Below are 115,343 nucleotides of genomic sequence, written 5' to 3' on the forward strand. Positions count from 1 at the left end.
TGAGTATTATGCAACAAATAAAATACATGTATCCGATGCTACTCCGGCACATTTAACAATGCTTAGCTATGTAAATAAAATAGAACAAGAATTAGAAATTAAAGAATTTATTGTAGGAGGAGAGGCATTAACGCCTTATTTAATCAAAGGTTTATTTGGAAAGTTTGCTGATTTTAAACCTAATATCACAAATGTTTATGGGCCTACAGAGTGTTGTGTAGATTCCACAAGTTATAGAATTGAGTTTGATCAAATAAGCGGTGATAAGGTAATTCCGATTGGAAAACCAATTTTAAACACTAATATATATATATTAGACAAGGGAAATAATCTTCAGCCAATTGGAGTAGCTGGGGAACTGTGTGTATCAGGTGAGGGGATAGCAAGAGGATATTTGAATAATCTAGAATTAACAGCTGAAAGGTTTATTGAAAATCCATTTAATAACGGTAAATCTATGTATCGAACTGGAGATCTTGCAAGGTGGTTACCTGATGGGAATATAGAATTTTTAGGACGGATAGATCATCAGGTGAAAATACGTGGTTATCGAATTGAACTTGGAGAAATAGAAAGTCAACTGTCAACTCATCAAGATATCGAAGAAACGATTGTTATAGCTAGAGAAGATAAGGAAAGTAATCAATATTTATGTGCGTATATCGTTTCACAAAAAGAATTACATGCAAGGGAAATTCGAGAATATTTAGAACAGAAACTTCCGGATTATATGATTCCTGGATATTTTGTGAAATTAGATAAACTTCCGTTGACAACGAACGGGAAAGTAGACAGAAAAGCACTTCCTGAACCAGATGGAAGTATTAATACCGGGGTAGAGTATGAGGAACCGAGAAATGAAGTGGAAGAAAAGCTCGTTGAAATTTGGAGAAGTATTATTGGGATAGAGGATATAGGGATTAATCATAATTTCTTTGTATCTGGAGGAGATTCCATTAAGGCAATCCAAATTATATCTAGATTATCTAGAATTGGTCTTAAACTAGAAATGAAAGATTTATTTGCAAATCCAAAAATTAAAAATCTTGGAAAATATATAAAACGAGAAAAGAAAGAACAAAAGGTTCATGAAATAGTAAATGGGGAAGTAGAATTAACGCCGATACAAAGTTGGTATTTTGAGAAAAACCAAGAAGAGATACATCATTTTAATCAATCGTTCATGCTATTTAGAGAAAATGGATTTGATGAAAAACAGATAGAAGAAGTATTTAATAAAATTATGGAACATCATGATGCTTTACGCATGATATATAAAGAAAAAGAGGGAGAAATAATTCAATATAATAGAGGTTATGACAAGAACCTATTTGATTTATATATTCATGATGTTAAGGGTGTTGAGAATAAGGAAGAGAAGGTATATGAAATTGCTACAAATATTCAAAAAGAGATGGATATTAAAGAAGGTAAACTTGTAAAGCTTTGTATATTTAAATCTGATGAAGGAGATCATCTTCTGATTGCGATTCATCACCTTGTAGTGGATGGAGTATCATGGAGAATCCTACTCGAAGATTTGGAGACTTTATATTCACAACTAGAAAAGGGTGAAAAGCTAGAAATAGGATTCAAAACAGATTCCTATAAAGAATTTGCATCAAAGTTAAAAGCTTATAGTGTGAGTAGGGAATTAATGAAAGAAAGGGAATATTGGACAAGTATATCAAAAGAGAATGTACAGTTTATCCCTAAAAAGAAAGAAATCACAAAAAACAACTTTGAAAATAGTAGTACAGTAAGTATTACATTAGATAAAGAACTCACTACATCTTTACTTAGAAATACAAATAGGGCATATAACACAGAAATAAATGATATTTTATTAACAGCTTTAGCAGTTGGAACCAGAGAATTGACGGGGAAATACAAGCTAAAAGTAAATATGGAAGGGCATGGAAGAGAGGACGTAATAGAGAATTTCGAAATCAATAGGACTGTTGGCTGGTTCACGACGATGTATCCAGTGCTTTTAGATATAGGGAATGAAAATGAACTTTCGACCAACATAAAGACAGTTAAAGAAACTTTGAGAAAAATACCAAATAAAGGAATAGGTTATGGGGTATTAAAACATTTAGCAAAAGATAAGGGATTTATGAATGAAGAAAAGGCACCAATTTCATTTAACTATTTAGGTGAATTGGATCAAGATATTAACAGGAGAGAATTCTCTGCATCGAAATGGTCTATAGGTGAAACAGTGGGTAAGAAAATTAATAGGAATACATCTATAGAAATGAATTCAATGGTTTTAAATGGTGAATTGGTTATTCATACAACATTTAATAAATTAGAATACAGTGAAAAAATGATAAAGGACTTAAATCAGAAATATAAAGAAAGTCTTGAAATGATAATTAATCACTGTGCGAATAAAGTAGAACCAGACCAAACACCTTTTGATTATGGAGATATAAATATAACATTAGAAGAACTTGAAGAAATAAAAGAAAAATACAATGGTTTTATTATTGAGAAAATATATCCGTTAGCAAATATGCAAAAAGGGATGTTATTCCACGCATTAGAAGATAAAAATTCTAGTATGTATTTTGAACAAATTGTAATGGATATAAAAGGGACTGTAGATGTAGATATTTTAGAAAAATCATTTAATACAATAATGAGGAGACACGAAATATTAAGAGCAGCATTTGAGTATGAATTAGTGGAGGAACCAAGACACGTCATACTTCAAGATAGAAAAGTAGGTTTCAAATATTATGATATTCAAGACGAAAGCATTGAGCAGAAAACAAAGTTTATAGAGAATTATTTACAAAATGATAAACAAAAAGGCTTTAATTTAAGTGAAGACACATTAATGAGAATTAGCTTAATTCAAATGAATCAGGATTCATATAAATTGGTATGGAGTCATCATCACATATTGTTAGATGGATGGTGTCTTGGGATTATATTAGGTGAGTTCTTTGATGTTTATGGAAGAAAGATGAAAGGTGAAGATAGCCATTTAGCGGAGCCAACACCATATAGTGATTATATAAGATGGCTGGAAGAACAGGATAAAGAAGAAGGATTAGCACATTGGAAGAGCTATTTGGATGGATATGAAGAACAAGCACAGGTTCCTAAAATCTTGAATAAAGTTAATGAATATAAAAGAAAAGAAAAAATGATAGAATTTTCAAAAGAAATGACTCGTAACATTATTCAACTCGCAAATAGAAATCAAGTTACTTTTAATACCGTACTGCAGGCAATTTGGGGCATTCTTTTAGCGAGGTACAATAATATAGAAGATGTTGTATTTGGAACAGTCGTATCAGGAAGAGAGGCAAAAGTAGAAGGAATTGAAGCGATGGTAGGATTATTCATTAATACAATTCCGACTCGAGTTAAACTGGAAAAAGATAGTAGTTTTAAAGAGGTTTTAAGAAATGTCCAGGATGAATCAATAGAAAATAATAAATATAACTATATAAATTTAGCTGAAATTCAATCTTTACATGATCTAAAAAGAAATCTAATTGATCATGTAATGGTATTTCAAAATTATTCACTGGATGATAGTAGTTTTAATCATGCAGAAAGTAATACAGGTTTTATGTGTCAAAATATAAGGGGAGAAGAGCAAACCAATTATGGATTCAACATTGTAGCAATTCCTGGAGAACAGTTAGTATTAAAATTAACTTATAACGAAAAGATTTATCCACAGGAAATAATAGACAATATAGAAATGCATCTTAAAAAGGTAACGGAACAAGTTGTTTTAAATGAGGATAAGAAATTAAATGAGATAGACATAATCCCAGAGAAAGAGCGAGATGTATTATTGTATAGATTTAATGATACAAAGACGAATTATCCGAAGGATAAGACTATACATCAGCTGTTTGAGGAACAGGTAGAGAAAACGCCTAATCATATTGCCGTTGAATTTGAAGGCACTAAAATGACGTATCAAGAATTAAATGAAAGGTCTAATCAAGTTGCTAGATGGTTACGAGATAAAGGAATTACTGCAAATACAATTGTGGGAATTATGGTTGAGAGATCCCCTGAGATGATAATTGGAATAATGGGTATCTTAAAATCAGGTTCAGCTTATTTGCCGATAGATCCTAAATCTCCTCAGGATAGAATTAAATTTATGATACAAGATAGTGATATTCAAATTCTATTAACGCAGGAGAAGTTCATTAATGATTCCTCATTGGATGTAGAGATGGTTAGTTTAGATAAGAGTGAGAATTTTCAATTGAGTAAAGAGAATTTAGCTCCTATAAATGATTCTGAGAACATAGCTTATATCATATATACATCGGGCTCTACTGGAGTACCAAAAGGTGTGGTAACATCACATTCTAATGCAGTAAGGGTTGTTCGTGACACAAACTATATTAAGATTGATGCAGATGATATTATTTTACAGCTTTCAAATTATTCTTTTGATGGATCCGTATTTGACATCTACGGTGCATTGTTAAATGGTGCAAAATTAGTGATGGTATCAATAGATACAGTATTGAATTTAAGTAAGCTAACAAAATTAATAAAAGAAGAAAAAATTAGTGTTATGTTTATAACTACAGCCTTATTTAATACATTGGTTGATTTAGAAATAGAGTGTTTATCTAATATAAGAAAAATCCTCTTTGGTGGTGAAAGAATTTCAGTATCACATACAAAACGAGCATTGGAGTATTTAGGGAAAGATAAGCTGATTCATGTATACGGTCCGACAGAAAGTACTGTTTTTGCTACGTATTATTGTATAAATGAAATCAATGAAGAATTCGACACAATACCAATTGGGAAGCCATTAGCAAATACTTCAGCATTTATAGTAGATGGAAATCAGAGACTACTTCCAATCGGCGTAGCTGGAGAACTTTGTTTAAGTGGAGCAGGATTGGCTCATGGATATTTAAACCGACCAGATTTGACAGCAGAAAAGTTTGTCTCAAATCCATTTATACCAGAAGAAAAAATGTATCGAACAGGGGATCTCGTTAGGATGTTGCCTGATGGAAATATTGAGTTCTTAGGTAGAATAGATCATCAAGTGAAAGTTCGTGGTTTCAGGATTGAACTTGGTGAGATAGAGAGTCAGCTACTTAAATATAAAAAAGTAAAGGAAGCTATTGTTATCGTAAGAGATGATATTCATGGTGAAAAATATATATGCGCTTACTTTACTTCTGAAACATGGAAAGATGAATTAATAATTCAAGAAATTAGAAAGTATCTAACTAAAAAGCTTCCAGAGTATATGATTCCTGCATTTTTTGTTCAACTTGATAAGCTACCGCTAACTACAAATGGGAAAGTAGACCGAAAGTCATTACCAAAGCCTGATGGGAATGTAACAACTGAGGTAGAGTACGTAGCACCAAGTAATTTTGTAGAAGAGACTATTATTTCAATTTGGGAAGAAATCCTAGGCATCAAATCTATTGGAATTTCTCATAACTTCTTTGAAATAGGAGGAAATTCACTGAAGTTAATGAGTGCTGTTGCTGCTATTAATAAAGTTTTAAATACAGATATAAGCATTCACAATTTCTTTGAGAATCCAAGTGTAATGGGTTTAGCAAATTATATCCTATCAACTGAACATGATCGTCAAAATAGTTCTTATGATTATGTTGAGGAAGAGGTATAACGGTTTAAAATGAAATTCATTTCTTTTGGAGGTAAAAGATATTAGTAATAGGTGTAAAAAGGCAGATTTTCTATAATGTTGATTGTTTTGAGATTTCAGATTTAATTATAAGAAAAGGGGATTTATCCTAGGAAAACTGTACAATCTATACTTCTTCTCAGCAGAGAAAAAGGAATAGATTGTGCAGTTAAGCTAGGCCCAATGGTTTGAATTTCAAAGATGTATATGGAATTTGATAGTTGTTTTAGTTATTTACTAATAGTGTGAGAAATTGAATGGGCACCGCGAAGGGAATGATTCTAGTTATGGATATTAAAGGGTTTATAAATGATTTGAAAAAATCAAACATTTTCTTATATCAGAATCAAGGGAAGATAAAAATTATTGGACCTCGTGAACTAATAACAGCTGAATTAAAGGGAAAAATAAAGTTATATAAAGAAAAAATTATTATAGCTTTAAAAAATGAAGATATAGAAAAAAAGAATGAAATTCCAAAAGCGAAACAATCAGAAAATAATTGTTATACCTTATCAATGGCACAAAAAAGGATGCTTATTTTAAATAATTTGGAATCTAAAGGTACGACATATAATATTCCTTTAGTTATCAAAATCGTGGGCGATTTTCAAATGCAAGTTTTTAAGAATGCTTTTAAGGTACTAATTGATAGACATGAAGCATTAAGAACATCCTTTGTAATGATTGATGGAGAACCAGTTCAAAAGATAGAAAAAGAAATAGATTTTAAAATTGAATATAGTGAATTAGGAGAAGATAGCGTATCAGAACGAGTGGCACGATTTATAAGACCTTTTGATTTAGAGATAGCGCCGCTTCTAAGGGTAGAGATTTTACGTGTTAATCAGAATGAGCATATCATGATGCTTGATATGCATCATATTATTTCAGATGGAGTATCAATGGGCATTTTAATGAAGGAGTTAGCTGATTTAGTTAGAGAAAAAGAATTAGCACCATTAAAAGTTCAGTATAAAGACTATTCGGAATGGCAAAAAGAATACTATAAAGGAGATAACATAAAGCAGCAGGAGGAATATTGGCTCAAGGTATTTGAGGGTGACATTCCAGTTCTGAATATGCCAACTGATTTTCCAAGACCACAAATACAAAGTAGTGAGGGAGATAGGCTTGGTTTTGAAATAGATTCTGAATTAACAAATAAACTTAAATTTCTTGCAAGGGAAAATGGAGTTACTATGTATATGCTTCTTTTAGCAGTATATAAAACGCTTCTTTCTAAATATACAAGGCAAGAGGACATAATAGTTGGTTCACCAATTGCGGGAAGAACACATGATGATTTAAAAAATACAATTGGCATGTTTGTCAATACCCTTGCAATGAGAAGTTATCCAAAAGCAGATACTAAATTCATTGATTATTTAAAACAAGTAAAAGAAAACACATTAAATGCTTATGAGAATCAAGAATATCAATTTGATACATTAGTAGAGAAACTAAATTTAAGAAAAGAAACAAGTAGAAGCGCATTGTTTGATACGATGTTTGATATACAAACTCAAAATAATTTTGAGTTTAATATAAATGGAGTAACCACTGAGGTTTGCGATATTGATTTTAATGTGGCGAAATTTGATTTAAGTCTTACGGCGATAGAATATACAGATCATTTGAAATTTGATTTGCAATATTGCACAAAATTATTTAAAAAAGAAACAATCAAAAGACTTGCAGGTCATTTAGTAAATGTAATAAAGGAAATTACCAATAATCCGGGGCTTAAATTAGGAGAAATAAATTTACTTTCAGAAGAAGAAACGGAAATCATATTACACAAATTTAATGATACCATGGCCGAATTTCCTAAAAATAAGACCTTAAACCATGTATTTGAAGAGCAGGTTCTAAAAACACCAAATCATATTGCAGTTATATTTGAAGAGGAACAATTAACATATAAACAACTAAATGAAAAAGCAAATCGACTGGCAAGGTTGCTTAGAAAAAATGGTGCAAAGCCGGATACTGTAATAGGAATTATGGCGGATAAATCCCCAGAAATGATAATTGGCATATTGGCAATTTTAAAAGCTGGAGCAGCATATTTACCAATTGACCCTGAGTATCCTGAAGAAAGAATTGAATATATGCTAAAAGATAGTGAAGCAAAATTAGTTGTTACTCAGGAGCACTTACAATTCAAAGTAAGAATAGTTCCAAGTATTTTATTTAATGATGAAGAAATTAGTTCTTTAAATAAGGACAACCTAGAAAATTTAAATCATTCATCTGATTTAGCTTATTTAATATATACGTCAGGTTCTAGTGGAAAGCCTAAAGGGGTTATGACTACACATCGTAACGTCATTAACTATATTTATGCATTTTCAAAACAAATTACTTTAAATGAAGAAGATTCTATATTACAAGTAGTTTCATTTTCATTTGATGCTTTTACGGAAGAAACATTTCCTATTTTGGCTAATTCAGGGAAATTAATTATTAGTAAAAAAATTGGTGATCTGAACATAGATGAGCTAGTTAAAAATATTGAAAAATATAATGTGACTTTAGTAAGCTGTTCACCACTGTTACTCAATGAAATTGATAAAAATAAGCATTTAATACTTAATAAAAATATGAAATTTATTAGTGGTGGAGATGTTTTAAAGTATGAATATATAAAAAATATTATTGAGATTGCCGATGTTTATAATTCATATGGTCCTACAGAAACAACTGTTTGTGCAACATATTATAAGGTCAGTTCCAATGATTGTATGGGAATGAGTGTACCTATAGGTAAACCACTAAGCAATTATAAATTATATGTTTTGGATAATAACGCTCAATTACTGCCGATAGGAATACCTGGTGAATTATATATAGGTGGAGAAGGTGTAGCGCGAGGATACAAAAATAAAAAAGAATTAACTGAAGAAAAATTCAAGTCTAATGCTTTTAGTTTAGGAGAACGAGTGTATCGGACTGGAGATTTAGTAAGATGGCTACCTGATGGAAATATTGAATTTTTAGGTAGAATAGATAATCAGGTAAAAATTCACGGTTTTAGAATTGAACTGGAAGAAATTGAATATCACTTATTAAGACAATTGAACATAAAAGAAGCTAAAGTAATTGATAAAGAGGGGATAGATGGAAACAGATATCTTTGCGCATTTATTACAGTTAATGATTTGAATGAAGAACTGAACATAGATAAAGTGAGAGAGTTGCTTGCCAAAGAGCTTCCTGGTTACATGATTCCTTTGCATTTCATAGAGATGGAAAAATTGCCGATTACACTTAATGGAAAAGTGGATGTGAAAGCATTACCGGAACCAGATTTCAATAAATTTATAGAAAATCATTATGAAGCACCTCGAAATCTAGTAGAAGAGAAGTTGGCTTTAGTGTGGAAGGACGTTTTGGGTATAGAGAAAATTGGAATAAATCATAACTTCTTTGAAGCTGGAGGACATTCACTAAAAGCTTTTTCATTGGTATCAAAGATACACAAAGAATTAAATGTTGAAATACCATTAAAACAAATATTTAATTTTCCTACTATCAAAGGCATTGGCGAATATATAAAAGGGAAAGAAACGAGTACTTACTCAAAAATAAAGAAAGCTGAGGAAAAGCAATTTTATAATCTTTCATCGGCTCAAAAAAGGCTATATATTTTAAATCAAATAGAGGATAGTGGAATTACTTACAATCTACCAGTTGTTATACAAATGAAGGGGCGCTTTCAATTGGACACTTTTGAAAAAGCCTTTAAAGCATTAATTGATAGACATGAAGCATTAAGAACTTCTTTTGTAATGATTGATGGAGAACCAGTTCAAAAGATAGAAAAAGAAATAGATTTTAAAATTGAATATAGTGAATTAGGGAAAGAGAACGTATCAGAACGAGTGGCGCGATTCATAAGACCCTTTAATCTAGAGGTAGCTCCTCTTCTAAGGGTAGAAATCGTACAAGTTAGTCAGGATGTGCATATCATGATGCTTGATATGCATCATATTATTTCAGACGGAGTATCAATGAGCATTTTGATGAAAGAGTTAACAGATATATTTGGAGAAAAAAAATTAGCGCCATTAGAAATTCAATATAAAGACTATTCAGAATGGAAAGAAAAGTTTTGTAACGGTGATAATATAAAGAAACAGGAGGAATATTGGCTTAAAGTATTTGAGGATGAGATACCAGTTCTGAATATGCCAACTGACTTTCCAAGACCACAAATACAAAGTAGCGAGGGAGATAGATTAAGTTTTGAAATAGATCCTGAACTAACAAACAAGCTTAAAATGTTTGCAAGGGAAAATGGAGTTACTATGTATATGCTACTTTTAGCAGCATATACAACGCTACTTTCGAAATATACGGGACAAGAAGACATTATAGTTGGCTCGCCAACTGCAGGAAGACAACATGATGATTTGAAAAATACTATTGGTATGTTTGTTAATACTCTTGTGATGAGAAATCGTCCTAAAGCAGACAGTAGATTCATTGATTATTTGAAGAAAGTAAAAGAAAACACCTTAAATTCTTATGAAAATCAAGATTATCAATTTGATGAATTAGTTGAAAAGCTAGCCTTAAAAAGGGATATTAGTAGAAACGCATTGTTTGATACGATGTTTTCTATTCAAAATTTAGATAATCTAGAGTTGAATATAAAAGGCTTAAAAATCGAACCGTATAACATTGATTTTAAAGCGGCAAAGTTTGATTTAAGTTTATCGGCAATTGAAAATACAGATCATATAGAATTTATTTTAGAGTATTGCACAAAATTATTTAAAAAAGAAACAATACAAAGAATTGGAAATCATGTAGTTAATATCTTAAAAGAAATTGTTAATAATCCTGAACAAAAATTAAGTGAAATAAATTTGCTTTCACAAGAAGAAAGAGAAATGATATTAAACAAGTATAATGATACTGCTGTTGAATATCCAGTAGGTACTATACACGAACTTTTTGAAGAGCAGGTTAAAAAAACACCAAATCATATAGCTGTAGTGTTCGAAGAAAAGCAGTTGACCTATGAAGAATTGAATAAAAAAGCAAATAAACTAGCTAGAACTTTGAGAGAAAAAGGTGTTGTACAAAATAGTATAGTTGCAATAATGGTGGATAGATCAGTAGAAATGATTGTAGGAATATTGGGGGTTCTAAAAGCTGGAGGAGCATATCTGCCGATAGATCCAGAATACCCTACAGAGAGAATAGAATTTATGCTTGAGGATAGTAGTGCGGACATTATTATTACCCAAGAACATCTAACGGATAAAAATGGTTCCTACGGTGAAGTAGTAAATATAAATCATATAGATATATATGATATCGATGAAGATAATTTGAATCATATCAATTCACCAGATGATTTAGTGTATATCATATATACATCAGGAACAACTGGAAACCCTAAAGGTGTGTTAGTAGAGCATAAAAATTTGGTTAATGCCCATTACACTTGGAGAGATCACTATGAATTGTCAAAGTATGAAGTGAATTTATTACAAATGGCTAGTATGTCGTTTGATGTATTTGCAGGGGACTTATGTAGAAGTTTATTAAATGGCGGGACAATGTATATAGTACCGAGTCATATCAAGCTAGAACTAGATTTATTATATAAGATAATTAAGAAGTATAAGATTAATATTTTTGAATCCACTCCAAGTCTTATTATACCTTTTATGAATTATGTATATGAAAATAATTTTGATCTCACGACATTACGATTATTAATATTAGGTTCTGATAGCTGTCCTATACATGAGTACAAAAATTTGGTTAAAAGATATGGGGAGAATATGAGAGTAATTAATAGCTATGGAGTTACAGAAGCAACTATTGATTCTAGCTATTATGAAGAAGAGTACGATTATATACCACAAATGGTAAATACTCCTATAGGAAAGCCGTTAAATAACACAAAATATTATGTTTTAAACTCTTTATTAGAACCACAACCTATAGGGGTGTATGGTGAATTGTACATTGGTGGAAAAGGTCTTGCAAAAGGATACTTAAACAAGCCAGATCTTACTCATGAAAGGTTTGTTTCAAATGGCTTTATACCTGGTGAAAAAATGTATAAAACAGGAGATTTGGCAAGATGGCTTTCAGATGGAAATATTGAGTTTTTAGGAAGAATAGACAATCAAGTAAAGGTTCGAGGGTTTAGGGTAGAAATAGGAGAAATTGAAGCTAAACTATTAGGTAATCAAAATATAAATCAGGCGGTAGTAATTGATCGGAAAGATAATGCTGGTTTTACCTATTTATGTGCATACATAATAGCTAAAGAGGAGCTAACTACAAGTGAATTAAGAGACTACTTGTCAAATTATTTACCAGATTATATGATTCCTTCATTTTTTATTCAATTAGATAAAATGCCTCTTACACCGAATGGAAAAATAGATAGAAAAGCATTGCCTCTTGTACAAGAGGGGGACCTTTCTAAGGGAACAGATTATGAAGCGCCTCGAAATGAAGTGGAAGAACATCTTGTATCAGCTTGGCAGGATGTCTTGGGTATTAAAGAAATTGGAATTAACGATAGTTTTTTTGAGGTTGGTGGAGATTCTATAAAAGCGTTACAAATAGTTTCTAAACTATCGAAAGTGAATCTTAAACTCAAAATTAAAGATTTATTTGAAAACCCGAAAATTAAAAATCTTAGTAAGTATGTAAAAAATGAATCGAGAGTAAAGAAAAACTATGAAATAATTCAGGGAAATGTTCCTTTAATGCCAATACAGAAAAGACATTTTGTATTAAACGAAGCATTAAATAATAAAGAGCTAAATCACTATAATCAATCATTTATGCTGTATAGAAAAAATGGATTTGAAGAACAGATTGTAGAAAAGGTGTTTCGTAAAATTTGTGAAAAACACGATGCTTTACGAATGATTTATAAAGAGGAAAATGGTGAAATTATTCAATATAATCGTGATTTAAATGGGGATTTCTTTGATTTATATGTCCATGATATTAAGAGTCAAGATAATCAACAGGAGATAGTGGGTCAACTAGCAACAAATATACAAAAAGAAATTTCGATTACTGACGGTAAAATGTTAAAACTTTGCATTTTTAGAACAAATGAGGGTGATCATTTGCTTATTACTATCCATCATCTTGTAATAGATGGAGTATCATGGCGAATATTATTCGAAGATTTCGAAATGTTATACAAACAAGCATATCTCAATGAAAAACTTGATATAGGTTTTAAAACGGATTCATTTAAGGAGTTTTCAGAAAATTTAATGGATTATGCGGTAGGTAATAAACTTCTAAAAGAAAAAAAATATTGGGCAGACATATCTAAAATGAAAGTAGATTTTTTAGCAAAAAATGAAGAAATAGATGTGACCGATTATAAAAATAGCAAGACCTTAACCATTTCACTAAATAAGGAGAACACTCAAAAGTTATTGGGAGAAACAAACAAAACATATAATACTCAAATAAATGATATCCTTTTAGCGGCTTTGTTAGTAACAGTAAGAGATTTAACAGGAGAAAACAGGCTGAAAATTCTCATGGAAGGTCATGGAAGAGAAGAAGTCATTGAAAACATAGATGTTAGTAGGACTATTGGGTGGTTTACTACAATATACCCTGTATATTTTGATTTAGGTAAAGAAAAAGAAATTTCTATGAGTATAAAATTGGTAAAAGAGACTTTAAGAAAAATTCCTAATAACGGAATAGGATATGGGGTTTTAAAATACCTAAAAAAGGATCAAGATTTGTTAAATGATGAAACGGCACCTATATTATTTAATTATTTGGGAGAAATGAGTAAAAAAGCGACCGATGAAGAATTTTCTGCATCATGGCTATCACCTGGCGAAAGTATAGGTGGCGAAAATGCAAGAGATGCTTCTATAGAAATTAATTCAATAATTGTAGAGGATACATTAATAATAAACACTACCTTCAATGAAGGGGAATATTCTGAATTTTTAATCGCTGATTTTAACCAAAAGTATAAAGAGAACCTTGAAATGATAATCAATCATTGTATTAATCAAACGGAATCAGAAAAAACAGCTTCCGATTATGGTTACAATAAAATGTCACTAGAAGAGCTTGATGAGTTACTAGGTGAATATGAATTCATCGATAATTAAAGCCTGGAGGCAAAACACAATCATAGCGACTACTTAATTGTACAAATCATATTTATAATTTTTGTGCCTTTTCCGACGGAAACTATTTAGGGGGATAAATTTATGAAAGTTAATAAAGTTGAGAAAATCTATCCATTGTCAAATATGCAAAAGGGGATACTGTTTCATGCTATTGAAGATAAAAATTCAGATGCATATTTTGAACAAATTATATTAGATATAAAAGGTTATGTAGATGAAACTATTTTTGAGGAAAGTTTCAACGAGATTATGAAACGGCACGAAGTGTTAAGAGCATCATTTAATTATAAATTGGACGAGCCATTACATGTAATATTAAGGGATAGAAAAATTAAGTTTAGCTACAATGATGTAAGTAATTTAGATTTAAACACTAAAGATTTATATGTGGAAAAATATATAGTAGATGATAAGGTGAAGGGCTTTGACCTAACAAAAGAAACCCTTATGAGAATTTGTTTGATCAAAACAAATGATAACTCATATAAAGTAATTTGGAGCTTTCATCATATATTACTTGATGGTTGGTGTATTGGGATTATATTAGATGAGTTATTTACTATCTATTCACATAAAATGAAAGGTGAAGAGCATCAATTAGAAGATCCTAGACCCTATAGTGATTATATAAATTGGCTAAATAATCAGGATAATGAAGAAGGATTGAAGTATTGGAGTAAGTATCTGGAGGGGTATGAGTTAACTGCTACCCTCCCTAAATTTAATAACTCTAGTGCTGGAAAGTATCAGAGAAGAGAAAAAGTGATAGAGTTTTCAAAAGAGTTAACTGATAAGATTACACAACTGGCAAATAAAAATAACGTCACCTTAAATACAGTGATGCAGAGTATTTGGGGGCTTATTCTAGCGAAGTATAACAATAGTGAGGATGTTGTTTTTGGAACAGTTGTCTCAGGCAGAGATGCAGCTGTAGAAGGTATAGAGAATATGTTAGGTTTATTTATAAATACAATACCAACTAGAATAAAGTTGCAAAGTGAAAAATCATTTAAAGAGGTTTTAAAAGCAACTCAACATGATGCAATAGAGGGTAATGATTATAATTATATTAATTTAGCCGAAGTTCAAGCTCTTAGCAACTTAAAAAGTAATCTTATTGATCATATATTAGTATTTGAAAATTATGCTATTGATGAAAAAGGATTGGAAGAAAAGGAAAGTGGATTAGGGTTCGAAGTTGTATCTGTAACCGACGAAGAGAGAAGTAATTATAGCCTAAGCCTTACTGTAGGAATAGGAGAGAAATTGAAACTAACAATTGTATATGATGAAAATGTATATGAAGAAAGACTAATCAACAATTTAGAGTGTCATATTCAAAATGTAACGAAGCAAGTTATCGAAAATGATGCTAAGAAATTGATCGATATAGATTTAATTTCAGAAGAGGAAAGAAACATCCTTCTTTATAAATTTAATGAAACAACCGTTGAATATCCTAAAGATAGGTTGATACATCAATTGTTTGAGGAACAGGTTGAGAAGACACCTGACCGTGTGGCAGTTAGCTTTAAAAGTAATAACCTAACTTATAGGGAATTAAATGAAAAATCAAATCAAATAGCTAGACTACTGCGAGAAAAAGGTGTTCAATCAAACACAATTGTAGGAATCATGGTGGACCGTTCTTTAGAAATGATTATAGGAATTATGGGGATTTTAAAATCCGGAGCGGCGTATTTACCAATTGATCCTGAGACTCCTAAAGAGAGAATTGACTACATGTTACAAGATAGTAATGTAAAAGTTTTATTGACTCAAGATAGATGTATAAGTCAACTTAATTTGAATGTGGAGTTAATTAATTTAGATCAAGAGAATTTTTTAAGGCTAAGTACAGATAATTTGAATTTGATAAATCATTCAAGTGATACAGCTTATATCATTTATACTTCAGGATCAACAGGAACACCAAAAGGAGTAGTTATTCCGCATTATAGTGCAATTAGAGTAGTTAAGAATACAAATTATATTGAAATTAATGAGAATGATACGATACTACAACTTTCGAATTATGCTTTTGATGGGTCTATATTTGATATTTATGGTGCGCTTCTAAATGGTGCAAAGTTAATAATGGTTGAGAAGGACACTGTATTAAGTCTTGTTAAACTAGCTAAGTTAATAAAGGAAGAACAGATAAGTATTATGTTTATTACCACAGCTTTATTTAATGCGCTTGTAGATTTAGAAATAGATTGTTTAGATAAAATAAGAAAAATATTATTCGGTGGTGAAAGAGTTTCAGTTTCACATGTGAACAAAGCCCTTGAGAAATTGGGCAAAGATAAAATTATTCATGTTTATGGTCCAACTGAAAGCACGGTATATGCTACTTATTATTTTGTTAATGAAGTAACTGAGGTTATCCCAATAGGAAAACCGTTAGCAAATACTTCGGTTTTTGTAGTAGATAAAAATTCTAACCTGCTTCCACTTGGTGTGCCTGGAGAACTATGTATTTCTGGAGACGGATTAAGTAAAGGGTATTTAAATAACGAGAGATTAACAGTTCAGAGATTCGTTCCAAATCCGTTCATTCTAGGAGAGAGAATGTATCGAACAGGAGACCTTGTGAGAATGTTACCTGATGGAAATATTGAGTTTTTAGGAAGAATTGACCATCAAGTGAAAATTCGTGGTTTCAGGATTGAACTGGGTGAGATAGAGAGTCAACTTCTAAAACATAAGGAAGTAAAAGAAGCTGTTGTTATCGCAAGAGAAGATAATAGTCATCATCAATATTTATGTGCGTACTTTACTTCCGAATCATCGAAGGGCGAGATTAGGGTTCAAGAAATTCGAAAGTTTTTGGCAAAAGAGTTACCAGAGTATATGATTCCTGCTTTTTTTGTTCAGCTAGACAAGCTACCACTTACTACAAATGGGAAAGTGGATCGAAAGGCTTTACCAAGTCCTGATGAAAGTTCGGTTGCAGGAGTAGTAGAGTATGAGGCACCAAGGAATACAGTCGAAGAAAAGCTTGTATCCATTTGGCAAGATATTTTAGATATAGAAAACATAGGAATTCAACACAACTTTTTTGAAATTGGAGGCCATTCACTGAAAGCGACTACGATGGTTTCTAGAATCCATAAGGAACTTATGGTGGAGCTACCTTTACGACAAATCTTCCAAACACCTACTATAAAAGGAATTGGAGAATATATTGACTCTACGAAAGAAAGTGTATATGCATCGATCAAAAAAGTAGAAGAACAGGATTATTATCCGCTCTCATCTGCCCAAAGAAGACTCTACATTTTAAACAAAATAGAGGGTAGCGGAGTATCTTATAATATGCCTTTCGCTATGAAAATAAAAGGTGATTTGGATGTTCATCAGCTTGAGAATACATTCTATAAACTAATCGAAAGACAGGAGGCCTTAAGAACTTCTTTCGTAATGGTAGATGGTGAACCAGTTCAAAAGATTGAAAAAGAGATAGATTTCCAAGTGACGTATAGAGAAATGGGTACCAATAAGCTAGATGATATGATTAATGGATTTGTTAAACCGTTTGATTTGGAGAAAGGTCCTCTTTTAAGGGTTGAAATTATACATGTCACAGATGATGAGCACGTGATGGTCCTAGATATGCACCATATCATTTCAGATGGAGTTTCAATGAACATTTTAAATAGAGAGCTCTGTAAACTGTATGAAGGGAAAGAGTTATCCCCATTGGACCTACAGTATAAAGATTATGCAGTATGGCAAAAAGACTTGTTTACTCAAGAGGAAATGAAGAAGCAAGAAGAATATTGGATAAATGTTTTTAAAGAAGAAGTACCTATTTTAAATATGCCAACAGATTATAAAAGGCCGCCGACACAAAGTGTTGAAGGGGCTCGAAGAAGTTTTGAAATAGATAGTGAGTTGACAAAGAACCTTAATAGAATTGCAAAAGAAAATGGGGTTACCATGTATATGCTTCTGTTAGCTGGATATACAACTTTACTTTCAAGATATACGGGTCAAGATGATATTGTGGTAGGATCTCCAATTGCAGGAAGAAGCCATCATGATTTTGAAAATATTGTCGGAATGTTTGTGAATACCCTTGCGATGAGAAATTATCCAAATGAAGATAAAACATTTCGTAATTATTTAAGAGAAGTAAAAGAAAATGCATTAAAGGCTTATGAAAATCAAGATTATCCTTTGGATGAACTGGTTGAAAAGTTGGACTTACAAAGAGATATGAGTAGAAGTGCATTATTTGATACGATGTTTGTGCTACAAAACTTAGATACCTCTAATGAAGAGATTAAAGGGTTAAGTTTTGAAACATATGATAGTGAACTTAATATAGCAAATTTTGATTTAACATTATCAGCAGTAGAAACTAATAACATCATAAAATTTGATTTAGAATATTGTACAAAATTGTTTAAGAAAGAGACAATAGCTAAAATATCAGAGCACTTTGTTAGTATTTTAAGAGAAATTACTAATAATCAGGAAGTTTGTTTAGGTCAAATAGATATGCTTTCGGGAGAAGAAAAGCACATTCTTTTGAATGAATTTAATGAAACTTATATGGATTATCCAAAGAATAAAACCATTTATCAATTATTTGAGGAGCAGGTAGAGAGAACTCCAAACAAGGTTGCCGTAGAATTTGAGGGGCAACAAGTTACTTATAAGGAGCTCAATGAAAAATCCAATCAAGTAGCTAGAGTACTTTATGATAAGGGTGTTCATCCAGAAATGATTGTAGGAATTATGGTGGAACGTTCTTTAGATATGATTGTCGGTATCATGGGTATATTAAAATCAGGGGCAGCGTATTTACCAATAGACCCTGAATATCCTGAAGAGCGAATTAAATATATGGTAGAAGATAGTAACGCAAAATTCGTATTAACGCAGACTCATTTATACGATAAACTTCATTTTATCAATAATGAATGTATAACTAAAATCTCAATTAATGATGAAACAATAAAAAATCAAGAGCAAATTAATATGGAAAGGCGTAATAATAGAAATGATTTAGCCTATGTCATTTATACGTCTGGTTCCACGGGTTTACCAAAAGGGGTGTTAGTGGAACATCATTCCTTAGTCAATTTATGTAATTGGTATGTAGATTTTCATAAAATAACAGAAAGAGATCGAATTACAAACTATTTGAAAGTCTCATTTGATGCATCTATTGGAGAAATTTTCCCTTGTTTAATCACCGGAGCTACTTTGCACGTTTTAGGCAAAGATATGAGGCTTGATCTAGATAAATTAAATGAATATATGAATAGTAAAGACATAACAGTTGCAACATTCCCATCTAAGGTAAGTGAACAATTTATATTACAAGATAATCATTCTTTAAGAATGTTAGTATCCGGTGGCGAAAAATTAATTTTAAATAAGAATACTCGCTATCAACTTGTAAATGCCTACGGTCCAACCGAAAATACAGTAGTAACTACAAGTTTCTTAATGAATAAAAATGATGATAATATTCCAATTGGAAAACCGGTGTATAATACTAAAGTTTATATAGTAAATAAGTATAATCAGCTTTGTCCAATTGGAGTAACAGGAGAGTTATGTATATCTGGAGTTGGATTGGCAAGAGGTTATTTAAATAATCCAGCCTTAACTGCCGAGAAATTTGTGGGAAATCCTTTCGTCAGTGGAGAAAAAATGTATCGTACAGGTGATCTTGTAAGATGGATGCCTGATGGAAATGTTGAATTCATAGGAAGAATTGACCATCAAGTAAAAATACGTGGGTATAGAATAGAACTTGGTGAAATAGAGAGCCAGTTGTTAAAACATCAAGATATAAAAGAGGTCGTAGTAGTAGCAAAAGAGGATAAGAAAAATCATACGTATATAAGTGCTTATATTGTGTCTGAAAAAGCAATATCTTCAGCCAAGATAAGAGAATTTTTAGAAAAGGAACTTCCTGATTACATGATTCCCTCTTATTTTGTTCAACTTGACCAGTTACCACTTACATCAAACGATAAAGTGGATCGAAAAGCACTTCCAGAACCAGATAGAAGTAGTCAATCAGGGGTAGAATATGAGGCACCAAGAAATGAAGTTGAAACACATCTTGTTGAGATTTGGAGGGATATCCTAGGCATAGAGGATATAGGGATAAATCATCATTTCTTTGTATCAGGTGGAGATTCTATTAAGGCTCTGCAAATTGTGTCCAGATTGTCTAGAATAAATCTTAAGTTAGAAGTGAAAGATCTATTTGCAAACCCTAAAATTAAAGATCTTAGTAAGTATGTAAAAAAGCAAAACAAACGGTTAAAACCTTATGAAATAGTTACAGGAGAAGTAATATTATCTCCAATTCAAAAATGGTATTTTGAGAAAAATAAAGAAGAACTAGATCATTTTAATCAATCATTTATGCTGTTTAGGGAAGATGGATTTGATCAAAAGAGAATAGAGAGAGTCTTTAATAAGATATTAGAGCAGCATGATGCCCTGAGAATGATTTATAGAGAAAATGATGGAGAGATCATTCAGTATAATAGAGGCTATAAGGATAACCTCTTTGATTTATACGTTCATGATGTTGAGGGAGTAGAGAATAAGGAAGAGAAAATATATGAATTAGCGACAAATATCCAAAAGAAATCTTCCATCAAAAATGGTAAACTCGTTAATCTTTGTTTATTTAAAACGAATCAAGGTGATCATCTGCTTATTACCATTCATCATCTTGTAGTAGATGGAGTATCATGGAGAATAATATTAGAAGATTTTGAAACTCTATATTCTCAGGATTTAAGAGGTGAGAAGTTAGACGTTGGATTCAAGACTGAATCCTTTAAAGAATTTTCCTCTAAGCTGAGGGAGTATGCTAGTAGCAATAAATTATTAAAGGAAAAAGAGTATTGGCAAGAGATAGCAAATACTGAGGTTGCATTTATACCTAGAAAAAAAGAGCTCAAAAGTGACACATTCGAAAATAGTAAAACAGTTAGTATTTCTTTAAATAAGGAAAAGACTATAAGTTTATTAAGAAAATCCAATAGAGCATACAATACAGAAATAAATGATATATTGTTAACTTCCTTATTATTAGGTGCTAGAGAGATAACAAGTGAAAATTGTATAAAAATAAATATGGAGGGACATGGAAGAGAAGATATCTTAGAAAATGTAGATATTAGTAGGACTGTAGGTTGGTTTACAACTATGTATCCAGTACTTATAGATTTAGGCAATGAGACCGATCTTGCTACTAATATAAAAATGGTAAAAGAAACTTTAAGGAAAATTCCTAACAAGGGAATCGGATTTGGTATACTAAAATATTTATCAAAAGAGAAGTATCTATTAAATGAACAAAAAGCACCAATTTCATTTAACTATTTAGGTGAAATGGATAATGATGTTAACAGAAATGAATTTTCTGAATCAAAATTTTCTTATGGGGAAACAATTGGAGGAAAGATTTCAAGAAATAATTCGATAGAAATCAATTCGATAATTATTAATAATGAATTGGTTATAAATACTACCTTTAATGAGCTAGAGTTTGATGAACTAACAATCAGGAAATTAAATGATAAGTTTAAAGAAAGTCTTGAAACTATAATTGATCATTGTGTTAGTCAAATAGAGGTGGAAAAAACGCCTTATGACTATGGGGATACTAAATTAACTCTAAGTGAACTTAAGGATATTAAAGAAAAGTATAAAGATTTCGAAATTGAAAAGATTTACCCGTTAGCAAATATGCAAAAAGGAATGCTGTTCCATGCTTTGGAAAACAAAAATTCAAAAGCATATTTTGAACAAACTGTCATGGATATAACAGGATACGTTGATGTAGAGATATTAAAAACAAGTTTTAATAAAATCATGCAAAGATACGAAATACTAAGAGCATCATTTGAATATGAAATAGTTGGGGAGCCTAGACAAATAATAATAGCGGATAGAGAAATAGGTGTTCAATATTGCGATATAAGTGAAAGAGGAACTATAGAAAAAGAGTTATTCATAAAAAATTATAGAGAAGAAGATACAGAAAAGGGATTTAACTTAAGTAAAGATACTTTAATGAGAGTATGTTTGATTAGAACAGATGAAAACTTATATAAATTGGTATGGAGTCATCACCATATTTTATTGGACGGTTGGTGTCTTGGAATCGTATTAGGTGAGTTATTCACTGTATATGGAAAATTAATAAATGGTGAAGAATATGAGTTAGAAGAAACGAAACCTTATAGCGATTATATAAAATGGCTGGAAGAGCAAGATAAAGAAGAAGGTAAAAGTTATTGGGAGCAATATTTAGATGGTTATGAAGAGAAAGCGCAAATACCAAAATTACAGATTACTAAGAATAATAGTGAGTATTTAAGAAGAGAAAAAGTAATTGAATTTTCGAACGAATTAACAAATAAGATTACACAGCTTGCTAATAGGAATAGCGTAACCTTTAATACAGTATTCCAGAGTATTTGGGGTATTATTTTGGCGAAGTATAATAATACAGACGAAGTAGTATTTGGAACTATTGTATCGGGAAGGGAAGCACCAGTAGACGGAATTGAAAAGATGATTGGTTTATTTATTAATGCCATTCCAACTAGAATAAACCTTGGAAAGAATCAGAAGTTTAAAGAGGTTTTAACGGTTGTACAGAGTGAAGCTATAGCTAGTAATAATTATAACTATATGAATTTAGCTGAAGTTCAAGCAATGAGTAAATTAAAGAATGATCTTATAGATCATATAATTGTGTTTGAGAACTATGCTGTTGATAAACGTATTGCCGGAAATGAAAAAATGGATATAGGTTTTGAGGTAGAAGATATACATGCAGAAGAGCAGAGCAATTATAGTTTTAGTATTGCTGCAACTCCAGGTGAGCAGTTAAATTTAGTTTTGACTTATGATGGAAATATTTATGATGACAAAATAATAGATAATATCGAAATGCACATTAAAAAAGTAACTGAACAAGTGATTGCAGATGAGAATAAGAAAATAAATGAAATAGACATAATTGCAGAAGAAGAAAGAACAACTTTATTGTATGAATTTAATGATACAAAAGTAGATTACCCAAAAGAGAAGACGATCCATCAATTGTTCCAAGAACAGGTAGAAAGGACACCTGAAAATATTGCAGTTGTGTTTGAAAATAAACAATTGACTTATTGGGAACTTAACGAAAAATCTAATCAAGTCGCTGCTCTGCTAAGAGAAAAAGGTGTGAAATCTAATACTGTGGTTGGTATTATGGTTGAACGTTCGATTGAAATGATAGTTGGTATGATGGCGATATTAAAAGCCGGGGGAGCATACCTTCCAATTGATCCTGAGTATCCAGAGGATAGAAGAAGATATATGTTGGAAGACAGTGGTATAGAAATATTGTTAAAACAAGAAAATAAACAAGTAGATTATGATTTAACTTGTATTGATATAAATGTACAAAAGATTAAGGATAGATTTACAGAAAACTTGCCTAGTCTAAATAAGTCCGCTGACATGGCTTATATAATATACACTTCAGGTTCAACTGGAAAACCAAAGGGTGTAATGGTGAATCATAAATCTATTCTCAATACGTTATGTTGGAGAATAGAATCATATCAATATAGTGACAGTGATATTACGTTACAGATGCCTTCTTTCTCTTTTGACAGCTCTGTTGAAGATATTTTTACTACTTTGCTTTCTGGAGGTAAATTAATTTTAATAGAAGATATAAGAATGAATTTCAGTAAATTTATAAATATTATTCAAAATAATAAAGTAACTAATTTGTTAGCCGTTCCAAGCTATTATAATAATCTATTAAACACTATTGATAAGCCTTTATTAGATTTGAGATTTGTGACAATTGCAGGTGAAGGTTTTAATGAAAATCTAATTACAAAACATTTTCAGAAAATACCTCACGTAAAATTGTTTAATGAATATGGTCCAACAGAAAATAGTGTTTGTTCTACAATATGTGAATTAAAACAGGAAGATCAGAAGGTACTTATTGGTAAACCAATAAGTAATAACAGGGTTTATATCCTTGATATGGAAAATAATTTAGTGCCATTAGGAGTTGCAGGTGAACTTTGTGTAAGTGGGGAAGGTTTGGCACGTGGTTATTTAAACAGACCAGAGCTCACAGCGGAGAAGTTTGTTCCAAATCCATTCATTCCAGGGGAAAGGATGTACCGGACAGGAGATCTTGCAAGGTTATTGCCTAATGGGAATATCGAATTTTTAGGTAGAATTGACCATCAAGTGAAAATTCGAGGTTTCAGGATTGAACTTGGTGAGGTAGAGAATCAACTTTTCAAACAGAAAGAGATTAAAGAAGCCGTTGTCATCGCAAGAGAGGATAATAATGGTCAACCATATTTATGTGCTTATTTTACGTCTGAAACACGTAAGAAAGAATCCAAATTACAAGAAATTCGGAAGGATTTGGCGCAAGAGCTTCCAGAGTATATGATTCCTGCGTTTTTCGTTCAGTTGGATAAACTACCACTTACAGCAAATGGAAAAGTGGACCGAAAGGCCTTACCAGAACCTGATGAAAGTGCAGTTGTGGGAGTAGAGTATGAGGCACCAAGGAATGAAGTCGAAGAAAGACTTGTATCCATTTGGCAGGAAATTTTAGGAGTAGAAAAAATCGGTATCAACCAGCACTTTTTTGAAATAGGAGGTCATTCTCTTAAAGCAACTACGATGGTTTCTAAAATCCATAAGGAACTTATGGTGGAGATACCTTTACGACAAATCTTCCAAACACCTACTATAAAAGGGATTGGAGAATTTATTGACTCTACAAAAGAAAGTGTATATGCATCGATCAAAAAAGTAGAAGAACAAGATTATTATCCACTTTCATCTGCACAAAAAAGACTTTATATTTTAAACAAAATAGAGGGTAACGGAGTATCTTACAATATACCGTTCGCCATGAAGATAAAAGGTGATTTGGATGTTCAGCAACTTGAGAAGGCTTTCCATAAATTAATCGAAAGACATGAAGCTTTAAGAACTTCTTTTGTAATGGTAGATGGTGAACCAGTTCAAAAGATTGAGAAAGACATAGATTTCCAAGTGACGTATAGAGAAATGGGTACCAATAAGCTAGATGATATAATCAATGGATTTGTTAAACCGTTTGATTTGGAGAAGGCTCCTCTTTTACGGGTTGAAATCATACATGTTACAGATGATGAGCACGTAATTGTATTAGATATGCACCATATCATATCAGATGGTGTATCAATGGGGATCTTTACACAGGAATTAGCTGAGTTATACAACGGGAAAGAATTATCTCCATTAAGCATTCAATATAAAGATTATTCTGTATGGCAAAGAGAATTGTTTACTCAAGAAGAAATGAAAAAACAAGAAGAGTATTGGATGCATGTATTTAAAGAAGAAGTACCAGTACTAAATATGCCAACAGATTATAAAAGACCGCCAATTCAAAGTACAGAAGGTGACCTTGTACATTTTGAAATCGATAGTGACATATATGTTAATCTTAAGAAGATGGCGAAGGAACATGGTGTGACGCTGTACATGCTTCTGTTAGCGGGATACACAACACTGCTTTCAAAATATACGGGGCAAGAGGAAATCGTAGTGGGATCTCCAATCGCAGGAAGACCTCATGATGATTTGAAACAGATTATGGGTATTTTTGTTAATACTCTTGCAATGAGAAATTATCCAAAACGAGACGTTTCATTCCAGGATTATTTAAAAGAAGTTAAAGACAATGCTTTAAAAGCTTATGAAAATCAGGATTATCCATTTGATGAATTAGTTGAAAAATTAGATTTAAAGAGAGATATGAGCAGAAGTGCTTTGTTTGATACAATGCTCGTCTTACAAAACTTTGACTATGATGATTTTGAAATACAAGGTTTAACTTTCTCACCATATCAAATGAAGGCGCATGTTTCTAAATTTGATTTAACACTTACCGCTGTTGAAGAAGAGCGTAGTATCAAATGTGTATTAAATTACAGAACTAAATTATTTAAGAAGGAAACTGTAGAAAGATTAGCTAAACATTTAATCCAGGTTTTTAAAGAAATTATTGAGAAGCCAGAACAAAGCATTCAGGATATTATGTTGCTTTCAGAAGAAGAAGTGCAGATGCTATTGCAGGATGATAAAGATACAAAAGCTGATTATCCGAAAGATAAAACAATTTCACAATTATTTGAGGAACAGGTGAAACGAACACCTCACCATGTAGCCGTGGTATTTAAAAATCAGAAACTTACGTATCTGGAACTGAATGAAAGAGCGAATCAAATGGCAAGGTTGCTTCAAGAAAAAGGAGCAAAGCCAGGGATAACAGTAGGTATGTTAGTGGAAGAATCTCTTGAAATGATTATTGGAATTATGGCCGTATTAAAAGCAGGAGCTACTTACTTACCAATAGATCCTGAACAACTGGATAAAAGAACGAATGTCATTTTAAAGGACAGTAATGCTAGCCTATTGATAGTAAAAGGAGAAAGGAAAGAAACTCTCCAATTTAATGCAGAAGTAATCTCCATGGAAGATGATTCTATAAAAGAGAGGGATACATCAAATTTATTAGTCAATTATAAATGGAATCATAATGCATATATCATCTATACATCAGGTTCGACTGGTACACCTAAAGGTGTATGTGTTCAGCATAACAACGTTGTAAACTACATGACTTGGTTTACAAAGGAAGCGAATCTAAAAGAAACAGATAAGGCAATGTTAGTATCTTCCTATGCATTTGACTTGGGCTATACAAGTCTATATTCATCACTTTTAAATGGATGTGAACTGCATCTCGTTACAAAAGAAGTATATACTAATGCTCAGAAAGCATTACAGTATATAGAAGAACAAGGGATTTCTTATTTGAAATTAACACCGTCTCTCTTTAACGTCTTGGTGAATGATCCGAGTTTCTCAAATAATCAGAGCTGTAAAACTTTGAGATTAGTCGTGTTAGGTGGAGAGAAAATCAATCCAATAGATGTTGAAACATTCTATACACATTACCCAAATCATGCGGTAATGAATCACTATGGACCTACAGAGGCGACAATTGGTTCGGTATATCAAGTTATTGAATATGATACAATGGCAGCTTTCAAAGAATGCCCTGTTATTGGAAGACCAATTCAGAATATGAAGGCTTACGTAGTGGATCAACAAATGAAACTTGTCCCAGAAGGTGTTTATGGTGAATTATGCTTATCAGGAGATGGCGTAGCAAGTGGATATTTAAACAGAGCAGATTTGATCGAAGAAAAATTTGTTCAAAATCCGTTTGAACCAAATAAAAAAATGTATCGGACAGGGGATCTTGCTCGAAGACTATCAGATGGTAGAATTGAGCTTGCAGGTAGGATTGACGGTCAAGTGAAAATAAGAGGTTATCGAATTGAAACAGAAGAGATTAAGCGTCATTTAGTTAAACACGAACAAATTAAAGAAGCATTCGTGATTGACCGAGAAGGTCAGGACGAAAGAAGATATCTATGTGCATATATTACATCCCAGAGGGACCTATCATTTGAAGAATTAAGAGCGTACTTAAAAGTAGAAATCCCTGAATACATGATTCCATCTTATTTTGTTCAAATGGAGCGTATTCCACTTACGGCAAATGGAAAAGTAGACGAAAAAGCTTTACCAGAGCCAGATGTGGGTAAGGGAGTAGATTATGAAAAACCAAGAAATCAGGTAGAAGAAAAACTTGTGAAGGTATGGGAAGATATATTAGGAGTCAAGTCAATTGGGATTAGCCATAACTTTTTTGCTTCGGGTGGAGATTCTATTAAAGCTTTACAAATTATCTCACGTTTATCACGAGAAGGTATCACGTTAGAGATGAAAGATCTATTTACCTATCCGGAAATCAAGTTTTTAAGCAACTATGTCAATATTGAGACAATACAAGAAGGCTCTTATGAAATTGAAACAGGAGATGTGTTGCTCACTCCAATTCAAAAAGCGTATTTTATGAATGGAAAAGAAGATGTAAATCATTATAATCATGCAGTTATGTTGTATAGGAAAGATGGATTCCGTGAGGAAATGATACAAGAAGTTATGGAAGCAATTTTTGTACATCATGACGCTTTACGAATGATTTATAAAGAGGAGAATAATGAAGTACTTCAATTCAATCGAGAAGTGGAAAAGAATCAATTTGGTTTTTATGTTTATGACGTTTCGAGAGAAGATAATCCAGATGTGAAAATTCAAGAACTTGCGACAATATTACAGAAGAAAATTGATATACAAGAAGGACCGCTTGTAAATGTAGCACAGTTTAAGACGAATGTTGGAGACCATCTGTTACTTATTATTCATCACCTTGTGGTGGATGGAATCTCTTGGAGAGTCCTATTTGAAGATTTTGCACTTGGATACAGCCAGCTAATGAAAGGAGAACCAATAGCGTTTTATCCAAAAACGACTTCTTATAAAGAGTATGCCACTCAGCTCAACGAGTATGCTAAGAGTGCAAAAATCCTTAGAGAAAAGCAATATTGGGTGAACACATTAAAGGATAATGTTAACTTTTTAGAGAAAAAAGAGGAAGTTGGACTATTCCGATATGAGGATAGTGATACTTTTAGTACCGCTCTCGGAATAGAGGAAACAAGCCGATTGTTAAGAGAAACAAATCAAGCATATCATACTGAAATCAATGATTTACTGATTAGTGCTCTTTTAATAGCTACAAGGAGAGTAACTGGTGAAAATAAAATTAGGATTAATCTAGAGGGCCATGGTAGAGAACAGATTATAAAAAATGTAGATATTAGCCGAACAGTTGGATGGTTTACAACCAAATATCCTGTATACATCAATTTAGGAGATGAAAAGGACCTTTCAATGACTATTAAAACAGTGAAAGAGTCTCTTAGAAGAATTCCGAATAAGGGAATAGGCTATGGGGTTTTAAAACAATTGAGTGGAGATTCAGATTTATGGAGTATTGAACAGCCACCTATTTTGTTTAATTACTTAGGTCAAATGGATGCAGAACTCAATAATACAATCTTTTCTTTTTCTTGGATATCGGCAGGAGAGTCGATTGGAGGTAAACATACAAGAGAAACACCTATAGAAATCAATGCTATTGTCTTAGATGGAAAGCTCACTATTGATACGACTTATAATACAAAAGTATATGCAGAGGATGTCGTAGTGGAGTTTACGGAAGCTTTCAAGGCTGCTCTTCTTGATGTAATCCACCATTGCATTTCTAAGGAACAGGCTGAAAAAACACCATTTGACTACGGAGACAAAGAATTAAGCTTCGAACAACTAGAGGAAATAAAGGCGAAAAATAGGTGGGGAGAAATAGAAAAGATTTATCCATTAGCTAATATGCAGCAGGGTATGCTATTCCATGCATTAGAAGATCCACAATCAGGTGCATACTTTGAACAACTTGTCATTGATGTCAAAGGGTTTATTGATGTCAACTTATTCGAGGAAAGCTTGAACGATATTATGAAAAGACATGAAATCCTTCGGACAGCAATTGAATATGAAATTACAGAAAAACCAAAAAATGTAATTATAAAAGGTCGAAAGATTGGCTTTAGATATCGAGATATTAGACAGCAAGGAATAGATCAGCAAAAAGAAAGTATAACAACCTACATTGAACAAGATCGAGAAAAAGGTTTTGATTTTAGTAAAGATGTCTTAATTAGACTGGAACTTATTCAAACTGATGATAAGGCTTATACAATTATATGGAGTAATCATCACATCTTGTTCGATGGATGGGGCAGAGGTATTATTTTGGGAGAATTGTTCCATATCTATGGAAACAAACAAGTAGGACAGTATCCTAATTTAGAAGAGCCAAGACCATATAGTGATTATATTAGATGGTTAGGAGAACAGGAAAAAGAAGAGGGAATTCAATATTGGAAACAATATTTAGCAGGATATCAAAAACCTGCGAAAGTTCCATCGTTCAAAATTGATAGTACAAGAGAGTACCATGGACAAGAGACGCTCATTGAATTTTCAAGGGAACTTACGAAAAAAATGACTGAATTGGCTAATCAAAATAATGTTACGTTAAACACTGTGCTACAAACTTTATGGGGGATTATTTTAGCCAAGTATAATCATACAGACGATGTTGTATTTGGTTCTGTCGTTTCTGGTAGAGATGCCAAAGTAGCTGGAATTGAAAAAATGGTTGGATTATTCATTAATGCAATTCCAACGAGAATTAATATAAAAGAACAGAAGAGCTTTAAAAATATTTTAAAAGAGGTACAGCAACAAGCAATAGAAAGCCAAGCATACAACTATATGAATCTTTCAGATATACAGTCTCTTAGTGATTTGAAAAGGGATTTAATTGATCATGTAATGATTTTTGAGAATTATGCACTTGATGAACGTTTACTTCAGGAAGAAGAAAGTAAGAGTAGTTTCGTGTTTAAGGATATTAAAGGGATTGAACAAACCAACTATGGATTTACAATAGTTGTCGTTCCAGGTGAACAGCTTGTTCTCAAAATATCATATGATGGAAATCTCTATTCAGAAAAACTCATCCAGAACATAGCAAATCATCTAAAAAATATTATGGACGAAGTTGTGCAAGATGAAAATAAAAATGTGAATCAATTAGAAATCCTTTCAAAAGAAGAAAAGCATTATTTCTTGAATGAGTTTAATGAAACAAAGGCAGAGTATCCAAAAGAAAAAACAATTCATCGCTTATTTGAAGAACAGGTAGAACGGACTCCAAATAAGGTAGCTGTGGTATTTGATAAGCAGCAACTTACTTATAAAGAACTTAATGAAAAATCTAACCAAATAGCTAGGCTACTCCAGAATAAAGGAGTTCAACCAGACACAGTTGTAGGTATCATGCTTGAACGTTCTCTAGAGATGATTATAGGAATTATGGGGATTTTAAAATCTGGAGCAGCATATTTACCAATAGATCCTGAATATCCTGAAGAGCGAATTAAATATATAGTAGAGGATAGTGGAACAAATATAATACTTACAAAAGGTAAAGATGCAGTGAGGTTAAGTAAAGAAATAGTATTTTTAGATGAAGAGTATAATCATTATTCTACTGAAAATATAAAAGTAACAAGTAATACTAACAATCTGGCTTATATGATTTATACTTCGGGTTCTACAGGTATGCCAAAGGGAACTATGCTTAAGCAACGAGGCCTAGTCAATTATATAACATGGGCGAATAAGGAATATGTCAAAGGAGAGGCCTTAGATTTTGCCTTGTATTCATCTTTCTCATTTGACCTTACAATTACATCATTATTCACACCATTAATTTCTGGAAATAAAATAGTTATTTACAATAATGATGGGGATGAACCAATTATAAGAAAAATCTTTAAGGATAATAGAGTAGGTATAGTAAAATTGACACCATCCCATTTAAGGTTGATAAGAGATATTGATAACAGCAATTCAAGTATAAAACGATTAATAGTGGGTGGAGAAGATTTAAAGACTGAGTTAGCAAGAGAGATTTTAAAAAGTTTCAATCATAATGTTGAAATCTATAATGAGTATGGTCCAACAGAAACAACAATTGGCTGTATGATTTATAAATATAGCCTTAATGACGATAAACACATATCGGTACCTATTGGGAAGCCAATTGATAATGTTCAAATTTATATATTGGATGATAATCAAAAGATATTACCAGTAGGAATAGAAGGAGAACTTTATATAAGTGGAGATGGTGTTGCTACAGGTTATTTAAATAGACCTGAATTGACAGCAGAAAAATTTATATCAAATCCATATGTACCTGGAGCAAAGATGTATCGAACAGGGGATCTTGCAAGATGGTTGCCTAGTGGAAATATCGAATTTATAGGCAGAACTGACCATCAAGTCAAAATTCGTGGTTATAGAATTGAATTAGGAGAAATAGAGAATCAAATTCTAAAATTAGATAATATAAAAGAAACAAAAGTTGTTGCAAGAATAGACGGTGAGGATAGTCAGTATCTTTGTGCATATGTTGTTTTAGAGAATAAAGAAAAAGCAATTACTGTTACAGAGATGAGAAGATATTTATCAAAAGAACTTCCAAATTATATGATACCGGCATTTTTTACACAGCTTAAGGAATTGCCGTTGACAACAAATGGTAAAATAGATATAAATTCATTACCAGCACCAGATGGAAATGTCCAATATGGATTAGAATACGAACCGCCAAGAAATGATTTAGAAGAAAAAATTGTTAGCATATGGGAAGAAATTTTAAATATCAAAAAAATAGGTATGAATACTAATTTATTTGATATCGGAGCGAATTCTTTAAACGTTATGACATTTGTTTCAAGGATAGTTGCAGAGTTAAACTTTAGAGTACCGTTTAAAGATGTATTTGATAAACCTACAGTCCGAAGTTTTTCAGCGTTCTTAGAAGGTGCAAAAGAAATGTTAAAGGATTATACAGAGGATTGTATTCAACTTAGTAGCTCAACAAGCACCAATAAAAAACTATTTTGTTTCCCACCTGCTGCTTCAATAGGAATAGCATATATGGGGCTAGCAAAGCATATTGAGTCATATTCGGTTTACAGTTTTAATTTTATTAAATCTGAAAATAGAATTGCACAATATGTTAAAATAATAAAAGATATTCAATCAGAAGGACCGTACACATTAGTGGGATATTCAGCTGGTGGAATTCTTGCATTCGATGTGGCAAAAGAATTGAATAGACAAGGTTTTGAAGTAGAAAATCTTATTCTTATTGATTCAAAATACCGTACGATTGTAGAACAGAATCTTTATACAGAGGAAGAGTGTAAGAGAGAACTTCATGAAAAATTCAATCTGAAAAAATATAAAGATTTAGAAAAATTAGCTAGTGATTATTTGATAGAATTAATTATGAAGTCTTATATGTATGTACAGAGTACAACAACAAATGGCAGTATTGATGGAAATATAAGTTATATAAAATCAGTAAAAGAAAAAGAAGATGAAAATAATTTACTGTGGGAGAATGCTACTACGAAGAATTTCAGGATAATTCAAGGGTACGGAACCCATATGGAAATGTTATCAAATTCAAAGCTAGATATTCTTAAAAAGAATGCTAATATAATAAACGACATATTGGCGTTTGAAACAGTTTAATTTTTGAGAATTGGCATTTCTTTAAAGAAATGCCAATTTTCTTATTTTGATGACTTGTAAATTAAAGAGAATAAGCGCAATAATTTTGGACATGTATAATAGAAATTATGAAAGCAGGTGTTATTTTGCGAGAAATTAGAATTCTTATAGCGGATGATGAAAAAGAAATTAGAGATTTATTAAAAAAATATATGGAGCGAGAATTATATAAGGTTGATGTTGCTATAGATGGCGAGCACGCTCTTTCGTTATTTAATAAAAACAAATATGATCTGTTTATATTAGATCTTATGATGCCAAAAATTGATGGGATTGAGGTCTGCAGAAAGTTAAGAGAAAAAACGAATGTTCCTATTCTAATGCTCACTGCTAAAAATCATGAAACTGATAAGATATTAGGTTTAAGTATGGGCGCAGATGATTATATTACAAAACCTTTTAGTATAAATGAGGTAGTAGCTAGAGTTAAAGCTCTTATGAGGAGATTTTTAGTTTTAGGAAGTGAGGCAGGGGATAGAGAACAAACACGTATAGAGTTTAAAGAAATCTCAATTGATATGAAAAAATATACTGTTTTCAAAGAGGGGAAAGAGATTCCTTTGACTGCAAAAGAGATGGAACTACTAAGGTTTTTTGCTTCAAATCCGGAGCAAGTGTTTACTAAATCTCAGTTATTCCGTAATGTTTGGGGGGACAACTATTTAGAAGATGATAATACTGTCATGGTCCATATTCGAAAACTTAGAAAAAAAATAGAAGTGGATCCCTCTAATCCTCAATTAATACAAACAGTTTGGGGAATAGGATATAAGTTTGTAGGTGACCAAAATGTATAGCGATAAAATTATCTTACTTAATATTCTTCAATTATTATGTATTATAGGACTTTTTTTTACAGATTTAAATAATCAGCTATTAGGAATAAATAAACTTGTTTTGTACATAGTACTATTTTTCTTTACGACTTTTCTCTTACTGATAAGGTTTCACTTCGTTAATCGTTTGAAAATAATGATTGAGGGGTTACAACGTGTAATTAAAGGGAATTTAACAACAAGGTTAATTGTAAATGAAGATAATGTATTTAATAAAATGATATTTTCTGTGAATGAATTAATTGAACAGTTAGAGAGAGTTCAAATCGAATCCATTAAATCTCAAAATGCGAGAAAAAGGCTCTTATCAAGTATTTCTCATGATATCAGAACTCCTCTTACATCTATTATAGGATATATTGATGCTTTAAAAGATGATATAGCTGTTTCTCGAGAAGAAAAAAAAGAGTATCTTGAAATTATTTCAAAAAAATCCAGCAACTTAAAGCAATTAATCAATGAAATATTTAATATGGCAAAGTTAGATGCAGATGAAGTTTTAATAAATCCTGAATTTCTAGAGTTAACTGAAATTACCAGAGAAGTATTAATTGAGTATTTGCCTGAAATCAAGAAGAATAATTTGGAGTTAAAGCTTAGTTTACCAAAAACAAAATGTTTTATCACGGCTGATTATCTAAGTATTATAAGAATTATAGATAACCTAATAAAAAATGCTATTATATATGGGAAAGAAGGAAAAGTACTTGGGATAGAACTCATGGAATCAAATCAAGAATTCCAATTGCTTGTTTGGGATAAAGGACAGGGAATCGCGGAACATGATTTAGATCATGTATTTGAACGAATGTATCGTGGTGACCAATCAAGAAATTCTATTAATGGAGGTAGTGGATTAGGGCTTGCTATTGCTAAATCCTTAGTAGAAAAAAATCAGGGCAGGATATGGGTTGAAAGTAGTCCATGGAATAAAACAGTTTTTGGTATCTCTTTTCCAAAAACAGAAAAGGTTTAATAAATATAGATAATATATGGTTTAAATTAAAATTTGTCCCAAACAATGTAGTAAAATTGTTATACAATACAGGTTTACGTATTAGTGATATTTTAAGTTGCAAAAATAGTACGAATAGGATTAAAAAATTTATATAGAAATGCAAGAAACCAAAATAAAAAAGAGCAGTTAGTTGTAATAACTGCTCTTTTTAATACAACTTGAGTAACAAACAGATTGTATTGTGATTATTAGTAGAATATTGGATTTTATTTAGTTCTTTAACAAAGTCCTAATCTAGTTAGAAATAAAAAGCGCCATAAAAAGTGCTCAATGACTACTCTGAGTTGCTCATAATTATTCTAATGTTAAAATGGAAATCACAAAGGAGTGCTAGAAATTATTTATAAAGGTAATGAATAGTAAATAAGACAAAATATACTCATTGTAAATGAAGAAGCCCTAGAGTTTAGGGCTCTAGGGCTTCTAGTGCACATGGTTTTATAAAAAGAAAAAACGTAATGAAGATAACACATGAATGTTTCATAAATGTATCAAAAAAGTGAACAATATAACTATATTGCTCACTTTTTTAATTGTATATTTCACAACAGCAAAAGAAAAACATGCTATATTATTGCGAACAAAGCCTATGTGTATGTGAAATAAAGAGGAGCCGTCCTATTGGATAGCTCTTCTTGTTTGATGAATTAATATTACTATTCAAATAGTTTATCCAATAAATTTTGAATTTCACGTCTGCTTTTTTCTGTTTCCTTTTTATCAATTGCATATTTATTAAACTCAATAATAAGAACATCACCTTTTTTTACAGTAGAAGGGAGTGTGAGCCTTGGTACTTCAATTGTTATGTTGTTAATTATAATAGATACAGCTCAGATATTGCTGAATTAGATACGAAATCATAATTCGACTATGAAATAAGCAACTTAAGAAATTTTAACATAATCTGGAATGAAAAGAATGTGTAATAGTGTGTTTTTAGCTTTTAATTGCTTTATTGGGTATAGAGAAACAACGTAAATAAAAGGGCATGCAGTCGTATCTGCAGCCCTTTTTAGGAGGAATTCAAGACACCATTAGGACACGTATTGGTAAACAGGTTCAAAAATAGTATGTGTGAAAAGAAAAAGTCCTATACCAAAAGTAGACAGGATCTTATCTTTTTTACATTTTAAAAAATGAAATTCTGTCCTTTTGAAATCAGTACAGCACACACTTGGTTTGAAATGAAATTAGAAAAAGTATACATGAAAATGGCAGACAAATATTTTATTGCCTGCCGGTGCCAGTGGGGTGAATGAGTTAGTCAATTCAATAAATTGTGCTATCCCATTACCAGAAGAGTGAAGCCGCTAGTTCAAACGGTTTAGACATAGTTTGTCTAATAAAGAAAAAATTATGAGTAGAAATTTTGTTTGCTCTATATGAAAAGATAAATAGATATTCATCAGACAAGGATAATTTAGCATATCTTGAATAGGGTGTAGGAACGAATTAAAGAAAGGGATATTTGTTTAGGAAGGGACTGACTCAGGAGTGGGACTTTCGGACAGGGTTTGGAGAGCGGTGATTGCCTTTGGCATTGCGACTAATATCGTTGCTTGTATAATGGCAGTATACATTCAAAAATATGAGCTAATGATAAATCATCTTACAAATATTTTATTTTTAATAATTATCTCTTTAACGTTTATAAAGATGAAAATTAACAGATGGGTGGCTTTAGGATTTACATTAGTTGTAATAGAGAAAGGTATTAAAGCGGGCTATGACTTCTACACACATAATTATTATAGTGTCAGTTGGAGTTTAGCTATCATTGTCTATTGCATATACGAGATGGAAAAGTATCATATTGAAATAAACGAATAGGCGCAACAAAAAGGTGTTAGTAGGTGGAATTCTTTTTAAAATACTATAAAAAAGACACTACAAGAGTGTCTTTTTTTTGAAAATACTCTATAATTAACTTTGGGGAAGGTAATGTTAGAGTATTCGTTTAGCATTATCTTTATATTTGATAAACCATGAAATCGAAAGATTTTGTGGTTTATTTTATGAACAATAGATATTACAGTATTGGCAGTGAGTTATTAATCATTTTAAGCATTAGGGGAGAATGGATTAAAAGTCTAACATCGAATAACGGTTCCGGAATATAGTGTTGCGAAATGATCTCCCATATCCCAAACGGTACTTGCCTGTATATAGCCCTTAAAGCCTTCTGAAGAATAATAAATCTCTTTTGGTATACTTTCTTTAGTTTGGAAATGTGCTTTAGAGTACTTTACATAATGGTTTTTAACAACTTTTGCTTCTGGAACAATAGTGTTTTTTTGTTCCAATTTTGGCCTAGCACTAGAAGGTGGCATGAATTTTACATTGTCTTGGTAATTAGGATCTAAGGTGTCAGCTTGTACACTGTGTGACGAAACAAAGGTGCTTAGACTACTTCCCGCGATTAAAGTTGCAAATACTAACTTTGAGAATTTTGTTAATCTACTCATTCTATAATCTCCTTTTTATTATTTTGTAAGGTATCTCCTTACACCTCACAGTCTATATCCACTACAAAAGGGTGTACATACATATTGATAGACAAAATTCTACAAAATACCGCATGTTTTTGGGATTTATGTATAATAATCCAATGTCTAATAATCTATCAAAAGTAAAAAGGTAGGTCTTATATAAAAGAAAATGAATAATTTATGCAGGTAATGTATATGGAATTATTGTTTAAATATTCTAAAATGAGTTGATAAAGATGTTGGTAGGTTTTTTGGAAAACAAATAATTCCCTAGGTGAAATTTGGAAGGAAGATTCTCTGTTAGAGTTTTTATAAGGGAATTCATTTTCGTAGATTCAAAATGTAAAAATAACTAAAAGAGCAAGTGTTTCAATGGGTAAAAAGCTATGTTGAGTCTTTTTTCTCTGTCGGTGGTCGTCTAATCAATGAAATGACGGATGCTTATGATAGTTTGTGTCTAGCAACATTCGTGTATAAACGAATGAATTAAGAAAAGGGTGAAATATTGGATAACTCGAGATGGATGCCTTTAAGTAATGTTGATGATGATGATGATGATGATGAGGAAATTTGGGTAGGAGCAAGAGTTAGGTTGTACAATGTTGGTATGAATAGAGAAGATAAAGAAAATAATTTCTATGAATATATTATTTCTTATATCTATGACAACACTAACTACTTACAACTAACTAATTTAACAACAGGAAAAGCAGGTTATATTATTTGTGTCATTGAAAAAGAATTACCAAATAATTATGCTTTGGGCAGAACATTAAAGCAAAGAATAGGTTTAGAAAATACCTATTTTAGATTTGAATAATCAACAAATAAGGGAAGCACCAACTCTAAGGTATCTTCCCTTATTTAATACTTTTTATCAATAATCAATATTAACAGAGCCTAAATAAAAAAGTGAGAAAAATGATAAACACTCTTCTCACTTTCATCAATTAGGGTGGCATATACATAAATATGCGTTTGGGTGGATTTTGGATGAAAAATCCACATGCATAGTATAACAAAAAAATTATGGCTTTTCGCATGTAATATTGCATATAAAAAAATAGTAAAGTTTTTAAATTTTAATATTAAAAACTTATATATACATGTTACAATGTAATTCTCTAATTTATTTTATTCTCCTATTTAGAATTTATGGTTTAGTGATTCAATAAAATAAAAGTGGTTGTAATGAATAGATAAAACGATGAAGTAATACAGTTAGAATGGTTAAAAGACAGTTAAATATAAGTATTTAAAGAAATAAATGTACTTAGTTATATTTAGTGAATGTATTATGGTAAGAATTTCATCCAATTGGATTAGCGCTAAACTAGATTTTTATCCAAACAAATCCAATAATTATTTTTAAATGAAGTATATGTTGCATCCAGTTTATTTGGAATAATTCGTAGTCTAATAATTGCTGAATCTAGAAAAATAACATATTCGAAAGGAGGACAGATAAAACTCTGCCTGTGAAATTTAAATCGTTAAATGTTAAAGTAGAGATAATAGGATGTAATTGTGGTTTCATTTCGAATGGTACCATAAATGAATGTGGAAAAATAAAGGAGAAAAATTTAAATAAACTATATAAGTAGTAAAAATGAAAAGGAGAAGTATCTAGTGTTTAATATAAAAGAAAGATTGGGACAAATAAAGCTTAAAACGAAGTTGTCTATGGCATTTATAGCAATATTAATTATACCAAGCCTTATCGTAGGAGTATCATCTTATAATAAAGCAAAAACAGATCTTAATGAAACAATTCTACAATCAGCAAAAGATAATATAAGTATTTTAGATAAGATTGTTGATGATGAATTAGAAAATAAGCATATAGATGTCACTCATTTTGCAAAGGTACTTACACAAGGGGATTATAATCCTGAACAATCGCAAAATGTACAGAGTAAATTTGATCAATATATACAGTTACATCCAGAGATAGAAACGATTTATACGGCATCCAGTAACAATCAATTTATTCATGCACCTGTTGGTAAAATACCAGAAGGGTTTAATCCGTTAGAAAGTAGTTGGTATAAGGATGCAGTAAAAGCAAATGGAGAGATTATTGTTTCATCTCCCTATAAATCAAAGTCTACAGGAAATATGGTAATTGCAATTGCAAAGCAAAATGCAGATAAAAGTGGTGTCATTGGCGTAGATTTGAATATTACAGATATCGTAAAAACATCCAAAATGATAAAAATTGGTAAACAAGGATTTGTATCTATAGTTAGTCAAGATAAAACTATAGTTGTTCATCCATCACTAAAGCCTGGAGAGAAATTAGAGAAAACTTTAGCGGATGAATTGTATAAGACAGAAGATGGAGTAATTACTTATAGCCTCAATGGCGAAGATCGAAACATAAGCTTTAAGACAAACAAAAAAATAGGTTGGAAAATAGCTGGCGTAATGCCTACGAAAGAAATTGAAGAAGCTACTAATCCTATTTTTTATAAAACGCTCACTATAATAGGGGCTTCATTATTGTTAGGTGGGATTGTAATTCTATTCATACTCAGATCTATAATTACTCCACTAAGACAATTAGTCATTTCAGCTCAAAGAATTAGTCAAGGAGATTTAACCGAGAAAATAGATATTCGTTCAAAGGATGAACTTGGTCAATTGGGTGGTAGTTTCAATACAATGGCAGAGTCGTTACGTAATATTATTTCTCAAATTAACACATCTGCAGGACATGTAGCTGCGTCTTCTGAGGAACTAACTGCTAGTGTAGAGCAAGCAAGTGTTGCGACAGAACAAATTACAAAAGAGATGGAAGAAATTTCGAACAGTGCAGAGGTTCAAAATAATGAAGTTGAGTCTGGAGCTGAATTAATTGGTGAGGTAACACGAAATATTCAATATGTAGCTGAGAATGCATCTGAAGTATCGGCTTCATCCATATACACAAAACAAAAAGCCAATGAAGGAGAACAATTAGTAGAACAAACTGTAGCACAAATGCAATCTATCCATCACTCTGTTTCTCAATCCGATAATGTAATAAAATTATTAGATAAGAAATCGCAACAAATTGGAAGTATATTAGAAGCGATTCAAAATATTGCGGAACAAACAAATTTATTAGCATTGAATGCAGCAATTGAAGCAGCTAGAGCAGGAGAACAGGGGAGAGGGTTTGCAATTGTTGCTGATGAAGTTAGGAAGCTAGCAGAGCAATCATCCGAATCTTCAATGGAAATTGGAAGTTTAATTAAGGAAATACAAGCAGACGTACATGAGACTGTAAAAGCTATGAATGAAGTAGGCGTAGAAGTACAGTCGGGAATTAAGGTTGCGAATGATACAAAACAAAGTTTTTATGAGATTTCAAAATCTGCAAATGATATCGTATCAAAAGTGCAGGGTATGGTAGAACTATCAAATAAAATGACAACTGATGCAATGAAAGTTGATACATCGATTAATCAAATAGCTATGGCTGTAAAAGAAAATTCTTCAAGTATGCAAACGATAGCGGGTTCATCTGAGGAACAACATGCTTCTATGGAAGAGATAAATTCTTCAGCAATACAATTAGCACAGATGGCGGAAGAACTTCAAGAGTTAATTGGTGGATTTAAGATTTAAGTTGAGATTCTAGGAGAGAATGCTAGAATCTTGTTACAGAGTGGAAATGAAAAATCTTATAACATAGTAAATAAGTATAATATGTAATCTCTATGCGTATTGAACAGGCAGATAAGCCATTTAAAAACCCTCCATTTGGAGGGTTTTTAAATACATTTACATTAAATTTGTGGTGGCGCACCACCATAATCGCCAACACTATATGAAGGAGCAGGATAATGCCCATGAGTAGCAAGCTGATCTGTTTTAGAAAACTGAAAAATTCCCACCGTTAATACCCCAATAAAAGCAATGCCTGATAATAATAAGCTAATTTTTTTCATTATTTTAACACTCCTTTTGCGATTGATTTTTGTCTTGCTTGATAACAAATATGGAAATAGTCACTTACTTTTTGGTGGTTCTCTAATTGTCTACATTTTGTGGCAAATAATTCGGCGTATTCGACAACATATTCCCATAACTCTTCTTCCTCAAAGTATAAGATTCCTTCTTGAATGATTTTTTCTAATTCTTCCAATGGAATATTTTCGTTTAATCTTTTTAAAATAGAGAAGTGGTGTGTGTATTCTTCGTTATGAATTTTTCTGCAAATCTGTAATCCCTTATCAATGAGTTGGTTGGCCGTTGATTGTTCTCCTAATTTATAATGTTCCTTAGCTTGTAGGAAGATGGCCTTGAAGTGTGTAGGGATTTTCTCTGTTACTTCTGAAAGATGACGAATAGCTAAAGTAGACATACTTTGATCAGAATACAACCAACCCATCGTATTTTTTACGTATAACAAGGAATCTTCTTCCCCATTTTTTTGTAGTAAATCAATTGCACAATGTAGATATTCTTCTGCTTGTTCGTACTGTTTTAAATAGATACAGCAACCACCTAGCAAACTATTACAAAAGGCTGTTTTTACTTCATAACCTTCATACTTTGAAAAGATTGCTCTCGATTTATTTGCGTATTCGATAGAAGTGAGATTGTTATAGGTATGGTGATAGAAAGTAGCAATTCTATAGTAAAATTCAGCATGTTCAATTTCATCTGGTATAGCTACCAATATTTTTTCTGCTAGTTTATAATGTTCCTCTGCCTCAGTATAATTTGATATAAAAGTGGAATGAATGGATTTGAAAAAATGATAATAGAATTGTAGAAATTGATCTGTAGGCATATCATAATCGCTAATAGTATCAAAACTATTTTGTTGAATACCAAGGCTATCTGTTAAGACCTTGTAACGAAATTCGAGTAGTGAATAGTATAGTAACAAATTTTGATCCTGATGCTCTTGATCCGGTTCAATGCTTAACTTATTAATTTTTTCATCAATTTTCTTTTTTAGATTAGTAGCTTTTATAACTTGCTGAGATAGCATAGATCGATACCAGTCGTTCAATAGAGAGGTTAATTGCTCATTTCCTTTTACTGAGACACTCATAATATACGCCCCCATTTTCTAAAAAAATCCTAATTCAATTTAATTATAAACATCATAACAAAATAGAAGAAAAAATGGAGTGATATTACAATATTTTTCAAGAAAATTCATAAAAAATAATCAATTCGTGTCGAATATACTTAGAATAAAGCATCCAAAAATTATCAAAAGATGATATGAGTCTTTATACGTTCTATCAGGTGAACTTAGAAACTGTGATTGAATATTTATGAAATTTCCTTATATATCAATTTAATAATGATTAGGGATTTAGAAAGTTTTATGGAAAGTACATATCAACCTGATTGGAAGATTGGAAATTTAATAACTAGTGATACATTTTACTTAACGCAACATTTTGGTGCGCAAATGAAAATTTTTAAAGTCCACACAAATGGTACCCTAGAACGATTCCAAACAATAGAACCAGAATTAAAATAAAATTTTTGCAGGATCGATTAAATTCATTCCTTGTTATGCAAACAAATTTTCAGCGGAAATAACTTCTTTACTATTTTGCGCTAGACAGACTTTATAAAAAATGGTTACATTTCCTGATCTTGAAATAATCCTTTCAAATTACAGTCCTACTTTTTCTAAAAATTTTACTGCATCAACAATATTTGTAGAAGTAATTGCTAAAAAATTTTTTCAAATAAAATTTATAAAAGCTTGATAGGCGATACCAAATGAAAATACCGTAGCTACTATATGTGCAGTCCATTTAGGCATATTTAATTTCAATACGGTATTGTACAACATTCCATATACGATACAAATGATTAATATGAATGCAATGAATTGAAGAACTAATAAAAATAGCGGTTGTTCCATTTATTATCACTTCCTTTGTTTAATATATTAATATAATTTATTTAAATGTGAAAGTTTTATTTCTATAAATTTCCAAAAAATGTGATATGAAAGGCATAGTAGTAATCACAAGAATTACTGCAAAACTATAATGGAACTAAAAGTATTATGACGAGATCAGTAAAATAGTAAAGAAGGTCACCATTCACGGCGACCTTCTTTACTATGCGTTATAACCAAATAATTTTAATTCTTCTCCTGAATCTGAAATGATTTTCTCAAATCGTAATCCTACTTTTTCTAAAAGCTTTCCTGAGGCGATGTTATCTATAGAAGTAATTGCTACAATTCGTTTCATGCTGAGCTTTTGTACACCGTATTCGATTATCGCAGAAGCTGACTCGTAGCCATATCCTTTTGAACGGAATGCCTCTAAAAAGGCAAATCCGATATCAACGTCTTCTAATGAATCTCTTTTAATAAGGCCACACATACCAAGTGGAGTGAGATCTTCTTTTCGTTCTACTAAGTAAAGGCCAAATCCGAGTTTGTTATACATATCGATGGGACCGTTTACAATATAATTTTTTGCATCTTCTAAGTTTCTAACTCCTTTGTCACCGATAAACTGAATCCATGCAGGATCGTTTACTAACTCAAGAATAAAAGGAGCGTCTTTTATATCAAACCAACGAAGGTTAAGACGCTCGGTTTCAAGAACTATCAATGATTACACCACCTTTAAAAAGTTATAACAATTAGTATGGATTGTGTAAAACAAAAGTGCAACATATTTTAGTGGGGCTTTGTTTGTTCACATAAAGTTCGTTTGTTTTGTATAGAGAGATATTTTATAATTAGGACTGATTGTAAAGAGTGAGATGCTTATACAATGACTCCTAGGTGACTAGGAGTTTTTACTATATAACTATCATTATTACTAAATATGACACACTACACATTCTACTCAAGGAGGTACATAATGAAGAAATTATATAATGCATCGTTTACGTATTTGATTATCGGTTTATTATCAGGGATTTTCGCTAGGGAGTATGGTAAGTATAAAGGGATTTTAGGATCTACTTTGTTAAATCTTTTGCATACACATACACTTGTACTTGGCTTTTTCTTCTTTTTAATTGCTTTAGGATTAGCAAAAGTATTCGCGTTTCATGAAGTGCAAGGGTTTAATAAGTGGTTTGTTTTACATAATATTGCATTAACATTAATGTTAGGTTCGCTAGCAGCGAGAGGGCTTCTTCAGTTAAATGGAGCTGACTTTAAAGGGTTAACTTATATTGTAGGATTTTCTCATTCGTTGATGGCAGTTACTTTAATTTGGTTTATGTTGTTAATAAAGAAATCGTTTAAAATGTAGTGAAAAAGAACTTGTAGCGTGTGCTGCAGGTTCTTTTTTGTATGTTCAGGTTTAATAATCTTATTTTTCTAATTATTTTGTATAAAGATGGTATACTTGTTTTAAAATTAAAAAGGAGAGTTGATTATGGAAATAACAATTGAACATGTAGTAAATGAATTAAAAGGCATACTTCCTGAAGATCGAGTAGTAATAAATATGACAGTACGAGAGTTACATAGTAAAGATGAATCTTACCATAGTAGTAGTTTACCTGATGTAGTTGTTTTTCCAAAAACGACCGAAGAAGTTAGCGCGATAATGAAAATAGCGATTCAGCACGGAACAGCTGTCGTTCCATTTGGAGTAGGGTCCAGTTTAGAGGGACATGTAATTCCTTACGAAAAAGGAATTACAATGGACTTTTCTCTTATGAACAAAATACTTGAAATAAGAGAAAAGGATTTTCTTGTGAGAGTACAGCCAGGGGTGACGCGCTCTCAGCTTAATAAAGAATTGAAAAAGTATGGATTATTTTTTAGTGTAGACCCAGGAGCTGATGCAACGTTAGGAGGAATGGCTGCTACAAATGCGAGCGGAACGACAGCGGTAAAGTATGGGGTAATGCGTGATCAAGTTCGAGATTTAGAAGTCGTTCTTGCTGATGGAGGAGTAATACATACCGGGAATTTAGCGGCGAAGTCATCATCAGGTTATCATTTAAATGGTATTTTCGTAGGCTCAGAAGGAACACTTGGATGTTTCACGGAGTTAACTTTAAAAGTATACGGTATACCAGAACATATTATGGCTGCGAGGGCATCGTTTCCAACTATAAATGATGCAGTAGAAGCTGTAATTAACATATTACAAGCAGGTATTCCAATCGCGAGAATTGAACTCGTTGATGAATTATCTATGAAACAAGTAAATTATTACAATGAAACAAGTTACAGAGAAGAACCGACACTGTTTTTAGAGTTTCACGGCAATGAAGCAGGGTTAAAGCAAGATATTGAATTTACGAAAGAAATCGTTCTTGATTATAAATGTATAGAAATTGCGTTTGAGACGGAAACAGCAGCGAGAAATAAACTGTGGGATGCAAGACATAACTTAGCGTACTCTTACGTGCATAGTTATCCTGGTAAAAAGCTAATGAGTACAGACGTATGTGTGCCAATTTCGGAATTAGCTGGAGCGATTCAACATGCGAAAGAGGTATTAGATAAAGTAGGGCTTATTGGCGGTATTCTAGGTCATGTTGGAGATGGGAATTTCCATGTACTCTTAATGATTGACACAAATGATAAAGAGGAAGTAAAGAAGGCGGACGAAATAAACGAAAGTATCGTTCTGTATGCTCTTAAACGAGGAGGAACGTGTACAGGAGAACATGGCGTTGGAATCGGAAAACGAAAGTATCAAGAAGAAGAACATGGGGCGGCATTATTTGTAATGGAGAAAATAAAGAAAGCTCTTGATCCGCAAAATATTTTGAATCCGAATAAGGTGTTTCAATTAAAAGATAGGGGCTGATTGGATGAAAGTACTAGAAGCGATAAGTAATATAGCTGGAAAGTATTTTGCATTTTGGGTTATTTGTATGGCAGCTATTGCATACTTCATTCCCGTGCCATTTCTAGGGTTAACTAGTTACATAACGATTTTACTTGGGATTGTAATGTTTGGGATGGGATTAACATTAAAGGCTGTTGATTTTAAAATCATCGCTACAAAACCATTGCCAGTTATTATCGGTGTATGTGCTCAGTTTATTATTATGCCACTTGTCGCATACGTACTAGCCTACGTTATGAATTTACCAGCGGAATTAGCAGCTGGATTAGTGTTGCTCGGTTCAGTACCGGGTGGCACTGCATCAAATGTTATGGTTTATTTAGCAAAAGGGAACTTAGCGTTGTCTATTGCAATGACTTCATTATCAACATTACTAGCACCAATTGCTACACCACTCATTTTACTATTACTTGCAGGGCAATGGATGCCAGTAAATGCTATGTCCATGTTTCTTTCTATCGTACAAGTCATTATTGTGCCTATTATTTTAGGACTAGTAGTGAAAAAGTTTTTCCCTCGTATCGTTAATAAAGGAATGACTGTTATTCCTTTAATATCGGTTGTAGCAATTATTATTATTGTTTCCGCAGTTGTTTCAGCAAATGTAAGTAGCATTACTTCTTCAGGACTTCTTATTTTTATTGCAGTGATGCTCCATAATGCTTTCGGTTTTTTGCTCGGATATATAACTGCGTTCGTACTTGGACTAGACGAAGGGACAAGAAGGGCTATTTCAATAGAAGTAGGAATGCAAAATTCTGGCTTAGGTGTTGCACTGGCGACAGCGCATTTTGGACCTGCTGCTGCACTCCCAAGTGTATTAGCGGCGGTATGGCATAACATTGCAGGACCAATTTTAGCAACCATCTGGTCAAAAAATGCAAAGAATACTTTCAGCGATGAAAATGTATCAATAAATATAGAAAAATAAGAGATAAGCATTTCATTTGAAATAGAGGAATGATAAATAATGCAAAAACGTACTGTACATTTTGAAGGAATGGTTGTATTTTTAGCCACGATTTATATGTATTCGATATATGAGTTTAGTTGGATTATATTTTTTGTATTCCTTTTAGCGCCGGATTTATCCATGTTAGCGTATGGGATCAATAATCACGTTGGTGCGAAAATATATAATGTATGTCACACATATATCATATCCATATTAATTGTTCTAATAGGTGTCTATTTTAAGATAGATACCGTTATAATGATTGGCTTAATATGGACAGCACATATTGGAATGGATCGAATGTTTGGATATGGATTGAAATATGAGACGGATTTTAAGGATACTCATATTCAACGGTTATAATTTGTTTTGAGAAGAGGGGTATGTTGAAGCAGAGAATTGCTATCGAAGAATATAATGTCAAATGGGAAAATGAATTTAATAAAATACACACTCTTATTAACAATGTAATGGAAGACAGCATTGTATCTATTGAACATGTTGGGAGTACATCTGTTAAAGGGCTTGCATCAAAACCAATACTAGATATTGATGTTGTAATAGAAGAGTTCGAAATTTTTCATGAGGTAGTAAAAAAACTTGAGAAGATAGGGTACTATCATCAGTTAGAATGGAGATTTAAAGGAAGAGAGGCGTTTGGAAGAAAGGATGCGTTCGTTCCATGGAACGAGGGAAATACAGTTTGGATGGAACATCATTTATATGTGTGTGACAAAAATAGCGAAGAGTTAAGAAAACATATAGCGTTTCGGGATTACCTTCGTGAACATGAAGCCGTTGCTGCTGAATATGGACGTTTAAAGGAAGAGTTAGCGAGAGAGACGAAAAATCGATCTAGTTATATTGAGGGTAAGACCGTATTTATTACAAATATATTAGAAAAAATAAACTAAAGCAGCATGGAATACATGCTGCCTATTGTTTTGAAATAGAAAGCTGCCATTATAAAACAAATACAAACTGGCCCTGTTGATTGATGCGGTTACTAAATATAATAGGAAATAAAATAGAAAAGAGCGGAAAAGAGGGAGCTTATGTACATACCAAAATATTTCGCAATACAAGATGAAGAGATGAAGTACGAAATAATGGAACAAAATAGCTTTGCGACATTATTTTCTCAACATAACGGAGAACCATATGCAACGCACTTGCCGTTGTTATTAAATAGGGAGACCCTTACTTTACATGGTCACTTCGCACGGCCGAATGAACAGTGGAAAGATATTGGGACTCAGCAAGTACTAGCTATATTTCAAGGACCACATAGTTACATCTCTCCGTCATGGTATGAAACAAACAATGCAGTACCAACATGGAATTACGTTGCAGTGCATGTATATGGTGAATTAGAAATTGTTGAAGATGAGAAGACATTAGTAGATTCTCTTCAAGATTTAGTAAATAAATATGAAGATCCAGAGAGCACCTACTCACTTAATGATGTAGATCCGAATTATATGGGAGGATTAAGTAAGGGAATAGTTGGATTCAAAATAAAGATAAATAAAATAGAAGGAAAAGCGAAGTTAAGTCAAAATCATTCTGTAGAGAGACAGAATTTAGTTGTGGAGAAACTTGAGAAAGTTGGTAGTGAGGAGAGTAAGAGGATTGCGGAGTTGATGAGAAAATAAAGCCTACATGAAAGGGAGATATTCTAAATAAGCGTATTTAAAAAGACCTTCTTAATTGAAGGTCTTCCGTTTTTTAAAGTGCTTTTTCAGTTGTTGTTGAGTTGTAGTCTTTACTTGCGTCAACAGATTGAACAAGGTCAGGTCTTTGTGGTGCAGGAAGATCAGCATGACCCGCTTGGTATGTAAATGAACTATGAATACCAGTAGCTAGAATACCGAAAACAGATAGTCCTAAAAAAACAGAGCTAATTTTTTTAATCATTTCAATGCCCCTTTCTCAAACGTTTTTTCTTTTGCTTGTAACGCTTTATGAAAATATTCACTTGCCTTAATGTGGTTATTTTCACTATAAAATTTAACAGCTAATTTTTCTGAGTATTCTTGAGTGTAGTTATATAATAATTCTTTGTCGAAAAACGTAATTCCTTTAAGAATAATTGTTTCTAATTCTTCAGAAGCAACATTATTATTTAGTTCGTTTAGAATTTTAAAATGATATATATATTCTTCATTATTTAATTCAGTACAAATTTTTAACCCTTTTTGGATTAACCCTTCAGCAATACTAGTTTCATCTAGTTTAGAGTGTTCTCTTGCTTGCAAGAAGAGAGCTTTGAAATGTGTAGGTTTCTTTTCAGTTACTTCTGATAGGTGACGGATTGCGAGTGTGGAGAGGTTTTGACTCGCATATAACCAACCCAAATTATTACGTACACTTAAAATTAATTCTTTTTCATTAGATTTTTGTAAAAGGTGTATTGCTGAATTATATTGTTCTTCCGCTTGTTCATATTGTTTTAAATATACAAATGAGGCACCTAATGTATTTTTGCATAATCCAACTTTAACTTCGTAGCCAGTATGTTTATCGAAAATCTCTTTAGCCTTAGTTGCATATTCAATGGATTCAATTGGTTGATAAAAGTGATAATGGAAAATCGCCATTCGATAATAAAATTCAGCATGCTCTAGATTATCAGTGTTATTTACTAGTAATAACTTAGCTTGTTCATAATGTTCGCTAGCTAAGTTATAGTCTGTGGTTAAAGTTGCATAAATGCCTTTAAAGAAGTGATAGTAGTAAGCCAGTGGATGGTTGGATGAGATTAAGTAAGAATCTATTTTATCAAAACAATCTTTTGAAATACTTAAACTATCTACTAAAACTTTATATCGAAAGTCTAGTAAGGAATGATATAATGCTAAGTTTTCATCTTCTTCAAAGTTTAGTTCCTTTTCCTCAATTTCATGCTTTAAGTTTGTCGCCTGGGACACATCTTGTTTAAGCATAGCTAAATACCAATCATTAAATAATTTCGTAATTTGTTCATTACCTTGTAGTTGAACGTTCATGAAATCCCCTCACTTTTTGAATATTCTTATAAAATATATTATCAAAAATAACAATATTTAGAAATGTAATTTTTATTTCTCAATATTTGTTTAACGAGCTTATGAGTAAGTCTATTGGAATAGTTTAATTTTTGTTTTGGAGTAAAGAAAAGGAATCGGGAAAGGTGCATTTTAAAGTTCTAGTTGAGAGGGGAGAATATAAAAAAGTGTGTTCACACAATCTGTATGAACACACCTTTTTACATGTTAAACAATCAAGTCCCACAAAAAGTACGATAAGGACGATTCGTCGGTGCAGGCGGAATGCAGTATTCTTCTTGATCTGTAGAATACGCATAAGGGTTTGATAAAGCTTCAAGAAGTTTCTCCATTACGCTATAGTCGTCATTTGTAACAGCTGCTTCTAGTGCTTCTTCTACACGGTGGTTCCTCGGGATGATTGATGGGTTATTATTTTTCATCATCTCGTAGGCGTTTTCTTTCGATTCTTCTTGTTTTTCTAATCGAGATTGCCACAGTTTGTACCATTCTTTAAATTCAGGACTATCGAATAGAGGGGTATTTTCTAACGTATCAAGAGTTAATGAACGGAATGTATTAGTGTAATCTGCTTTATATTTCTCCATCATTTTTAAAAGTTGCTCAATAAGTGATTGATCTTGTTCTTCGTTGCTAAATAGTCCTAATTTCTTTTTCATTCCAAGGAACCAATTGTTTTCATACTGTACGCTAAATTTCGAAATTTCGTCTTGAGCGATTTTTAGTGCTTCTTCATCATCTTCGTGCAGAATCGGTATTAAAGATTCTGCTAGTCGTGCGAGATCCCATGCGGCCATATATGGTTGATTTCCATATGCATAACGACCTTGTGTGTCAATAGAGCTAAATACGGTTCCTTGGTCGTAATTGTCCATAAATGCACAAGGACCGTAATCAATTGTTTCGCCACTGATCGTTATATTGTCAGTGTTCATTACGCCGTGAATAAATCCAACAAGTTGCCATTTTGCGATAAGACTTGCTTGTTTTTTTATGACTTCTTGTAGTAATGCAGTATATCGGTTTTCATGGGATTCACTTTCTGGGTAATGTCTTTTTATCGTATAGTCAGCTAGCGATTTAAGGTCCTTTATTGAACCACGAGCTGCAGCATATTGAAATGTACCGACGCGTATATGGCTACTAGCTACTCTAGTTAAAATTGCTCCAGGTAACTTTGTTTCACGATATGTTGCTTCACCAGTTGTGACAACTGCTAAACTACGAGTAGTCGGAATATCAAGTGCATACATTGCCTCACTAATGATATATTCACGTAGCATCGGACCGAGTGCAGCACGGCCATCTCCTCGGCGTGAATAGGGAGTAGGGCCAGAACCTTTCAGTTGAATATCGAAACGCTCACCTGAAGGAGTAATTTGTTCGCCAATTAAAAGAGCACGACCGTCGCCTAACATATTAAAATGTCCGAATTGATGACCAGCATATGCTTGAGCTAATGGATGAGCTCCTTCTGGGAGTGCATTACCAGCGAAAATAGCAATTTCAGCTTCCTTATTCAGTTCTTCAGGGGTCAAGCCAAGAGATATCGCTAATGAATGGTTTAGTTTAACTAACTCCGGTGAACTTACGGGAGTAGGGGGGATTTCTGTATAAAATGATTGTGGTAAAGTCGTATAACTATTATCTAAATTCCAACCTGTTTCATTAATTTTAGTCATTGTATCTCCTCCTTTTTATATTTTAAGTTATGTATTTGTACGTATGTATTCTTTGTAAAGTTAACTAAAAGTATAATATAATATTTCCCCTTGCAATCTATTGTAAGGACTTCATTGCACTATGTCTATTTAACAGCAAATTTAAAACCTCCATTTTAAGAAAATGGAGGTTTTATTATTATTTAATTTTTACAATTATTTTTCCTTTTGCTCTTCCAGACTCTGAATATTCCATTGCTTTTTGCGCATCTTCAAAAGGGAAGACTCGATCGATTACCGGTTTGATTTTTCCGGCTTCAATATAGTTTGCAATAGTACGTAATTGACCCCCGCTTGGCTTCATAAATAAAAATGAATATTGAGCATTATGCTTTTTTTCAAGTGCAGTAAGTTTTTTGCTGGCTAATGAAAATAAGAGAGTTTTAAAGAATCCTGAACCAAATTCTTTACCGAAGCGAGCATTCGGCATACCTGAAACGGAAACAATGTTTCCGCCGCTTTTTATAATATTGAATGATTTTTCAAGTGTTGCACCGCCGATTGTATCAAATACCGCATCATAATTTTTTAGTATATCTTCAAATTTTTCTGTTTTGTAATTAATAATTTCATCTGCGCCAAGAGACGTTACTAAATTTGCACCAGCTTCACTAGCAGTCGTTGTAACAGTAGCACCCATTATTTTTGCTAACTGAATTGCGAAAGTACCAACACCACCAGACCCAGCGTGAATTAATATTTTTTGTCCTTTTTGTAATTGCATAATGTCATGTAATGCTTGATATGATGTTAAGCCAACGAGTGGAATCGAAGCAGCTTCCTCAAAATTTAAATTTTTTGGTTTTAAAGCTATATCATCTTCATGAATGGCTATATATTCCGCGAAAGTACCAATCTTATTTTTTCTTGGGCGTGCATATATTTCATCACCGACTTTAAAGTTAGTCACTTTTGCCCCAACCTTTACGATAACACCGGAAAAGTCATTCCCAAGGATTAGGGGGATTTCATATTTAAGTAACATCTTTACTTTTCCATCACGTATTTTAAAGTCAATTGGGTTAATACTAGCTGCATGAATTTCTGCGAGCACTTCATGCTCATTTATTTCAGGAGTAGGTACCTCTGCCATACGCATTGGAACTTTCCCGTATTTATCAATTATCATTGCTTTCATTTCTTATACCTCCACATTTCAATAAAAGTTGTGTAATAGCTTTTCGATATCTAATACAAGATTTTTTAATAAACTTAATTTTGTACGTATATCAATATAATAAAAGTTTTTTGTACCTTCTTTTCGCATTAAAATAATACCAGCTTCTCGTAAAATCCGAAGGTGATGCGATACCGCTGGTCGAGAAAGGTGTGTTTGTTTCGTGATTTCTCCTACACGTAATCCGGTTTGACATTCCGTTTCCATGAGAACTAACAAAATAGCTTGACGTGTTTCATCGCCAATTGCCAATAATACTTTTTGAGAATCAATAAAATCTTTTTTTATAACATTTAATTGTTCTTGTTTATTCATTTCAATCACTTTACCTCCTGGTAATTAGTCGAAAGGTTTAAGATGATGAACCATTACATCGATACGGTAATGCTACATGATTGTTGTATGAGGTGCAATATTGGGAAAGAAAATCGAGACGAATGAATTTTTTATTTTTGAAAATTATAGGGAGATAGAAAAGGGATTGGAAGGACTATATAACACAATAGATGAAGTTTTAAAAACAAAAAATGATGTAACAATAAAATAAGCGGTCGTAACCTTGTATAATCGATAAGGTTACGACCGCTTATAATGTTTGCATTATTTTTGATTTTTACGATAGAACATAGTTCAACGTAAAGTACGTTCTTTTGTTTTACACTTTCATACAGACACAATTCAGGTGGATTATAGATGTATGAAAAGGTAAAAAGGATTTTGGGGCGTAATCTATCTATATGATAATTCAAAATGAAATATAAGTCTATATTTTAATGTTTTTTTTGATTATATTTATGACACTGAGCTCAGAACAATGATGTGGAGGGTAAATATATGAAATCGAATTATGTACCAGTTTTAATTGTTGGAGGGGGATTATCTGGGTTAGCGTCTGCGTTATTTCTTGCAAAACATAACATTGAGTACTTACTTATTGAAAAGCATCCGTCTACTGCCATTCATCCGAAAGCAGGCGGCCTTACTTTACGTACAATGGAGTTATTTCGAGAATTAGGTTTGGAACAAAAAATTAAATTGGCAGGTAAAGCATTAGAGAACTGCCGAGGAAGAATAGCAGTTCATACAATAGCTGAGGCGAATAAAGAAGAATTGGAACAAATGAGAGCGACGCAATACGGAAACGATGAAGAATTACTTCAAAAAATAGAAAAGATTAGTCCATCAAAACAAACTGCGTGTTATCAAATTATTTTAGAAGAAATGATGTTACAAGAAGCGAAAACGCTAGGCGGGCAACTATCTTTTTATCATGAATTAGTTTCATTTGAACAAAATGAAAACAGGGTAAAAGCAACGATTCGAAATCGTGAAACAGAAAAAGAAAGTGTCATACATTGTGACTATGTAATTGCAGCGGATGGAGCGAAAAGTAAAATACGTGAGCAGTTAGGGATTAAAGCTGAGGGTCGTGGAACCATTGGTGGCTATTATATGAATATTTATTTTGAAGCTGATTTAAGTGAGTTTATACAAGGATATGCATTCGGTTTTTCGATGGTACTTCATCCGGAGGTTCTTGGTGCACTTATCCCGGTTGATAACGTAAAAAAATGGATTTATCATGTAGCCTACGATCCATTAAAAGGAGAGGGGTTAGAGGACTTCACTATAGAACGTTGTAAACAAATTACTCAAATAGCAATTGGAAGTACAAATATTGATTCAGAAATATTAAGTGTTTTACCGTGGGAAGCGGCCGAAAGTACAGCGGTGAAATTTCAAGAAAATCGAATCTTTTTAGTTGGAGATTCAGCACATATTATGCCGCCAACAGGAGGGTTTGGTTCAAATACAGGAATACAAGATGCACATAACTTAGCTTGGAAATTAGCGGCTGTTATAAAAGGGAAGGCAAAACCAAAATTGTTAGAAACATATCATGAGGAGAGACACTCTGTTGCAAAATTAACGACAGCTTATTCAAGTAGTTTACTGTTTCGTGCTGCAAATAGAGAGGAAGGTAGTTTGAATAATATGGATGGTTTAGCTGTTACAGTTGGATATCAGTATTGTTCAGAGGCGATTATAGATGATTCAGTAACTCCGTATAGAATGGATAGCATAGAGTTGAACGGAAGACCTGGAACGCGAGCGCCACATTTATGGGGAACGTATGAAGGGAAGAAAGTTTCTACATTAGACTTATTCGGTAACAGTTTTGTATTACTTACAGGAGTAGAAAATAGTTCTTGGGCTGAGGCAGCACATACTGTTTCAGCTAAATTAGGAATAAATATAAAAGGGTATCGTGTTGGTTTAAGTGGAGACTTTGTTGCTCCAGAAGATATTTTTAGCAAATTATATGGTATAGAGAATGGAGGTGCTGTATTAATTAGACCAGATGGCTTTATCGGATGGCGTTCGGAAAAAACGGTAGTAAATCCAGATATAGTATTGGAAGAGGTAATGAGAAATTTATTATGTGATTTTTAAGTAACTACAGAAATATTGTTTTATGTGCTTCACTGTACTGAAAAAAATATTCACAAATTTCAATAGGTTTGATATGATTAAATTCGACAAGTTAATAGAGGCCGGAGATATTTGAGAAAAGCCATAAATTTATTTAGGGACACAGGAGTGTATTCTAAATAATTTATGGCTTTTTTTATTGAATGAACCGTACAAAATAGGGAGTTACATGTGAAAAGGAGGGCTATAGAAATTAAATAGGATAATACTAGTTTATTAATAATATAGAGAAAGTATATTTGTAAGATTGGAATTTTAATATAGGTTTATAAAAATAATGAAAGTGTGTCTTCTATTTCGTGTAAATCTCATTAGCTTGTTGAAATTTGCAACGTAGGAAGGGTTAGAAGGATGAGAAAGATTATTAGCGTTTTAGTTATTTTCTTTATGACGGGAAGTATCTTTGCTGGGGGAGCTGTTCATGCGAAAGCAGAAGGAAAGCATGAATGGAATACGAATAAGCTTTTAAATATTGCACATCGCGGAGCAAGTGGACATGCACCTGAGCATACTTTTGCTTCTTATAATTTAGTGAAAAAAATGAAAGCGGATTATTTAGAGTTAGATATTCAATTAACAAAGGATGGCCAATTAATTGCAATGCATGATACAGCAGTTGATCGCACTACAAATGGAACAGGCGAAGTACGCGATAAAACGTTAAGCGAAATAAAGAGTTTAGATGCTGGATCATGGTTTAATAAAGCGTATCCAGAAAAGGCTAAGCAAGAGTATGTTGGGCAAAAGGTTCCAACTCTTGAAGAAATCTTCCAAAAGTATGGAAGAAGTATGAAGTATTATATTGAAACAAAATCACCAGATGTGTATCCAGGAATGGAAGAGAAATTGTTGGCGTTGTTACAAAAATATAATTTAGTAGGCCAAAACATGTCTTCTAGCCGTGTTATGATTCAATCATTTAGTAAAGATAGTTTGAAAAAGATTCATAGTATGAATGAAAATATTCCGTTAGTTCAATTGCTTTGGTATTATCCAAATGAAAACAATGAAATTGTTGAATGGTCTGGCATTACACATGAACCGAAAAGTGTAACGAATGATGATTTTCAAGAAATTAAAAAGTATGCAGCTGGTATTGGACCAAACTTACGTAATGATAACGGAGAACTAATTATTGATGAGTCATATATGAAAATGGCTAGGAAAAATGAACTGTTAATTCACCCTTATACAATTAATGAGAAACCAGATATGAGACTGTTAATCAAATGGGGTGCTACAGGAATGTTTACAAATTATCCGGATCGATTACATAGTGTATTGAAGGAAAAATAAGTGGAAAAGGGTATACCAGTGTTTTAGGTATACCCTTTTTAATCTAACTCCCCGATAAACGTAATCTCTTTTTGATAGCATTCATCTGCATCATAAATAATTTCTTGAAAGTGAAGCGTTTTGAAGGAATGATAAACTGAAATTTCCCATGTCTCCCAAAAATCAATTTCATTTGAAAGAAGAATCCATTTTTGAAATTCACTATCTCTATTAAAGAAATTATGAAAGTAGTCCTCATTTTTAAATATAATGATTTGCGAATCCCACAAATTATTTATAGAAATCAAAACAACAACTCGATATGTATGTGTATCGCTCGGTTTCATATTTATTAAATGATTTGCTTGATTTAATAAGGTTTGAATACATAACCGTTTTACTTTTCTAGGTGTTTTACGAGAGTCAATAAAAGCTTGCGAAACTGGCAATAGCATATTCCAATATTCATCGTTATAGAAAGTAGAAGGGAACGTTTTTGTATGTTCCTCAATTCGCTTTATCACAGTGTTTGTTTTTCGTTTCATACCACGTATTTTCTTTTCACGCATTGTGAGTCATCTCCATAAATTTTTGTAATGCAGCAGAGTGATATATATCTTTTCTAGTAATAAAAGTAGTAGGAACTTTTTTGAAGCTATTTGGTAAAGGGTTGAATGATATGTCATGTTGATGACCATTTAAAATAGACTTCATCATAATTGCTATGCCCATACCTGATTTTACACATGCGAGTATCGCTTCAATTGTTCCAAACTCTAATACTCGCTTAGGTGAAATTCCTTCTTCTTGAAGCCAATCTTCTAATAAATTTCTATAATAGCACCCGTGACTAAATGCAAGTAAATTCATGTCTCCTATGTCTTTAAAGGAAGATAAAGGCTTTTTGCTAATGAGAACTATTTCTTCTTCACGAAATATATTTGTATGAAGTTCGGCATGCTGAGTAGAGCCAGCTATAAACGCTCCGTCCAGTTTTCGTTCTAGTACAAGCCTAATCAATTGTTCCGTCGTATTTGATTCTAAAATCAATTCGATTTTTGGATATTTTTCATAATAGGCCGTTAATATAGATGGAAGTCTTACAGCGGTTGTAGATTCTGTACATCCAATTTTTAAAGTGCCTCTTGGTTCGATCCCATTACTTTGAACTGCTTTAACAGATTGATCCATTAAGTGGATAATTTGTTTGGCGTATGTTAATAAAATCTCACCGTTAGAAGTTAAAGTTACACCTTTTCCGTTTCGGTAAAATAAAGGCACACCTAATTCGTTTTCTAGTTGTTTCATACGCATTGTTACGCCAGACTGTACATAGTTTAAATTTTTAGCTGCGTGAGATATGTTTTCTTCTTTCGCAACTTCGTAAAATACAGTTAAATCTTTTATATCCAAGTATCATCCCTCCAGAAAAGGTATCATTTTTTTTGATGGATCACATGATAAATCTTTATTTTATATGATATCAGAACTTTCATACAATGGAAGGGGGTGGAGGGATTATTGTGTTAATGGAAGAAAGGGTGAATAGTACTTATAAGTGGGTTATGTTAATTTTTGCGACGGTTGCTCAAACAACAGCGACACTTATAACGTATGGTGTTGGAGCGTTTGCTTTATTTTGGAAAGAAGAATATGCACTTACGAATACGGAGATTGGATTGTTAGTAAGTGTTGTAAATATAGGACCGCTATTTTGTATGCTTTTTGTCGGGCGGCTACTTGATCAATACAATGAAAAGTTGTTAATTTCGATAAGTTCATTTTTACTAGGAGGTTCGTTTTTACTGACTAATATGGTCAATGGATTTAATGGGTTACTTTTTGTACTTTTATTAGTAGGAACGTTTTATAGTGTTTCGCAGCCAGGAGGAAGTAAGGTGATAATGAAGTGGTTCTCAAAAGAAAATCGCGGGTTAGCGATGGGGATTAGACAAGCCGGTATACCGATTGGTGGTACATTAGCGGGAGTATTGATCCCGTTTCTTACAATAAAATATAATATGGCCTATGCGGTAAATAGTATTGCATGCATTTGTATAATTGGAGGGCTTTTATTTTTTATATTTTATAAGGAACCATATACTCAAGAGAAAGTTAAACAAGAACGTAGTAAACTTTCTTTTTGGATGCAGTTAAAAGAAGTGATGTGTAAAAAAGAGTTGTATGCAATTTATATAACTGGCATTTGTATGATTTCATTGCAAATGGTTCTAGTTGCACACTTTATAAAATTTTTAGTATTGGAACAATCAATCACGCCAATTTTAGCTGGAAAAGTATTTTCCGTTATGTTCTTTTCTGGAATGGTTGGTAGGGTTATATTAGCAGCTACTAGTGATTTATTTTATAAGGGGAATAGGCGTACCCTCTTATTTATAACTGTTTGTATTTCTATTTTCTTCATTCTAATATTAGTAATGAGCATACATACAATAACGAATGTATTGTATGGTGTAAGTGCATTGTTAGGGTTCTTTTCAATTGGATGGTTTAGTCTTTTTATAACTGAAGTTGCAGAATCAGCAAGTGAAGAATCGGTAGGGATGACAGTGAGTTTTGCACTTACATTAAATCAAATTGCCATTATTGCTGCGCCTGCTTTATTTGGTTATATTGTAGATAAGAAGGGATATACGTATGCGTGGTTATGCATAGTTGTATTACTAACTATTTCAGCGGTCAGCTTATATAGGAAGTATAGAAAATGAAGGAATGTTAGCAATGTAAATTTTTTATGAAGAAAGTCTAAAGAAATGTTGAATGACCGACATTTCTTTTTTTATTTGTTGTATAATCAAAATGTAAATGAGATTCATTTTCAATTTCGTTCATTGCCTCTTTTGAAATTACCTGTAATTTTAGCCATAATTAGCTGTTTTTCATTATCGTTATTTGCATGATTTATTTTATTTAAAAGTTTTTCAGCATCATTTCCTTTTAATATCATAATCTGTTTTCTGTAATATTAAATTAATACCATGTTATTTTTTATTATCCGATAATGAAACACCTTATCATCTAAACGATTGCGTTTATCGGTGTTTTTCATATTACATCTCCATTCTTTTTAGTATGTAACAAATGTTACAAAAGAATTTGAAATTATAGTGTAATGCATCCGATTGTATGTTGGAAATTTTGCAAGAAAGAAATACAATAGAGAGTAGTCAAAATTGAAAATGAGAAAAAGGAATCTAGTTTTAACAGAGTGAATATTAAATAATATTATAATATACTTGATAATTAAAAGATAGAATGGATATACGTTAAGTGAAACTAGATAAAAGAGGGTTCCTAGTATGTTAAAGAAATGGTTAATCATTTTCTTTATTTTTGCTGTTTTTTGTGGAAGTGTTGTTACACTAATACATGCAAATAAAGGAAAAAAATATGATGCAAAGGCATTTTCTAATGTAAATAGTAAGCAAAAAGATGTTAAGCAGGAAGTTGATGCGAATGAGAAAAAGCGTTATGAAATTGCAGCTGGAAAATTAGATCAGTATTTAAAAGATAAAGGATTTAATGGGAGTGTTCTTGTAGCAAGTAAAGATCATGTCATTTTACGAAAAGGCTACGGTTATGCGAATGTGAAAGATCAAGTATTAACAACGCCAAGAACGAAATATCGCATTGGTTCTATTACGAAAACAGTTGTTGCAATATCTATTATGCAATTAAAAGAAAAAGGGAAGTTGAACATTGAAGACAATGTAAATAAATATATCCCATCGTTTCCAGCAGATAAAAACATTACGTTACGAAACTTGTTAACACATACGTCTGGATTACCAGAACAGGGACAAGGTAGTGTTGACGCAGCATCACGGTTAAAATTAGTAACGTGGATTGGGGCACAAACGTTACAATTTCCAGCAGGGACAGGATGGAAATATACAGATTATAATTATATGGTGCTTGCATATATTGTAGAAAAAATATCGAATAAACCACTTGCTGAATATGTGAAAGAAAATATTTTGACTCCTGTTGAAATGCATGAATCTGGAATGGGCGCAACACTTCCAGAGGATATTTTCTTAGCAGAAGGGTATACGAAAAAAGATAATAAGTTAATAGCCACGCCTCGCTTAAAAATGAACTGGCTGTATGGTTGTGGTGAAATGTATACGACTGTTGAAGATATGAAAAAGTTAGATGAAGCTATTATGGATGGTAAACTACTTTCTAAACAAAGTGTATCAGAAATGTTTTCTGCATCACCTGCAAGAAAATATGGATTTAGTTTCTATATTTACCCAGATTATTATCATAACCACGGTGTATTAGCTGGCTGGAACACTTTTAATAATTTTAACTGGGATAAACGAACGTTTGTCATATTATTTTCTAACGTCCAAAATGGTATGAATGATGCATTTAATCAAGAATTTAGGAAAATGGCGAATGATTTAATAGAAGGAAAGGGAATATAAAAAAGAGCCTCTAGCGAGAGGCTCTTTTTTATAGAGCTGAAAACTCCTCAACAAGTTGAGTGAATTGTTTCAATGCACTTTCAATCGGTTCTCGCGTTGTTAAATCGACGCCAGCTTTTTTCAATAAGTTTAATGGGTAGTCTGAACTTCCGCCTTTAAGGAATTCAATATAATTTTTCTGAGCATTCGGATCACCACGTAATAGTTTATCAGCGATTTGAATGGCAGATGCGAATCCAGTTGCATATTTGTATACGTAAAACGGGCGGTAGAAATGAGGGATTCTAGCCCATCCGTATTTTACTTCTTCATCAAATACAAGTGAATCACCGTTATATTCTTTAAATAGCTTTTCATAAATTTCACTGAAGACTTGGGCATTTAATGGTTTACCTTGCTCAGCCATTTCATGTGTGATTTTTTCAAATTCTGCAAACATGATTTGTGTAAAGAAAGTACCTTTAAATTTCTCAATAAAATGGTTAACTAAATGGTTACGCACGTTCGTTTCTTTTGCTTCTTTTAATAAATAGTGAATTAATAACACTTCATTTACTGTAGAAGCGACTTCTGCGACAAAGATAGAATAATGTGCAGAAATTCTTGGTTGGTATCCATGTGAATAGTGCGTATGCATACCGTGCCCGCATTCATGAGTAAGAGTGAACAGGCTGTTTAAATCATCGTGATGATTTAAAAGAATGAAAGGATGAACACCGTATACACCAAAGTTATAAGCACCAGAACGTTTTCCTGGTGTTTCTCTTACGTCTATATATCGTTTATCTTTAAAACTTTTTAATGTCTCAATATATTCTTCTCCTAAAGGAGCTAGTGATGCAATCATAATGTCAAATGCTTCACTATATGGAATGTCTTGTTTTGCACCCTCTACTAAATCGACGCCTAGGTCGTATTGTCTTAGTTCATCTACGTTTAATTTTTCTTTTCGAATTTCATTGTATGTATGTAATGTTTGAATGTTTTTTTTCGTTGTATCAATTAGGTTTTCATATACTTCTTTCGGAACCATATCGCCAAATAATGATTTCTCTAACGCCGATGGATAGTGTCTTAGCTTCGAAACAGTAACATTATTTTTAATAGCAGCGGATAAAGTAGATGCGATGGAATTCTTTAACTGAACATATGGTTTGTAATATGCTTTATAAGCTTCTTTACGCTTTTCACGATTCGTATCTTCTATTAATTTTGCATACATTCCGCGTGTTAAGTTCACTTTCTCTCCATCGTCAGTCGTCACTTCACCAAATAATATATCTGCATTATTCAACATACCAAATGTGTGCTGTGGAGAGGAAAGAGCTTCACCCATTTGTGATAAAATTTCTTCTTGGTCCTTATTCAATACGTGTTTTTTATAACGATATAATTCAAACAAGTCTTCTTTATAATATTGTAAGCCTTCTGTTTCTTCTATGTAAGAATGTAATGTGTTTTCGTCTATGCTAAGTAAGAAGGGGGAAAAGAAAGATTTAGCTGCACTTACTTTCACGTGTAATTGTGATACTTTATCGACAAGAGATTGCGCGTCAGTATCGCGTGTATCAAGGTCAGATTGTAATCGTGCATAAGCGAACATTAAAGATATTATGCTAGAAATTTCTTCACTCTTCGTTAAATAAGCTAATAAACTATTGCCATCGTGAATATTTCCATTAAACTCGTGTAATTCCTTCGTTAATACTTCAATTTTATGAAAATCACTTTCCCAATCTTCAATTGTATGGTAAATGTCTGTTAAATCCCATTTTTCTATATCAGCTACTTGTAATCGATCTTTAAGTTCTGTCATAATCATTTCCTTTCTAAACATGTAGTTATATTTCTATATAACTATGAAATACAACAAATTGCAAAAAATCCCTGCTGAAAATTGAAAAGCCCTGCTAAAATAACAAGGCTTACTTACTTATAGTGTAATTCCGAATTTTGAATGTAAAAGGTTTGTATATTGCATGTCTGTAACGGTTTCTTTCGTTTTTTTACCATTTTTCGCTACTGTAAGGCTATCCTTCGTTAAAGAGGCATGCCCATCTTCAGTTAGTTTTACAATGAGAGGTACTTTATTAAAGGGTGATCCTTCATGTTCAACGATAATTTTTTGTGCTGTATTTGCTTTTTCTTCATCCACTTCTTCTATATAAAATGCATAGCCTAACGTCCAATCATCAGCAGAAGATTGATCCAAGAACTCATTGTTTTTCCGCATCTCTAAAATGTAGTTTCCCTTTTCGGTCATTTCTTTACGAATACGATAATCTCCTGTAACAGAGTGAATGACTTCACCTGAGAAAGGGACAGGGGCAAGAGGTAAGTATGATCCAAATCCTACTTCAATTAAATAAAGTTCATTATGATGTGTTAAAACGGTTGCGATATGGCCAGAATCAACAGCCCATATGGAGTTTGCAGCGTTATAAACTGTTCCTGAAACGAGATGAACATCGAATCCTGAATCTTTCAGGAAGTAATACATAGTAGGATTGAGTTCATAACAAAGACCGCCACGGTTATTTACTAAAATTTTCTCCTTCAAATTTTCTTTTGATATTTCTGTAAAATTCTTTTCGAGAATATTTAAGTTTTCAAAAGGAACAGTTTGTGCCATTGCGTACATAATGTTAGATAAATCTTCAAATAAAACTGTGTCTTTTTCTTCTATATGTAATCTTGAAAAAAAATGTTTTTGAAAGTCGGTCATAGAAATCCCTCCATTATGCTTATATAGGTAAATTGTAAACAATCTTAGATGGGATGTGAAATTAAAACTACGCTGAATATTTGAAATTAGACTAAAAATAATATGGGAGAGTGAGAGATTGCTACTTTACTAACGGTGGGACGAATATTATAATAATTCTGATAAACTATGCAAACGCTTTCTTAGAAGGGGATGGTGTACAGATGTTTAAAAGAATAACAATAGTCGGATTGTCAGTTTTTATGTTTTTACCTAGTATATATGAGGGGAGTAAAGCATATGCAGACACAGTTAACAATGGAACGTTAATGCAGTATTTTGAGTGGTATGCTCCGAATGATGGGAATCATTGGAATCGTTTGCGTACTGATGCTGAAAATTTAGCGGAAAAAGGAATTACATCTGTTTGGATACCACCTGCATATAAAGGAACTACGCAAAATGACGTAGGATATGGAGCATATGATTTATATGATCTGGGGGAATTCAATCAAAAGGGCACAGTGCGGACGAAATATGGGACGAAAGCACAATTGAAATCTGCAATTGACGCTTTACATAAGAAAAACATCGATGTATACGGTGATGTAGTTATGAATCATAAAGGTGGGGCTGATTATACAGAAACTGTCACAGCAGTTGAGGTAGACCCGAGCAATCGGAATATTGAAGTATCAGGTGATTATGAAATTAGTGCGTGGACGGGATTTAACTTTCCAGGGCGTGGAGATTCTTATTCTAATTTCAAATGGAAATGGTATCATTTTGACGGAACGGATTGGGATGAAGGAAGGAAATTAAGCCGAATTTATAAATTTAGGGGCATAGGTAAAGCATGGGACTGGGAAGTGTCTAGCGAGAATGGGAATTATGATTATTTGATGTATGCGGATCTTGATTTTGATCATCCAGATGTTGCGAATGAAATGAAAAAATGGGGAACGTGGTATGCGAATGAATTAAATTTAGATGGTTTTCGTTTAGATGCTGTTAAACATATTGATCATGAATATTTGCGCGATTGGGTAAATCACGTTAGACAGCAAACAGGGAAAGAAATGTTTACAGTAGCTGAATATTGGCAAAATGATATCCAGACTTTAAATAATTATTTAGCGAAGGTTAATTATAATCAATCTGTGTTCGATGCACCACTTCATTATAATTTTCATTATGCTTCAACAGGAAATGGAAATTATGATATGAGAAATATTTTAAAAGGAACAGTAGTTGCGAATCATCCTACACTTGCGGTTACTCTAGTTGAAAATCATGATTCACAGCCTGGTCAGTCATTGGAATCTGTAGTGAGCCCTTGGTTCAAGCCGCTGGCATATGCATTTATTTTAACGCGTGCAGAGGGGTATCCTTCTGTTTTCTATGGTGATTACTATGGTACAAAAGGAAATAGTAACTATGAAATTCCAGCGTTAAAGGACAAAATTGATCCGATTTTGACGGCACGAAAAAACTTTGCATATGGTACGCAGCGTGATTATTTTGACCATCCAGATGTGATTGGCTGGACAAGAGAAGGTGATAGTGTACATGCTAATTCTGGTTTAGCAACATTAATCTCTGATGGACCAGGAGGGGCAAAGTGGATGGATGTTGGAAAGAATAACGCAGGGGAAGTATGGTACGATATTACGGGTAATCAAACAAATACTGTAACAATTAATAAGGATGGGTGGGGGCAGTTCCAAGTAAGTGGAGGATCAGTTTCCATATATGTTCAACAGTAATTTTGTGATGAAAAAGAAGAGGTAGACTGAAATATAAGTTTTCCTCTTCTTTTTATATTGTTATCATTCTTAAATTTTTATTTTCATAAACGAATTAGTCGACTTTTAAAACAACGAGAGATGCGTTGGAATAAATAATATCACCTGTGGCTTCTCTTATTCGTACTCGAAGAACATCCCCTTGATTTAAAGATAGTAAATCAGTTCTGGCAGATGTTGATCTTACCCCAGAACCACCACTAACTCGCGTTTCAATTGCGAATTGGATGGAATCGTTTATTGTAAGATTTAATATACTAGACGATATAGCTTGTATTACAAATACAATTGAAAAGGATACAGAGTACACGCCAGTGGTATCAATTGTAATAGAATTATTTAATGGATTTAGAGTAGTTCCATTAGCAGGTCCTGGGATTGTAAAATTAACATTTGTATTAACTACTGCTGAAAAACCGATTCCTACTTCAGAAGTTATTGTTCCAAATACGGGAAGAATCCCTAAACCAGTAACCCCAGTGGGACCAGTTATTCCAATTCCGGTAGGGCCAGTAACCCCAGTGGGACCAGTTATTCCAATTCCGGTAGGGCCAGTAACCCCAGTGGGGCCAGTTATTCCAATTCCGGTAGGACCAGTAACCCCGGTGGGACCAGTTATTCCGATTCCGGTAGGACCAGTAACCCCAGTGGGACCAGTTATTCCAATTCCGGTAAAACCTGTCGCACCGGTAGGGCCTGTGATTCCAGTAGGTCCAGTAGGGAAAGTAAATGGTGGAATTGATGGTAGTGTGGGACCGATTAAATTTGGTTCCAGAGCAGGTCCATGTAAAATATTATATTCTTCATTCATATAGTAACCTCCTATCATTGCTTGTCATAATTATTAAATGTATTAGGGGAAGGAAATGACATTCGCAATAGCGGAGGCGCTTCTTATAATTTCTCCTCAGCGAATATAGGTCTAATTTAAGAAATATTGAAGTGTAGAGTTGCGTACTACTGAAGTATGGCACCTTTACTTCTCACGTAACATATAGTATGATGATTTCAATAAATTAGATTTCAATGACTATAATATAACTTAATGAGAGGTGCTTTTTGTGAGTGCGGTAGGTATTAAATAGGAAAAATTTAATGAAATAAATCGGATAAGACCAGGGGATTTTTATGTACATCATACCCCTAATTTTGTCATGCATTTATTTCAAAACCTATGAAGATACCTACAATACTTTATAAAGCGTGTAATAAGGGACTGCCATCTATTTTTTATGGCTTATTTCCTCATATGTTATTACACATGCCTTGTAAATGTAAAAGCTGCGGTATCCCCGCAGCTTTTTTGTATATGTTTTTATTGTATAATTATGGAATTTTATATATGGCTCATTGGAATCTAATGAGTAGGTATCTTCATTTATGATAAAAATCAATCATAGTGAGGAGAAACAAAATGAATACGATGACTTTTGAAAAGTTACAATATAACGAATTAAAGGATATAGTGAAATCTTATTGTGTAAGTGGATTAGGTAAGGAATTATTAAACAAATTAGAGCCTAGTACGAGTATAAAAGTAGTGAGAAATCGCTTGAATGAAACGACAGAAGCACGAGCTATATTAGATGCAGAAGGGCATGTTCCTTTCTTCGGCATTTCTAATATTGCTAGTACAATTCAAAAATTAGAAAAAGGGATGATTTTAGATCCAGAAGAATTAGTCAGTGTTTCAGACTTTTTACGCGGATGTAGAAAGATTAAAAAGTTTATGTTAGATAAAGAATTTTTTGCACCAGTATTAGCTTCTTATGCAAATTCAATGACTGAATATAAAAGTATTGAAGAGGAAATTAACTTTTCAATTAAAGGAAATAGTATTGATGCAGCTGCAAGTAAAGAGTTAAAACGAATTCGAAATAATATCGATTCTGTAGATGGGAAAATAAAAGAATGTTTAACGAAGTTTTTAAATAGTAGTTCAAATAAGAAATTCATTCAGGAATTCTTTATTAGTAAAAAGGATGACCGTTATACGATTCCAATTAAATCTTCCTATAAAAACCAAGTTGCCGGAAGTATTATTGAAGCCTCGGCAAAAGGTTCTACTGTATTTATAGAACCACATACGGTTACGAAATTGAATGCAGAACTAGCAGGTTTGAAAGCAGAAGAAGCGGTTGAAGAATATCAAATTTTAGCGACTTTATCAGGAATGGTGTTAGAAAACATTTATAGTATAAAGATTAACATGGAGCTAATTAGTCAGTATGATATGGTATTTGCAAAAGCGAAGTTTAGTAAATCAATCAATGGAATAGAGCCGAAGTTAAATGATCATGGCTACATTCATTTAGTGAATTGTAAGCATCCGCTTTTAACAGGGCAAGTTGTACCCTTAAATTTTAAAATTGGTCAAGAGTATCGTAGTTTAATTATTACAGGGCCGAATGCGGGCGGAAAGACAATTGTGTTAAAAACGATTGGATTGTTAACATTAGCTACAATGTCAGGTCTTCATATTGCAGGAGATAAAGGTACAGAAATCGCTATTTTTGAAAATGTATTTGTAGATATTGGTGATAATCAAAGTATCGAAAACGCACTAAGTACATTTTCATCTCATATGAAAAATCTTTCTGAGATTATGAGCATGTCAAATAATAATACGTTACTTTTATTTGATGAAATAGGAAGCGGTACAGAACCGAATGAAGGTGCAGCACTTGCAATATCAATTTTAGAAGAGTTTTACCTTATGGGATGTATTACCGTTGCGAGTACGCATTACGGAGAAATTAAACGATTCTCAGAAATGCACGATGACTTTATGAATGCAGCGATGCAGTTTAATAGTGAAACGTTAGAGCCCCTTTATAAATTAGTTATCGGAAAATCAGGAGAAAGTAATGCACTTTGGATTGCGAATAAAATGAGCGTAAAAGAACATGTGCTGAAAAGAGCGAAAGAGTACATGGGAAATAAAGAGTACGCTTTAGAAAAAGTGAATGAAAGTAAAATTAGAAAACCGAAATTTGTACAAGAAAAAAGAGAATTTCATTATGAGTATAAAATCGGCGATCGTGTGAATTTATTAGATTATGATGATTTTGGTATTATCTATAAGGAAAAAGATAATTTTTATAACGTTGTTGTATATTATAACGGTGAATTTGTTGAAGTGAATATAAAACGTATTACGTTAGAGGTAGCAGCAAAGGAATTATACCCAGAGGGATATGATTTAAATACACTATTTGTCGATTATAAAGAAAGAAAAATGCAACACGATATTGAGCGCGGATCGAAAAAAGCGCTTCGTAAAATCCAAAAAGAAATAAGAAAGAATAGAGGATAATATAGAATGGTAACGATTAGACAAGAGCAAAAAAACGATTATAGAAAAACAGAAGAAGTGGTACAACAAGCATTTTTACATGAAGAATTTAGTGATAAAACAGAACATGCACTTGTAAAACGTATTAGAGAATGTGACGCGTTTGTTCCGGAGTTATCAATTGTTGCGGTAGATGAAGATATAGTTGGTCACATTATGTTATCGAAAATTACAATAGAACAAGGTGGAACTTCTGTAGAATCGTTAGCACTTGCACCAGTTTCAGTTGTTAGGGACCATCAGAAGAAAGGAATTGGTGGAAAACTGATTACGGTTGCTTTAGAAAAAGCGAAAGAACTTGGATACGGATCAGTTGTAGTGTTAGGACATCCAGGGTACTATCCGAAATTTGGCTTTAAGAAAGCAAGTGAGTGGAATATAAAAGCACCATTTGAAGTGCCAGATGAAGTGTTTATGGTGATTGAGCTAAGCGAGAACGCTCTGCAAGGTGTAGAAGGAGTTGTGCAATATTCGAGTGCTTTTGCTGAGTAAGAGTATCGGTTGAAAATATAATCATAAAAGATGCTATCTTTTTGTAGGGATATACAGAAAGATAGCTTTTTTTATTAAGTAAATCTACTTACGTATATTTTGCTCAATGAATAATTAAGGTGGTAAAATTGATATAGAAATGTAAAGGGAGAGAATTGAATGAAGAATCGAGAAACAGATAGCAATGAGAATGTAGTTACGTTATATGTTACAAGGCACGGTAAAACAATATTAAATACGAACCATCGCGCGCAAGGTTGGGCAGACTCTCCGTTAGTAGAAAAAGGTGTGGAAGTTGCCTCTAATTTAGGAACGGGATTAAAAGATGTTCATTTTGCGAATGCATATAGTAGTGATAGCGGCCGAGCGATTGAAACTGCTAATTTAGTATTAAAATATAGTGAGCAAACAAAGTTAAAACTTAAGAAAAGAAAAAATTTACGAGAATTAAATTTTGGTATTTTTGAAGGTGAAAAACTTGAAAACATGTGGGATGCGGTTGGAAAAGCAGCGGGCGTTGCATCACCAGAAGAACTTATGAAGTTTTCTATTCAAGAAGTGATTAATCTTATTAGAGCAGCGGACTCTACGAAACAGGCGGAAGATTGGGAATTATTTTCTACTCGTATAAAAGCAGAGATTGATAAAATTAGTGAAGAATCTGCTGCAAATGGTGGCGGTAACGTTTTAGTTGTCGTTCATGGGCTTTTGATTACTACCTTAATAGAAATGTTAGACAGTAGCAAAACAAAACTTGGAGTAGAAAATGCTAGTGTGACGAAGATTGTATATAAAGACGGAACATACACTGTCGAGTCGGTTGGAGATATGAGCTATGTTGCAAAAGGGAAAGAAAGTGTGGAAATATAAAAATAAGGAAAGGAAGGTAGAGAAATCTAGCTTCCTTTTTTTATTGGAATAATTATGGGATTAATAAAATCTTCCCTGTGCTTTTTCTGTTCTCTAATAATTCATGAGCACGGGCACCATCTTGTAAAGAGAAGGTAGTAGGACTTGCGATCTTTAATTTTTCGGTCGTAATCCATTCGAATAATTGAGAGGAGCGTTCTTTTCTCTCTTCATAAGATGTAAGCACGTTCCAAAGGTCTCCGCCAGTTAATGTTTTTGAAGTATCCATAAGCATACGTGGATCAACGGGCGCAGGATTACCACCGGCCATTCCGTAAAATACGACAGTGCCACCAGTTTTAGTAGCGTTAAAACTTTCCTCTAGCGTAGAACCTACTGATTCATATACAACATTTACTCCATCACCGTTTGTTATTTCAAGTACTTTCACAGGCCATGCTACCTTATATAAAAATACGTGATCAGCACCAGCTAATGTAGCTATTTGTGCTTTTTCTTTTGATGACGTGAGGCCGATTACTTTTCCGCCTAGTAGTTTAATTATTTGGATAAGAAGTTGCCCAACACCTCCAGCAGCAGCGTGTACTAAAGCTATATCACCTTGTTTTATTTGATAGCTATCTTTCGTTAAATAATGTGCTGTTAATCCTTGTAATAAGACAGAAGCGGCTGTTTTAAAAGAGATAGAATCTGGAAGCTTAATTGCTTTCTTCGATGGAACGGCAACTAGTTCTGCATTTGCAAATGGAACGTCAGCAAATGCAATACGATCTCCAGGATTAATATTCGTAACGTCAGCTCCTACTTTTTCAACAATGCCAGCCCCTTCATAACCTAATATAAAAGGCGGGGTACCAGCGAGATGATAATCGCCGCGGCGTCTATAAATATCAGCAAAGTTTAATCCAATTGCTTTCGTACGGATAAGAATTTCATTTGGGTTTATAATTGGGTCATGTATTTCTTTATATTGTAGTACATCTGGATTTCCAAACTGTTCGAAACAAAGTGCTTTCATATGGAATACCTCCATTTATATTGTTTGTCGATGCTCTTTATCATACAATACAAATATCGATAGGCAAAGAGGGTTATTTCGATGAAATCAATCGGAAATTACGATTGAAAAGAGGGATGATAAATGGAGATAAAACAATTAATTACATTTAAAATAGCCGCGGACACTTTGAACTTTACACAAACTGCGAAGAAATTAAACTTTGCTCAATCGAGCGTAACAGCGCAAATTAAAACGTTAGAAGCTGAGCTAGGTACGCCGTTATTTGAAAGATTAGGAAAACGCCTTTTCTTAACTGAAGCAGGTAGGAAGTTTCAACTATATGCCGACAAGATGATTGCACTCAGTAACGAAGCGAAAATGGCTGTGAAAGATGATGAGGAAATAGCAGGGACGTTAATAATCGGTGCGCAAGAGAGTCAATGTACATATAGACTTCCTTCTATATTAAAGAGGTTTAAAGCACAATTTCCTCAAATCAAGCTTATATTTAAACCAGCGCATTCCAATAAAGATGCGAAGGAACAATTGATGGAGGGAAAAGTCGATCTTGTATTTATTTTGGACGAATGTAAAACAGAAGATACTTTACATGTGGAGCCGCTTATGAAAGAAGAATTAAAAATAGTAGCTGCTTCAGGGCATCATTTACTCGAGAAAGCTTCCATTTCTACAAAAAATTTAGAAAGTGAGACGTTGTTGCTAACAGAGCTAGGATGCTCGTACCGGACTTTATTTGAAGAGCTATTTCGTACAGAAGGTGTGTATCCAGCAAATAAAATTGAGTTCGTTAGTGTCGAAGCAATTAAACAATGTGTTATTGCAGATTTAGGAATAGCTGTGTTACCAGCAATAGTAGTAGAAAAAGATATACGAGAGGGGACGATAAAAGAGTTACATTTAGAAAATGAAATCTCACCGATTTATACACAAATTGCTTGGCATAAAGATAAATGGATGACAGCGCCACTGCAGCAATTTATTGATGTGACTAGGGAGTTTTTTACAACAGATTAAGTGGAGAAATATTTATTTTATATAAAAGAAAAAATGGCAATTTTGTATAAAGAACCGATGCTTGCATGTAACAAGTATCGGTTCTTTTATGTTTTAAATAAAGAATGCTAAAACATGTGTATTTCTCAACTTTTTTTCTTAGACGGATACGTAAATTTCTTCGTATATTCCAATAATCATAAGGAAATTTACAACGTTTAGTCGTTTCTGTAAGATGCCTCTAGGAAGCATGAAAGGAGGGGCGTACATAGGGGATAGATTGTCTTTATTATACGTACTTATTTTGAGGGAGGAAATTGAAAATGTTTAAAAAGTTAATGAAAGTATGTGTATTAAGTGTAGCGAGTGTAGGGCTATTATTTAGTTTCCAAGGAAGTACATTTGCTGCTACTGATTTAAGTAGTTACTATGACGGGAAAAATCCAGCAACAACGAAAGTATACGGAGGTAGTACAACGTGTGATGCAGATGGATTTAATGCAAAGTCTACAGCTGTGTACGAAGGGAGTAAAAAAGTAGGGACAGTGTATTTACGTTACAGCAATAAATGTCATGCAGCTTGGGCTAAGTTTGTTTTAGATCAACCAGCACCAGCTGTTGCGGGAGGAGTGTATGCGTACGCTGTTGTGAATAAATACAAAAATGGTGTATTCCAAAAATCAGTCACTTCCAATCAGGGGAACGGGACAATAAAAACAGGTCAAACGAGCACGTATACAGGAATGGTATTTGATTTAACTGCTGATTTCGGATACACAGCAGATGCTGAAGCGGTTACTTTTAATAACGGTTATGGAAAAACTGGACGCTATTAAGAAGGAGTGGAATGCTTTGAAACTTTTAAAAAAGCTAAGTGCATGTTTTTGTCTGTCCTTGCTCGTTTTAACTAGTATGTTTAGTACGACTGGTAATGATAAAGCGTATGCAGAAGACCATTCATATGATGGGAAAAGTCCTTATTATAATAGCTGTGATCAATCCGCAGTAACGAAAGAAAAGAAGTGGATTGATTCAAATTCTTATGTAGAATTAAAATTTAGCACAACGTGTAAGACAGCATGGGCAAAAGTTACTGTAACTCGTGCAGCAGTATATAATAACGAAGCTGATGCAAGGATTGTTAGAAAAACAGATGGAAAGGCATACACTTGCGGGAGTGCTGGAGGAAATGGTGTTGTGAATAAAGGGCAAACATCATGCTATACGCCAATGGTATATGATTTAGATCCAAGAAAGGCACAAGCGCAGGGGAAACATGCCATTCCGAATAGTGATGCATATAATTATGCTGAGACTATTTGGTATTGATGGGGATATGGAGATTGTAAGATAGAATATTTTAAGAGCATGTTTTGATTGGATTTCAAAACATGCTCGTTTTTGTTTGAATGCGAATGATCCAAGCCAGTATCGATAGCAATCGGCTACATAAATATGAGTCTTTATAATGCTACCGCTTCCGAAATTAGGAACTGTGCTATGTAATTTTTCTACTGGGATTTCTTCCAAAAATGAAAATAGAGTTTCTCTTGTAGAGCTAATAAGATTATATTGCTGTTTTAAAATATGTAACATGCAAGTACACTCCTCTTTTATTTACATAGTAAGTAATTCTATATTTACGAGGAGTGAACCTTTTTATTATTTTTAATAAGCATATTAGATGTATTTCTTATTTGTTTCTGATAGATTAAACAAGGTGAAACTTTAATAAATTGAACATTCTTAGTTCATAATAAATGGTACATGAAGAAGGAGAACGATCAAATGAATAGACTAGTTGGCTTAAAACAATTTGAAATAACGCGTGGAGAATTGCTTAAATTTATGGAGACGTTAGACGATAAAACTGTAGATACACAGCCAGAGGGTTTTAACAATACAATTCGCTGGCATATCGGTCATGTATTAACGGCAGCAGAAGTTTTCATGTTTGGAAAAGAATTTACACAATTACCAACTGAATATCCAGGTATGTTTGGGTATGGATCAAGACCGTCTAAATGGAAAACAGAAGGACCATCATTAGACGTGTTAATGGCTCAATTAAAAGAACAAGCAAAACGTATTAACGAAATTCCAGCAGAAGCATTTGAAAATAAACTGCCAGAGCCGTTCTTAGGACTAGAAACAGTTGGTGAGCTTTACGGTATGATGCTTTATCATGAAGCTGATCATATTGGGCAAATGAAGGCGATGGAACGTATTATTAAAGTTCTTTAGTTCTTAATTGCATATAACAAGCAATACAGGTGTAATGTTAAATAATATATACAAAAAAGGTAGATAAATTATTATCTACCTTTTTTGTATAACTTCTTGAAGGATTAGAGAATTTTATAATTTTTTATGTTGTGATTATTAATTATAGTATTCCTAAATATGGAATATACGTATAATAATAGAGAAGAACTAGAAATAGGGGTGAATACTATGATTACATTAGAACAAAAGTTGGAGCAATATAAACATACATATGTACAGTTAAAGGGAGAACTAAAATGGAAAACGAGTGATTCTCGAACAGGAATGATGATTGCTGCTATGTATGCAGGTAGTGATAAATTGTTTGATCTCGGACGTTTTTTAGAAATTAGTAGTTATATTAAGAATGAGGTAGGGATGTTTTCATACTTAAAGTCTTATCATCGTTTTGTAGTGGCCGCAACATTAGATATTCACTTTACAGATTACAAGGAAGCTTTTCGCACGTTTTTAGATTTATATGAACAATTGGTCACTGGTGGCTTTAGCCGGAGTATATTTACTTATCTCGCAGCAGCTGTGCTTTTAACAGAAGAAAATGAACAGCATGGCGCGCACATTCAGCGTTCGATGCAAGTATATAAACGCATGAAAAAGGATCACCTCTTTCTTACAAGTACAAATGATTATCCGCTCGCGGTTTTATTAGCAGGACAATCAGAGAATGTAGAAACACTTATGGACCGAGTGGAACGTCTTTATCAGAAACTAGCGACAGCTGGTTTACGTAAAGGGAATGATCTTCAATTTTTGAGTCATATTCTTTCATTAAAGAAGGATGTCAGGGAAGAACTATTAGTTGCAAAATGCACAAATATATGGAATTTGTTAAAGCAAGAAAAGGTAAAAGTAAAACAGATGCATTACCCAGCTATCGGGCTACTAGCGTTACTCGAGGACGGAGAAAAAGAGATTCATTCTATTCGAGCATTTATTGAAAAATTGCAGGGGGATAAATTGTTCCGTTGGCATACAGATACAAATATTCTTATTGCTATTCAACTGTTCGTAAGTCAGAAAGGTGAGGAAAGTAAAGCTACTAACACAGGTTTACAAACAATGATAGAAGTCCTCATACAAGCACAACAGGCAGCCATGATGGCAACGATTGCCGCTTCATCTGTAGCAACATCTTCTGCTAGTAGCAGTTCATAATGTGTAATTGCTTATACTCTTGTAAATTATAACTCCCTTGATAAGGACGGTTTAAAAAATATTACTAAAAACAATTAGCTCATCACTCTCTAATGAGTGATGGGAACTGTTTTTACATAATCAGCATTATCTTTTTGATTCCTTCAAATGTTTGAGCTGCGTGACAATCATAATGCTAATAACAACGAGTAAAAACCATGAACTAATTTTGCTTAAGTGAACGAGACTCCATGCTTCCCGTTGATTTGGATATTGCCATGCTCCGAAAAATGTTGCGATGTTCTCTGCAATCCAAATGAAAAATCCGATAAGGAAAAAGGAGAGAACGAGTGGCATTTTATATGTAACGCCTTGTAATGAAAATTGTACAAATGTGCGAGAGAAAACGATGAATAGAAGTAAAGTTAAGAACCATCTAAAATCGTATAGAAAATGATGCGTGAAAAAATTGAAGTAAATCATTGCTCCTAATGGCACGATAAAAATAGCTTTCGGCCAATAATGCATTTGTAAATGCAACCTCCTCCACGCTTGGCATATGTAACTGGCGACACTTGCATACATAAAACCACTGTAAAGCGGAACTCCAAAAATCTTTGAATACGCCTCTTCAGGATAAATCCACGAACCGAAATGTACCTTATATATTTCTAGTAGAAGGCCAATGAGGTGGAAGACAGTAATTACTTTTAGCTCGTCTTTTGTTTCAAGTCCAGTTTTGTACATAATCCACTGCATAAGAAGACATACGATGAGTATAAAATCATAGCGGTATAACCCTGGGATAGAAATGATTTTTGATAGGGCTAGTGTTAAGAAAATAACGACTGGGAATAAACAAGATAATGCTTGCTCGTAAGTGAAATGTAATAGTTGTTTTATATAGAACATTGTGTCTCCTTTATTTTTGTTAGAAAACTCAAAATAATGACTAAGTATACTACAATTTAAAAAATAAACCAGTAGTCTATTTTGCATGTATTTGTAAGTTTTAGAGGGGAATTGTAATAAGTATTTTAATATATAACAAAGTAAAAAATAGTTTGCTATTTAAAAAAAGTGGGGATATAATATCTAAATGAAAATGATAATTATTATCAATATTAATTATAAATAAAAAATAATTATAAAAAACAACTGAATATAAAGGATGAAATGAAACATGTTACATAAGTCTACTATACGTGCTGGCAATAACCGCTGGATACATATTAAGTTCATATGTTTTATGAACTTAACAATTATATGTTTAATTGGATCTATATTTTTGGCCGTCGCATTTGGTGCAAAGGATATTCATTTGCAAACGGTGTGGACAGCGGTTTTTGATTACAATCCGAAATTAACGCAGCACCAAATTATTTATGAATTAAGGCTCCCGAGAGTAATTGGAGCAGCAGTTGTAGGGGCAGCTTTTGCGGTCGCTGGAGCGGTTATGCAAGGAGTAACACGAAATCCTTTAGCTGATGCAGGTGTACTTGGCATAAATGCAGGAGCGATGTTTGTAGTAGCACTTAGTTTTGCTTTTTTTCCGCATATGCCGTATTCCTATTTAATGATTGTTTCCTTTATTGGAGCAGTCTTAAGTGCAGTACTTATTTTTGTTATTGGATCAGCAACATCAGGTGGGTTAACACCAATGAGGTTAACGATTGCTGGAGCTGTTATGGCAGCGCTTTTACATTCATTAAGTTCAGGTGTTGCGATTTATTATGATTTAAGCCAAGATTTAGCGTTTTGGTATGCTGGTGGTGTTGCAGGGGTTAAGTGGGAACACTTGAAATTTTTAGTCCCTATTATTCTTATAACGATTATTTTTGCAATAGTGTTAGGGAGATCTATTTCACTCATATCAATGGGGGATGATGTTGCTACAAATTTAGGAGTGAAAACGAACCGAACGAGAATACTAGGGATGATTATAGTAGTTATTCTAGCAGGTGTTTCTGTTTCAGCTGTTGGTTCTATTGGATTTGTAGGACTAGTTATCCCCCACATTGCTAGAAAATTAGTTGGTGTGAATTATAGACTCATTATTCCTATGTCAGCGTTATTAGGAGCTATGTTATTAGTTTTAGCTGATTTAGGGGCAAGAACAGTAAACCCTCCTAAAGAACTTGCGATAGGAATTATGGTAGCTCTTGTTGGAGTTCCGTTCTTCCTCTATATAGCACGTAAAGTTGGGAGGGAGCTATAAGTGAAGGGTCTTATTAACACAGATAAAAAAAGAGCCATTACTGTAACTACAATTTTTGGTTGTATTAGTATCGCTGTCATTTTACTTAGCTTAAATACAGGGACACTTAGCATTGCACCGCTCAAAGTAATTCAAACGCTTTTCGGTTATGGTGATTTTGAAAGTGCAACCGTGCTATACGATTATCGTATGCCAAGAATTATAATCACAATGTTAGCCGGTATTGGCCTTGGGATTTCCGGTGCGATTTTGCAAGGATTATCCCGTAATGCACTTGCAGACCCTGGTATTCTTGGACTGCATTCAGGTGCATCTTTCGGGCTAATTATATTCGTTACATTCTTTCATTCTATTAATGAAAGTGCATCTATTTTAATACCGTTATTTACATTTGGCGGAGGAGTATTAGCTGCATTTCTTATTATTTTACTTGCGAGTGATCGGTCAAATGGTTTACTTCCCATTAGACTTATTCTCGTTGGTATTGCAGTTTCAGCTGGTTTTAGTGCAATTTCGTTATTTTTCTCTCTCAAGTTAAATGATGAGACGTATACATTCGCTTCTAGATGGCTAGTTGGTAACGTGTGGGGAAGGGATTGGATTCATGTCCTTGCATTATTACCTTGGATTTTCATACTAACCCCTTATGCGTGGCTAAAATCTAAAACGTTAAATGCATTGTCACTAGGTGATAGTGTAGCGGCAGGACTTGGTGTTTCTGTTCAAAAAGAACGGTTATTACTTTTAGCTACAGCGGTTGGATTATCTTGCGCAAGTGTATCGATGGCAGGAGGGATTGGTTTTATCGGTTTAGTTGCTCCGCATATCGCAAGGAAGTTAGTAGGTACTACATATCAACACTTTCTTCCTTTAGCTAGCATTATCGGAATGATTATTTTAGTGCTAGCAGATACGATAGGTCGTTCTATATTTGAGCCAAACTCTATTCCAGCTGGTGTAGTAGTGGCGGCATTAGGAGCACCGTATTTTCTTTATTTACTTACAAAAACAAAATAAATACTTCAAAGAGGAGAACATATGAAAAAGAAACTTACTATTTTATTTAGCATGATGTGTATTTTAGTATTATCAGCATGTGGTCAAACTAAAGCTAATGAAGAGGCAACGAAAAAAACGGAAAAAAGTAATGATCCAAAAATCGCCTCTATGTCCATTCATTTAACAAATAATTTACTTGCATTAGGAATTACACCAGTAGGTTCTGTTATTGGCGGAGATTTAAAAGATTTCTTACCACACGCAAAAGAGCAGTTGAAAGATACGAAGAAACTTGGTGTTGTAACAGATCCGAATATGGAAGCGTTACTTCAATTGAAGCCAACTGACATTTATGTGGATGAAAAATACGCGGGCAAAGATTTAGCGAAATACGAAAAAATTGCAAAAACACATTCTTTCAACTTAGATGAAGGCACGTGGAGAGATCAGTTAAAACAAGTTGGTAAACTTGTAAACCGTGAGAAAGAAGCGGATAAATATATTCAAGATTACGAAGAGCAATCAAAACGAGTAAAAAGTTTAATAGATAAAGAATTAGGTAATAACGAAAAAGTAATGGCAATTCGCGTTACTGCAAAAGAATTACGAGTATTTAGTACGAAAAGACCGATGGGACCAATTTTATTCCAAGACTTAGGATTACAACCTGCAAATGGTGTAGAGAAAATTGATGGAAACCGTCCTTTCGAAGTCATTTCACAAGAAGTATTACCTGACTTTGATGCAGATGCTATTTTCGTTGTCGTTAACAGAGATGATAAAGCGAAAGCTGCATTTAAACAACTTCAAGAAACACCAATTTGGAAAGACTTAAAAGCTGTTAAAGGTAAGCACGTATACATTATTAATGACCAACCATGGCTTGACTATTCTGCTTTAGGTAACAAAATGGCAATGGATGAAGCGGAGAAAATGTTTACGAAATAATATAGATTCGATGTTAGGAAGATCCTCTGAATTTTGAGGGTCTTTTTTATTGTTAGAATAAATAAAAAATTATACAATAAATTTAATTTAATGCAGAGGAGATGTGCCGATGTCAGCACTTATTGTAAGTATCCCGTTTATAAAGCAGTTTATGGAAATAGGGGATAAATAGGCTAGAATAATTATCCCCATTATTTAATAAAGGGGAGTTTGAAATGACAATGAATCTTTTTCAAAATAAAACGATTAAATTATCAGTTATGAGAGAAGCAGATGCTGAATTAATGGCTATGTGGCAAGAAGATAGTGAGTATTTAAGGAATGTAGATACAGATGTAGCATTCCCGCAATCGATACAAGAAATAGCAAGTGATGGGCTATTAAAGGGACGGAGATCGAATAGTGTTTCTTTTATGTTAAGGACAGTTCAAGATGATTGCTTAATTGGTTTTGTTGCAATTCATGGCATAGAGTGGAATAACAGAACGGGTTTATTAGCCATTGGTATAGGAGATGCAAATGATAGAGGAAAGGGATATGGAAGAGAAGCAATCCATCTTATCTTAAAATATGCTTTCTATGAATTGAATTTACACCGCGTCGGTCTGGATGTGATTTCTTATAATAAAGCAGCCATTGCGTTGTATAAAAAGATAGGTTTTCAGATGGAAGGGTGTATGAGAGAAGCGGTTCAAAGAGATGGGAAGTGTTTTGATCGTATCATTATGGGGATATTGCGGGATGAATGGATAGGGTTGCAAGATTAGCGAATACATTCAATATTATATATGTAGTATGCAGGAGATATAATGATAATTGGCGAAAATTTACAGTGAACTGATTGAATTTATAAGGAGTTATGTAAAATGAATTTAGAAAAAGCAAAACCAGTAAATGAAGAGGTCGCTGAATTAAAGGAACTAATTAAAGAGTTACACGGAAGTGTACATCAACTGCAAAGCGAAGTGCAGCAACTAAGGCATGAAAGACCAGTTGTTGAAGTGAGAAAAGGTGTTCAATTATCACCAACAATTGTCGGACAAATTGGTGGTATGATTTTAGGTGGGTTAGCAATTATCGGTATATTTTGGTGATGAAAAAAGGTTTGCAGCACGATGCTGCAAACCTTTTGTATTTGACGATATAATTTCATGCAATACAACTTTTACATTAAATAACGTAAATATATATAACCATGTGATAACAAGAGTGCAACAATAGTTAATGGTAAACCAATTTTTAAGAAGTCCATATAAGAGAAAGCATGTCCTTCACGTTTTGCAATACCAGCAACGACTACGTTTGCAGATGCTCCGATTAGCGTTCCATTTCCTCCTAAGCAAGCTCCAAGAGATAACGCCCACCATAGTACTTCGATTTGCGGAGAATCGACAGATAGTCCGAGTCCTGTAGCTAAGTCTTGAATAAGAGGAATCATCGTAGCGACAAATGGGATGTTGTCGATTGTCGCAGATGCGATGCCAGATACCCATAAAATAAGTATAGCTGCGAATCCGATGTCACCGTTTGTTACGCCGATTACTTCTTTTGCAAGTGAAGAGATAAGTCCGATATCAATTAACCCGCCAACGAGAACAAATAGTCCGGCGAAGAAGAAAATGGTTACCCATTCAACGTGGGCAAATACATCTTCAATATCATGTTCTTTCACGCCGATTAACATAAGAAGTGTAGCGCCTGTCATCGCGATAACAGCAGCGTCTACATGAATAATCGAATGAAGTACGAAGCCTAAAATAGTTAGTCCTAAAATCGAAATAGATTTTAAAAGGAGGCTTTGATCTTTAATGTAATCTTTTTCGTTTAATGCCATTAGTTTTTCGATTTGTTCAGGTGTTGTTTTTAGTTTGTTACGATACATGAAGTAAATAATGCCAAGTGTCACGATAGAAATAATAATTACGATTGGAGCTAAGTTAAGTAAAAAGGCGTTAAAGTCTAAATGCTTGTTTGCTGATCCAATCATAATATTAGGTGGATCACCGATTAATGTTGCTGTTCCGCCTATATTTGAAAACAGCACTTCTGAAATCAAATAAGGCACAGGATTTACTTTTAAAATACGTGTAATGGATAATGTAACAGGAACGATTAATAAAACAGTCGTTACATTGTCCAAAAATGCTGATCCGACAGCAGTTAATAGGGATAGTAATAATAAAATGCGAATCGGTTTTCCGCCAGCTGCTTTTGCCGCTTTAATGGCCACAAATTCAAAGACGCCTGATTGACTCGTAATATGTACGAGAATCATCATCCCAATTAAAAGGGTAATCGTTTCCCATTGAATATGTGATGTGAAAGCAGTATGTAAATCTACAACTCCAAAAATAATCATAATAGCAGCACCGAATAGTGCGATTACAGCACGATTCAATTTCTCAGAAATAATAAATCCGTACGTGATTAAAAATACGGCAATTGCAAAATAATATTGCCAATTTGCTACTTCATGTGCTGATTGTTCCAACCATGTCACCTTCTTTAAATTATGTACTCAATTGTCGAAATGTATCTCGCTGCAATAATGAGGGATAAAATATATTGTAGCAAATTCAAAAAAGAAAGAAAACTATTTAACAAAGTGAAGGAAAAAATGTATTTTTTACATATCATATAAAAAATATAAAAAACACAGTGCAAATTATTAGGAAAAGTGAGCGTTGTCCTCTAATATAGAGATAGCAATTTACATTATTTTTGCGTAAAATGGTTTAAAGAGGTGAATTCCGATGGAAATAGTAAAAGATAGTTCTCTTATTCAAAATGAAATTGAACGTTTTGTAAATAAAGATGTATATATTCATTTAGAAACGACAAACGGAGCGTATGCATCACACATAAATGAAAAGATGATGACAGTTGGTGCTTTCATTCGAAATGCAATTATCCGTTTTGAACGCGGGAAGATAACTGGAACAAATCCATACCGAGTTGGTCTAAAAATGGATCACGGTTGGGTATATGCTGAAGGTATTACGCACTGGGAAGTAGATGGTCAAGAGCGTTTATTACTAGCTGGACATGATAATTTAGGTCGTCTAGCAGTTGCACTTGAGTTAAGCTTAACACCATTTAAGTAAGAAGGAGGGAAACTTATGGAGAGACATGTACTTGTTGTATTTCCGCATCCAGATGATGAAGCATATGCTGCGGGAGGAACAATTCGCTTATTAACAGATCAAGGAGTACCTGTAACATATGCATGTGGTACTCTAGGACAAATGGGACGTAACATGGGTAAGAACGTATTCGCTAACCGTGAAACGATTCCAAATATCCGTGAGAAAGAATTGAAAGATGCTTGTGAAGCGATGGGCATTAAAGATTTAAGAATGCTTGGCTTCCATGATAAAACGTTAGAATTTGAAGATGTTGATTTCGTTGCTGACAAAATTGAAGCAATCATTCAAGAAGTAAATCCATCTCGAATTATTACATTTTATCCAGAGCACGGTGTACATCCAGATCATAATGCATTTGGCCGCGCTGTCGTTCGCGCTGTATCACGTATGCCAAAAGAAGAGCGCCCAGTTATCCATGCTGTTGCGATTACGAAAAATCGTGAAGCAGTATTAGGAGAACCGGATGTTGTAAATAACATTAGTGAAGTATTTGATCATAAATTAACTGCATTAGGTGCGCACCGTTCACAAACAGAAGCAATGCTGGAAGATACGCATGCAAAAATAAAAAACAAAGATGCAGCAACATTAAAATGGCTGCAACTTGAACAGTTTTGGACTTATAAATGGGAGTAGGCTAGAAGGATACCTTCTAGTTGCTCTTACATAGAAAAAGCGCCGTCACTTGTGATGGCGCTTTTTCTTGTTGAAGACTATATATTTTTTAGGGTGCTTCAAAATTTTTAAATTAACGTGCAGTATAGCCTCCATCAACAAGAAGTGTTGTACCGTTAACAAAACTAGCATCATCACTTGCTAAAAATAAGACAGCTTTAGCGACTTCTTCTGGTGTTCCAAGTCTGCCTTGCGGATGAAGTGAAGCTAAATATTCTTTCTGTTGAGGATTAACACTACCTAGTAAAGGGGTGTCAATATAACCAGGGCACACCGCATTAATACGTATTCCATATTTAGCGTAGGCAGTACATAAATTTTGAGTTAATAGTTTCACACCACCTTTTGCAGAGGAGTATGCTGTTGGGGTAGGTAATGAAACAAAACTATGAATCGAACCAGCGTTAACGATGACACCACCTGTACCTTGTTTAAGAAATTGTTCAATCGAATATTTATCAGAAAGGAATACCCCAGACAAATTAATATCAATAGTTCTTTTCCATTTTTCATAGGATAATTCGTTTGCCGGTGCATCATCAGCAACGCCGGCATTGGCATACATAATATCTAATTTACCGTATGTACTTACTGTCTCATGAATTAGCTGTTTAATATCTGCCTCTTTTGTTACATCGGTTTTAATAAATAACGTATTATATCCATGTGCATTCAATTCATCTGATAGTTCTTTTCCACGTTCAGAAAAGTCAGCAATAACTACTTTTGCACCTTCTTCGATAAAAAGACGAACAGTAGATTCGCCAATTCCACTTGCACCACCAGTTATGATTGCTACTTTGTCTTTTAATTTCATATAAACCTCTCCATTCATCAATGAATTTAAGTCGAATTTTTAAATCTTGTTACTAAACTATTAACCTTAAATAGTAAGTTTATAGAAGAAAAAGCTCGCGTTTACTTAATCGTGAGAGTACTATTTGTGTCTTTATCCCGCTATTTGCCGGGCAGTAAGACCCGCACCTCAAAATTCAGCGGAAGCAAAGACGTTAGGTGGGGGCAGGCTACCTGTAAAAGCACGATTGATTAAAGTTTCACTTTATTGTACTTATTGATACAGTGATGCATGAAATTATTAATTTGGTCAATTTTATCATTAGATTGAATATTTGGTAAAGAGCCTTCGAACAGAGTGAGTGTGGATGCTGAAAAATTAAAATAAATATTCAGTATTATTTGTAGGGTAAGGAACAAAGGGGAGAGATAACTACTACGCTAGTTAAATAGGAGAAAGCCTTGCAGGGGGGCAAGGCTTTAAACAGGGTATTAAAAATTATTGATTTATTAAGAATAACTTCTTCTTGTGAATAAACTAATTTTAGCATGATAACTCATATATATGTGTTACGAATTTGTGAATAAAAACTCAATGATAAAAGTATGAGTGAAAGGAAATAAGGTATTTGGGATATGCATTATTACACAAAGTTCAGTTGAAATAGGGAGGAACATAAAAAAAGCGCAATGAGCAAAATAATTAAGAGACGAATTATACTAAAGATTAGTGGAACGCCTACTATTTAATTTCTTTTTGTATTTAATTCTTTAGAACTGATTGTTAATAATGTATGTAAGAAGCGTATATTTTGAATTATTTAATAGAATAATATATATTTATATTGATTTAATGATTTTAGTTTGTTAAAAATGGGGAAATCGATATGAAGGTTAAATTTGCCGTAATAAAAGATGAGAGCTTTGATTGTAGTTTATTGGAAACAAAATTATTGAAAACTTTTAAAGAAGTAGATTGTGAAGCAGATATTGTAAAGGTTGAGAATGAAATTTTTGAAAACAATGATGTACAAACGCATTTATCAGAAATAACCATTCATGTTACTGGAAAAAATATTGGATACAGATCCGTTTCAGCCAGTATATTTATTGTTCTAGAGAGTTTATCAATACAGCTATTTCGTATTCATATTAGTATATTTTAAGCAGTTCAAAAAGTGGATTCTTCAGAAAATCATACTGATTATATTAAGTTGTAAATATGAAAACAATAGAAATTATCGTAGGTGCTCCCGAATGTTGGATTGCACCTTGTTTGTTGTTAAATAAACTGGGGATTCCTTTTCTAATTTTAATGTATCTTAACGCTAATTCATAAATAGAAGAATGGAAACATGTGAGTGATTCAATTAGATTGTACAAATAATTTGGTACGCTGATATACGGAATGTATTCACAGGTAAGAGGGTTGTCTCATAATATATATAGATTTTTCTATAAAGATGAACAGAGGGTGTGAATATATGGAAGATGTTTACGCTAAAATTGACAGTCTCAAGGCGGAGCAAAAAGAAATTATGAGAGACATTCGAAATTTAGAAACGCGTACCACTATTAATGAGAAAGACATAGCAACAATCAATAAGCAATTAGAAAAAATAAGTACAAACACTACTTGGATTTTGCGAATTATTATTAGCGCGATAATAATGTCAGTTTTAGGATTGATATTAAAAGGGATGATTTAAAAGAAAGAGGGGAGCTCCCTCTTTCTTTTATGTAAATGAGAAACTATAAATTTTCCGTTTCCTTTTCGTCTGCATACTTATCCTCTAAGGAAATTAATAGAGGGATTGATATAGTTACAAGAATGATTAAAGTGGTGATAAAAGATTTAGAAAGAGAAAAAGAACCTTCAATTAAAGGTGATAAAAACTTGAATGAAAGTATACTTGTTATGAAGGAAATTACTAAAAAGCTAAAAAGAGATATATTTTTATTCTTTATAGATGTCTCTATAAAGTCTTTAACACAGGTTATTACGACAAATATAGTTAATATGATAAGAGAAACAAAATAATGTGTTAAATTCGTCATATTAATAGTAGGATCGTCTATTATGTAAGCAAGTAACTTAGATACTAATATTCCTCCAAACAATAAAATAATAAAAGCAAGTAATCCTTCCAATATATAAGTGCTGAAATTGTCTTTCTTGTTAAAGAGTTTATAGTTTAGAGTAGATTGGGTTATTTGAATTAGGAATAGGGTAATAATCCATACATAATGTACAAATGGTAATTCTCCTGAGAATAGAGAAATTAGAAAGTTTACTACTGTCCTTAAAATTTCAATCATTACGAAAGTCCTCCTACTTGTTCAGCTTTATGACATTAGGAATATATGAGTATATCATTTTATAATTAGGTTTATAGATTCAAACTATTTCTAATTATTCCATAATAAGGTGGTTATATCAAGTAGTTATCTTCTATGGCGTGTATTAGTTGTTCACTAATATAAAAAGAACATTTGAACGTTAATACTAGAAAAATAAAAGTAATATGTAATATAATTGAAAAAGTATATTTAAAAATCGATGTTAATATTACCCTCCTATAAGTATTAACATACGTAATTGAGGTGTTTTCTTTGTTGTTTTATGACCGGATTTCTATAATGGCCCCTCCTGTTCCGTAGCTAAGGAAAGTCTTTTTATTTCTGAGATTTTCAAAGTTATAGGAGGGTATGAAAAATGAAAAAAGTCTCAGTACCATCACTTTTGTTAATGATTATTCTTGTCGCATTTCCGCAAATTAGTGAAACGATTTACACACCGTCTTTACCGGACATTTCAAAGGCGTTACATGTAAGTAATAATGAGGTGCAGTTAACGCTTAGTGTGTATTTTGCTGGATTTGCTTTAGGTGTATTTTTTATTGGATGGCTATCAGATATAATTGGCCGTCGCCGGGCAATGTTATTTGGAATTGTCGTATATGGCGCTGGGAGTTTCTTATGCTTTATTGCAAATTCCATTGAAGTTTTATTGGTAAGTCGTTTTATTCAAGCGTTTGGAGCAAGTGCAGGATCAGTTGTGACGCAAACGATTCTTCGTGAAAGTGTAGAAGGGCATAAGAGGCATGTTATGTTTGCTCAAATCTCGGCAGTCATTGCTTTTACACCAGCGATAGGACCGTTAATTGGTGGCTTTCTTGATCAAATGTTTGGATTTAAAATAGTATTTTTAAGTTTAGTAGTTATGAGTATCGGTATTTTTCTGTATACGTTTGTTTCTCTTCCTGAAACAAAAACGGGCTCAGTAACGAATAAAATAAATGTATTTTCAGTCTTGAAGAGGTTAATTACAAATCCGAAAGTGATAACATATGGGCTGTTAATTGGAGGAGCAAATGGTGTTTTATTTAGCTATTATGCAGAAGCACCGTTTATCTTTATTGAATACTTTCAGTTATTACCTAGTACGTATGGGTTTTTAGGAATTGTTGTTGCGTCTGCTTCTATTGTTGGAGCGAAAGTTTCAAAGCGTTTACTTGCTACTTATAAACCAGAGAAAATTATATATATCGGTTGTCTTGTAATGACAGGGGGAGCTATCCTTTTATCTGTTATTACGTTTGTTGGATCAAATCTGAATGTAATATATATGGTTGTATTTTTAATAGCGATGTTTATATTGCTATTAGGAATTGGCATAGCGTTACCTAACTGTTTAAGTTTAGCGTTAGTAGATTTTCAAGATGTCATTGGTACAGCAGGTGCATTGTTTAGCTTAGGGTACTATGTAATTGTAACGATGACAATTTGGGGAATGAGTCAGCTGCATACAGGCTCATTAATGGTGATGCCACTTTATTTTCTGGTTATTGTAGTTATAATGGCAGTGTTTACTAGGGTGTTTATCTTTGGTAAGCAAACTTCGAAATCGATTTAAATATGAAATCATAAAAGAGTCTCATTTTTTAATGAGATTCTTTTATATTTTATTCCGTTGTTTTGAGGCAGAAAGGTTTCTGCCTCAAAATTTGGCTGGGGTAAAGAAGTTAGTAGTTTATTAATATATTAAATTTCTCATTGGTATATAAATTGAATGTGTGGGAAATTACGTTATTAACAATAAAGGCTGAAGTATTTAAGATATGAAACTAAGGAAAAAATGTTCTCCTCGGTTATTTATATTGTAATAATATACATGCCGGAATCATATTGAATAGATGTATTTTATTGTTAATTTAGTTAAAAATTAATCAGACTTATGTATAATAATTTATTGAAAAAATAATTGAATTTTTCAGATTAATGAATTAATATAAGGTAAGTAATTTTAAGATTTATAGAATATTGGAAGATGAAAGGTTTTGAGAATTTTATTAGGAGCGCAAAACGATTTTAGGATAGCTTTAAAGCTAGTGTAAAATGACGTTTGCTTCATCATTTTCAGGGCCAAAGGGAATTAGGGGAAAGCATCTTGTTTTAAAATGCGACGACTATGAATCATCTAAGAGGGGGAAGTGAAGTGGCAAACAAAGAATTGAAAAGAGGTTTAGAAGCACGTCATATTCAAATGATTGCTTTAGGCGGAACAATTGGTGTTGGTTTGTTTATGGGTTCAGCCAGCACGATTAAATGGACAGGTCCGTCAGTAATGCTTGCTTATGCAATTGCAGGTATTTTCATCTTCTTCATCATGCGTGCCATGGGAGAAATGTTGTATATGGAGCCAAGTACAGGCTCATTTGCGACATTCGGTCATAAGTATATTCATCCACTAGCTGGTTATATGACAGCGTGGAGTAACTGGTTCCAGTGGGTTATCGTTGGGATGTCAGAAATTATCGCGGTTGGAGCGTATATGCAATATTGGTTCCCAGATTTACCAGCTTGGATACCAGGTATAATTGCAATGGTTATTCTTGGTGCAGCCAACTTAATTTCAGTTAAGTCATTTGGTGAATTCGAATTTTGGTTTGCGATGATTAAAATCGTTACGATTCTGTTAATGATTATTGCGGGATTTGGCCTTATTTTCTTCGGGATTGGTAACGGCGGAGAAGCGATTGGCATATCTAATCTTTGGTCAAATGGCGGTTTCTTTACAGGTGGTTTTTCAGGATTCTTCTTTGCATTATCACTTGTAGTTGGAGCATATCAAGGTGTGGAATTAATCGGGATTACTGCTGGTGAAGCGAAAAATCCGAAGAAGACACTTACAAAAGCAATTCAAAGTACAATTTGGCGTATTTTAATTTTCTACATCGGTGCTATTTTCGTTATTGTAACTGTGTATCCGTGGGATCAATTAAGTACAATTGGTAGTCCGTTCGTAGCAACTTTTGCGAAAGTTGGTATTACGGCAGCAGCTGGACTTATTAACTTCGTTGTAATTACAGCGGCAATGTCTGGTTGTAATAGTGGTATTTATAGTGCTGGACGTATGCTTTATACGTTAGGGGTAAATGGACAAGCACCGAAATACTTCACGAAACTTTCTGGAAATGGTGTACCTTTATTCGGTACAGTTGGTGTAATTATTGGTTTGGCGGTTGGTGTTGTATTAAGTTATATCGCGCCGAAAAATTTATTCGTATATGTATACAGCGCAAGTGTACTTCCTGGTATGGTACCATGGTTCGTCATTTTAATTAGTCAAATTCGTTTTAGGAAAGAAAAGGGAGCAGAGATGAAAGATCATCCGTTCAAAATGCCGTTTGCTCCTGTAACAAACTATTTAACGATTGCCTTTTTAATTATGGTATTAATCGGAATGTGGTTTAACGATGATACTCGTATTTCACTAGTTGTAGGTATTATTTTCTTAGCTATCGTTACAATTAGTTTCTATGCTTTTGGAATAGGGAAGCGAGCTCCGTTAGACGTTCAAAACAATAAAGAGATTTCAAGTAAATAAAGAAAAGGCTGTTCATCTGGAACAGCCTTTTCTTATTGTTGTTATTTGTCGATAAATCGGTACACCTTGTCGAATGGTTGATATAATTTGATTTGTGATAGATATATTTGAAAAATTGTTGATATATTGTACGTTATGATAGATATATTCGAAAAATCGTTAATATAATTTCACATACTATCTGTCACTATCATGATTAAAATTTCTCTAATACGATTTTCCCTATGGTGTGCCCGCTTTCAAGTAGTGCATGTGCTTTCTTTAAGTTTTCAGCGTTAATCGGTGTGAATGTTTCATTTAAAGTAGTCTTTAAAATGCCTTCATCTAGTAGTTCGCTTACTTTATTTAATAGTTCGTGCTGCGTAATCATATCGCCAGTTTCATACATCGCTTTTGTAAACATAAACTCCCAAACGAGTGTAGCACTTTTACTTTTTAAAATACCCATTTCAAGAGGGTGTTCATTTTCTACGATAGAGCAAATTTTGCCTTGTGGTTTAATAAGGTCACATATTGCTTGCCAATGTTGATCTGTATTGTTTAAGCAGAAAATATAATCTACATCGCTGAATCCAAGGCTTTGTAATTGCTCTTTTAAAGGGGTATGATGGTCAATTGTATGGTCAGCTCCAAGCTTTTTAACCCAGTCTATCGTTTCGCCGCGGGAAGCAGTTGCGATTACATTTAGTCCAGCCCATTTCGCAAGTTGAATTGCGATTGAACCGACACCACCAGCTCCGCCGATAATTAAAATGTTTTTAAATGAGTTCGTATCTTTTTTAGTATGATCAATGCCTAAACGTTCAAATAAACCTTCCCATGCTGTAATCGCTGTTAAAGGAATTGCGGCGGATTCAGCATCATGTAACGTTTTTGGTTTCTTACCGACAATTCTTTCATCAACTAAATGATATTCACTATATGTACCTTGTCTCGTAATGCTTCCAGCGTAAAATACTTCGTCTCCTTCTTTAAATAATGTACAACTTTCGCCAGTTTGTACAACAACACCACTAGCATCCCAGCCAAGTATTTTTGGTGCATCTTCTTTTTTATCTTTCGGAGAGCGGACCTTTGTATCAACTGGGTTAACGGAAATAGCGTTAATTTTCACGAGTATATCTCTTCCTGTGGCAACAGGTTTTTCAATTTCCAGATTAATTAAACTGTTTTCTTCTTCAATAGGTAAGTATTCATGTAAACCAATTGCTTTCATTTGTAATCCCTCCATTAAAGTAAGAATCATTTACCTCTATATTATAGATGGTGAAATACTGCTATGTAAAAAAATACCCTCTTTTTTATGTAAGCTGTACTGATAGTCTAGAAGGAGTTTATTTCTAAAAAGAAGAATTTTTTACTGTATTACTTTATCCAAAACTAAATGTAAAGGTGGATACATAATGACAGTAAAGAAACTTTATTTCATCTCAGCAGGTCGTTGCATGTTGGATCATTCGTCTGTTAACAGTGCGTTAACACCGGGGAAACTATTAAACTTGCCGGTGTGGTGTTATCTTCTGGAGACGGAAGAAGGTCCTATTTTAGTAGACACAGGTATGCCAGAAAGTGCAGTTAATAATGAAGGGCTTTTTAACGGTACATTTGTTGAAGGACAGATTTTACCGAAAATGACTGAAGAAGATAGAATCGTGAATATATTAAAGCGTTTAGGGTATGAGCCAAACGACCTTTTATATATTATTAGCTCTCACTTACATTTTGATCATGCAGGAGGAAACGGTGCTTTTACAAATACACCGATTATTGTGCAGCGAACGGAATATGAGGCAGCACTTCATAGAGAAGAATATATGAAAGAATGTATATTACCGCATTTGAACTACAAAATTATTGAAGGGGATTATGAAGTGGTACCAGGTGTTCAATTATTGTATACGCCAGGTCATTCTCCAGGCCATCAGTCGCTATTCATTGAGACGGAGCAATCCGGTTCAGTTTTATTAACGATTGATGCATCGTACACGAAAGAGAATTTTGAAGATGAAGTGCCGTTCGCAGGATTTGATCCAGAATTAGCTTTATCTTCAATTAAACGTTTAAAAGGAGTTGTGGCGAAAGAGAAACCAATTGTTTTCTTTGGTCATGATATAGAGCAGGAAAAGGGTTGTAGAGTGTTCCCGGAGTATATATAGTGCAAAAAGTCATGAGTTCGCGTGCTCATGACTTTTTCGTTTAAATAATTTTTTTAAATAAATTATAAACTTTTTTTGAACTATCTTCGTTTAACTGATAGTACGTAAGGTTTACATCATCAGGAGTATCTTGCTGAGCAATCATCACTTCGCTGCTGTGATGATCAACTACCCATATGAAATATTTTTTATAAGTTCCATCTTCGAAAGTAATCCACATATCACAATCTATTAAGTCTGATCCTTCTTCATCTAATGTTAATTTTCCTTTTTTTGCGGTATTCATACTGTTAATAAACGTTTTTAATTCATCTGTTTTTGTGAGAAAGATATTCTTTTTTGTTTTAATTGATTCGACATGTATATCTTTTATTTCCTGTTTTCCTAAAAAAACAGGAGGCTCATTTGGATCTCGCGAGCTTGAAATAATAGTAGCTTTCTTTTTCGGCTTATTTGCAGTATACAGATCTTGAATAGATTTTCCCGAGTTTACAAACCATACAATTCCAGAAATAATTAATACGCTACCGAGCAGTAAAATGATTTTCTTAATAGAATATTCTCCTCTCTATTACTTCGTATGAAGAGCTTTTCTATTAATATATGATAGGGAGGCGCAAAGTATTATAGTTGAACTTGGTTATGCTTCACAGTTTTTACAGGGCGATCTACGAGTAAATTGTAAGTGAGACCAATTAGTACGAAAATGCCACCGATAACTTTGCCCATTGAGAGTTCATGCGACAAAATGAAATCAATGATAGTCCCCGCAAATAATTGTCCGATAAAGATGAGTAATGTTAAATAAAATGCTGATATTTTAGGAGTGATATAGTTCGATAGTGAAATGACGATAACGCCTACTAATCCGCCTAAGTACACAGCGATGGGAATAGATTGTAACGTCTGCATTGGAATATACAATGAATCTGAACTGAAAATTAAAAATAACATAGAGAAAAATAATCCAGTAATATAATTGAAAAACGTGCCTTCCCAATTTCCAATTTTTGCTGCTAAATTCGCGTTTATAATTCTAGCAACAACGATAGAAACACCAGCTAAAATAGCGATCGTAATATATAACATTTTTTTGCCTCCATTAATAAATTGTCATGATTATAATTCCGGAAGAGATGAAACATAATCCAATTAGTTTTTTCTTTTCAAACTTTGCAACTTTCATTCCTAATAAGCCGAAATGATCAATAACGATGGAAGCGATAGATTGACCGAGTAAACTTAATGCAATCGTAATAGAAGCACCAAGGACGGAGAAACTTATATTATTAAAAAGGACAGTGAATACTCCAATCGCTCCAGCGCTATATAAAAAAAGCGGAATACTTTTATCAAAATGAATTTTATTTTTGTTTATGATTAAAATGAAGATAACTGCAATTAAACCGACAAGGTGAATGACAACGCTTGCTGTATACTTCCCAATTAACTCAGATAAAATCCCATTCAGTGGAAGCATAACGGCGATGAGCACACCAATAAAGACAGAAAGAAAGTTATACAATGTAATATCCCCTTTAATTTTCATATTTGTAATGACTGTATCATGCTGAAATTGTGTATTACTATGACATATGTCATAGTGGAAGAAGAAAATTTTGATTACAATGGGGATGAGTGGTAAAGGCGGGGGAACTATGAAGAAAGTATGTAATTCAATTAAATTAGCAAAGTATATGAAACAAAATAATATTGATTCATTTTTTAGTAATGATATGAAACCGTATATGGAACTTATATTTTTTAAAAAGAATGAGTTTATTTGTAGAGAAAATGAAGAGATAGATTATTTATATTTTTTCGTTGAAGGAAAAGCGAAAGCGTTTAATACATTAAGTAATGGGAAATCTGTATTATTATGCTTTTATGATAGTTTGCAGTTGTTAGGAGATGTGGAGTTAATTCATTCTCAAAAGACTGCTTCAAACGTACAAGTAATGGCAGATTCATATTGTGTTGGTTTACCTTTAGGAAAAGTGAGAAATCAACTATTTCATGATGCGAAATTTTTACGATGTATTTGCGGATCGTTAGCACATAAATTAAACCGACTTTCAAAAAATAGTACTATTAATTTACTATATCCACTTGAAAATAGACTTGCGAGTTACATGTTAGCAGCAGGAGAACGAGCAGTTCAGCATGAAAATAGAATTGTGTTTAGTGGGAATTTAACGGAAATAGCGGAATTGTTAGGAACGAGTTATCGGCATTTGTTGCGAACATTAAATATTTTTTGTGATAAAGAGATAATAAAGAAGAACGATGGATGCTATGAAGTAGTAAACGTGGATGTTTTGAGAGAATTGGCAGCAGATGTTTATAAATAATATATTAAAGTAGGGATTAAGATGAAAATAGCTATAATTTCAGATATCCACGGAAATAGTCACGCTTTAAAATCGGTATTAAAAGATATTACACGTCGCAAGGTCGAAATGATAATAAATTTAGGAGATAGTGTGTATGGGCCGTTAAATCCTTTAGAGACAATTGAAATATTAATGAGTAGCGAGATGATACATATTAAAGGCAATTGTGATCGCATGCTTTGGGAACCTATACAAGAGCAATCTGCTACACTAACTTTTGTTCAAAATCAATTAACAAATTATCATATAGGTTGGTTAAAACAACATCCTTCACAATTTATTGTAGACGATATGTTATGTTGTCACGGTACGCCAACTTCAGATGAAGTGTATTTGTTAGAAGAGATGAATGAGAATGGTGCAATATTAAAGAATGAAAAAAATATAATGGATCAACTCCAAAATATAGAACAAAAAATAATAGTATGTGGTCATACACATATTCCTAGAGTTGTTTATTTAGCGAACGGAAAGATCATTATAAATCCAGGAAGTGTAGGACTTCCAGCATACAAAGATGAGTTACCTGTTATGCATAAAATGGAATCAGGAACTCCGCATGCAAAATATGTAGTGATAGAAAAGGTTTTGGGAGAATGGACAATTGAACAAATTTCAGTTCCTTATAATTGGGAAGAAGCTGCTGGATTGGCTGTTCAACAAGAGAGATATGACTGGGCACAGGCGCTAAAGACTGGGAAGATAGAATGAAGGGGAGTTTACTTTATGGTAAACTGCTCTTTTTTATTTTGAGTAGATATTGAATTATATAAAAATAAAATGTTATGATTATGGAAACATATGAATATATGAACAAATATTCATATGTAAAAGAAGGAGGGATTAGAATGAAAGACCTAATTATTATCGGAGCGGGTCAAGCTGGATTAATAATGGGATATTACTTGAAGCAAGAAGGGTATAATTTTTTATTACTTGAGGCAGGAAAACGAGTTGGTGATTCATGGAGAAATCGATATGATTCTTTGAAGCTTTTTACCCCAAGGTCTTACAGTAGCTTGCCGGGTATGACGTTAATAGGTGAAAACAATGAATTTCCATGTAAAGATGAAATTGCAACTTATTTAGAAGAATATGCAAGACATTTTCAATTACCGGTACAATTACAAACGGAAGTACTAAAAATAAAGAAAGAAAAAGAAATATTTGAATTACATACTCCTACAGAAGTTTTACAAACGAAAAAAGTTATTATCGCATCAGGTGGTTTTCAGCAACCATTTATTCCCTCAGTTTCAGCAAATCTATCATCACATATTTTTCAAATACATTCATCACAATATAGATCATCATCGCAAATTCCACAGGGGAAGGCACTTGTAGTAGGTGGCGGAAATTCAGGAATGCAAATAGCAGTAGAACTTGCAAAAACGCATGAAGTTACGGTGTCTATTAGTCATCCTTTAACGTTTTTACCGTTACAACTTTTTGGAAAAAGTATTTTTAATCTGCTAGAAAAAGTGGGTTTATTGTACGCTGAAATAAATACAAAGAGGGGAAGATGGTTTCAGAAGAGAAAGGACCCTATTTTCGGTTTTGAAGGTAAGAAACTTATTCGTAATGGAGCAATCAAACTGCAAGAAAAAGTAGTAAGTGCATCAGGAAATAACATTATGTTTCAGAATGGTGATACTTATAGTGCAGAAAGCGTTATATGGTCAACTGGTTTTGTACAAAATTATAATTGGATTGAAATTGAACAGGCAGTGAATGAGAAAGGATTTCCTAATCATATAAAGGGAATCAGTCCAGTAAAAGGATTGTATTATATCGGTTTACCATGGCAATCTCAAAGGGGTTCCGCACTTATTTGTGGTGTAGGAAAGGATGCAGCGTATGTACTTTCTGAAATCAAAAAAATAGATCAGTAGCAATAACTACTGATCATCCATATGTACATGAATTAGGAGAGGTCAAACATTTATTAACTTTATTATAATAGATTTTCATAGAATTAAAAACTGAAAATTCAAATTTTATGTTGAGAAAGTTTTTTGTATCGAAATATATGAAAAAATAGGGATTTTCATCCCACATTAACGGACAGTAAGGCCTCCACTGATTAAAGTTTCACTTTATTAAAAGGAAAAATGATATTTATATTTTAGTAAATTATGATATAGTCTAAATAAGTGTGTTTTTCCATAAATGTAATTATTTTCATTGTAGTTTCGTTTATATAAGGGAAGGAGAAGTAATTATGAAGTTTGATGATCAACGCTTACTAGGAGTCCGATTAGGTTCTGTACTTGTGACAGAGGAAAATCAATATTTAGTAATTAAGAAAAAAGATCATTATGCACTATTAAATATACATAATTTAGAATGCACTCATGTTGAAGTGCAGTTAGAACATTTGGAAGAAATGTTACATGAAGATTTCCAGGAAAGTATAACGGAAATTATCGCACCAGAACATATAAAAATTGTTGCGAAAAATGTTATATAGATAAAGAAGCTGGAAGGAACAGCTTCTTTATTTTCATTATAAGGATAACGTTTTTACAACCTCACCAATGATCCCTTCCATTTGATGAACACCTAAATCGGAATTGGTCATAATAACAGCGCCATTCCCGCAGTATGGATAACAAACCATCATACATTGAAATCCGACGCCCCATCCGAGTGAATAAATCTGTAATTCTTCATTAGAATCATCTAGAAAAACACCTAATCCAGTCCATTTTGAGCAACCTTGAGGAGAAATCATGTCTAGTACTAATTTTTGAGAAAGTTTTAGTTTGCCCTTTCCTTGTAAGGAATGAATGATTTCAATGACTAAAGCTGATAAGTCAGTGAAATAAAACAAATGAAAGTTAGTAAGGGGGAACATTCATGAAATTCTGGATGGTTATACCGATAGTAGCCTTTGGTTTCATTTATATCGCTGAAAAATTAACTACAATTGAAAAGAAAAATGATGCGCGTTTAAAGAGAATTGAAGATAGATTACAATTAATTACGAAAGAATTGGGAATTGTAGAAAGAGAACCTGAAATTAATAAAGAACTACGCCAGCTTGTAGAAGAAGGCAAAAAAATTACAGCAGTTAAGAGAGTAAGAGAAGCTTTTGGTTTTTCCTTACTAGAAGCGAAGCAATATGTTGATAAATTATAAAAAAGATCACCCATTTGGGTGATCTTTTTCACTGCACCATGCGTGTATTTACATAAGCCGCGATTATAACGTGTCCAATTATAATGATAGGAAATAAGATTTTGGCATTAGGAGTAGTGAAGACACTACCGATTGTCGCAATGACACCAGCAATTAAATTATAAAGACCTACTATTTTTGATAGTGTCACTTTATCAAGCACGCGGCGTTCGTTGAATCCTGATAAGAGGCAAGTGTATTGTTTTACTCCGATGAAATAAGCTAGTGCAAATGAAATGATTGCTACTATGAATAATGATGGTGAAGCGAAGAGAGTCATTGCAAACACCTCCGTTAATGGGCTATAAATAAATTATAGTCTGAATGTTATAATTTAACAAAATACAATTTTGATTTTAAATGTAATAGAAAAATGGAGTATTTGTAATGAGGGGAGATTAAGTATGAATATTGTGGAGTTTCAGATTGAGACGACAAATTAACGAAGGAACTAATAGAAATGGTAGAAAAGAAATTTCAGAAGCGCGTAACGGATTTCATTATTACACATGCGCACGCTGATCGAATTGGCGGAATAAAAACGTTGAAAGAAAGAGGTATTAAAGCGCATAGTACAGCATTAACTGCAGAATTAGCAAAGAACAGTGGATATGAAGAGCCGCTTGGAGATTTACAAATAATTACGAGTTTGAAGTTTGGCAATACAAAAGTAGAAACGTTCTATCCGGGGAAAGGACATACAGAAGATAATATTGTTGTTTGGTTGCCACAATATCAAATTTTAGCTGGAGGCTGTTTAGTAAAATCTGCGGAAGCTAAAGATTTAGGAAATGTTGCGGATGCGTATGTAAATGAATGGTCTACATCGATTGAGAATGTGCTGAAGCGATATGGAAATATAAATTCGGTAGTACCTGGTCATGGAGAAGTAGGAGACAAGGGATTACTTTTACATACATTGGATTTATTAAAATAAGAAATTGTAGAAATACAAAAGAAAGGAGAAATAATTTTCTCCTTTCTTTCTTCTAACTATATTTAAATGCTGAATCTGTCGATTACGTCAGCATATATTACTGAGATTTTAATTCCAAGTATACAAATACTAGTACTGTCATAATTGCAATAACAACGTAAGTAGCATCAAGCATTATAAGTGTTTTTAAAGTTTCAGTCATTCTAATTCACCCCTGTTATAAAAATATAACATGATCTTTTTATTGATTAGATAAGAGATCATAAAGATAAAATGTATATGAAATTTCTTAAGTAGTTTCTATATAAATATATCATATAAATAATGTAAGTAATGTTAAGATAGTGTAAATGTATTGTAAATAAAAAGCTTTACAATAAAGGCTTTAATAAAAAATGATAGTTTCTTAAAATAAAAAATACGCTATTCTTTCTATTGAATGATAGAAAAGGATGGCGTTTTTGTATGTCTATTTTCATATGTGATGAATTGCAACTATTTGTATAAGGATTCAAAAAATTTTCGTTGTATATATTTCTCCAAATTAATTATTTAGCTATTTAAAAGTATCGAAAGATGTGTGCACACTAATGTACATTTTTTAGTGTCAATAAAAATATTATGTCAACAATATGAACTGTCACAAATCTTTATATATTATTGTGATTGATATCACATCACTTTTTTTCAATGGGTATTATGCTTAAGGTGTAATGAATGATTGGGAGAGGGTGGGATGATATGTTTTGTTATCAATGTGAACAAACGCCAACAGGCGGATGTAAAGTGATGGGTGTTTGTGGTAAGAATGAAACGATTGCGAGTTTACAAGATACGATTGTGTTTGGGCTAAAAGGAATTGCAGCTTATCGCACACATGCTGCTCAGCTAGGGTATACGGATGCATTTGTAGATGCCACAACACAAGAAGCTTTATATATGACATTAACAAATTCTAATTTTAACGAACAAGAGCATATTGATATGGCTATGAAAGTTGGGAAATCAGCTTTACGGGTGATGGAGTTATTGGATGAGGCACATACGAATCATTTTGGTGTGCCAGAACCTGTACAAATTACACAAAATCGTGTAGAAGGTAAAGCAATTGTAGTTACGGGCCATAATTTATTTGCATTAGAAGAACTATTAAAGCAAACAGAAGGAAAAGACATTAATATTTATACGCATTCTGAAATGCTACCAGCACACGGATACCCGCAGCTGAAAAAATATAAACATTTAAAAGGAAACATCGGTAAGGCATGGTATGATCAAAGACGCCTTTTTGAAAAATTTACTGGTGCCATATTAGCTACAACGAACTGTGTTATGCCAATTAAAGGCTCGTACTCTGATCGATTCTTTTCATATGACATTGCAGGTTTAGAAGGTGTACAAAAAATTGAAAATGATGATTTTACAACGTTAATTCAAAAAACGCTAGAACTTCCAGAAGTACATATGGAGTCGGATGAACAGTTAGTGACAGGGTTTCATCATAATACAGTATTATCATTAGCTCCAGAAATTATTGACGCAGTAAAAAAAGGGAAAATAAAGCGTTTCTTTGTTATCGCCGGTTGTGATGCACCGGGAAAAGGCGGAGAATATTATCGTGAATTAGCAACGTCACTTCCGCCAGAAACGGTTATTTTAACAACTTCTTGCGGGAAATTCCGCTTTAATGATGTGGATTACGGTGTTGTACCTGGTACGGAAATTCCGCGTTACATTGATTTAGGACAGTGCAATAATTCAATTTCTACAGTGAAAATAGCGGCTGCTTTAGCTGATGCTTTTCAATGTGAAGTGAATGAATTGCCAGTAAGTATTGTCCTATCATGGTTTGAACAAAAAGCGGTTGCCATTTTACTAGGGCTATTTAGTCTTGGGATTCAAGATATTCGCATCGGTCCAAAGGCTCCTGAATTTATTTCAGCTGGCGTGCTTGATGTATTACAAGAAACATTTGGTTTAAAACTAATTACAAATGCAGCAGAAGATATGGCTATGATGTTATCGTAACAAAAAATGATCTGTCTTATTAAATAAGAAGAGCTAGCCATATTCATTAACTTTGGTATAGTATAGCGCCCCAAAACAAAAATGTAGAATTTTTATTTTGGGGTATTTTCTTTTCTTAGTGGGATAGGTATGGGGAAATTTAAAAAAAGAAAACAGACTGTATCGAATAGGTAATAGTTGATTTTAGAAAAAAATATAAAAATCGAGTTGACATTCATCGCTACTCAGTCATACAATGTACTTGTAATAAGCAATACTGAGTAGTGTTGTTTCTCAAAATATTTTCAGCAGACAATAGGTAATAGCGGATTTTAGAAAAAATTTGAAAATCAGTTGACATCTATCGCTACTTAGTCATACAATGTAGATGTAATAAGTGATACTGAATAGTTCGTATTCACAAAAACTGTTCAGTGAAAAATTCGCCTTAGTACTCTGTAATACTGAATATAAGTCAGACAGAATAGGGGGTAAAGGAGGATCAGAACATGGAAAATTTAACTGAAATGTTGAAAGGTTCACTGGAAGGGTGTGTGTTGGAAATCATTAGCCGCCGTGAAACGTATGGTTATGAGATTACTCGCCACTTGAATGATCTTGGGTTTACCGAAGTCGTGGAAGGAACGGTGTATACCATTCTCGTACGACTAGAGAAGAAAAAGCTTGTGAATATTGAAAAGAAACCATCAGATATGGGGCCGCCTCGTAAGTTTTATTCATTAAATGAAGCTGGTCGTCAGGAGCTTGAATTATTTTGGAGAAAATGGGATTTTGTATCGTCAAAAATTAACGTCTTGAAGTCAAACTAGCCTCATAATATAAAATGTTTCGGCTCATATTTGGAGAGTTTCTTGTTCTGCTTTATAAAAAGGAGGAAAATAACATGTTGGAAATATTCAAAAAATTAATCGGTGATAAAAAAGAGTACAGAATGATGATGGCACGTGTTGCAGCACTGCCAGAGGACTATCAGTTTGTGTTTAAGAAAATTCAAAACTATATGTGGAATTTTTCGACCGGAAACGGGATGGATATGCTGCACATTCAGTACGAATTAATCGATTTGTTTGAAGCCGGTGCAGCGGAAGGTAGACAAGTGCTAGATATTACTGGGGAAGATGTGGCATCTTTTGCTGACGAACTAGTGGCAAACGCTAAAACGTATGTCTCCAAATATCGTGAAGATTTGAATGAAAGTATTATGAAGAAATTGAGAAAAAAATAAATGCAATACGAAATACCGACTGATTAGCTGGTCATAAATGTGAACTACCGCCATCGCTATTCAGTTATATTTTTAACTCAGTACTAAGTGTTACAGAATATCAGTGGTACTAAATAGAGGGTATAGGTAATTTATTTTTGTAAGGGGGAAAAAGCATGAGCAATGCAGCGATTTCTGTAAAAGGATTAAAAAAATTTTTTAAAGACAAAGAAGTGTTAAAGGGAGTGGATTTTGATGTACAGCGTGGCGAAATTTTCGCACTGCTAGGCTCAAATGGAGCGGGAAAGACAACAACGGTCAACATCCTTTCGACGCTAATGAAGCAAGATGGCGGTGAGGTAAGCATTTGTGGATTTGATGTACAGCGCCAACCAGATCAAGTTCGTCAAAGTATCAGTTTGACAGGACAGTTTGCAGCTTTAGACGGCATGTTGACGGGGAAAGAAAACTTGATAATGATCGCTAAGTTACGTGGTGTTTCCAATCCCGTTCAAGTCGCTGACAATTTGCTTGAAAGATTTAGCCTGACTGATGCGGCAAACCAAAGGGCAGATCAGTATTCAGGCGGGATGAAGCGCCGGCTTGATATCGCGATGAGTTTGATCGGGGCGCCAGCAGTTATTTTTCTTGACGAACCAACGACTGGACTTGATCCTGAAGCGCGAATCGAAGTGTGGGATACAGTCAAGGAACTTGCCGGTAGCGGCACAACGATCTTGCTTACGACCCAGTACTTGGAAGAAGCCGAACAACTAGCAGACCGTATCGCTATTTTGCATGGCGGAAAAATTATTACGACAGGTACTCTTACTGAACTGAAAGAGATGTTCCCACCGGCAAAAGTGGAGTATATCGAGAAGCAACCGACATTGGAAGAAATATTCCTTGCGATCATTGGCAAAAAGGAGGAGATGTAAATGAAAAGTAAAACAGGTGTATTATTAGGTCGTTTAATGCGTAACATTATGCGCAGCCCGGATACAATTATTACAGTAGCGATTACGCCGATTATGATGATGCTATTATTTGTTTACGTATTTGGCGGGGCTATAAAGACAGGAACAGATAACTACGTCAATTATTTATTGCCGGGAATTTTGCTAATGGCTATCGCATCCGGTGTAGCTTACACTTCTGTGCGACTATTTACGGATGTAAAGAGTGGGCTGATGGCACGTTTCATTACGATGCCTATTAAGCGTTCATCGATATTGTGGGCTCATGTTTTAACCTCTCTTGTTGCTAATGTACTTACTATCGTGGTGGTTATTCTTGTTGCATTATTAATGGGTTTCCGTTCCAGTGCTAATATTCTAGAGTGGCTCGCGGTAGCTGGAATACTTGGGATGTTTACGCTGGCGCTAACATGGCTAGCTATCATTCCAGGATTGAAAGCGAAGTCTATGGAAGGGGCGACTGCTTACTCGTACCCGCTAGTTTTTCTTCCATTTATTAGTTCGGCCTTTGTGCCTACCGAAACGATGCCAAAAATTGTTCGTGCGTTTGCAGAGAATCAGCCTGTAACTTCAATCGTGAATGCGATTCGTGCTCTTTTATATGAAGGAACTGTGGGTAACGATATTTGGATTGCACTCGCTTGGTGCGTAGGTATAATGGTCATCTCTTACTTTTTCGCCAGTAAAGCATTTAAACGTCAGTTAGGGTAAGAAACGAGATAAACGAAACCTTCAGGAATAATATATATTTAGAAAAGCACGGGAGATTTTCCGTGCTTTTATTATTTATCATGCTCTCATTGTAGTAAATGAAATGGTATTTAAAAATAGGATAATTATCCAGTGATAAAGCTTAATATTTGAGGCTCACTGCTTATGGAATGTATAAGCACACTCGTTTTTGTAAATCTGCTAATACTTCATCGGGTATTTCTTTGATTTTAATATCCTTCCCTAGAAAAAGCAGCCAATTTATTATTTCCGTCACTTCATCGGGATTGTTAACATTGATAAAAGTTTTTAAAATGGCTGTGGATTGGTAAGGATTAGTATAAGATATTGAAATTTTTAAAGGATGGTATTTTTTGAACTGGGCAATTGCTGTCGGACCAAGTTCAAATACAAGGTTAATTGCTTCGTCCTTCTTACTTAGTTTTTCTAAAATCTTTTTCTTATTTAGCCTTTTGTTCGTCGTGTATGGTTCGATATTAATGAGATCATCGACAGGAAACATCATCTTCTTTTCTTCTTTTAAGTCAAACCCTTCAATGATCCAATGGCTTTTTTCTTGATAAAGGTGCAATAGATAAATTGGATAAGACTTGATTTCTTCATCTTCTTTGATAGTAATCAATAAATGGTTATCTAAAAGAAGGATTTGAATGAGTTTTTCTAACATAGGATGGGGGAGATCAGAAAGCTCAAGTAGATCGGGATTATGAGGATTAGTTCCTTGGAACAGCAAGAGTTGATTTAAAAGAACGAGGTCATCTTGCTGGGTTTCTGAGATGAGTCCTAGTAGTTTTTCAGCTAAAGATTGACGACTTTTTAGATAGGGAAGTTGTTGATTCCTCGTAGCCATAAAGGCAATAAAAAGAGCTTTCACTTCATTATCAGTAAAGCGAACAACGGGCAGGATAGAATTATGCATAACAAAATATCCACCCGTTCTCCCAACTTCAGCGACAAGTGGCATTCCCATAGCTTCAATTTCTCTAATGTCTCTAATAGCTGTCGATCGTGATATGTTAAATTCTCGTATGATTTCAGAAATTGTAAAGTGAGAGCGGTTGTTAATATATCGCATAATTGTATTGATCCGTTCAACTTTTTTCATTTTGGTCTCCTAAACAGTATCATTTTTTGACATGGTTTAAAGATATTATAAACGTATCAGATGAAAAGATAAATCGTTTGATTAATAAAAAAAGAGGCAGGTTTTGTATATGAAAAATTATACTATAGAAGAAAAAGATAGCTTTATTGTGTTAGGTATTGGAACTGAAATTAAGAGTGAGTACACAGACTTTGCTGGAATAAATAAAGAAAAGGAAGACTTTTGGTCGGCTGTTAAAGAAGATGGAAGGCTGGACACTTTAAAAGCTTTAGCGACAAATGAATACATTTTTTCTGTGAGCGAAGCGGTGAATAACAAAATGATGTATTATGCGGGTGTCATGACAGAAGCACAAATAGAAGAAGAATCTAGAGTGATTCAGTTTCCGAGGGGAGAATACTTAGTAGTAAAAGGGGAAGACAAAACAGCTGAAGAGTTAAGTAATAAGTTGACTGGCATCGCCTTCGGTCAAGCTTTACCAGATGCAAATGAGTTTGCTTATGTTGGTGGACCAAATACGACGGTTGAGATGGGGAAAAGAAACGGCTTAGTGTTTGGTGAAATGTGGATTCCAGTTGTAAGGAAGTAAAGTGATAAAAGATACGAATATGGGAAGTAGAGGCTAACAATCTTGGATTGTTGGCCTTTTTAACATGAATATAATATTCATATGTCTATTGTATTTTTTGCGACAAGATTAAATAGCTTTTTTGTTACTTTACAATAAAGTATACTTAATATCAGTAATTCATATAATTAGGAGTGGTTTCTATATTTAGAGAAAATACAAAAAGGATACTTCTGTCATTAGTAACAAATCCAATACTAATAATTGTATACGGGATTTTTTGTTATGAGTTGGCCTTATACTGTAAGTACGGAAGAATGAATTATAATATTTACATTTTGTTATTATGTATAGTACTTTTTATATCCATAACTACATTTACTACAATGCGGGTGATAAAAAATAGAGAATATAAATCTAAAAAATTAACAAATTCAATAGCATGGAGATCCATTTCTATTATCGTTATTGTTGCAATTACATCATTTTATGGGATGCAGATTTATAAAAGTGCAATAAATTACAATGGTAAATTGGCATGGTTTATAGAAAAGTTAAAACATGAAAGGTCAGTTAAACTTAAACATAATAATATATATAAATCTGGAGTAGAAGGTATTTTTGAAGATATAAATAAAAAATATCCTTTGCCAAAGAAATTGTATATGGCAACTGATTTTGATCTTACGTTTCATTCAGATGGAACAATCACAGCGTTTGATACATTTGTTTATGGGAAAAATGTTGATGGGAAAGAAGAAACTTATTTAATCTCTTATAATAAGAAGAAATCAGAAGATATTACTATAATACGAGATGGATACGCAAAGCCTGATTATAATGATGATAAATTAGTAGAACCTTTAATTAAAACGGTTAAGGCGATCCCAGTTAAGCAAACGGTCAAAAAATGGAATGAAAGTAAGTATGGGTTGATTTATTATGGAAAAAGAAATTGGGGATCCAATACAGAGGGAATTATTAATATTACTGAGGATGGTAAGGAGCAGAGTCTTAAAGAAGCAGCTTCTGATATCATTGGATATACTGTATCTATATTTGTCCCTGGAAAAGAGAAAGAGCTAGTCCCTGCTAGATATAATTTAATAAGTGACGCAAGTTGGAGTAAATCAAAGACGCCTCCAAAAGAAGATAGGCTTAAAGAGAAGGAACAACAAGATTTAAAGAATGAAAAAGAACAGTTTTTCCTATCGAAAGAAGTTGGTTATAAACTAAATATGACAGATAAAGCATTAGGGAGCGCCTTTTATTCATTAAGCAAGACTAGTGATGAAGGGAAAACATGGGAGGTTATCAATCCAGAACCATTTAATGGGGGGATTGGTAGTGTATCAGGAATCACTTTTATAAATGATAAACTTGGGTTTTTAGGAGCAATCAGGCCTTCTGGTAATGAAGGAGAGTTATATCGTACAGATGATGGGGGAGTATCTTTCAAAAAGGTAGAATATCCGCCGCATGAAGTGAAATTAGATCATACACAGTCCACAATAAGTCCTTTTAATTCTCCTAGTATGCCATATGAGAAAGATGGGGTTTTTAATATGTTAGTTGGACAAGGGGCAGATGGAGACTACAATGGCGATAGTAGTGCACTTTATCAATCAAAAGATAACGGAGAGACATGGGAATTTGTAGAAGAAGTGAAAAAGAAATAACCAGAATGTCTTTTTGAAAAATAAGGTAACTACTCAGCTATACATTTCATTTAGAAATTTGGTAAGGAGTATAATTCCAGCCATGAAGATAAAAATGGACCTATACCTCGCTGCCTTTCTTTGTTTTATTTCTTATGCTTACTATCAACGCTATATTTATAGAAAGGTATTTTGGTGATATACAAAAGTGGATTCGAAATATTACATGTTGCTTTGCTTTATTCGTAGTAGTTTTAGTAGCTCTACGGATAGGTTACTTTTGAATCTAAATATTTCCATTTTGTGTGTATCACTTCTACCTCAATTTTAAGATCCAGAGAAGGGATTGCTGCTTTTTCAAGGTGAAGTTTTGGGGCTTACGCAAATCACTGTTAGCTTTATAGTTAACCTTGTAATTGTATGTACAGCAAGTAAAATTGCAAAATGGTTTGGCACACGCCCGACGTGGCTACGAGTACAGCGTTGGCTTATGGCAAGTGTTTTAACGGTGCTTGCTGTACGTCTTGCTTTTGAACGTCGACAGTAAGAGCCTCTTTACCTTCAGTTTCTATAATATAACCTAATAAATATTAATATAATTTATGTATAGTAGATATTAACCTTATAAAATAAGGGGGGAATATTATGACTGAGACAAATGAATCTTCAGGAGTCAATTTGAAAAAAGATATGAAGTTTTCTATTATAATTCCTGCACACAATGAAGAAAAGTACATTAGAAAATGTTTAGATTCAATTGCAAAGGCATCAGAGGCATATAAAGAGCAAACGGAAGTTATAGTTGTTTTAAATCGTTGTACAGATAAAACAGAGGAAATAGCAAAATCTTATAATTGTATTACATTGAAAAATAACGATAAAAACTTATCTAAAATTCGAAATGCAGGGGCTAAAATAGCCAGTGGAGAAATAATCGTTACTATAGACGCTGATACGATAATGACAGAGTCTATGTTGTCTAATGTAGATAAATATTTAGCTTCAGGTAAATACATTGGTGGTGGGGTGAATGGGAAGTTTGAAAGAATATCTTTAGGAATATTTCTCTCCGCAATGTTAATCATAATCCCTTTACTTTTTAAGTACGGAGCTATATCTGTAGGGATTTTTTGGTGCTATAGAAAAGACTTTATGGCAATCAATGGATTTAATGAAAACATGCTTATGGCAGAAGATGCAGATTTCGCAAAACGTTTAAAAGAGTGGGGAAAGAAAAATAATAAGAAATTCGGTACTATTAAAAATGGAATGATAACTTCATGCAGAAGATTTGATACATATGGAGACTGGACTTTATTTAAAAATCCAAAAGTAATTTTAGCTTATCTAAAAGGAAATGATAGAAAATACGCAGATAAGACATATTATGATAACCAAGAAAGATAAAAGTGGAGAAAAGCGGCAGAGGATAGCTAGTACTTTTTTTAGATATGATGAGAATCCAACTTAATTTAATAGATATTATAAGAAAACCATCAATTTGATTATCCTTTTTCAAATTGATGGTTTTTATTTTTGAAATAAATATGTATTTTTTTATAAAAATATTTTTTGACCCCCATAAAACTATGTATTCCTCCGAATATGTATAGTGAAGAAAATAAATAGAAGAAAAATGACTATGAAAGAATATAGAAGTATTAATAAAATTACTAGATTAAGTGGGCATCCAAAATAAAAGGATGAAATTACCAATGATATAGAGGAGAGTTATTCAAGAATTGCAGATAAAATAGAAAAAGAATAAGCAAAACGAACGGTAGAAAATAAGAAAGTAGATAAAAATACAAACTTAACTTTAGTGCTGAGAGAAAAGGAAAATCATTAAGAAAACGTTGGGAAAAGTTAGACTCGAAAAATATAATTAACAGCAAGAAAACAAGACCGAAGAAAAGTACCAAGAAAATCTGGTTAAATGGTCACTTGTGCAGTGGCCATTTTGCTATTTGAAGGAGGCTGGGAGATTACAAGTGTTGAGTTTAGTAATGAAGATCTTAAGAAAACCGAAAATAGAAGATATCGTATGTAACATACAAAACAACGAAGAAGATAAAGAAGCGTTTATCGTACAGTATCAGCCTTTTATTAGAAAATCAATTTCATCTGTCTGCCGCCGATATATTACAGAACAGGATGATGAATATAGCATTGGATTGTTTGCGTTTAACGAAGCAATTGAACAGTATTCATATACAAAAGGAAAATCCTTTTTAGCGTTTGCTGATCTTCTTATAAAAAGAGATGTAATTGACTATATACGTAAGGAGTCTAAACATAACTTTGTCTTTTTAAAAGAAGATGAGCAAGAGGAAATGTTAGAAATGCAAGTGTCGCTTACGGAGTATATGAAAGAGATGGAAAATAGTAACCGTAAGGAGGAAATTCTTCATTTTCAAAGTGTGCTAGCTGAGTTTAAAATCACATTCTCAGAGCTTGCTAAAGAATCTCCTAAGCATCGTGATACACGTGAGCACTTAATAGAAATTGTGAAAATTATTATAAAAGAAGAGGAAATGATGGAAGAGCTGTTCCGAAAGAAAAAGTTACCGCTTAAACATATTGAACCGCGTGTTAGGGTAAGTCGCAAAACATTGGAGCGTCATAGAAAATATATCATTGCAATGTGTATTATCTTTGCAAACAACTATACATACATTCTTGATTATATAAAGGGAGGGAAGCATGATGAATAAAGGAATTGTGATGGATATAAAAAAGCATAGCGTAGTTGTTTTAACACCAAATGGAGAGTTTATTACGTGTAAAAGAAAAGGGGATTCTTGCATAATCGGGGAAGAAATCTCATTTGATGAGCAAGAACAAAAAGCATCGTATTTTTCAATCCCTTCCTTTTTAAAGCCTGCATCAATACTTGTTGCTTGTTTTCTATTTGCAGTGCTGTTTTTCTACAACCAACCAGAAGAAAAAGTATTTGCTTACGTCTCAGTTGATATAAATCCAAGTTTAGAGGTGAGCGTAACAAAGGATTTTCGTGTTATAGATTTGCAGGCTTGTAATGATGATGGAAGGCGTATTTTAAAAGAATTGAAGCAATGGGAAAATAAACAATTGCAAGAAGTAATACGTACTATTATAAAGCAAAGTCAAGAGGATAAGTATTTAACGAATGATAAGCAAGTTATGCTAACAGCTGTTGCAAAGGACAAGGCACTAGAACCACTTTTGGAAAAGGCAATGAAAGAATTAAAGAAAGAATATGAGCTAAAACATATTACAGTTGAATATCAAAGTAGCACAATGCAAGTACGAGAGAATGCTAGAAAAGCTGGAATTGGCACAGGTGTCTATATAAAGCAAGAGAATGAGAAGAACAAATCGCTTACGCCTCCTGCCACGCCGTCTAATCCGGTGGAAAACGAAGAAGAGGTGCAATCGCAACCGGAGTCATCTCCTGATGCAACAATGGATTTGTCTCCCGTACAAGAAAAAAAGTATGAGAAGCAAGAGCATAAAGAACAAAAGAAAACAGAGGAACAGCCATCGAAGCAAATAAAAGAAAACAATGGAAGAGGATCTCAGCAAGAAAATAGAAGGAATCAACAGGAGAATAACAGTAGAGGACCTCAACAAGGAAATAATGGGAATGAGCAAGGAAACAACGGAAGAGGACCTCAACAAGGGAATAATGGGAATGAGCAAGGAAACAACGGAAGAGGACCTCAACAAGGGAATAATGGGAATGAGCAAGGAAACAACGGAAGAGGACCTCAACAAGGAAATAATGGGAATGAGCAAGGAAACAACGGAAGAGGACCTCAACAAGGGAATAATGGGAATGAGCAAGGAAACAACGGAAGAGGACCTCAACAAGGAAATAATGGGAATGAGCAAGGGTACAACGGAAGAGGACCTCAACAAGGAAATAATGAGAATGAGCAAGGGAACAATGGAAGGGGATCTCAACAAGAGAATAGGGGCCACCAACAAGGCAATGAAAAAAAGAATCAATAGAATATGGAAGTGAGAGATTCAATTTAAAGCTAAAAGGATTTATCTCGCTATTGTGGGCAGTAAAACTCCCATCTCAAAATTTAGCTAAGGCAAAGAAGTTAGATGGGAGTTGGGCTGCTTATAAATGTTAGATTGGTGAGGCTAATTAAAGTTTCACTTTATTATTCTATAGTTCTATTAAGAAGGAGTATGTGAAAAATATAATGGAGAAAAACATTCAACAAGAGAAAGATAAAGAAAAACCTGTTTTTTATGATCCGAAAGGAAGGAGAAACATAGCCTTTATTTGGTTTCTATGTATCTCAATAGTTAGTGTAGGTGTTGTATTTTATTTTTTCTTTCAAAGTATTTTTTCAACACCAGAAATTCCAAACATGAATCCTACTGTAAAACAAGATACGAAACTTGTACCAATTAATCAAAAACTTAGTGAGGAGCAGTTAAAGAAGGAAGAATTCAAGCCAAATACCGAAATGAAGGATAATAAAAATTTGGTGAATTCGACAAACGATAGTAAACAACGTAAAGAAGTGTATGGTTTTTATGTAAACTGGGATGAAAATAGTACAGCGTCTTTAAAAGAAAATATCAATTCATTAACCACGTTAGTACCAGAATGGTATCATTTAAAAGAAGATTTAACGATTAGAAGTGAGATAAAACCTGAGATTGTAAAACTAGCAAAAAAAAATCATGTGAAAATTATGCCGTTACTTACTAACTATACAGAAAAAGCTTCTGGCCCTGATAGTGATCTTATCCATAAGTTACTGAATTCGCCGAATGATGTGAAGACGAAATTTATTAATGATTTAGTAAGCGAAGTTAAAAAGAGTCAGTTTTCAGGTATTAATATTGACTTTGAGGCCGTACCTGAAAGTGATAGAGAAAACTTAACAAATTTTATGAAAGAACTTACTACGGTCTTTCATAAACATGATTTGCTCGTTACACAAGATGTTCCAGCTAATGATAAGGCTTTTGATTATGGTGCATTAGCAAAAATAATAGATCGTATGATTGTAATGATGTACGATGAGCACTATGGAGCGGGGGAACCAGGACCAATTGCTTCAAATAAGTGGTTCCAACATACATTGAATGAACTGAATATTCCGTCTAATAAACTTATAGTTGCTTTCGGTAACTACGGATATGATTGGGAAATAAATAGTAAAAAACCTGCGAAGTCTTTAACTTTTTCAGAAGTTATGACAATGGCGAATGATTCCAATATGAAAATTCAATGGGATAACATGAGTGGAAATCCTTATTTTAGATATAAAACAGGAGAGAAAGAACATACTGCTTGGTTCTTAGACAGTGTTACTCTCTATAATCAAGTGAAAATCGCAATGGACAACAATGCAAAGGGGTTTGCGTTATGGAGATTAGGAGCAGAAGATCCTACAATATGGAAAGTTTTAAAAAATCCGATTGAGGCACAAAAAAATCCTGATGTATTACATAAAATCACTAGTTTAGATGAAGTGAATTATTCTGGACAAGGTGAAATTTTACAGATTGAGAATGAAAAGCAAAATGGATTGAGAGATTTTAAAGTAGGCAAAGATGGTTATCTTACAGATGAAGTATATCAATCTTTACCATCTGCATACGAAGTGCAACGATATGGAAAACCGAAAGGGAAACAAGTAGTATTAACATTTGATGATGGACCAGACCCGAAATATACGCCAGAAATTTTAGATATATTAAAAGAGAATAAAATAAAAGCTGCTTTTTTTGTCCTTGGTGAAAACGCACAACTAAATCCTAGTATTGTAAAAAGAATATACGATGAAGGGCATGAAATTGGCAATCATACTTTCAAGCATCCTAACGTAGCTGATACGTCTTTACTACGAACAAAAGTAGAACTTAATACGACGCAACGTCTGATCCAGGAAATAACTGGGCATTCTACAGTTTTGTTTAGGCCACCATACGAAGCGGATGCTAACCCGGATTCCTCAAATGAAATAGTGCCTATTTTACGGGCACAAAATATGAACTATACAATGGTAGCAGAAAAAGTGGATCCTGAGGACTGGGCAACACCATCAACTAATGAATTAGTAAAGCGTGCTCTTAATCCCGTTTATAAGGGAGAGGGAAATATTATTCTTCTCCATGATGCGGGAGGGAATCGTACCCATACGGTAGAGGCGTTGCCGATCATTATTAAAGAGCTTAAAAAGCATGGATATAGTTTTGTAACAATTTCAGATTTAATGAATAAAGAACGAGATGAAATTATGCCCCCAGTTTCTTCTGAGGGTGAGCAATATTTACTTTACAATAAAGCTGTCTTTTCAGGGGCGGGATACTTTAAACATATATTAACAACTATTTTTTATATTGCTATTGGATTAGGGATTTTTCGATTCTTATTCTTAATTTATTTTGCATGGAAGCAAAAAAGAAAAACGTTATCTCGCTCTATTAATTCGTCCTACCAACCTTTTGTTAGTGTTGTCATAGCAGCATATAATGAAGAAAAGGTGATAGCTAAGACAATTCGCTCAATTTTGGATAGTAAGTATGGAGAATTTGAAGTTATTGTTGTGGATGACGGATCGACAGATGGTACGTCAAAAGTAATGCAAGAAACATTTTATAAACACCCTAAAGTTCGTTTCATTCAGAAAGAAAACGGCGGGAAATCATCGGCAATGAACCTAGGGTTTCAACAATCTCGAGGAGAGATTATTGTCACTTTAGATGCGGATACTATTATTGCGCAAGACGCCATTTCTCTAATGATTAGACACTTTGAAGATCAGAATGTAGCAGCAGTTTCAGGTAATGTTAAAGTGGGGAATAGACGAAATTTGTTAACTACTTGGCAACATGTTGAGTATATTACAGGGTTTAATTTAGAACGTAGAGCTTTTGATGAGTTAAATTGTATTACAGTTGTTCCAGGAGCTATTGGGGCGTGGCGCAAGAAGAATGTAGTTGAATCTGGATATTTAAGCGAAGATACATTAGCAGAAGATACGGATCTTACTATTACATTTTTACGTCAAGGATATAAAATTGTATATGAAGAAAAGGCCTATGCTTTTACGGAATCACCTGAAGATGTGAAAAGTCTCATTAAACAGCGATATCGTTGGTCATATGGTACACTCCAATGTCTTTGGAAACATCGAAAAGCAGTGTTTCATACAAAACATAAAACGTTAGGATTTATTGCATTGCCTAACATGTGGTTATTCCAATATGTTCTGCAATTCATTGCTCCTTTTGCAGATATTTTAATGATTATGGGGCTGTTTGGTAGCAATCCGCTAAAAGTGTTAGGGTTTTATCTTGTATTCTTTTTATTAGACCTTTTTGCATCTCTGTTTGCATTTAAATTAGAGAAAGAGGACCCTAAACCGTTAGTGTGGTTAATTTTACAACGCTTTATTTATCGTCAATTTATGACTTATGTTGTCATTAAATCTATATTCTCATCTATTCGAGGCGTAGCGGTAGGATGGAATAAACTAAAGAGAATGGGGAGTGTTAAACATTCCACGGAACATAAGGAGGCATCATAAGAGAGCAGACTATCTGCTCTTTTTTTCATTGATTTTAGTTAGTTGAATGTAGAGTTGTAGCATAAAAACTGCTGCTTCTATAACGAGATTCCTATTCATCATTAATAGTGAGACATTATGTTAAGCTAATCTTTTAGTTTCGGATTAAAGTTTTTTTATATTTTTTTAAAATGACGGACACAAAAACGCATATACCTTCGAATTATA

At 33.3% G+C, this 115,343-nt stretch carries 84 protein-coding genes and 5 pseudogenes (1 of these 89 cut by a window edge); 59 read left to right on the forward strand and 30 right to left on the reverse strand.

From position 1 onward, the window contains the following. The 5 genes from CGQ22_RS14440 to CGQ22_RS14460 form a co-directional block, all read left to right on the forward strand. Positions 1-5,656, forward strand: partial view of a non-ribosomal peptide synthetase gene (locus CGQ22_RS14440; RefSeq protein ID WP_089148875.1) — the final stretch only. 10,166 nt of this gene lie to the left of the window's left edge; only the last 5,656 of its 15,822 coding nucleotides appear in the window; its start codon lies off the left edge, out of view; the stop codon is at positions 5,654-5,656. Between the two features lie 305 nt (positions 5,657-5,961). Next, entirely contained in the window at positions 5,962-13,815 is a 7,854-nt protein-coding gene (locus CGQ22_RS14445; RefSeq protein ID WP_139032781.1) for a non-ribosomal peptide synthetase, read from the forward strand. Positions 13,816-13,917: 102 nt separating this feature from the next. Further along, positions 13,918-33,012, forward strand: a complete 19,095-nt coding sequence (locus tag CGQ22_RS14450; protein ID WP_089148877.1) for a non-ribosomal peptide synthetase — start codon at positions 13,918-13,920, stop codon at positions 33,010-33,012. Between the two features lie 125 nt (positions 33,013-33,137). Next, positions 33,138-33,848 (forward strand): response regulator transcription factor, encoded by a 711-nt coding sequence (locus CGQ22_RS14455; RefSeq protein WP_001206989.1) that lies wholly within the window; start codon positions 33,138-33,140, stop codon positions 33,846-33,848. Beyond that, on the forward strand, positions 33,841-34,863 hold the full coding sequence (locus CGQ22_RS14460; protein ID WP_000286658.1) for a sensor histidine kinase: 1,023 nt from the start codon (positions 33,841-33,843) through the stop codon (positions 34,861-34,863). The genes CGQ22_RS14455 and CGQ22_RS14460 overlap by 8 nt, the downstream gene beginning before the upstream one ends. Before the next feature lie 698 nt (positions 34,864-35,561). On the opposite strand, the gene CGQ22_RS14465 is transcribed toward CGQ22_RS14460, so the two are convergent. Beyond that, positions 35,562-35,729, reverse strand: coding sequence for a DUF3006 domain-containing protein (locus CGQ22_RS14465; protein ID WP_046945785.1), 168 nt, complete (start codon positions 35,727-35,729; stop codon positions 35,562-35,564). Positions 35,730-36,402: 673 nt separating this feature from the next. Between CGQ22_RS14465 and CGQ22_RS14470 the strand changes: the two genes are divergently transcribed. After that, positions 36,403-36,738 (forward strand): hypothetical protein, encoded by a 336-nt coding sequence (locus CGQ22_RS14470; protein WP_000524436.1) that lies wholly within the window; start codon positions 36,403-36,405, stop codon positions 36,736-36,738. A gap of 260 nt (positions 36,739-36,998) precedes the next feature. Here the strand turns inward: CGQ22_RS14470 and CGQ22_RS14475 are convergent, their stop codons facing one another. After that, the gene (locus CGQ22_RS14475) at positions 36,999-37,373 is read right to left on the reverse strand and encodes a hypothetical protein (RefSeq protein WP_089148878.1); all 375 of its coding nucleotides are present in this window, start codon (positions 37,371-37,373) and stop codon (positions 36,999-37,001) included. A 547-nt stretch (positions 37,374-37,920) separates the two neighbouring features. Here CGQ22_RS14475 and CGQ22_RS14480 point away from each other — a divergent pair. Next, positions 37,921-38,217, forward strand: coding sequence for a hypothetical protein (locus CGQ22_RS14480; protein ID WP_089148908.1), 297 nt, complete (start codon positions 37,921-37,923; stop codon positions 38,215-38,217). An 809-nt stretch (positions 38,218-39,026) separates the two neighbouring features. Then, a complete protein-coding gene (locus CGQ22_RS14485; RefSeq protein WP_000481854.1) occupies positions 39,027-41,009 on the forward strand; it encodes a methyl-accepting chemotaxis protein in 1,983 nt (660 codons plus the stop codon). 161 nt (positions 41,010-41,170) lie between these two features. On the opposite strand, the gene CGQ22_RS31985 is transcribed toward CGQ22_RS14485, so the two are convergent. Beyond that, a complete protein-coding gene (locus CGQ22_RS31985; protein ID WP_000724107.1) occupies positions 41,171-41,332 on the reverse strand; it encodes a hypothetical protein in 162 nt (53 codons plus the stop codon). Then, a complete protein-coding gene (locus tag CGQ22_RS14495; RefSeq protein ID WP_089148879.1) occupies positions 41,332-42,447 on the reverse strand; it encodes a Rap family tetratricopeptide repeat protein in 1,116 nt (371 codons plus the stop codon). Before CGQ22_RS14495 ends, CGQ22_RS31985 begins: the two co-directional genes overlap by 1 nt. A 258-nt stretch (positions 42,448-42,705) precedes the next feature. Here CGQ22_RS14495 and CGQ22_RS14500 point away from each other — a divergent pair, with 258 nt between their 5' ends. Next, positions 42,706-42,888, forward strand: coding sequence for a DUF5065 family protein (locus tag CGQ22_RS14500; protein WP_089148909.1), 183 nt, complete (start codon positions 42,706-42,708; stop codon positions 42,886-42,888). 210 nt (positions 42,889-43,098) lie between these two features. On the opposite strand, the gene CGQ22_RS14505 is transcribed toward CGQ22_RS14500, so the two are convergent. Continuing rightward, entirely contained in the window at positions 43,099-43,281 is a 183-nt protein-coding gene (locus tag CGQ22_RS14505) for a hypothetical protein (protein ID WP_000437511.1), read from the reverse strand. A gap of 202 nt (positions 43,282-43,483) precedes the next feature. Next, the gene (locus CGQ22_RS14510) at positions 43,484-43,987 is read right to left on the reverse strand and encodes a GNAT family N-acetyltransferase (protein WP_089148880.1); all 504 of its coding nucleotides are present in this window, start codon (positions 43,985-43,987) and stop codon (positions 43,484-43,486) included. 255 nt (positions 43,988-44,242) lie between these two features. Between CGQ22_RS14510 and CGQ22_RS14515 the strand changes: the two genes are divergently transcribed. The 6 genes from CGQ22_RS14515 (at position 44,243) to CGQ22_RS14540 (ending at position 48,811) form a co-directional block, all read left to right on the forward strand. Then, a complete protein-coding gene (locus CGQ22_RS14515) occupies positions 44,243-44,641 on the forward strand; it encodes a DUF2871 family protein (RefSeq protein ID WP_000737896.1) in 399 nt (132 codons plus the stop codon). Between the two features lie 126 nt (positions 44,642-44,767). After that, complete coding sequence (locus CGQ22_RS14520; RefSeq protein ID WP_089148881.1) at positions 44,768-46,159, forward strand: FAD-binding oxidoreductase; 1,392 nt, start codon at positions 44,768-44,770, stop codon at positions 46,157-46,159. Between the two features lie 4 nt (positions 46,160-46,163). After that, a complete protein-coding gene (locus tag CGQ22_RS14525) occupies positions 46,164-47,132 on the forward strand; it encodes a bile acid:sodium symporter family protein (RefSeq protein ID WP_000865851.1) in 969 nt (322 codons plus the stop codon). Between the two features lie 39 nt (positions 47,133-47,171). Next, complete coding sequence (locus CGQ22_RS14530) at positions 47,172-47,519, forward strand: DUF4260 domain-containing protein (RefSeq protein ID WP_089148882.1); 348 nt, start codon at positions 47,172-47,174, stop codon at positions 47,517-47,519. Between the two features lie 23 nt (positions 47,520-47,542). Beyond that, complete coding sequence (locus tag CGQ22_RS14535) at positions 47,543-48,070, forward strand: GrpB family protein (RefSeq protein WP_089148883.1); 528 nt, start codon at positions 47,543-47,545, stop codon at positions 48,068-48,070. Between the two features lie 141 nt (positions 48,071-48,211). Next, on the forward strand, positions 48,212-48,811 hold the full coding sequence (locus CGQ22_RS14540) for an FMN-binding negative transcriptional regulator (protein ID WP_000275795.1): 600 nt from the start codon (positions 48,212-48,214) through the stop codon (positions 48,809-48,811). 73 nt (positions 48,812-48,884) lie between these two features. Here the strand turns inward: CGQ22_RS14540 and CGQ22_RS14545 are convergent, their stop codons facing one another. From CGQ22_RS14545 to CGQ22_RS14565, 5 genes are all read right to left on the reverse strand, one after another. After that, a complete protein-coding gene (locus tag CGQ22_RS14545; RefSeq protein ID WP_000592014.1) occupies positions 48,885-49,073 on the reverse strand; it encodes a Phr family secreted Rap phosphatase inhibitor in 189 nt (62 codons plus the stop codon). Continuing rightward, positions 49,070-50,164 (reverse strand): response regulator aspartate phosphatase, encoded by a 1,095-nt coding sequence (locus CGQ22_RS14550; protein WP_001102707.1) that lies wholly within the window; start codon positions 50,162-50,164, stop codon positions 49,070-49,072. Before CGQ22_RS14550 ends, CGQ22_RS14545 begins: the two co-directional genes overlap by 4 nt. Before the next feature lie 254 nt (positions 50,165-50,418). Further along, positions 50,419-51,885, reverse strand: a complete 1,467-nt coding sequence (locus tag CGQ22_RS14555; protein WP_000161561.1) for a protein adenylyltransferase SelO — start codon at positions 51,883-51,885, stop codon at positions 50,419-50,421. Positions 51,886-52,063: 178 nt separating this feature from the next. Continuing rightward, positions 52,064-53,062 (reverse strand): NADP-dependent oxidoreductase, encoded by a 999-nt coding sequence (locus CGQ22_RS14560; RefSeq protein ID WP_089148884.1) that lies wholly within the window; start codon positions 53,060-53,062, stop codon positions 52,064-52,066. Between the two features lie 18 nt (positions 53,063-53,080). After that, positions 53,081-53,425 (reverse strand): ArsR/SmtB family transcription factor, encoded by a 345-nt coding sequence (locus CGQ22_RS14565; RefSeq protein ID WP_000571881.1) that lies wholly within the window; start codon positions 53,423-53,425, stop codon positions 53,081-53,083. Positions 53,426-53,935: 510 nt separating this feature from the next. Here CGQ22_RS14565 and CGQ22_RS14570 point away from each other — a divergent pair. Both CGQ22_RS14570 and CGQ22_RS14575 read left to right on the forward strand, forming a co-directional pair. Next, the gene (locus tag CGQ22_RS14570; protein WP_089148885.1) at positions 53,936-55,555 is read left to right on the forward strand and encodes an FAD-dependent oxidoreductase; all 1,620 of its coding nucleotides are present in this window, start codon (positions 53,936-53,938) and stop codon (positions 55,553-55,555) included. 390 nt (positions 55,556-55,945) lie between these two features. Beyond that, a complete protein-coding gene (locus CGQ22_RS14575) occupies positions 55,946-56,890 on the forward strand; it encodes a glycerophosphodiester phosphodiesterase (protein WP_089148886.1) in 945 nt (314 codons plus the stop codon). A gap of 38 nt (positions 56,891-56,928) precedes the next feature. Here CGQ22_RS14575 and CGQ22_RS14580 read toward each other — a convergent pair whose 3' ends face one another. Together CGQ22_RS14580 and CGQ22_RS14585 are read right to left on the reverse strand one after the other, a co-directional pair. Beyond that, the gene (locus CGQ22_RS14580) at positions 56,929-57,438 is read right to left on the reverse strand and encodes a DUF3916 domain-containing protein (protein ID WP_001208346.1); all 510 of its coding nucleotides are present in this window, start codon (positions 57,436-57,438) and stop codon (positions 56,929-56,931) included. Further along, positions 57,431-58,282, reverse strand: coding sequence for a LysR family transcriptional regulator (locus tag CGQ22_RS14585; RefSeq protein WP_089148887.1), 852 nt, complete (start codon positions 58,280-58,282; stop codon positions 57,431-57,433). The genes CGQ22_RS14580 and CGQ22_RS14585 overlap by 8 nt, the downstream gene beginning before the upstream one ends. Before the next feature lie 86 nt (positions 58,283-58,368). Here CGQ22_RS14585 and CGQ22_RS14590 point away from each other — a divergent pair, with 86 nt between their 5' ends. Further along, complete coding sequence (locus CGQ22_RS14590) at positions 58,369-59,598, forward strand: MFS transporter (RefSeq protein WP_003302165.1); 1,230 nt, start codon at positions 58,369-58,371, stop codon at positions 59,596-59,598. A gap of 110 nt (positions 59,599-59,708) precedes the next feature. Here the strand turns inward: CGQ22_RS14590 and CGQ22_RS32745 are convergent, their stop codons facing one another. After that, positions 59,709-59,837, reverse strand: coding sequence for a hypothetical protein (locus CGQ22_RS32745; RefSeq protein WP_000600991.1), 129 nt, complete (start codon positions 59,835-59,837; stop codon positions 59,709-59,711). A 352-nt stretch (positions 59,838-60,189) separates the two neighbouring features. Here CGQ22_RS32745 and CGQ22_RS14600 point away from each other — a divergent pair, with 352 nt between their 5' ends. Beyond that, positions 60,190-61,323: a serine hydrolase domain-containing protein gene (locus CGQ22_RS14600; protein ID WP_074593049.1), complete on the forward strand. Its 1,134-nt coding sequence runs from the start codon at positions 60,190-60,192 to the stop codon at positions 61,321-61,323. A 28-nt stretch (positions 61,324-61,351) separates the two neighbouring features. Here the strand turns inward: CGQ22_RS14600 and pepF are convergent, their stop codons facing one another. Together pepF and CGQ22_RS14610 are read right to left on the reverse strand one after the other, a co-directional pair. Continuing rightward, entirely contained in the window at positions 61,352-63,139 is a 1,788-nt protein-coding gene (gene pepF, locus CGQ22_RS14605; protein ID WP_000137529.1) for an oligoendopeptidase F, read from the reverse strand. A gap of 117 nt (positions 63,140-63,256) precedes the next feature. Beyond that, complete coding sequence (locus tag CGQ22_RS14610) at positions 63,257-64,048, reverse strand: arylamine N-acetyltransferase family protein (RefSeq protein ID WP_000129172.1); 792 nt, start codon at positions 64,046-64,048, stop codon at positions 63,257-63,259. Positions 64,049-64,251: 203 nt separating this feature from the next. On the opposite strand from CGQ22_RS14610, the gene amyS reads away from it, so the two are divergent. Continuing rightward, positions 64,252-65,793, forward strand: coding sequence for an alpha-amylase (gene amyS, locus CGQ22_RS14615; protein WP_000476396.1), 1,542 nt, complete (start codon positions 64,252-64,254; stop codon positions 65,791-65,793). Positions 65,794-65,887: 94 nt separating this feature from the next. Here amyS and CGQ22_RS32690 read toward each other — a convergent pair whose 3' ends face one another. Then, positions 65,888-66,643, reverse strand: coding sequence for an exosporium leader peptide-containing protein (locus tag CGQ22_RS32690; RefSeq protein ID WP_089148888.1), 756 nt, complete (start codon positions 66,641-66,643; stop codon positions 65,888-65,890). Between the two features lie 603 nt (positions 66,644-67,246). Between CGQ22_RS32690 and CGQ22_RS14625 the strand changes: the two genes are divergently transcribed. From CGQ22_RS14625 to CGQ22_RS14635, 3 genes are all read left to right on the forward strand, one after another. Then, positions 67,247-69,148 (forward strand): endonuclease MutS2, encoded by a 1,902-nt coding sequence (locus CGQ22_RS14625; protein WP_089148889.1) that lies wholly within the window; start codon positions 67,247-67,249, stop codon positions 69,146-69,148. A gap of 6 nt (positions 69,149-69,154) precedes the next feature. Then, positions 69,155-69,679: a GNAT family N-acetyltransferase gene (locus tag CGQ22_RS14630; RefSeq protein WP_000256483.1), complete on the forward strand. Its 525-nt coding sequence runs from the start codon at positions 69,155-69,157 to the stop codon at positions 69,677-69,679. 159 nt (positions 69,680-69,838) lie between these two features. Beyond that, positions 69,839-70,549: a histidine phosphatase family protein gene (locus tag CGQ22_RS14635; RefSeq protein ID WP_000797114.1), complete on the forward strand. Its 711-nt coding sequence runs from the start codon at positions 69,839-69,841 to the stop codon at positions 70,547-70,549. Between the two features lie 52 nt (positions 70,550-70,601). Here CGQ22_RS14635 and CGQ22_RS14640 read toward each other — a convergent pair whose 3' ends face one another. Then, positions 70,602-71,567 carry a quinone oxidoreductase family protein gene (locus CGQ22_RS14640; protein ID WP_000645234.1) on the reverse strand — a complete coding sequence of 322 codons (966 nt, stop codon included), beginning with the start codon at positions 71,565-71,567 and terminating at the stop codon, positions 70,602-70,604. 123 nt (positions 71,568-71,690) lie between these two features. Here CGQ22_RS14640 and CGQ22_RS14645 point away from each other — a divergent pair, with 123 nt between their 5' ends. The 3 genes from CGQ22_RS14645 (at position 71,691) to CGQ22_RS14655 (ending at position 73,892) form a co-directional block, all read left to right on the forward strand. Then, positions 71,691-72,584 (forward strand): LysR family transcriptional regulator, encoded by an 894-nt coding sequence (locus tag CGQ22_RS14645; protein WP_000403850.1) that lies wholly within the window; start codon positions 71,691-71,693, stop codon positions 72,582-72,584. Between the two features lie 302 nt (positions 72,585-72,886). Further along, a complete protein-coding gene (locus tag CGQ22_RS14650) occupies positions 72,887-73,399 on the forward strand; it encodes a YjfA family protein (protein ID WP_000473745.1) in 513 nt (170 codons plus the stop codon). Between the two features lie 16 nt (positions 73,400-73,415). Beyond that, positions 73,416-73,892 carry a DUF2690 domain-containing protein gene (locus CGQ22_RS14655; RefSeq protein WP_000771041.1) on the forward strand — a complete coding sequence of 159 codons (477 nt, stop codon included), beginning with the start codon at positions 73,416-73,418 and terminating at the stop codon, positions 73,890-73,892. Between the two features lie 45 nt (positions 73,893-73,937). On the opposite strand, the pseudogene CGQ22_RS32480 reads toward CGQ22_RS14655, so the two are convergent. Further along, positions 73,938-74,159 (reverse strand): annotated as a pseudogene (locus CGQ22_RS32480) (DinB family protein); the annotation flags it as partial. A 171-nt stretch (positions 74,160-74,330) separates the two neighbouring features. On the opposite strand from CGQ22_RS32480, the gene CGQ22_RS14665 reads away from it, so the two are divergent. Together CGQ22_RS14665 and CGQ22_RS14670 are read left to right on the forward strand one after the other, a co-directional pair. Further along, complete coding sequence (locus tag CGQ22_RS14665) at positions 74,331-74,807, forward strand: DinB family protein (RefSeq protein ID WP_139032780.1); 477 nt, start codon at positions 74,331-74,333, stop codon at positions 74,805-74,807. A 159-nt stretch (positions 74,808-74,966) separates the two neighbouring features. Then, positions 74,967-76,004: a DUF4003 domain-containing protein gene (locus tag CGQ22_RS14670; protein ID WP_002164117.1), complete on the forward strand. Its 1,038-nt coding sequence runs from the start codon at positions 74,967-74,969 to the stop codon at positions 76,002-76,004. 126 nt (positions 76,005-76,130) lie between these two features. Here the strand turns inward: CGQ22_RS14670 and CGQ22_RS14675 are convergent, their stop codons facing one another. After that, positions 76,131-76,895 carry a DUF817 domain-containing protein gene (locus CGQ22_RS14675; protein ID WP_000499381.1) on the reverse strand — a complete coding sequence of 255 codons (765 nt, stop codon included), beginning with the start codon at positions 76,893-76,895 and terminating at the stop codon, positions 76,131-76,133. Positions 76,896-77,166: 271 nt separating this feature from the next. Here CGQ22_RS14675 and CGQ22_RS14680 point away from each other — a divergent pair, with 271 nt between their 5' ends. From CGQ22_RS14680 to CGQ22_RS14700, 5 genes are all read left to right on the forward strand, one after another. Next, positions 77,167-78,201, forward strand: coding sequence for a FecCD family ABC transporter permease (locus CGQ22_RS14680; RefSeq protein ID WP_089148892.1), 1,035 nt, complete (start codon positions 77,167-77,169; stop codon positions 78,199-78,201). Then, a complete protein-coding gene (locus CGQ22_RS14685) occupies positions 78,202-79,218 on the forward strand; it encodes a FecCD family ABC transporter permease (RefSeq protein WP_000677271.1) in 1,017 nt (338 codons plus the stop codon). It begins immediately after the preceding gene. A gap of 21 nt (positions 79,219-79,239) precedes the next feature. After that, complete coding sequence (locus CGQ22_RS14690; RefSeq protein ID WP_000728233.1) at positions 79,240-80,148, forward strand: iron-hydroxamate ABC transporter substrate-binding protein; 909 nt, start codon at positions 79,240-79,242, stop codon at positions 80,146-80,148. 215 nt (positions 80,149-80,363) lie between these two features. Then, positions 80,364-80,915: a GNAT family N-acetyltransferase gene (locus tag CGQ22_RS14695; RefSeq protein WP_089148893.1), complete on the forward strand. Its 552-nt coding sequence runs from the start codon at positions 80,364-80,366 to the stop codon at positions 80,913-80,915. Positions 80,916-81,014: 99 nt separating this feature from the next. Beyond that, positions 81,015-81,242, forward strand: a complete 228-nt coding sequence (locus CGQ22_RS14700) for a coiled-coil domain-containing protein (protein ID WP_001047304.1) — start codon at positions 81,015-81,017, stop codon at positions 81,240-81,242. 71 nt (positions 81,243-81,313) lie between these two features. Here the strand turns inward: CGQ22_RS14700 and CGQ22_RS14705 are convergent, their stop codons facing one another. Then, on the reverse strand, positions 81,314-82,639 hold the full coding sequence (locus CGQ22_RS14705) for an ArsB/NhaD family transporter (protein WP_000437989.1): 1,326 nt from the start codon (positions 82,637-82,639) through the stop codon (positions 81,314-81,316). A gap of 262 nt (positions 82,640-82,901) precedes the next feature. Between CGQ22_RS14705 and CGQ22_RS14710 the strand changes: the two genes are divergently transcribed. Together CGQ22_RS14710 and bshB2 are read left to right on the forward strand one after the other, a co-directional pair. Continuing rightward, on the forward strand, positions 82,902-83,252 hold the full coding sequence (locus CGQ22_RS14710) for a YojF family protein (RefSeq protein WP_000407046.1): 351 nt from the start codon (positions 82,902-82,904) through the stop codon (positions 83,250-83,252). A gap of 15 nt (positions 83,253-83,267) precedes the next feature. Further along, positions 83,268-83,930 (forward strand): bacillithiol biosynthesis deacetylase BshB2, encoded by a 663-nt coding sequence (gene bshB2, locus CGQ22_RS14715; RefSeq protein WP_000439487.1) that lies wholly within the window; start codon positions 83,268-83,270, stop codon positions 83,928-83,930. A gap of 112 nt (positions 83,931-84,042) precedes the next feature. Here the strand turns inward: bshB2 and CGQ22_RS14720 are convergent, their stop codons facing one another. Further along, on the reverse strand, positions 84,043-84,786 hold the full coding sequence (locus CGQ22_RS14720) for an SDR family NAD(P)-dependent oxidoreductase (RefSeq protein WP_000768018.1): 744 nt from the start codon (positions 84,784-84,786) through the stop codon (positions 84,043-84,045). An 865-nt stretch (positions 84,787-85,651) separates the two neighbouring features. On the opposite strand from CGQ22_RS14720, the gene CGQ22_RS14730 reads away from it, so the two are divergent. Together CGQ22_RS14730 and CGQ22_RS14735 are read left to right on the forward strand one after the other, a co-directional pair. Further along, positions 85,652-85,930, forward strand: coding sequence for a hypothetical protein (locus CGQ22_RS14730; protein ID WP_000865020.1), 279 nt, complete (start codon positions 85,652-85,654; stop codon positions 85,928-85,930). A 318-nt stretch (positions 85,931-86,248) separates the two neighbouring features. After that, positions 86,249-86,473 carry a hemolysin XhlA family protein gene (locus CGQ22_RS14735; RefSeq protein ID WP_000390462.1) on the forward strand — a complete coding sequence of 75 codons (225 nt, stop codon included), beginning with the start codon at positions 86,249-86,251 and terminating at the stop codon, positions 86,471-86,473. 43 nt (positions 86,474-86,516) lie between these two features. On the opposite strand, the gene CGQ22_RS14740 is transcribed toward CGQ22_RS14735, so the two are convergent. After that, positions 86,517-87,083, reverse strand: coding sequence for a DUF5823 family protein (locus CGQ22_RS14740; protein ID WP_089148894.1), 567 nt, complete (start codon positions 87,081-87,083; stop codon positions 86,517-86,519). Between the two features lie 397 nt (positions 87,084-87,480). Between CGQ22_RS14740 and CGQ22_RS14745 the strand changes: the two genes are divergently transcribed. Then, positions 87,481-88,680: a multidrug effflux MFS transporter gene (locus CGQ22_RS14745; RefSeq protein ID WP_089148895.1), complete on the forward strand. Its 1,200-nt coding sequence runs from the start codon at positions 87,481-87,483 to the stop codon at positions 88,678-88,680. A gap of 582 nt (positions 88,681-89,262) precedes the next feature. Next, positions 89,263-90,654: an amino acid permease gene (locus tag CGQ22_RS14750; RefSeq protein WP_001284406.1), complete on the forward strand. Its 1,392-nt coding sequence runs from the start codon at positions 89,263-89,265 to the stop codon at positions 90,652-90,654. Positions 90,655-90,850: 196 nt separating this feature from the next. Here the strand turns inward: CGQ22_RS14750 and CGQ22_RS14755 are convergent, their stop codons facing one another. Beyond that, on the reverse strand, positions 90,851-91,870 hold the full coding sequence (locus CGQ22_RS14755) for a zinc-binding alcohol dehydrogenase family protein (RefSeq protein ID WP_000643784.1): 1,020 nt from the start codon (positions 91,868-91,870) through the stop codon (positions 90,851-90,853). Between the two features lie 187 nt (positions 91,871-92,057). Here CGQ22_RS14755 and aiiA point away from each other — a divergent pair, with 187 nt between their 5' ends. After that, entirely contained in the window at positions 92,058-92,810 is a 753-nt protein-coding gene (aiiA, locus tag CGQ22_RS14760; RefSeq protein WP_000216601.1) for a quorum-quenching N-acyl homoserine lactonase AiiA, read from the forward strand. 40 nt (positions 92,811-92,850) lie between these two features. Here the strand turns inward: aiiA and CGQ22_RS14765 are convergent, their stop codons facing one another. The 3 genes from CGQ22_RS14765 to CGQ22_RS14775 form a co-directional block, all read right to left on the reverse strand. Then, entirely contained in the window at positions 92,851-93,345 is a 495-nt protein-coding gene (locus CGQ22_RS14765) for a YhfM domain-containing protein (protein WP_033690086.1), read from the reverse strand. A gap of 89 nt (positions 93,346-93,434) precedes the next feature. Continuing rightward, entirely contained in the window at positions 93,435-93,899 is a 465-nt protein-coding gene (locus tag CGQ22_RS14770; protein ID WP_000965803.1) for a DMT family transporter, read from the reverse strand. A 13-nt stretch (positions 93,900-93,912) separates the two neighbouring features. Next, complete coding sequence (locus tag CGQ22_RS14775; protein ID WP_002181299.1) at positions 93,913-94,359, reverse strand: DMT family transporter; 447 nt, start codon at positions 94,357-94,359, stop codon at positions 93,913-93,915. Positions 94,360-94,468: 109 nt separating this feature from the next. Here CGQ22_RS14775 and yeiL point away from each other — a divergent pair, with 109 nt between their 5' ends. The 4 genes from yeiL to CGQ22_RS14795 all read left to right on the forward strand — a co-directional run bounded on the left by yeiL (position 94,469) and on the right by CGQ22_RS14795 (position 97,673). Further along, positions 94,469-95,161 carry a transcriptional regulator YeiL gene (gene yeiL / locus CGQ22_RS14780; protein WP_033703578.1) on the forward strand — a complete coding sequence of 231 codons (693 nt, stop codon included), beginning with the start codon at positions 94,469-94,471 and terminating at the stop codon, positions 95,159-95,161. Between the two features lie 21 nt (positions 95,162-95,182). Further along, complete coding sequence (locus tag CGQ22_RS14785) at positions 95,183-95,914, forward strand: metallophosphoesterase family protein (RefSeq protein WP_089148896.1); 732 nt, start codon at positions 95,183-95,185, stop codon at positions 95,912-95,914. Positions 95,915-96,051: 137 nt separating this feature from the next. After that, a complete protein-coding gene (locus CGQ22_RS14790) occupies positions 96,052-97,095 on the forward strand; it encodes a flavin-containing monooxygenase (RefSeq protein ID WP_089148897.1) in 1,044 nt (347 codons plus the stop codon). Between the two features lie 329 nt (positions 97,096-97,424). After that, positions 97,425-97,673, forward strand: a complete 249-nt coding sequence (locus CGQ22_RS14795; protein WP_000666947.1) for a hypothetical protein — start codon at positions 97,425-97,427, stop codon at positions 97,671-97,673. Between the two features lie 36 nt (positions 97,674-97,709). Here the strand turns inward: CGQ22_RS14795 and CGQ22_RS14800 are convergent. Then, positions 97,710-98,024 (reverse strand): annotated as a pseudogene (locus CGQ22_RS14800) (serine hydrolase domain-containing protein); the annotation flags it as partial. Between the two features lie 38 nt (positions 98,025-98,062). Between CGQ22_RS14800 and CGQ22_RS14805 the strand changes: the two are divergent. Further along, entirely contained in the window at positions 98,063-98,344 is a 282-nt protein-coding gene (locus tag CGQ22_RS14805; RefSeq protein ID WP_089148898.1) for a hypothetical protein, read from the forward strand. A gap of 28 nt (positions 98,345-98,372) precedes the next feature. Here the strand turns inward: CGQ22_RS14805 and CGQ22_RS14810 are convergent, their stop codons facing one another. Then, complete coding sequence (locus tag CGQ22_RS14810; RefSeq protein ID WP_000171767.1) at positions 98,373-98,663, reverse strand: DUF3784 domain-containing protein; 291 nt, start codon at positions 98,661-98,663, stop codon at positions 98,373-98,375. Between the two features lie 150 nt (positions 98,664-98,813). Between CGQ22_RS14810 and bla the strand changes: the two are divergent. The 6 genes and pseudogenes from bla to CGQ22_RS14845 form a co-directional block, all read left to right on the forward strand. Next, positions 98,814-99,320: pseudogene (bla, locus tag CGQ22_RS14815) on the forward strand (subclass B1 metallo-beta-lactamase); the annotation flags it as partial. Positions 99,321-100,061: 741 nt separating this feature from the next. Then, the gene (gene hcp, locus CGQ22_RS14825; RefSeq protein WP_002082429.1) at positions 100,062-101,348 is read left to right on the forward strand and encodes a hydroxylamine reductase; all 1,287 of its coding nucleotides are present in this window, start codon (positions 100,062-100,064) and stop codon (positions 101,346-101,348) included. Between the two features lie 488 nt (positions 101,349-101,836). After that, the gene (locus CGQ22_RS14830) at positions 101,837-102,157 is read left to right on the forward strand and encodes a PadR family transcriptional regulator (RefSeq protein WP_000429484.1); all 321 of its coding nucleotides are present in this window, start codon (positions 101,837-101,839) and stop codon (positions 102,155-102,157) included. A gap of 74 nt (positions 102,158-102,231) precedes the next feature. Then, positions 102,232-102,573, forward strand: a complete 342-nt coding sequence (locus CGQ22_RS14835) for a DUF1048 domain-containing protein (protein ID WP_000889650.1) — start codon at positions 102,232-102,234, stop codon at positions 102,571-102,573. Between the two features lie 155 nt (positions 102,574-102,728). Next, positions 102,729-103,490 (forward strand): ABC transporter ATP-binding protein, encoded by a 762-nt coding sequence (locus tag CGQ22_RS14840; protein WP_000063324.1) that lies wholly within the window; start codon positions 102,729-102,731, stop codon positions 103,488-103,490. After that, entirely contained in the window at positions 103,491-104,240 is a 750-nt protein-coding gene (locus CGQ22_RS14845; protein WP_000837801.1) for an ABC transporter permease, read from the forward strand. A 163-nt stretch (positions 104,241-104,403) separates the two neighbouring features. Here CGQ22_RS14845 and CGQ22_RS14850 read toward each other — a convergent pair whose 3' ends face one another. Next, complete coding sequence (locus tag CGQ22_RS14850; protein WP_046945731.1) at positions 104,404-105,366, reverse strand: helix-turn-helix transcriptional regulator; 963 nt, start codon at positions 105,364-105,366, stop codon at positions 104,404-104,406. A 109-nt stretch (positions 105,367-105,475) separates the two neighbouring features. On the opposite strand from CGQ22_RS14850, the gene CGQ22_RS14855 reads away from it, so the two are divergent. The 8 genes and pseudogenes from CGQ22_RS14855 (at position 105,476) to CGQ22_RS14890 (ending at position 115,136) form a co-directional block, all read left to right on the forward strand. Beyond that, positions 105,476-105,955: a GyrI-like domain-containing protein gene (locus tag CGQ22_RS14855; RefSeq protein ID WP_000801038.1), complete on the forward strand. Its 480-nt coding sequence runs from the start codon at positions 105,476-105,478 to the stop codon at positions 105,953-105,955. A 173-nt stretch (positions 105,956-106,128) separates the two neighbouring features. Beyond that, complete coding sequence (locus CGQ22_RS14860) at positions 106,129-107,613, forward strand: WD40/YVTN/BNR-like repeat-containing protein (protein ID WP_089148899.1); 1,485 nt, start codon at positions 106,129-106,131, stop codon at positions 107,611-107,613. Between the two features lie 107 nt (positions 107,614-107,720). Next, a pseudogene (locus CGQ22_RS14865) lies at positions 107,721-107,876 on the forward strand (DUF3963 domain-containing protein); the annotation flags it as partial. Beyond that, a pseudogene (locus CGQ22_RS14870) lies at positions 107,870-108,139 on the forward strand (LysE family translocator); the annotation flags it as partial. The pseudogenes CGQ22_RS14865 and CGQ22_RS14870, both read left to right, overlap by 7 nt. A gap of 98 nt (positions 108,140-108,237) precedes the next feature. Next, the gene (locus tag CGQ22_RS14875) at positions 108,238-108,999 is read left to right on the forward strand and encodes a glycosyltransferase family 2 protein (RefSeq protein ID WP_000141001.1); all 762 of its coding nucleotides are present in this window, start codon (positions 108,238-108,240) and stop codon (positions 108,997-108,999) included. A gap of 584 nt (positions 109,000-109,583) precedes the next feature. Then, positions 109,584-110,306 (forward strand): RNA polymerase sigma factor SigI, encoded by a 723-nt coding sequence (gene sigI / locus CGQ22_RS14880; protein ID WP_002181307.1) that lies wholly within the window; start codon positions 109,584-109,586, stop codon positions 110,304-110,306. Then, positions 110,296-111,585 (forward strand): anti-sigma factor domain-containing protein, encoded by a 1,290-nt coding sequence (locus tag CGQ22_RS14885; RefSeq protein WP_089148900.1) that lies wholly within the window; start codon positions 110,296-110,298, stop codon positions 111,583-111,585. Before sigI ends, CGQ22_RS14885 begins: the two co-directional genes overlap by 11 nt. 203 nt (positions 111,586-111,788) lie before the next feature. After that, entirely contained in the window at positions 111,789-115,136 is a 3,348-nt protein-coding gene (locus tag CGQ22_RS14890) for a trifunctional glycoside hydrolase family 18/polysaccharide deacetylase/glycosyltransferase family 2 protein (RefSeq protein ID WP_089148901.1), read from the forward strand. The last annotated feature ends 207 nt before the right edge of the window (positions 115,137-115,343 follow it).

Source organism: Bacillus sp. M13(2017), assembly GCF_002218325.1.
GTDB lineage: Bacteria > Bacillota > Bacilli > Bacillales > Bacillaceae_G > Bacillus_A > Bacillus_A thuringiensis_K.

Bases quoted from the DNA above. Each gene is read 5' to 3' on its own strand.
- CGQ22_RS14890 (WP_089148901.1), top strand. From the start codon at position 111,789: ATGGAGAAAAACATTCAACAAGAGAAAGATAAAGAAAAACCTGTTTTT.
- CGQ22_RS14630 (WP_000256483.1), top strand. From the start codon at position 69,155: ATGGTAACGATTAGACAAGAGCAAAAAAACGATTATAGAAAAACAGAA.
- aiiA (WP_000216601.1), top strand. From the start codon at position 92,058: ATGACAGTAAAGAAACTTTATTTCATCTCAGCAGGTCGTTGCATGTTG.
- CGQ22_RS14545 (WP_000592014.1), bottom strand. From the start codon at position 49,073: ATGATTAAAAAAATTAGCTCTGTTTTTTTAGGACTATCTGTTTTCGGT.
- CGQ22_RS14745 (WP_089148895.1), top strand. From the start codon at position 87,481: ATGAAAAAAGTCTCAGTACCATCACTTTTGTTAATGATTATTCTTGTC.
- CGQ22_RS14695 (WP_089148893.1), top strand. From the start codon at position 80,364: ATGACAATGAATCTTTTTCAAAATAAAACGATTAAATTATCAGTTATG.
- CGQ22_RS14610 (WP_000129172.1), bottom strand. From the start codon at position 64,048: ATGACCGACTTTCAAAAACATTTTTTTTCAAGATTACATATAGAAGAA.
- CGQ22_RS14770 (WP_000965803.1), bottom strand. From the start codon at position 93,899: ATGTTATATATTACGATCGCTATTTTAGCTGGTGTTTCTATCGTTGTT.
- CGQ22_RS14540 (WP_000275795.1), top strand. From the start codon at position 48,212: ATGTACATACCAAAATATTTCGCAATACAAGATGAAGAGATGAAGTAC.
- CGQ22_RS14775 (WP_002181299.1), bottom strand. From the start codon at position 94,359: ATGAAAATTAAAGGGGATATTACATTGTATAACTTTCTTTCTGTCTTT.
- CGQ22_RS14670 (WP_002164117.1), top strand. From the start codon at position 74,967: ATGGAATATACGTATAATAATAGAGAAGAACTAGAAATAGGGGTGAAT.
- CGQ22_RS14885 (WP_089148900.1), top strand. From the start codon at position 110,296: ATGATGAATAAAGGAATTGTGATGGATATAAAAAAGCATAGCGTAGTT.
- CGQ22_RS14720 (WP_000768018.1), bottom strand. From the start codon at position 84,786: ATGAAATTAAAAGACAAAGTAGCAATCATAACTGGTGGTGCAAGTGGA.
- CGQ22_RS14505 (WP_000437511.1), bottom strand. From the start codon at position 43,281: ATGGAACAACCGCTATTTTTATTAGTTCTTCAATTCATTGCATTCATA.
- CGQ22_RS14785 (WP_089148896.1), top strand. From the start codon at position 95,183: ATGAAAATAGCTATAATTTCAGATATCCACGGAAATAGTCACGCTTTA.
- CGQ22_RS14515 (WP_000737896.1), top strand. From the start codon at position 44,243: ATGAAGAAATTATATAATGCATCGTTTACGTATTTGATTATCGGTTTA.
- CGQ22_RS14650 (WP_000473745.1), top strand. From the start codon at position 72,887: ATGTTTAAAAAGTTAATGAAAGTATGTGTATTAAGTGTAGCGAGTGTA.
- CGQ22_RS14805 (WP_089148898.1), top strand. From the start codon at position 98,063: ATGAAATTCTGGATGGTTATACCGATAGTAGCCTTTGGTTTCATTTAT.
- CGQ22_RS14590 (WP_003302165.1), top strand. From the start codon at position 58,369: ATGGAAGGGGGTGGAGGGATTATTGTGTTAATGGAAGAAAGGGTGAAT.
- CGQ22_RS14700 (WP_001047304.1), top strand. From the start codon at position 81,015: ATGAATTTAGAAAAAGCAAAACCAGTAAATGAAGAGGTCGCTGAATTA.
- CGQ22_RS14735 (WP_000390462.1), top strand. From the start codon at position 86,249: ATGGAAGATGTTTACGCTAAAATTGACAGTCTCAAGGCGGAGCAAAAA.
- CGQ22_RS14450 (WP_089148877.1), top strand. From the start codon at position 13,918: ATGAAAGTTAATAAAGTTGAGAAAATCTATCCATTGTCAAATATGCAA.
- CGQ22_RS32745 (WP_000600991.1), bottom strand. From the start codon at position 59,837: ATGATATTAAAAGGAAATGATGCTGAAAAACTTTTAAATAAAATAAAT.
- CGQ22_RS14675 (WP_000499381.1), bottom strand. From the start codon at position 76,895: ATGTTCTATATAAAACAACTATTACATTTCACTTACGAGCAAGCATTA.
- CGQ22_RS14625 (WP_089148889.1), top strand. From the start codon at position 67,247: ATGAATACGATGACTTTTGAAAAGTTACAATATAACGAATTAAAGGAT.
- CGQ22_RS14665 (WP_139032780.1), top strand. From the start codon at position 74,331: ATGAAGAAGGAGAACGATCAAATGAATAGACTAGTTGGCTTAAAACAA.
- CGQ22_RS14575 (WP_089148886.1), top strand. From the start codon at position 55,946: ATGAGAAAGATTATTAGCGTTTTAGTTATTTTCTTTATGACGGGAAGT.
- CGQ22_RS31985 (WP_000724107.1), bottom strand. From the start codon at position 41,332: ATGAAAAAAATTAGCTTATTATTATCAGGCATTGCTTTTATTGGGGTA.
- amyS (WP_000476396.1), top strand. From the start codon at position 64,252: ATGTTTAAAAGAATAACAATAGTCGGATTGTCAGTTTTTATGTTTTTA.
- CGQ22_RS14640 (WP_000645234.1), bottom strand. From the start codon at position 71,567: ATGAAAGCACTTTGTTTCGAACAGTTTGGAAATCCAGATGTACTACAA.
- CGQ22_RS14710 (WP_000407046.1), top strand. From the start codon at position 82,902: ATGGAAATAGTAAAAGATAGTTCTCTTATTCAAAATGAAATTGAACGT.
- CGQ22_RS14570 (WP_089148885.1), top strand. From the start codon at position 53,936: ATGAAATCGAATTATGTACCAGTTTTAATTGTTGGAGGGGGATTATCT.
- CGQ22_RS14680 (WP_089148892.1), top strand. From the start codon at position 77,167: ATGTTACATAAGTCTACTATACGTGCTGGCAATAACCGCTGGATACAT.
- CGQ22_RS14520 (WP_089148881.1), top strand. From the start codon at position 44,768: ATGGAAATAACAATTGAACATGTAGTAAATGAATTAAAAGGCATACTT.
- CGQ22_RS14555 (WP_000161561.1), bottom strand. From the start codon at position 51,885: ATGACTAAAATTAATGAAACAGGTTGGAATTTAGATAATAGTTATACG.
- CGQ22_RS14875 (WP_000141001.1), top strand. From the start codon at position 108,238: ATGACTGAGACAAATGAATCTTCAGGAGTCAATTTGAAAAAAGATATG.
- CGQ22_RS14600 (WP_074593049.1), top strand. From the start codon at position 60,190: ATGTTAAAGAAATGGTTAATCATTTTCTTTATTTTTGCTGTTTTTTGT.
- CGQ22_RS14560 (WP_089148884.1), bottom strand. From the start codon at position 53,062: ATGAAAGCAATGATAATTGATAAATACGGGAAAGTTCCAATGCGTATG.
- CGQ22_RS14730 (WP_000865020.1), top strand. From the start codon at position 85,652: ATGAAGGTTAAATTTGCCGTAATAAAAGATGAGAGCTTTGATTGTAGT.
- CGQ22_RS14635 (WP_000797114.1), top strand. From the start codon at position 69,839: ATGAAGAATCGAGAAACAGATAGCAATGAGAATGTAGTTACGTTATAT.
- CGQ22_RS14810 (WP_000171767.1), bottom strand. From the start codon at position 98,663: ATGACTCTCTTCGCTTCACCATCATTATTCATAGTAGCAATCATTTCA.
- CGQ22_RS14480 (WP_089148908.1), top strand. From the start codon at position 37,921: ATGCCTTTAAGTAATGTTGATGATGATGATGATGATGATGAGGAAATT.
- CGQ22_RS14550 (WP_001102707.1), bottom strand. From the start codon at position 50,164: ATGAACGTTCAACTACAAGGTAATGAACAAATTACGAAATTATTTAAT.
- CGQ22_RS14845 (WP_000837801.1), top strand. From the start codon at position 103,491: ATGAAAAGTAAAACAGGTGTATTATTAGGTCGTTTAATGCGTAACATT.
- CGQ22_RS32690 (WP_089148888.1), bottom strand. From the start codon at position 66,643: ATGAATGAAGAATATAATATTTTACATGGACCTGCTCTGGAACCAAAT.
- pepF (WP_000137529.1), bottom strand. From the start codon at position 63,139: ATGACAGAACTTAAAGATCGATTACAAGTAGCTGATATAGAAAAATGG.
- CGQ22_RS14755 (WP_000643784.1), bottom strand. From the start codon at position 91,870: ATGAAAGCAATTGGTTTACATGAATACTTACCTATTGAAGAAGAAAAC.
- CGQ22_RS14850 (WP_046945731.1), bottom strand. From the start codon at position 105,366: ATGAAAAAAGTTGAACGGATCAATACAATTATGCGATATATTAACAAC.
- CGQ22_RS14830 (WP_000429484.1), top strand. From the start codon at position 101,837: ATGGAAAATTTAACTGAAATGTTGAAAGGTTCACTGGAAGGGTGTGTG.
- CGQ22_RS14580 (WP_001208346.1), bottom strand. From the start codon at position 57,438: ATGCGTGAAAAGAAAATACGTGGTATGAAACGAAAAACAAACACTGTG.
- CGQ22_RS14835 (WP_000889650.1), top strand. From the start codon at position 102,232: ATGTTGGAAATATTCAAAAAATTAATCGGTGATAAAAAAGAGTACAGA.
- CGQ22_RS14645 (WP_000403850.1), top strand. From the start codon at position 71,691: ATGGAGATAAAACAATTAATTACATTTAAAATAGCCGCGGACACTTTG.
- CGQ22_RS14855 (WP_000801038.1), top strand. From the start codon at position 105,476: ATGAAAAATTATACTATAGAAGAAAAAGATAGCTTTATTGTGTTAGGT.
- bshB2 (WP_000439487.1), top strand. From the start codon at position 83,268: ATGGAGAGACATGTACTTGTTGTATTTCCGCATCCAGATGATGAAGCA.
- CGQ22_RS14690 (WP_000728233.1), top strand. From the start codon at position 79,240: ATGAAAAAGAAACTTACTATTTTATTTAGCATGATGTGTATTTTAGTA.
- CGQ22_RS14525 (WP_000865851.1), top strand. From the start codon at position 46,164: ATGAAAGTACTAGAAGCGATAAGTAATATAGCTGGAAAGTATTTTGCA.
- yeiL (WP_033703578.1), top strand. From the start codon at position 94,469: ATGAAGAAAGTATGTAATTCAATTAAATTAGCAAAGTATATGAAACAA.
- CGQ22_RS14530 (WP_089148882.1), top strand. From the start codon at position 47,172: ATGCAAAAACGTACTGTACATTTTGAAGGAATGGTTGTATTTTTAGCC.
- hcp (WP_002082429.1), top strand. From the start codon at position 100,062: ATGTTTTGTTATCAATGTGAACAAACGCCAACAGGCGGATGTAAAGTG.
- CGQ22_RS14500 (WP_089148909.1), top strand. From the start codon at position 42,706: ATGATTAGGGATTTAGAAAGTTTTATGGAAAGTACATATCAACCTGAT.
- CGQ22_RS14495 (WP_089148879.1), bottom strand. From the start codon at position 42,447: ATGAGTGTCTCAGTAAAAGGAAATGAGCAATTAACCTCTCTATTGAAC.
- CGQ22_RS14740 (WP_089148894.1), bottom strand. From the start codon at position 87,083: ATGATTGAAATTTTAAGGACAGTAGTAAACTTTCTAATTTCTCTATTC.
- CGQ22_RS14445 (WP_139032781.1), top strand. From the start codon at position 5,962: ATGGATATTAAAGGGTTTATAAATGATTTGAAAAAATCAAACATTTTC.
- CGQ22_RS14840 (WP_000063324.1), top strand. From the start codon at position 102,729: ATGAGCAATGCAGCGATTTCTGTAAAAGGATTAAAAAAATTTTTTAAA.
- CGQ22_RS14460 (WP_000286658.1), top strand. From the start codon at position 33,841: ATGTATAGCGATAAAATTATCTTACTTAATATTCTTCAATTATTATGT.
- CGQ22_RS14790 (WP_089148897.1), top strand. From the start codon at position 96,052: ATGAAAGACCTAATTATTATCGGAGCGGGTCAAGCTGGATTAATAATG.
- CGQ22_RS14475 (WP_089148878.1), bottom strand. From the start codon at position 37,373: ATGAGTAGATTAACAAAATTCTCAAAGTTAGTATTTGCAACTTTAATC.
- CGQ22_RS14795 (WP_000666947.1), top strand. From the start codon at position 97,425: ATGAAGTTTGATGATCAACGCTTACTAGGAGTCCGATTAGGTTCTGTA.